The organism is Clostridium sp. CTA-7 (genome assembly GCF_054768095.1).
In genome coordinates, this window is sequence record NZ_BAAAAV010000010.1 from 1 (window position 1) to 115,343 (window position 115,343).

Here is a 115,343-nt window from a genome sequence, read left to right on the forward strand (position 1 = left end):
CTCAATAAAAAGTTTAATCTCTTTGCTCAAATTACTTTGAGTCTTAATTTTAAGACGTCTAAAAGAATTGCTGGTTTGTTTACTTAACTTATATTCTGTTCAATTTTCAAAGACCATTTTCTTCATCGCCCTCAAGCGACTTTCTTATAATATCATTTGTTTTTCTTACTGTCAACAACTTTTTTCAAAGTTTTTTTGACTTGTTTTATCGCATCTCTCAGCGACGAGATTTATAATATCATTTTAAATTCATATAGTTTTATTCATATGTATTTATTTTTTAAATTTATTATTAATTTACTCTATTTTTCTATTATTATCTAATTAATTCTATTATTGATACACCTGGATAAGATTACGTTATTAAAACCATATTTATACACTATAGCTATGTATTTATATATGTTTTGCGGCTACATCTATGTAAATTTATAAAAAAATTGCAGCTGCATGTATTTAATAACTACACAGCTACAATATTTTTTATTGTTTTAAATTGCTTTTTTAGTTGTCATCTTCTAATCTATCTATTAATTTATCTAAGCTATTATCTGAATCATCTACAACAGCAATTTCACTTTGAACTTCGTCCTCATTAGAGTCACTATCTAAAGTAAGTTGCTCATCTTTATCCTCAATGCTTCCTGATATTTTAGCAATTGCTACTATTTTTTCTTGTTCTGTAGTTCTCATAAGTGTTACGCCCATAGCAGATCTACTAGTTACTGATATACCTGCTACGTTTATTCTTATAGCTACTCCACTAGTATTTATAAGCATAAGTTCGTCATCTAACTTACATACAGTAGCACCTATTACTTTACCAGTTTTTTCTGATAGCTTATATGTTATTAATCCTGTTCCACCTCTTTTTTGTCTCTTATACTCAGTTATAGGTGTCCTTTTTCCAAAGCCATTTTCACTTACTACAAGTAAGTCTTCATTTTCTACAGCTATATCCATACATACAGCTATATCATCTTTCCTTAAGTTTATTGATCTTACTCCTGATGCAGTTCTACCCATGGCTCTTACATCTTTCTCATTAAACTTAATTGCATTACCATCTTGTGTAACTATTATTATATCAGCATCTCCACGAGTAACTTTAACTTTTAGAAGTTCATCTCCATCTCTTAGGTTTATAGCTATTAAACCATTTTTTCTAAGATTCTTAAATTCTGATAGAGGTGTCTTCTTAACTAAACCTTGTTTTGTTCCCATGAATAAGAATCCTTCAGTTACATCATCGCTTATTGTAAGAACTGTTTCTATTCTCTCATCTTGTTCTATAGCTATAAGATTTATTATATTAGTACCCTTAGCTGTTCTTCCTGCATCAGGTATTTCATAAGCTCTTAATTTATAAACCCTACCTCTATTTGTAAAGAATAATACATCAGAATGAGTTGAAGTTATATTTACATGTTCTACAAAATCATCTTCTTTTGTAGACATTGCTTGTATTCCTCTTCCCCCTCTTCTTTGAGAAGAATAGGTATCTGCTGATATTCTCTTTATATATCCTGAATGTGTTAAAGTAACAACGACTTCCTCTTCTTGTATAAGATCTTCTATATCTATTTCATTCATTACTTTTTCTATAGAAGTCCTTCTTTCATCGTTATATTTATTTTTTATTTCTGTTAATTCTTCTTTGATTACAGATAATAATTTTTCTTCGCTTGCTAGTATTGAATTTAGATATTCTATTAACTTCATTAGTTCAGAGTACTCTTCTTCTATTTTTTCTCTTTCTAATCCAGTTAATCTTCTTAATCTCATTTCTAAGATTGCTTGTGCTTGCTTATCACTTAATCCAAATCTATCTATTAATGTGTTTTTAGCAATTTCACCAGTTTTCGATGATCTTATTATGTTTATTACTTCATCAATATTATCAAGTGCAATTCTTAATCCTTCAAGTATATGAGCTCTTGCTTCAGCTTTATTTAATTCAAAAACTGTTCTTTTAGTTACAACTTCCTTTTGGAATTCTATATAATAATTTAATACTTGTTTTATATTTAATACTTGTGGTTCATTATTAACTAGAGCTAACATTATAACACCAAAAGTATCTTGCATTTTAGTATGTTTATATAACATATTTAGAACTACATTAGGATTTGCATCTTTCTTAAGCTCTATTACAATTCTCATACCTTCTCTATCAGATTCATCTCTTAGATCAGATATTCCAACTATTCTCTTATCCTTTACTAAATCTGCTATATTTTCTATAAGCTTAGCCTTATTAACTTGATATGGTATCTCTGTCACTATTATCCTATGTCTATTGTTCTCTTCTTCTATCTCAGCTTTAGCTCTAACTATAATTCTTCCTTTTCCAGTTTCATACGCTGCTCTAATACCAGCTTTACCCATTATAGTAGCACCAGTTGGAAAATCCGGTCCCTTAATTACAGTCATTAATTCTAAAATAGTTGTTTCAGGGTTATCTATAAGCATTATTGTTCCATCTATAACCTCGCCTAAATTATGAGGAGGAATATTTGTTGCCATACCTACAGCTATACCTGATGATCCATTTACTAAAAGGTTTGGATATCTTGATGGTAATACAACTGGTTCCTTTTCTTCACCATCAAAGTTAGGAATAAAATCTACCGTGTTTTTAGTTATATCTCTTAACATTTCGGCAGCAATTTTATTCATTTTTGCCTCAGTATATCTCATAGCCGCAGCGCTATCTCCATCTACTGAACCAAAGTTCCCATGACCATCTACAAGCATGTATCTCATTGAGAAATCTTGAGCCATTCTTACAAGTGCATCATAAACAGATGTATCACCATGTGGATGGTACTTACCTAAAACTTCCCCAACAATTCTTGCGCATTTTCTATATCCTTTTTCTGGAGCTAAACCTAGCTCATGCATAGAAAATAATATTCTTCTATGTACTGGCTTTAGTCCATCTCTAACATCTGGAAGTGCACGACCAACTATAACACTCATTGCATAGTCGATGTAGCACCTCTTCATTTCTTTGTTTATATCAATAGATATAACTTTTCCCTCGTTTAAACTCATGTACCTCACCTCGTTTTAGTACTAAATATCTAAATTGCTTACTTTCTTAGCATTCTTTTGAATAAATTCTCTTCTTGGTTCAACTTTATCGCCCATTAATATAGTAAATATTTCGTCCGCTGCTATAGCATCTTCTATAGTAGCCTTTAAAAGTACTCTCTTATCTGGATCCATAGTTGTATCCCATAATTGTGTTGCATTCATTTCTCCAAGACCTTTATATCTTTGTATAGCTGTTGAATTATCTTTTCCACCAACTTCATTTAATAATCTTTCAAGCTCTGAATCGGAATAAGCATAGTATTCTTTTTTATTTTTCTTTACTTGATAAAGTGGTGGTTGCGCTATATATACATGGCCTCCATCTAGTAAGCCTCTCATATATCTAAAGAAAAATGTTAATAATAGAGTTCTAATATGCGCTCCATCTACATCGGCATCAGTCATTATTATTATCCTACTATATCTTAATTTATCTTCATCAAAGTCTTCTCCTATTCCGGCACCAAATGCTGTAACCATAGACTTTATTGAATCAGCTGTTAGTATTCTATCTAATCTTTGTTTTTCAACATTTAATATTTTACCTCTTAACGGTAATATAGCTTGGAATCTTCTATTTCTTCCTTGTTTTGCTGATCCACCTGCTGAATCTCCCTCAACTATATAAATTTCACATTCTAATGGATCCTTAGATGAACAATCAGCTAATTTCCCAGGTAATGATGAACGTTCTAATACTGATTTTCTTGTTAATTCTCTTGCTTTTCTGGCCGCATCTCTGGCTCTTGCTGCCATTAATGCTTTCTCAATTATTATTTTTCCAACGTTAGGATTTTCCTCTAGGAATATTGATACTCCTTCTCCAACTATTGAATCAACTATTCCTCTAACCTCTGAGTTACCAAGTTTTGTTTTTGTTTGGCCCTCAAATTGCGGTTCAGATATCTTAATAGAAACAACTGCTGTTAAACCTTCTCTAATATCATCTCCTGATAAATTCTTATCATTATCTTTTAAATGATTAAACTTTTTAGCGTAATCATTTATAACTCTTGTTAAAGCTGTTTTAAATCCCGCTAAATGAGTTCCACCCTCTATGGTATCTATATTATTAGCAAATGAATATATATTCTCATTATAGCCATCGTTATATTGAAGTGATATTTCTGCTATTATTCCATCTCTTTCTCCCTCAACATATATTGGCTCTGCATGTAAAACTTCTTTATTTCTATTTAGATATGATATAAACTCCTTTATACCACCCTCATAGTGGTATATCTCTTCTTTGTTATCATCTTCTCTTTTATCAGTTAGTACTATTTTAATTCCTTTATTTAAGAAAGCTAATTCTCTTAACCTATGAGATAGTATATCGAAATCATATTCTGTTTCCTCAAATATTTCAGTATCAGGCTTAAATGAAACCTTTGTACCATGATTTTCTGATTCTCCTATTTCACATAAATCAGTTACAACAGCTCCTCTTGAATATTTTTGTTGCCATATGCTACCTTCTCTATTTACAGTTACTTCACACCACTCTGACAAAGCGTTAACTACTGAGGCCCCAACTCCATGTAATCCACCAGATACCTTATATCCTCCACCGCCGAATTTTCCTCCAGCATGAAGAACTGTCATTATAACCTCTACAGTTGACTTACCTATCTTAGGATGTATTCCAGTAGGCATTCCCCTACCATTATCTATTACAGTTATAGAATTATCCTCATTAATAGTTACACTTATTTCTGTACAAAATCCAGCTAAAGCCTCGTCTATACTATTATCAACTATTTCATACACAAGATGATGAAGACCTCTTGAACTAGTACTTCCTATGTACATTCCTGGTCTTTTTCTAACAGCTTCTAAGCCTTCTAAAACCTGAATTTGACTTTCATCATAACTTTGCTTGTTATTTTCCAACCTAATCTCCTCCTAAAATGAAATTTTATTATAATCACATGAAGATTTAATATTGGAACTATGGATTATAATCTATATTAGTTCTTTTTGTTAAAGTTGAAGATGAAATTGGAGATAAATAAATTTTACTCTTTTTATTAACTTCAGCTATAACAAATGATTTTGGTTTTTCTTTAGAAATCCTCTCTACAAACCCATCTTCTTCTGCCATTCTTAGAAAAGCACTAGTATCTGAGCTGTACATCGTAGTTTTCAAATCAAAAATTCCAATTACATCTTTAATTGGAACAACTACATTTTCTCCTAAATGTAAAAACATAAGAATTCCTCCCTTAATTTAGGATTTCTCCATCTTTAACTTTAAAGACTCTGGAGCTACTATCTAAATAATTAGTCAAATCTTCTATCCCAGTACACGTTATTACAGTTTGAATTTCTCCAATAGTACTAAGAATATATCTCTTTCTATTAAAATCTAACTCAGATAAAACATCATCTAATAACAATACTGGATATTCTGATGTCATTTCCTTTATTATTTTTAAAGATGAAAATTTTATTGTAAGAACAGAGCTTCTCTGCTGTCCTTGTGAGCCAAAACTCTTCGTATCTATGTTATTTATAAGAATAACAAAGTCATCTCTATGTGGCCCTACACTGGTTGTTCCTTTTTCAATATCCTTTTTTCTGTTCTTTTTTAAGATTTCATAAAAGTTAGATTCTATATTTTCTAAATCCTTTATTGTACTTATATATTTAAATTCTATATTTTCTTTTCCTGAAGATATGTCACTATGTATATCTTTTCCATAAAAATTTAATTTGTTAATATATTTAAGTCTATCTATTATTATATGATATCCATAATTTGCTAATTGTATATCATATACATCTAAAATTTCTTTATCTAAATTCTTATTTCTTAAAATAACATTTCTTTCATTCAGAACTTTATTATATTGAACTAGGTTATAGTAATACTTAGAATTTAACTGACATAACTCCATATCAATAAATTTTCTCCTTACTCCTGGAGAATCTTTTATAATCTTTAAATCTTCAGGCGAAAACATAACAACGTTAAAGTTCCCAAACAGCTCACCTATTTTAGAAACCTTAACTTTATTAATCCGTATTGCCTTTTTCCCATCCTTTAGTATATTTATATCAATATTTTTATCGAGTCTATCCTTGCCTACTAATAAACTTACATATGCGCTATCCGAATTCCAATTTATTAAATCCTTATCTTTTGATGTCCTATGAGATTTTGCAAACGCACAATAATAAATTGCTTCAAGAATATTAGTCTTACCTTGAGCATTATCCCCCATAAATACATTTACATTTTTACCAAGTGTTATATTTAAAGATTTATAATTTCTATAATTTAACATTTGAAGTCTTTTAATATACATTTTTAACACCTATTTTAATTATAACATATTAGAGGAATAAAAGTAATTATAAGGTTAATACAAATAGAATATAGCTACTCTTTAAATAACTCTGTATTTTTCACCGTTAAATTCTACTATATCCCCTTGTCTGATTTTTTTTCCTCTCTGAACGCAAATCTCACCATTTACTTTAACCATTTCATCTAAAATATACATTTTAGCTTCAGAACCTAATGAGGCTGCTCCACACCATTTTAAAAAAGAATCTAATTTAATAAATTCTGTATTTATTTCTATATCAACCATTTCCAATTTCATGCATATTAATTCACAATTTATGCACAAATCTCCTTTCTTATCTTATTAACCTTACTGGTAAAACAAGATATTTTGAGTTATCTGTATTTTTACACTTTATAACACATGGGCTAACACTTGATGTCATTTCCATTTTAACTTCATCGTCATCAATATTTTTTAATACATCTAATAAATATCTAGAATTAAATGCAATTTGTATTTGATCTCCTTGCAGATTTATATTTAATTCTTCTCTCACTTTTCCCAATTGAGAATTAGATGTTATTATCATAGTATCTTCTTGAACATCTAATTTTATTAAATTACTATTACCATCCTTAGCCATTAAAGATGCTCTTTCTATACAATTCTGTAGTTGTTGTTTATTAACATCCACTAAAATTTTATATTCTTGAGGTAGTAACGAAGAATAATTAACAAATTTACCGTCTAATAATCTAGAAATAACTTTAGTATTATTTAAATTAAATAATATATGGTTATTTGTGAAAGTTATTTTAACTATATCTGATACATCTTCTAATATTTTTGAAACTTCATTTAATGTTTTTCCTGGTATTACAACTTCTATATTATTATCATTGCCTAAAAATTCACTTCTTACAGCTAATCTATAACCATCTAGAGCTACTAAATTTAATACTTTATTATTAACCTCAAATAAAATTCCTTGAAGTATTGGCCTTGTTTCATCTTGAGCTACAGCAAATGATGTTCCCTTTATCATATTTTTAAGTATATTTTGAGGAACTTCAACTGACAAGTTTTCATTTATATTTGGTAAAGCTGGATAATCTTCACCATTCATATAGACTAAGTTAAATATTGATTTTTCACATGTAATTTGTATTATGTCATTTTCTAAAGTTTCTATTTTTATATCTGAATTAGGTAATTTTCTTATAATTTCTCCAAAGATTTTTGCATCTATAACAATCATACCTTCTTCTAAAACATTTGCTTCTACTTTTGTTTCTATAGATACATCCATATCAGATCCTATTAAAGTTAAGCCATCTTTTTTAGCATTTATGTAGATACCTTCTAATATAGGCATTGTTGTTTTTCCTGTTATAGCTTTGTTAGCAATTGATATACCTTCTTGTATTTTTTGTTTTTCACAAATAAATATCATATAAAAACCTCCTTAAGTTATAAACATTTTGATTTTTTAAATATAGATAATATATATAAATATATAGATAAAAAATAATAATAGTAGTAGTAGGGGCTGTTAATATGTTGATAAGTGGCTTTAGCCGTTGAAATCACTAAATTGTTTGTAAAAAAATATTGTGGATAAGTGAAGCAAAAATTACATGTCTTATCCACATTATTAACAAGTGATATTGTCTTACATAGTTATCCACAAATAATTCAATATATTTATGTACAGTTGTTAGTTAATTTTGAGTTAGTTTTTTTGTTATATCATTTACTGTGTGTTGTAGACTTTCATCTGTGTTTAAATTATCAGATATTTTTTCATAGGCATGTATTACAGTAGTATGGTCTCTACCCCCAAACTCTTCTCCGATTTTGGGCAGAGACATATCAGTTAACTTTCTACTTAAATACATTGCAATTTGCCTAGGATATGCTACATTTCTAGTTCTTCTTTGAGATTTTAAGTCTTCTATCCTAAGATTAAAATATCCAGCAACAACATCTTGAATAACATCTATAGTTACATTTTTATTTTGTTTATTTGATATTATATCCTTAAGAGCTTCGCTAGCTAATTCGACAGTTATTGGCCTATTCGTCAATGATGAATAAGCTACTATTCTAATTAAAGCACCTTCAAGTTCTCTAATATTAGATTTAATTTTTGTTGCAATATAAACCATAACCTCATTTGCAACATTTAATTTTTCTACATCAGCCTTCTTTTTTAATATTGCCATTCTTGTTTCAAAATCTGGAGCTTGAATATCAGCAATTAAGCCCCATTCAAATCTAGAGCGTAATCTATCCTCTAAAGTAGGAATTTCCTTTGGAGGTCTATCTGATGATAAAATTATTTGCTTATTTGCATCATGTAATTCATTAAATGTATGGAAAAATTCTTCTTGAGTTCTTTCCTTTCCAGCTATAAACTGAATATCGTCTATAAGAAGAATGTCAACATTTCTATATTTATTTCTAAATTCTTCATTTTTATCATCTTTTATTGCATTTATAAGCTCATTTGTAAACTTTTCAGAAGACACATATACAACCTTGGCACTAGAATTATTTTGCAGCACATAATGTCCAATAGCATGCATTAAGTGAGTTTTTCCAAGTCCAACTCCTCCATAAATGAATAAAGGATTATATGCCTTGGCTGGAGATTCAGCAACTGCTAATGATGCTGCATGAGCAAACCTATTACTATTACCGATAACAAATGAATCAAAAGTATATTTAGGATTTAATGTACTAGACATTTCATCATTTACGGTAATAGATACTTTATCATCAAAATTTGATTTTTTTTCTTCCCTTTCTTCAGCTTCCTGAACATCAGATGCTACAATAAATTCTACTTTATATACTTTGGCGCAAGCTGCCTCTATAGAATTTACAACCAAATCCTTATAACGTTTTTCCAGTATATCTTGAGTAAAGGAATTTGGAACACTGATTTTTATTGTATTGGAAGATATAGAAATAGGCTCGCAGCTTTTAATCCATGTATTAAAACTAACTTCGCTCATTTCACCTTTTATTATATTTAATGTTTTTTCCCATAATGATTTTAGATCATTATCCATCTTATATCCTCCATAAAATAAATTTTATATTTAATTATTAAATAGTTAATAACAATATATCAACACATTTATTAACAGATGAAATTTCGTGTTAATAAATAAGAATAAAATTATTCACATGTTAATAATTATGTTGATGCTAAAGATATATAAAAATTATCCACAGTATAAGTATGGACCTTTTTTAACATTATTAACATGGTATAAAAGCAATATTTTAGCTAAAAATATATATAATTATAAAAATAATAAAGAAAATGCAAACAAGTTATACACAATTTAATCCACAAGTGTGGATAAGTTGTTTGCTAAATAAAGTTATTCACATTCAATATTAATAATAACACAAGTCAAATAGAGTATTCAAGAAGTTATCCACAAAAAAATGTGGCAATATTTTTATATTTATCAACATAATTTGAAAATTATAGTGTATTGACATAAAATGCTGATGTATATATAATAATAAGGTAAATTTAAAATAGAGATTATAGTTTTTACTATAGAAATTACAATTTAAAGGGGGTGTAGTGAAATGTTCATGACATACCAACCAAAAAAGAGACAAAGAAAAAAAGAACATGGATTCAGAAAAAGAATGAAGACTTCATCAGGAAGAACTATTCTTAAGAAAAGAAGACAAAAAGGTAGAAAAAGATTAACAGCATAAGGGCCGCAAATAGTGGCCTTTTTTCTGCAATGCAGGAAAAAAAGGAGTAGAGAGTTTCCAATGGTGTACAGATTAAGAAAAAATAATGAATTTAAATTAGTATATAGAAGGGGAAAGTCTTTAGCTAATAATCTTTTGGTTTTATACATTTATAATAATAAGAAAAACAAATCAGAAGACAGGCTTACTTATAATAAGGTAGGAATTTCTGTTAGTAAAAAAGTTGGGAATAGTGTAGTTAGAAGTAGAAGTAAACGATTGATAACCGAAAGTTATAGACTTAATGAAAAAGACATTAAAACAGGTTATGACTTTGTGTTTGTAGCAAGAAGTGCTATAAAGGAGAAAAGTTTCGTTGAAGTTGAAGACGCAATGAAAAAACTTTTTTTAAAGGCAGGCTTATATAAGTAATGAAGAAATTAATGATAAAATCTATACATTTATATAGAAAATATATTTCACCAATGAGACCACCAACATGTATTTATGTTCCAACATGTTCACAATATGCAATAGATGCTATTAATAAATATGGAGCAATAAAGGGTGGTTTTTTAGCTATAAAGAGAATTTTAAGGTGTCATCCATTTTCTAAAGGTGGATATGATCCTGTAAAATAAGGAGGTTACGCATAAAATATGATGAACTTTTTATCGCCAATAACAGACTTTTTGAAGGTTATATTTGATAATCTTCATAATGTTATTCTTACAGTATTTAATATGGAACCAAGTGGTGTTTCATATGTATTAACAATTGCAATATTTACTATAATAATAAGATTGTTAATATTACCATTAAATATAAAATCAAGCAGATCAAATGCTAGAATGCAAGAGGTTCAACCTGAATTAAATGCAATACGTAAAAAATATGCAAATGATCCTCAAAAGATGCAAATGGAATCATCAAGGGTTATGAAAGAAAATAATGTAAGTATGTTTGGAGGCTGTCTTCCTACATTACTACCTTTGCCAATATTATTTGCTTTATACTATGTATTTATGAAAATAGATCAAGGGTCTGTAGTAGATGCATCATTTTTATGGATACCTAATGTATTTGTAAAGGATCCATATTTCATATTACCTGTATTGGCTTTCTTAAGTACTTATTTACCAAGTTTACTTTTAACTAAGTCAATGCCTAAAAATGAAGATAGTCCAATGAATATGGGAAGTATGAATATTATGATGGCTGGTATGATGGGGATAATGGCAATTAACTTCCAATCAATATTAGTTATTTATTGGGTAATAGGTGGAGTTATACAATTAGCACAAACTTATTTTATAAATTACTTACCAGCTAAAAAGAAAAAAGAAGCAAAAGAAGAAGATGAAAAGTTAAAAACTATTCAAAATGCAAAAAAAGCAACACCAAAGACTAAGAAGAAAAATTAAAATATGTTATTATTGAGTATTTACTAGGTGGTGAATAGGGTATGAAAACATTAGAAATGACGGGTAAAAGTGTAAGTGAAGCTTTAAAAAGTGCTCTAAAAGAGTTAAAGGTTACAGAGGATAAGGTCGAATATGAAGTTATAGAGGAAGGTTCTAAAGGATTTTTAAATCTTATAGGAACAAAGCCAGCAAAAATATTAGTTAAGGTTAAAAGAGATTATAAGGAAGATGTAAGAGTATTTTTGAGAAGTATTCTTGATAACATGGGAATACAAGCAGAAATAAGAATTAAAGAAACTGATGATATACTTTATATAAACTTAAATGGGCCTAAAATGGGATTAATAATTGGATATAGAGGAGAAACACTTGATTCTCTTCAATATCTAGCATCATTAGTAGTTAATAAAGAACATGATATTCCTTATAAAAAGGTAGTTTTAGATACTGAAAATTATAGAAAAAAAAGAGAAGAAACCTTAATAAGAGTGGCTGAAAAAACTGCATATAAAGTTAGAAAAACTGGAAGACCTTATAAACTAGAACCAATGAACCCTTATGAAAGAAGAGTAATACATTCTGCTTTACAGGACAATGACTATGTCTATACATTTAGTCAGGGGGATGAACCTCATAGAAGAATTGTAGTAGATATAAAGAAATAAAGGTGGGAAGGCCAATAGGCTTTCTTACCTTTATTTCTTTTGACTTAATTTAAATAGTTCTGTAAAATGAATATTAGTTAAAATGGGGTAGAATATATAAATACAAAGTATATTGAACAAAAGAAATTTTATCTAATATACATTAAGGAGGATAGAAGATGAAAGAATTTGATACAATTTGTGCAATATCAACAGCCATAGGTGAAGGTGGAATTGCAATTATAAGAGTATCTGGAGATAAAGCTTTAAATATAGTATCTGAAATTTTTAAATCAAAAAGTGGAAAAGATATAAGTGAAATGAAAACTTATACTATGAGATATGGACACGTAGTTGATATAGATACAAATGATTTAATAGATGAAGTAATAATAAGTTATATGAAGGGGCCTAAAAGCTTTACGGCAGAGGATACAGTAGAAATAAATTGTCACGGTGGAGTAACATCAACAAATAAAGTTTTAGAAATGGTAATAAAAGCTGGTGCTAGGCTTGCAGAGCCAGGTGAATTTACTAAAAGAGCATTTTTGAACGGTAGAATAGATTTATCTCAAGCAGAAGCTGTTATGGACTTAATAACAGCTAAAACTGAATTAGCAATGAAATCAGCATTAATGCAAAGTACTGGATCGCTATCAGAAAAGATAAATAAGCTTAGGGAATATCTATTAAATGTATTAGCTCTAATAGAATATGCAGTAGATTTTACTGAAGATGATGAAGAGGTTGATCCAAGTATTCCTTTAAGAGTTAAGGATAGCCTTGAAAAGGCTTATGAACATATGAATAAGCTTCTTAAGAGTGCTGATGAAGGTAAAATAATAAGGGATGGATTAAGCTTAGCAATAGTAGGTAAACCGAATGTAGGAAAATCATCTTTATTAAATGTACTTCTTAAAGAAAAGAGAGCAATTGTTACTGATATTGCTGGTACAACTAGAGATGTAATAGAAGAATATATAAATTTAGATGGAATACCAGTAAAAATAATAGATACGGCAGGCATAAGAGAAACAGAAGATGTAGTTGAAAAAATAGGTGTAGAGAGATCTAAAGAAAAAATAAATGAAGCTGATTTAATTTTATTAGTATTAGATTCATCTAGAGAATTAGATAAAGAAGACAAAGATATAATAGAGGCTATTCAAAATAAAAAATCTATAGTTTTATTAAATAAAATGGATTTAGAAAGCAATTTAGATTACAATTTATTAGATAACTTTGAGAATATAATAAAAATTTCAGCCAAAGAAGATGTTGGAATAGATGGATTAAAAAATGAGATTAAAAATATGTTCTTTGATGGTAAAATAGATAGCGAAAGTTTAATAATATCTAACTCAAGACATAAGCAAGCTTTAATAAGAGCTAGGGAGAATTGTAGTGATGCTCTTATAAGAGTTAAAAATAATGAATTCCTTGATTTAATTTCTATATATGTTACTGCAGCATTAAAAGCTTTAGGAGAGATTACAGGTTCAGAATTAGAAGAAGATTTAGTTAATAAAATATTTAAAGAATTTTGTTGTGGAAAGTAGGAGAAATAAATATGAAATATAATGCGGGAGAATACGATGTAGTAGTTGTAGGTGCTGGTCATGCTGGTTGTGAAGCAGCACTAGCAACAGCTAGAATGGGATTAAAGACATTAATTTGTACAACTAATCTTGATTCAGTAGCTATGATGCCTTGTAATCCTAATATAGGAGGTACTGCTAAAGGTCATTTAGTAAGAGAAATAGATGCATTAGGTGGAGAGATGGGAGTAAATATAGATCATACCTATATACAATCAAGAATGCTTAATACATCTAAAGGACCAGCAGTTCATTCTTTAAGAGCACAGGCAGATAAGAAAAAGTATCAAAATAGAATGAAGAATGCTTTAGAGAATCAAGAAAATCTTAGTTTAAGACAACTAGAAGTTATAGAATTAGATGTTGAGGATGGAAAAGTTAAAGGTGTACTTACTAAAAACGGAGGCTATTTTCAATGTAAGGCTGTTATATTAACAACTGGAACTTACCTTAGAGCGAGAATAATCATAGGTGATGTTACATATAACAGTGGTCCAAATGGATTAGCAGCAGCGAATGAATTATCACAATCATTAATAGATCTAGGAATATCATTAAGAAGATTTAAAACTGGTACTCCAGCAAGGATAAACAAAAGATCAGTAGATTTTTCTAAAATGATAGAACAACCGGGTGATGAAAAAATAGTTCCATTTTCATTTATTAGTGGAGACATTTCAAGAGATCAAGTTTCTTGTTGGTTAACTTATACTAGTGAAGAAACTCATAAGATAATACAAGAAAATATATCTAGATCACCAATGTATAATGGATTAATAGAGGGGGTAGGACCTAGATATTGTCCATCTATAGAAGATAAAGTTATGAGATTTCCAGATAGAGAAAGACATCAATTATTTATAGAACCAGAAGGTGAAGATACTCAAGAAATGTATATTGGAGGAATGTCATCATCATTACCAGAAGATGTACAATTACAAATGTTAAGAACAGTTCCAGGTTTAGAGAATGTAGAGATAATGAGGACTGCATATGCAATAGAATATGACTCAATTGATCCAACTCAATTAAAGCCAACTTTAGAATTTAAAAACTTTGAAGGTTTATACGGTGCAGGACAATTAAATGGAAGCTCAGGGTATGAGGAAGCAGCAGCTCAAGGAATAGTTGCTGGTATAAATGCTGCATTAAAAATTAAAAATAAGGAATCAATGATATTAACTAGATCAGATGGATATATGGGTGTACTTATAGATGATTTAGTTACTAAGGGAACAAATGAGCCTTATAGAATGATGACCTCAAGAGCCGAATATAGGTTATTATTAAGACAAGACAATGCAGACTTTAGATTAACTGAAATTGGATATAAAGTAGGACTTGCAACAGAAGAAAGATATCAAAAGTTTTTAACAAGAAAAAACAATATAGAAAATGAAGTAAAGAGATTGAGAGAACTTCAAATAACTAACAAAAAAGAAGTAAATGAGTTTTTAGTTTCTTTAGGATCAACAGAGCTTAAAAAGCCTATTAGTTTTTATGAACTTATTAAGAGACCTGAGTTAGATTACTTTAGCTTAGTAAGTCTGGATATAGACAGATATGAATACGAAGATGATATTGGTGAACAAATAAATACAATTGCCAAGTATGAAGGGTATATAGAAAGTCAATTAGATCAAGTAAAACAATTTAAGAAGTTTGAAAAAAAATTGATTCCTGATGAATTAGATTATAAGGATGTAAAGGGCTTAAGAACTGAAGCAATACAAAAATTATCTAACATTAGGCCTGTAAGTATAGGTCAAGCATCAAGAATATCAGGTGTTTCACCAGCAGATATATCTGTTTTACTAATTTATTTAGAACATCAATATAAGAAATAAATTTCTTTGGAGGAAATTATGGAATATTTTCAATTAATGAAAGAAGCTTCTTTAGAAGTTGGATTAGAATTATCAGAACATCAGTATAATCAGTTCATAAGTTATATGAAATTACTTCAAGAGTGGAATGAAAAGATAAATCTTACGGCAATAACACAGGATGAAGAAGTAATTAAAAAACATTTTATAGATTGTATTAAAGCTTTTAAGTCAGAAGCAATCAAAAATGCCAAGACTATAATAGATGTAGGAACAGGAGCAGGGTTTCCTGGGCTTCCTATAGCAATAATGAATCCTAATGTACAAGTAACATTATTAGATTCATTAAATAAAAGAATTAACTTTTTAAATACAGTTATAAACAATTTAGAGTTAAAGAATGTAACTACAATTCATTCTAGGGCAGAAGATGGATCAAGAAAACCAGAATTAAGAGAGAACTTTGATGTATCTACATCAAGAGCTGTAGCTAATATGGCAGTATTGTCAGAGCTTTGTATGCCTTATGTAAAAATAGATGGCCACTTTGTTGCTTTAAAAGGACCTGCTATAGAAGAAGAACTTAAGGAGGCCCAAAAAGCTATAGCTGTTTTAGGTGGAGAACTAAATGGTATAGTAGAAGTTAATATTGAAGAGTCTGACTTAAAACATAATATAGTTGAAGTTAAAAAGATAAGTAAATGCCCTAAGGTATATCCTAGAAAAGCAGGAACAGTAAACAAAAAACCTATTAAATAAAATCATATTCTACAATATATATTAATAAAAAAAGTCGATTAATAAATTTTTTGAAAAGTATATAAATTCATTTGTAGATAATTAAGTTTTAATAAATAAATTTGTCTTATAATATTAAGGAATAAAAAGAAGGAAATTAGAGAAGAAAATAGAATTTTTAATTTATTGAATAAAAGTAATTTAATTGAATAAATGGTAACTTATAATAATAGGGGATGGTTGGGTGCATATGAATAGAGAAATTAATAATATTAGTGTAGATAAGATATTTCCAAATACTTATCAGCCGAGAAGATTTTTTAACGAAGAAGCATTAGAGGAGTTATCTCAATCTATAAGAGAGCATGGAATAATACAACCTATTACTGTTAGAAGAAGAGGAGAAAATTTCGAGTTAGTAGCAGGTGAAAGAAGATGGAGAGCTGCTAGAATGGCAGAGCTAGAAAGTGTACCATGCAATATTATTGAGATTACAGATACACAATCTGCAGAAATTGCTTTGTTAGAGAATTTACAAAGAGAGGATTTAAATTTTATTGAAGAAGCAGAGGCTTATTATAATCTTATAAATGATCATAAATTTACTCAAGATGAATTGGCTAAGAGAATGGGCAAAAAACAATCAACTATAGCTAATAAACTCAGATTACTAAAGCTTAGTTCAGAAGTTAGAGAGTCTTGTATAAAGAACAAACTAACAGAAAGACATGCTAGAGCGTTACTATCTTTACCTAACGAAGATTTGCAGTTAATAGTTATAGAAAAGGTTGTTAAAAATTCACTTAACGTTAAGGCCACTGAGGAAGCTGTTAATAAAGAATTATTAAAACTAGCTGGAGAAGAGTTAAATAATAAAGAAAAGAAAAAAATAAAAAGTGTTTTTCCAGCAAAACTATATGTAAATACTATTAAGCAAGTATTTGATAAATTTAATATACCAGCTGAGTATAAATTTAAAGATGAGGAAGAATTTATACAAATAACGGTATCTATACCTAAGAAATAATGAAAATAAGTATATTCTTAAATTTATTAAGAGTATACTTATTTTTTTGAAAAATAAAATAGTTAATTTAACTACTTTTTATTATGTTAATCTTTTAATATTAAGGAAAACTATATATAATATTATTATAAGAAGGGGGGTGAAGCTCTAAAGTAGAGCTTTTATATGAAGAAGGTTTGCATATTCAATCAAAAGGGTGGGGTTGGGAAAACTACCACAAATATAAATTTATGCGCATATCTAGCTATGGAGGGTTATAAGGTACTAACAATAGATATAGATCCCCAAGGAAATACAACAAGTGGGTTAGGCTTAGATAAAAGAAATTTAGAATTATCAATGTATGATGTATTAACCTCAGATGCCTCATTAAGAGAAGTGATTTTGAAAAGTGAGTTAGTACAAAACCTGTTTATAGCACCATCAACCATGGAATTAGCAGGGGCAGAGGTAGAAATTATAGGAAAAGAAAATAGGGAATTAATTTTAACTAATAAAATAAAAGAAATTGAAGATGAGTATGATTTTATTTTTATAGATTGTCCACCATCGTTAGGGGTTTTGACAATAAATGCATTAACATCAGTTGAATCAGTTTTAATACCAATTCAATGCGAATTTTATGCGCTTGAGGGAGTAGGTCAGCTTATTAATACTGTTCAATTAGTGAGAAAATCTTTAAATAAGGATTTGGAAATTGAAGGTGTTGTAATGACTATGTATGATTATAGAACAAATTTAAGTAATGAAGTTTTTAATGAAGTTAAGAATTTCTTTAATGATAAGGTTTATGAAACAGCAATATCAAGAAATATAAGGCTAGCAGAAGCACCAAGCTTTGGGTTGCCAATAATGCTATATGATGAAAAATGTAAGGGTGCAGAATCTTATAAGTCTTTAACAAAAGAATTTTTAAGTAGGCAATAAGTAGGTGATTAAATATGAATAAAAAATCAGCTTTAGGTAAGGGGTTAGGTGCACTAATACCTAACGATGTTACAACTAAAGAAAATAATAAGCCATCTGTTATATCAATAAATTTAATTAAAAGTAATAATGATCAACCAAGGAAATCTTTTGATGATGAAAAGATAGCTGAATTATCGCAATCAATAAAAGAACATGGAATAATACAACCAATAATATTAAATAAACAAGATAATTATTACATGATAATTGCTGGAGAAAGAAGATGGAGAGCGGCAAAGTTACTAGGATTAAAGGAAGTTCCAGCAATAGTAATGGATTTAACGGAAAAAGATGTATTAGAAGTATCATTAATAGAAAATATTCAAAGACAAGACTTAAACCCTATAGAAGAGGCAATGGCTTACAAAAAACTATTAAGTGATTTTAACTTAACTCAAGAAGAACTTAGTAAAAGAGTAGGTAAATCTAGAGTTGCTATAAGTAATACTATAAGATTAACTAATCTTTGTGAAACAGTTAAACAATATTTAATAGATGAAGTTATATCAGAAGGTCATGGAAGAGTATTATTGTCAATAGAAGATGCTAGAGTTCAATGTGAAGTTGCACAAAAGGTAATAGATGAAAAACTTTCAGTTAGAGAGTTAGAAAGATTAGTAAAGAATTTAAATATTGAGAAAAAAGAAAAAGAAAAAACTAGAGACATGAATCCATATTATAAAGATGTAACTGAGAGATTGCAGAATTACTTTGGAACCAAGGTTAACATAAGTAATAAAAATAACAAGGGAAAAATAGAAATAGAATATTATTCAAATGAAGATTTACAAAGGATACTAGAAATAATTAATTTATAGATGTTTCACGTGAAACATTTGTAAGTTAATTAAATTGGATGTTTCACGTGAAACATTAAATTGTACTTTATTATGAATTCTAGAGAGGAGCATTTAATTTGGAGAACATTATAAGTATGATAAATGACTATTCATCATTTATTGTTATTGGGCTATTAATTATAATGTTATTACTTTTCATAATAGTAATTTCATTAGTAAGATCTATAAATAAACTTGAAAAAAAGTATAGAAGAATTATGAGAGGTTCTAATAATAAAAATTTAGAAGAACTTATAAATTCAAAATTAGAAGAAATAGATGCATCTATTGAGAAGTCTCAAGAAGCTCTTAACAAATGCGAAGTAATAAAAGAAGAAATGAAGGGTTGCGTAAATAAAATAGCTATAATGAGATATAAGGCATTCCCTGATGTCGGAAGTGATTTAAGTTTTTCAATAGCAATATTAGATTCACATAATGATGGAATTTTATTAACTGGAATTTACTCTAGACAAGATAGTACTACCTATGCAAAACCTGTAGATAAAGGAATTTCAAGGTATGAACTATCAGAAGAAGAAACATATGTATTAAATGAAGCTATTAATAAGAAATAATATATTAAAACAAAAAATGAGAGTTTAAAAGCTCTCATTTTTTTGTAGGTAATTTACCTTTGATGATTTATTAAGATATTTAAATTCTTTAGATACTTTTAATATAAAGTGGTATATTCCTTTAGATATACAGTCAGCTAAAGCCATTACTGTATATAATCTAGTATTTTGTAAAACTATAAATTCAAAATTTCCTCCAATGTTAACAATTCCAGTTATACTTAAATCACCTATAGGTGGTAAGTCTTTATTTACAGCTAAGCCTGGGCGAATGGGTTCTTTATTTATAAAAACTTTACCTATATTACTAATTTTCCCTAAACAAGAGTCGATTGCTACTATATATGGATTATCAAAATTACAATTTATCTTATTGATAATGTCATTAATATTCTTAGAGTGGACGGGGCTTTCTAGAGAGCCGTAAATATGGATTTTATTATTAGAAATAAATTTTAATTTATATCCAATTAGTGGACCTAATGAATCCCCAGTACATCTATCTGTACCAATACAAACAAATATTATATCCCTATTATCAGCAAGTACATTTTTTAAATTTTTATATAAATAATCTCTAACTTCTAAATAAGCATTAGAAGATAATGAATCAATTGAAAAATTTTTATTCATAATAAAACCTCCCTCATTGAAATTATTGACAATAAGGAAGGTTGATATTCATAAAAAGCTATTTAGCTTTATTTATTTTATTTATAGAGTTTATAGTATAGTCTATTTCAGATTTCGTATTAAAGTAGCTAAGACTTAATCTTACTGTACCCGATGGAAAACTTCCTATAGTTTTGTGTGCGAGTGGTGCACAGTGTAATCCAGATCTATTTTTAATACCAAAGTCATTGTCAAGTGTGAAAGAAAGTTCTGCTGTATCCATATCCTTAATATTAAATGAAATACAAGAAGTGTAGTTATCACTATATATATCCTCATAAACAATGATATTATTCATATTAATAAGTTCATTAAGCAAGTATTTTCTTAAGAATCTATTTTTTTCATATATAGTATTTATACCTTCATCATTTATAAACTTAATTCCCTCAGTTAAGCCAACTATTCCAGGCATATTAAGGGTTCCAGATTCAAACTTATCAGGTAAGAAATCCGGTTGAAATAATGAGTGAGATAAGCTTCCTGTTCCACCCAAAGTGTAAGGTTTACATATGTTGTTAAGCTTATCATCAATTATAAAACCACCAATGCCCTGAGGTCCAAATAAGCTTTTATGACCTGTGAAAGCTAAAGCATTTAAATTAAAATCTTTAAAATTTATATCTAAGACACCAGCCCCTTGAGCCGTATCTAATACAAATAAGATATCATTATTTTTACAAATAGCACCAATGTCCTTTATAGGCTGAATACTACCGACTACATTAGAAGCCTGATTTAAAACAATCATTTTAGTATTAGGTCTTATAAGTTTTTTTATGTCAACAGGAGAAATAAAACCGAATTTATTAGCATTAACTATATCTAGATCTATAAATCCATTTTCTTTTAAGTTATATAATGGTCTTAAAACTGAATTATGTTCCATTGAAGAGGATATAACATGGTCACCTAAAGAAAGTGAGCCATTAATTAGTATATTTAATGATGTAGTAATGTTATTAGTAAAAATAACATTTTCTATAGAATCAAATTTAAAAAAATCAGCAATTATGCTTCTAGCATCAAATAGAAGCCTATTAGTTTGAAGCGCATTATCATGATTTGATCTGCCTGGATTACCTCCAATATTTGTAAGGAAATTATATATAGAGTCAGCAACATTCTTAGGTTTAGGAAATGTTGTGCTTGCGTTGTCTAAATATATAGTCATAATTTACTCCTTTTATATGTAGTTATAACTAAATTATAAAATACTTTAATAGTATTTACAAAGTATTAAATTACATTATAAATATAATACTATTTAAATATAAAAATATATATAATATAATTAAAGGAATTAAAACTTACAAAATAGGAGGACACTATGAAATATTATATTATAGTTTTTAAAAATACTCTTGATGCTATGAGCGCAGAAAAGATATTGAAGGATGAAAATATTATTTTTAAAATGATGCCAACACCTACTGCAATAACTCAAAGTTGTGGTATTTGTGTTAGAATTGAGGAAAAAACATACATAGATAATATTATATCAAGAGATATTATAAGATATAAAAATATATACGAGAAAGATAAAAATGAATTTCAAGAAATTATTTAATATTTTTTTAGAGGTGAATTATGCAAAATTTCATGACTTTCGTTAGCCCGGTAATAGATAAAAATGGAAAATTAACTTTAAATGTAGATTGGGAGGCTGCGTGGGAAACTTCAATAAACACCTTAGAGTTTATATTAAACAAAGGTATAAGGCTTATATTGCTGATTGTTGTTATGTACTTAACTATAAAAATCGGTAATAAAATAATTGATAAGTTTGTGCAAAAACAAATCAAAAGCAAATTAAGTTTTTCTATGAATAGTCAAAAGGCTATTACTGTTGGTGCAATTTTAAAAAGCTCATTAAAATATGCAGTGTATTTTTCAAGTGGGGCAATAATAATTGGTAGTACATTTAAAGTATCAGCGGCTGTATTAAGTGCAGTAGGATTTGTAGTTGGTATAGGAGCTCAAAGTTTGGTAAAAGATATAATTAATGGGTTTTTCATACTGTTTGAAGATCAATATGGGGTCGGAGACCATGTAACAATAGGAAAGCATAGTGGTATAGTTGAAAACATAGGAATTAGATCTACTGTTTTAAGAGATTTTAGTGGAGATACTCATATTTTACCTAATGGAGTTATATTAGAAGCAACTAATCATTCAAGAGGAAATATGAGATTTATGGTGGATATTGAAATTGCATATGAAGAAGATGTAGATAATGCAATAAAATTAATAGAAGATACATGTAAGAAGTTTAAGAAGAAAAATAAAGATGAAGTTACAGATGATATTGAAGTACTAGGAGTAACTTCCTTAAATGCTTCAAGTGTTACAATAAGAGTAGTAGGAAAAGCAAAACCATTATCTCAATGGAAAATGGAAAGAGAATTAAGAAAAGATATAAAGAAAGCATTAGATGAAGAAGGGGTAGAAATACCGTATCCTAAGACTCAAATAGTAAATAATATAAATGATAATAAATATATTTAGCTTTAATTTAAATGGTTGGAGGTTTGAAATGATAGAGACTTTTGATTTAGGGGATCTAGTAGAAATGAAAAAGCAGCATCCTTGTGGAAGTAAAGAATTTGAAGTAATAAGACTTGGAGCAGATATTAAGATAAAATGTACAGGTTGTGGAAGAATAATAATGTTACCAAGAAGTAAATTTCAAAAAGAAGCTAAAAAAATAGTTAATTTGTAGTAATTTAAATTTAAAACTTGCAAAAAAAAATGAATAATGCTACAATATTTAATTGTAATCCCTGCTGTGCAAAGCACAGCCAAGGTCCGAGGGGAGGAGGTGAAAATGATGAGAAAGTACGAAACTATATTCATACTACACCCATCATTAGACGAAGAAGCTTGTAAAGCTGCTATCGAAAAGTTTAAGGGTGTAATAGAAAACGGTGGAGGAACTATAGAAAATGTTGACGTTTGGGGTAGAAGAAAGCTTGCTTACGAAATTTCAAAAGTTAACGAAGGTTTCTATACATTAATCAACTTTAATGCTGATTCAGAACTACCTAAAGAATTAGACAGAGTATTCAGAATTACTGATGGTGTTTTAAGACACATCATAGTTAAACAAGAAGCGTAAGAGGTGATATTGTCATGAATAAGGTAATACTTATTGGAAGACTAACAAAAGATCCAGAGCTAAATTTTGCTGCTGGTAGTGGAACTGCTGTAACAAGATTTTCTTTAGCAGTAACAAGACCTTTCAAGAAGGATGAAACTGATTTTATCAACTGCATTGCTTTTGGTAAAACTGGTGAAACAATAGCACAATATCTTACAAAAGGCAGACAACTAGCTGTTACTGGAAGCATTAGAACTGGAAGTTATGATGCTAAGGATGGAACTAAGAGATACACTACTGATGTAGTTGTAGATTCTTTTGAGTTCATTGGATCAAGTAACAATGGTGGTGCTGGAAGAGATCAAGGTTCATTTAATAATAATGGATATGGCTCTTCAAATACGGGTTCTGATTATTCCAATCCATCAGGTAACTTTGGTGGAATGAATTTTGAGGAAGACATGACTCCTGTAGATGACGGAGATATGCCTTTCTAATAGTCTATTAAGAAGGAGGAAATTAGCATGAGAGATATGAAAAGATCTGGAAAAATGAGAAGATCTAAGAGAAAAGTATGTGCTTTTTGCGTAGAAAAGGCTGAAGCAATAGATTACAAAGATATTACTAAGCTAAGAAAGTTCGTTACAGAAAGAGGTAAGATATTACCAAGAAGAATTTCTGGAACTTGCGCTAAGCACCAAAGAGAATTAACAAGTGCTATAAAGAGATCAAGAAATATAGCATTATTACCATTCACAACTGAGTAATATAATAAACCCCTGACATATCAGGGGTTTTTTGTTATATTCATATAGAAAAGTTTTACAAATATTGTAATTGGGCTGATAATTTGTTGCATTAAGGGCAAATTATAATTAAAATATATATACAAGGGTTTAGTATAGGGGTGAGCATTGTGAAGAGGGATGATTTAAATATAATGGCTAATATAAAAATGATAGAAAAGTTAAAGGCAAATTTATTATGCATAATAGGAGAGTTCTATCATTTACTTACTAAGGGAAGTAATGTAGCTCAGGATGCAATTCTAAATTGCATATCGGGTGCTATACTTGTATTATATGTATTAGCTCAAAAACTAGGTTATTCATGTCAAGATGTAGATGATGACATGAAGAAAAAGTTACAAGTTGGTATAGCAGAAGGTCATGAATATGAAAAAGATGGTAAGAGTTTAAGTAAACTTCAATTATATTTAAAGGAGCACCATTAATCTTATGATATGGAATGATTTAATTAAAAAAAGGCTTAAAACTATTATGGCTATAATTACACCACTGATGTTTGTAGGAGCTTGTATAGGATTTTATTATATAAAAAGTACTCTTTTAGGAACCATATTACTTCTTATATTCATTATATTCAATATAAGTGAGTATATGATTAAGGGAAAAAATGAAGATCATATCGAAGAAATAAAGGAAAATATAAATAGAGACATAAGTAGTAATATACTAAATTTGATATTTCCAGTTGCTTTAATAAAAGAATCAGGAGAAATTTTTTGGTGTAATAAAGAATTTGAAAAGTTTATACCAAATGAGGATCCTATAGGATTAAATGTAGTAAGCATAGCAAGAGGATTAAATTTATCTAGACTACTAACCTGTGATAAAGATTTACATCAAAAAATAAAAATAGTAGATTATTTATATAAGGTTTATGCAAGTAAAATAGAAAATTATGATATAAATGAAGATTTATATATAGTTTATTTTAACGATATAAGCAATTTGAAAAATATAGATAATACTAAAGAGAGTATAATGCTTATAGAGGTAGATAATCTTTCAGAATCCTTAGAAACTACAATAGATAGCGATAGACCTATGTTAGTTGCAGAAATTGAAAAAACAATAAACCTATATGCACAAAGACTTAAAGCTATGATAACAAAATATGATTCTAATAAATATGTACTCTCAGTACAAGATAAGTACATAGATGAAGAAATAAATAATAAGTTTAGTATATTAGATGAGATATCTAATATTGATAGAGGAAATAAATTTGAAGTTACTTTAAGTATAGGAATTGGAAGAGGGGGCACTTGTCCTCTTGAAAATAATAATTTTGCAGTAACAGCAAAAGAGCTAGCCTTAGGTAGAGGTGGAGACCAAGTTGTTATTAAGAGTAATGAGAAAATAAAATTCTTTGGTGGTAATACAAGGGAAATAGAAAAAAGAACTAGAGTAAGAGCAAGAGTTATAGCACATGCATTAAAAGAATTAATATATGAAAGTAGCAATGTTTTTATTATAGGACATAAAAACCCTGATATGGATTGTTTTGGGTCATCAGTCGGTCTATCTTCTGTTGTAAAACAACTAGGTAAACCATGTAATATTATATTAGGTAATGAAACAACAGCAATCGATTATTTTATATCTAAATTAAAGAAAGATTCAAAATATGATAAATTGTTTATTTCACCAGAGGAAGCTTATGAACAAATTAATGAAAAGACACTTCTAATAATAGTTGATGTCCATAATAAGGGTTATATGCTAGATTTAGATATAGTAGAGAAGGCTCAAAGGAAAATAATAGTAGATCATCATAGAAGAAGTCCGGACATAGTAGAAGGTTCAATATTAAATTATATAGAAGTATATGCATCTTCTACATCTGAGATGGCGACAGAATTAATTCAATATATGGTTCAAAAGCCTAATTTATCAAGATTAGAAGCAGAAGGGTTACTAGCTGGAATATTTATGGATACAAAAGGTTTTTCAACTAAAGCTGGTGTCAGAACATTTGATGCTGCATCATTCTTAAGAGGATTGGGAGCAGATACAATTGAAGTTAAAAAGATGTTTATGGATGATCTTGATGATTACTTAATAATAGCAGATACTATAAGGTCAGCAGAAGTAACTAATGGATTAGCCATTGCAGTTGCACCTAAAAGAATGAAAAAGGGATTTATGGCAGCTAGGGCAGCAGATGAGCTTTTAAATATATCGGGCATAAATGTATGCTTTGTATTAGCAGAAATAAATGGAGATATAATTATAAGTGGAAGATCTATTGGAGAGGCCAATGTACAGGTAATATTAGAATCTATGGGTGGCGGTGGTCATATGAATATGGCAGGAGCGCAATTAAACAATATATCAATAGATAATGCTATAAAAATACTTAAAAAATCAATAGAAAAACATTTAAAGGTGGGTGAATAACATGAAAGTAATTTTATTACAAGATGTTAAAAAGTTAGGAAAAAAAGGCGATGTTTTAGAGATATCAGATGGATATGCAAGAAATTTCTTATTTCCAAGGAAATTAGCAGAAGAAGCAAATAATAATAATATGCACATATTAAATACTAAAAAGGAAAATGAAAGAAAGAAAAAGTTAGCTGAGATAGAAGCCGCACAAAAGTTAGCTTCAGAGTTAAAAGGAAAAGAAGTTAAAATTGAAGCTAAAAGTGGTGAAAGTGGAAGATTATTTGGAGCAATAACAAGTAAAGATGTAGCAGAATTAATAAATAAGCAATTTAATTTATCAATAGATAAGAAAAAAATAGTTATGGATACAATAAAGGTTGCAGGTGGTTATGATATAGAAATAAAACTATATCCAGAAGTATCAACTAAGATGAAGTTAATAATTGTACCGCAATCATAAGGAGGACTAAGTTTGAAGACTCATGACGAAACAAATATAGAAAGTATATTAGATAGTGAATTATCTTTAGATGCACAAGTAAATGTTATAAATCAAATATTAAAGAATGTATTAGATGAGGGTGCAGTAAGAGCAAGAACGGTTAGGTTTAAGCTTCAAAAGTATGCAAATTCTCCTAATATATGTGAAAGAGTATATGCTCTTAATGTAATAGCTTCAGATGGAAAAGGAATAAAGGCTGTTCCAAGTGAGAGTGAATTAAGAGGTGTATTAGAAGATACAATTTATTATATATCAGAAAATATAGCGAGAAAGTATGTTCAAAACAAGGTTGAAACCCAAGTTGAAAAGGCACTTCAAGAAAGACAAGACAAATTTATGGATGATATTAAATTATCTATAATAAAAAAACAAAAGGGTCCTGAAAGTGCTAAAACTACTAAGAAGCTAGAAAGATTAGAAGAGTTAGATTCAAAGAAGATTAATAAAAACGTAATGAGTCTTTTAAGACCAGAAAACTTTGAAGAAATAGTTGGGCAGGAAAGAGCTATAAAATCTCTAATATCAAAAATGTCATCACCATATCCACAACATATAATTTTATATGGACCACCTGGAGTTGGTAAGACTTCAGCAGCTAGATTAGCGTTAGAAGAAGCTAAAAAGTTAAATTTTACACCATTTGATAATGATTCAGAATTTGTTGAAGTTGATGGAACTACATTAAGATGGGATCCAAGAGAAATAACGAACCCATTATTAGGATCGGTTCATGACCCTATATATCAAGGTAGTAAAAAAGATTTAGCTGAGATTGGTGTTCCTGAGCCAAAAACAGGATTAGTAACAGAAGCTCATGGAGGAGTTCTATTTATAGATGAAATTGGTGAGTTAGACGAAATACTTCAAAATAAACTATTAAAAGTTTTAGAAGATAAAAGAGTTGAATATTCATCATCTTACTATGATCCAGATGATGAAAATACACCTCAATATATAAAATATCTTTTTGAAAAAGGAGCACCAGCTGATTTTGTTCTAATTGGTGCAACTACAAGAGAACCTGGCAAAATAAATCCAGCATTAAGATCAAGATGTACTGAGGTTTACTTTGAACCATTGTCAGCGAAAGATATTAAAGGCATAATAGAAAATGCAGCTAAAAAATTAAATGTTGAATTAGAAGATGGAATAGCTGAGTTTATTAGTAGATATACTATAGAAGGAAGAAAAGCAGTTAATATATTAGCTGATGCATATGGCTATTCATTATATAATTCAAAAGAAAATAAAAATAATATAATTACACTTAAAGATGTAGAAGAGGTTATTTCTATAGGAAGATATGTACCATATGAAATAATAGAGGATATAGATAAATCTGAAATAGGCCATACTTATGGATTAGGAGTTAGTGGCTTTATAGGATCAACATTAGAAATAGAATCAGTTGTATTTGAATCTAAAAAGCCAGGAATGGGTACTGTGAAGTTTAATGATACAGCAGGATCTATGGCAAAGGATTCAGTTTTCAATGCTGCATCAGTTATTAGAAGAATAACCGATAAAGATATAAAAGATTACGATATACATGTAAATGTTGTTGGTGGTGGTAGAATAGACGGACCATCAGCTGGTGCCGCTATTACTATTTCAATAATAAGTGCATTATTAGAAAGACCTATAAGACAGGATATAGCAATAACGGGAGAAATATCTTTAAAAGGAAATATAAAGCCGGTAGGTGGAATATTTGAAAAGATATATGGAGCAAGAAGAAAAGGTATAAAACTAGTAGTAATTCCTAAGGCTAATGAAAAGGAAATACCATTAGAATTAAATGATATAGAAGTTAAAGCTATAAGTAATATAGAAGAATTAATGGATATAGTATTTAAAAAATAAACTAATTAATTAAGCTTCCTTTATTGGAAGCTTAATTTTATTTTATATAATCTAAAAGTTTGATATAATATATTATTATGAAGAGGAAGGAGGTTACATATGGAAGCACCAATAATGAGAAGCTTACCTCAAAGTTTAGAAGCAGAGCAATCAGTAATAGGATCTATGATAATAGATAAAAGTGCTATTGCAAAATCATTAGAAAAATTAAATGAAGATGACTTCTATAGAGATGGGCATAAGGTTATATTTAAAGCTATTAGAGAAATGTTTTCGCAAGATATGGCTGTTGACCTAGTAACCTTATTAGAATACTTAAAATCAACAGATAAGTTAGATAAGGCTGGCGGAGTTACATATATATCAGAAATAAGCTCATCTGTAATTACTACAGCAAATCTCGAAGCCTATATAAAGATAGTGGCAGACAAATCATTACTAAGAAAACTAATAAAATCATCTACAGCAATTATAGAAGAAAGCTATAACAAACAAGATAAAGTAGATGATGTGCTAGATTCTGCTCAAAAAAAGATTTTTGATTTAGCAGAAAAGCAAGGCTCAAATGATTATGAACCTCTATCAAATGTATTAGAAAGAGGATTCTTAGAGATTGAAAGGCTATTTAATAATAAAGGATCTATAACTGGAGTTGGATCAGGAATAAGAGACTTAGATGCTAAAACATCAGGTTTTCAGAAGGGGGATATGGTTCTTATTGCAGCCAGACCTTCTATGGGGAAAACTACATTTTCACTAAATATAGCTGAAAATGCTGCATTAAGGGAAGGAAAAAGTGTAGTTGTATTTTCTCTGGAAATGTCTAAGGAGCAGTTAGCTTACAAATTACTTTGTTCAGAGGCTAATGTAGATATGCTAAAGCTTAGAACAGGTAATTTAGATGATGAGGATTGGGAGAGAATAGCTAGGGCAACAGGACCTTTATCTAAAGCAAAGATATACATTGATGATACTGCAGGTCTAAGTGTAATGGAAATGAGATCTAAGTGTAGAAAAATAAAAATGGAACATGGCATAGATATGATACTTATAGACTATCTACAGCTTATGAGCGGTAGTTCAGGAAGTGAAAGTAGGCAACAAGAAGTTTCAGAAATATCTAGGTCTATAAAAGCATTAGCTAAAGAGATGGAATGTCCTGTAATAGCCCTATCACAGTTATCACGTGCTCCTGAACAAAGAGCTGACCATAGACCGATGCTTTCGGATTTAAGAGAATCAGGGTCAATAGAGCAGGATGCTGACGTTGTTATGTTCTTATATAGAGATGAATACTATAATAAAGAAACAGAAGAAAAAAATATAGGAGAATGTATTATAGCAAAACAGAGAAATGGTCCAGTAGGAACTGTTAAGATGGCATGGATAGGTGCTCATAGTAAGTTTGCTAATTTAGAGTTAGTTTATAAAGACTAAATAAAGCTATGCAAATGCATAGCTTTATTTTATAAATTTAATTTTAAATTTTTGGAATTTTAAAGTAAATTAAATTAGCGCAAACGATGTTTTTTATTTTGTCTATATCTACATTTTTCAAATAGAATACTCTTTTTAAATTTACTTTATTATTTTTATTTTTTAAGGAGAGATTTAATATAAGAAAATTATTTACATATTTTATTAAAATTTCTTCCTTAGTTAAATCTCTAAGATAAATATAGATATCATAAAACTTATCTTTATTGACTAATTTAATAATAGGTTTTACATTTTCCTCTAAAGGATTAAAGTTTAATAAGTTATCTATTTTACTTTCTAGATCAATAAGCAATAAATTATCTTTCATAACTAATCCCTCCTTACAAATAGTTTGTAACTATAATATAAAGCTATTCTATGAGTATAATGGGGGAATTTATAAATAATAATTAATTAAGAAAATTATTAACAATGATTTTAATAAGAAGGTGAATATATTGAATAAAAAAATAGGATTTATAGGCTGCGGAAACATGGGAAAAGCAATGCTTAAAGGGCTTTTAAGTTCAAAAGAGATAAGCAGTAAAGATATAATTATTTCAACAAGAAGTGAAGAATCTAAGGATAAAATATTAAAGGAGTTTGAAGTAAAATGTACCCTTAGTAATATAGAAGTAGCAAAAGAGTCAGAAATATTATTTTTAGCTGTAAAGCCAAATATGTATAAGCAAGTCATAGAAGAAATTAAAAACTTTCTAAAGGATGATGTTATCATAATATCTATAGCAGCAGGAATAAGTATATCAGATATAGAAAATTTCTTAGATAAGGATTATAAAATTGTAAAAACTATGCCAAATACTCCAGCATTAGTAGGTGAAGGAATGTCTGCTATATGTCCAAATTCAAATTTAAGAAAAGAAGAACTTAAATATATATGCAATCTTTATGAAAATTTTGGGGAATATGAAATTTTAGAAGAAAAATATTTTGATGCATTTACAGCTTTATGCGGATCTTCGCCAGCCTATGTATTTATGTTTATAGAAGCTATGGCTGATGCTGCTGTAAAGCTTGGGATACCAAGAAATAAGGCATATAAAATGGCTGAACAAAGTATATTAGGATCAGCAAAATTAGCATTAGAAACAGGAAAACATCCAGGTGAACTTAAGGATATGGTTTGCTCACCAGGAGGAACAACTATAGAAGCGGTAGCAGAATTAGAGAAAAGTGGATTTAGAAGTTCGGTAATAAAAGCTATGGAAGTATGTGCTGAAAAATATAACAATATGTAAGTTAAAGGAAGTAATTAGAATTACTTCCTTTAATTATAAAAAATTATATTTCGGAAAATTTATTTTTGTAGAATAATTAAATTCATTTTAATAGAAACTAAAGATTGATAGACAATTATACAAATATTAACACGAACTATATAAATAAAATATAAAAAAATATTCGCAAAATGGTTGAAACTTTATTTTTACTTTGCTAATATGGTAGGTGGAAATTAACATCAATTAATTTATAAATAAAGGACTTATAAGTCTTTTTATAAGGAGGCAATATAAATGTCAGCATTTGTTGTTCTAGGAGCTCAATGGGGAGATGAAGGTAAAGGTAAAATGACTGATTACTTAGCAGAAGAAGCAGAGGTAATAGTTAGGTTTCAAGGTGGAAATAATGCGGGGCACACTGTTGAAGTTGGAGAAAAGCAATATAAACTTCATTTAATCCCTTCAGGAATATTATATGATAATAAATTAAATATTATAGGAAATGGTGTTGTAGTAGATCCAAAAGCTTTATTTACAGAAATGGATTATTTAGAAGGCGAAGGAGTTAAAGTTACTCCAGAAAAACTTATAATAAGCGATAGAGCACATGTTATAATGCCATATCACAAAGTTTTAGATAAATTAAAGGAAAAAGCAAGAGGAAAAAATGATATAGGAACAACCGGTAAAGGTATAGGACCGTGTTATACAGATAAGTTTGAAAGATGTGGAATAAGAATTTGTGATCTTATAAATGAAAATATATTAAAAGAAAAATTAAAAGAAAATATAGAAATGAAGAATGAATACATAACGAAGGTTTTAGGTGGAGACGCTTTAAATTATGATGAGATTCTTTCAGAATATTTAGAGCTAGCAGAAAGACTAAGACCTTATGTACAAGACACATCTGTTAGATTATATGATGAAATAAAAGAAGATAAAACAGTACTATTTGAAGGAGCGCAAGGAATGCTTCTAGATATAGATTATGGTACATATCCATATGTAACATCATCAAATACTACGGCTTGTGGAGTTGCTAGTGGTTCAGGAATTGGGCCTACTATGGTAACAAACGCAGTTGGTATTGCAAAAGCATATACTACAAGAGTTGGTAAGGGACCATTCCCAACAGAATTAGATAATGAAATAGGGGAATGGATAAGAGAAAAAGGACATGAATATGGTGTTACTACAGGAAGATCAAGAAGATGTGGATGGTTAGATGCTGTTATATTAAAAACTACAGTAAGAGTATCAGGATTAACTTCTTTATGTGTAACTAAAATTGATACTTTAGCAGGATTAGAAAGCCTAAAAATATGTGTTGGATATAAGTTTAATGATAAAGTTATAGACTATTTTCCAGCAAGCTTAGAAGACTTAGCTAAATGTGAACCAATATATGAAGAATTCGAAGGTTGGGGAGATGAGGTAGCTGAGGCTAGAAGTTATGAAGAGTTACCAGAAAATGCGAAAAAGTATTTATGTAGAATAGAGGAACTTACTGAAACTAAAATATCTATAGTTGGTGTAGGTCCAAGAAGAGATCAAACTATAAGAGTAACAAAAGAATTATAATATATAAGAGATTACTATAAATTTTTTGTAGTAATCTCTTCATTTATATTCAAATAAAAAATAATAGTAAATAATTTGAAATAAATTATTAATTATAATAAAATATAATGTGTAAAAAAATATATTTACTTAAAATAATGTAAATAATTCTAGTCTAAGTTAATATATTAATATAGAATTATAAAAATATAAAAGAGGTGAAATTGTGGAAGAGAAAAGAAGTTATTTATCAGTTTCTGAAGTACTATCAAAAGCTTTTTATATATCTAAAAATAATATTACAGAAATTTTAAAAGTTATAGGAATATTTATTTTACCTACAATGGTAATACTTATTGGAACGATATTCGCTATCACTTTATCGAGTTTTCTTAAAATATCTTATTCATATTCGTATTCATATTTTGATAGAGATATTCCTTTCATTGGGATAGGAACAATTCTAATAATACTCCTTTTAACTACATTAGCTAGTTTAATAATGATGTATGCAAATGCCGTCATTATTAAACTTTTAGATGATGCAAATAAAGGAAAAGAAGTAAGTTGGAGAAGTGCTAATATATATGTTTGGCAAAGAAAGTGGAGTATAATAGGATTAAATATTTTAATATACCTAATGCTTTTGGCAGCAATGGTAAGCTTGATTTTAGTTACAGTATTATTAGCCTTTTTAACTATAGGTATTGGATTAATTATATTAATTCCATTATTTATTGCTATAGTGGTTATAATGAGACCATTTGTATTTTTGTTTAACTCTATGCTAATAGTAAGAGATTTAACAATTACTGAATCTATAGGAGAAACCTTCAGATTATTTAAAAAGGGATACTTCTGGACAACTATAGGAAAATTAGCAGCGATATCGGGAATAACAATTGGATTTGGAATAGTTTTAACAATTGGTAATATTATTATACCTATTTTAGGAATGATATTAGCACTTATAGGTCAATTTTTAATTCAAGCATATACAATGGCATATTTAAATATATTAGTATGGGATAGAAATGAAGAGGTAGAGATTCTTATAGATCCTATATTATAAACAAAGGTTTTGAGAATTAAATAAACTTAAATAAACTCTGTAGAATTACAGAGTTTTAAATTTAAAATTAGGAGGAACAAAGTGGGGAAAACTTATAGTAAAGAATATGAATTACATTATTATGATGTAGATAGTAATTTAAAATGTTCTATAACAACAATATTAAATATCTTATCTGATATAGGTACGAAACAGTCAGAAGAATTAGGATCAGGAATGGCAGGACTATTAAAAAGTAATATGACTTGGGTATTTTATAATTATAATGTAAAAGTTAATAGATATCCTATGTATGGAGAAAAACTTCTAGTTAAAACGGAGCCAGTTGGATTTAAAAAGTTTTATGCTATAAGAAAGTATGAAATAAAAGATGAAAGTGGAAATTTAGTAGTAGAGGCTAATGCCATATTTTTACTTATTAATTTGGAAAAAAGAAGAACTATGAGAATACCTTCAGAACAATATGAAGTATATGGATTAAAGGGAGACATAGAAGGAGAATTTAAAATACCTAAGTTAGAAAAGCTTAAGGATGTAATGTATGAAATAAATTTTAGCGTCAGATATACAGACATAGACTTTAATAAACATGTAAATAATACAAAGTATGTAGAGTGGGCTATAGAATCTTTGCCAGAAGATATAGTTAAAAACTATAAGTTAGAAGAAATTAAAGTTACTTTCGAAAAGGAATGTAAATATGGAGAAGAAATTAAGTCATTATCAAGTTTTACAAAGGAAGAGAATGGTTCTTTAACTACTATACATAGGATAGAAACCTTAGATAATAAAGAATTAACTAAGTTAATAGCTCATTGGAGAAAATATTAAAACGGTTAATAAACAGAAAAAATTCTGTTTATTAACCTTTAATTTTATATTAGGAATTTGCAATTGTTTTTGCAACAAAGCATCCTGAGCTCCAAGCCCATTGAAGATTAAAACCTCCGCAATCACCATCTACATCTAGGATTTCACCACAAAAATATAGATTTTCAACTAATATAGATTCTAATGTTTTAGGATTAACATCTTTAGTATCTACTCCACCTATAGTAACTTGAGCTTGATTAAATCCATTAGTATCCGTGCATTTAAACTTCCAATATTTCAATAAATTAATAAGCCTTTTTTTCTCATCCCAAGCTAAATCATAGCAAGGGGAATGTAAATTTAAGATATTTGCTTCCTTTAAAAGTGCAGGAATTAATTTTTTATTAACGATTCCAATAAGAGTATCTATAATTGGCCTATGAGAAAACATAGCAAAGTGGCCTTCTAGAAAATCCTCAACTTCACTAAGTGATTGATTAGGCATCATATCAACAACTATTTCAACTTTTTTTGTTTTTAGTAATGCCTTTGAAGCATGCCCTGAAAGTTGCAAAATTGGAGGTCCTGATATACCATAATCGGTAAATAGTATTTCTCCAAACTCTTTTCTTACAGGTTTACCATCAACTAGTAGTAGTGCATATCCATCAAATTTTACTCCTGTTATTGATTTTAGATAAGGGTTATCTAATTTTAGTTGAACTATCCCAGGAATAGTTTTAATTATAGAGTGGCCAAGAGATTTAGCTAAATTATATCCAGAGCCATCAGAACCGGTTTTAATTGCAGATTTTCCTCCACAGGCTAAAATTAATTTATTACATGTGAATAACTTATTCTCTTCGTTGCTTGTGGATAATTTAAAGATTTTCTTCTTGTGGATATCTTTTACTTTGCAGTTTGTATATAAGGGAATATTCCTATCTTCTAATGCTAATTTTAATATATCTACAACTGATGAAGCTTGTAGTGACTTAGGATACACCTTACCATTTTGTAATTCTATTATTGGAAGACCTAATGATAAAAAGAAATTTTCTGTATCATTTATATTAAAATTAGATAATACATTAGAAAAAAATCCTGTATTTTCACTATGATAAGAAAGGAAAGGGAAAGAAATAGTTCTATTAGATATATTACATCTTCCATTTCCAGTAGTAAGAATTTTTTTGCCTATCCTATCAGTTCCTTCAACTATGGCGACGTCTAAGCCAAAATCTTTAGCTGTAATTGCAGCGACTAATCCAGAAGCACCACCACCAACTATAATTAAATCATGATGTATCATAATTAAAATCTCCTTAAAATAATATAATAAATATAATTTTATCATAGTAATATAACTTATCAAATATGGAATACTAAATTAGAAGACTAGAATGTATATAAATACTTTAAATATAAGCAGTATATTTTTATTAATATAAAAATATCTAAAAAATCAAAATAAGCTAACAAAAGTCTTAAATTACTAGTATGAAAATATAGATAATCAAAGTATTTTAAAAATAAAAAAAAAAGTTGTTAAAAAGTGTTGACACTATATTAAAATTTAGGTATTATAGTTTATGTGCTCGCCGAGCGAATAGCGAGTAACAATAAGCTAAAAACAAACATGGCTCCTTGGTCAAGCGGTCAAGACACCACCCTTTCACGGTGGTAACAGGGGTTCGATTCCCCTAGGAGTCACCATTYATGGAAGCATAGCTCAGCTGGGAGAGCATCTGCCTTACAAGCAGAGGGTCACAGGTTCGATCCCTGTTGTTTCCACCATAATCTGGCTCAGTAGCTCAGTTGGTTAGAGTGCCGGCCTGTCACGCCGGAGGTCGAGGGTTCGAGCCCCTTCTGAGTCGCCACTTTAAAGTGATAAATATATAATAAATGCTGGCATGGCTCAACGGTAGAGCAGCTGACTTGTAATCAGCAGGTTGTAGGTTCGATTCCTATTGCCAGCTCCATTATATGGCTCCTTGGTCAAGCGGTCAAGACACCACCCTTTCACGGTGGTAACAGGGGTTCGATTCCCCTAGGAGTCACCATTCATGGAAGCATAGCTCAGCTGGGAGAGCATCTGCCTTACAAGCAGAGGGTCACAGGTTCGATCCCTGTTGTTTCCACCATAAATTTTGGCTCAGTAGCTCAGTTGGTTAGAGTGCCGGCCTGTCACGCCGGAGGTCGAGGGTTCGAGCCCCTTCTGAGTCGCCACTTTAAGTGATAAGAAATATATAATATGTGCTGGCATGGCTCAACGGTAGAGCAGCTGACTTGTAATCAGCAGGTTGTAGGTTCGATTCCTATTGCCAGCTCCAGAAGCTTTGGAATATTTTCCAAAGCTTTTTGTTTTGCAAAAAAATATTTTTGTAAGATAGATAAAAAATAAAAGAAGATAGGAATTTACTATTCCTATCTTCTTTTTAAGTTTAATTGAATTCTTATGTCTTCAGCGTAAAACTTATATAACTTAAAATTACCAAGTAATCTAGAAGAAATTCTTTCCGTATATGTTTTTCTAATATCAAATAGAGTTAAATTTGTTGATATTAGCATTTTCTTCTTCTTTAATAATTTTTTATTTAATAGATTAAAAAATTCAGTAGCTGAAAAATCAGTTATTTGCTCTGCACCTAAGTCATCTATAATTAATAAATCACAGTTAATTAAAAAATTTTCTAATTCCATATTACCATTAAATCGTATATCCCTTAGGTTTTTAATTAACTCATCTATAGTCCTGTAAACAACTAAATATCCTTCATCAAGAAGCTCCTTAGCTACACAGCAGCTTAAAAAAGTTTTTCCAGTTCCAGAATCACCATAAAATAGTATATTATCATTAGTATTATTAAAATTATGAATAAAATCTCCTTTTAAATATTGAATAATATTTTCAATATTTTTTCTAGGTGTAAATTTATCATCACTTATTTTATGATTAGAAAATAAAGAAATATCAAGAGCATTAAAGTTAATTTCTTTTAAGGTATCTTCTAAATCAGAGTCTTTATAGTATAATTCTATTAACTTTTTTTTATAACAAGAGCATTTGTTAATTCCAATATACCCTTCATCTTTACATTTTGGACATCTATAATGAAGACTTAAATATTCTTGACTATATCCTCTAGAGACTAAAGCTTCACATTTTTTAAATCTTAAATCTGTTATTTCTTCTTTAATTTTCTTTAAAGAATTCTCATCTAAGCCCTTTAATATAGACAAAGATAAATTTAAAGACTTCTTTTGAATTAAATTATCTAGCTGTAAAATCTCAGGATATTTTTCTTCTATTTCTTTTCGTCTATTATTTAAATTTTTTTGTTCCTCAATCTTTATATTTTCATATATTGAAGTTAAATCTTTTTCATATCCTTTAATCATCATTATCCCATCCTAACAGTTTCTTTTCTAAAGAATCATAATCATAGTCACGGCCTTTAAAATTATCAAATCTTAATTTAGGCTTGTTAAAATTATTTGAATTAGAATTAGCATAATTTTTCTTTGAAGATAGATTCTTATAAGAGACCTCTTTTTCTTCGATCTGCTTTAGGCTTCTTAAGTTATCTTTGTTCCAACTTGATAATATTCCATCTATATATTTAAAATCCGCTCTATTTAGCCTTTGAAAACAAATATCACAAGCTTTTTTTATTATATCTAATGAAAAACCATAATTTGTAGTCCATTTTTCTAACATATCTTCCTGAGGCTTCATTATATCTGTATTTCTAATTCCTAAAAATTTAAGTATTTCTCTGTAGGTTCCCCATTTATCTTCTGTTTTTCTTATATAATTTTGTGCATCATCAATAGTTTTTATTTTCATTTCGTTCCATGCTAGTGCTACTTTTTCTATATATCTATGGTTAGTTTTACCCTTAGAAACACAAAATTCAATTATTAGAAGGATTAATTCAGAAGAAAAATTAAAATCTTTTTTCCATCCTATATAAGTTGTAAACTCGCTAGGGGATAGAGGTCTACCCAGTAGTCTTTCTATATCCTTCAACATACCATTATTAGTTTCATCTGAAAGTTCTGCTAATAAGTTAATTTCACTTTTATCAACATTATTATCAGAAGATAGATCTATAAATTCTATATCAAAGTTTCCCATTTTATCAATTGGGATTAGCCTTATAACACCTTCATCATTCCAATAATTAAGTGCATTTATTATATCAGACTCTAATAGATTTAATGATGTAGCTAATATTGAGGCATTAACTCCAATTTCACCAGTAAAATTATATTTAAGCATTAAAAGATATACTTTAATAAATTCTCCTCGAGCTTTAGGCATATATTTTTCAATAAATATATTACTTATAGGAGTAAATTTTAAAGGCTTTGATTTAAGCATGAAAGTGCTCATAATTACAACCACCTTTCTAACAGTAATATTGCAATAACATAATTATAACAAAGAGGAGTAATAGGCTCAACAAAACTATAGAATATATAAAAAGAATATTATTTCTAAAACTGGGAAAACTAATAGATGTGTTGCTTAACATTATTAAAATGAAAGGAGATTTTATGGATATAAAAGGAGACTCGATAAAGGTAGCTAAAAAGGCTACATTATCAATATTTGTTATAGGGCTTATTTTAAATATTAGTTTTACTAAGGTAAAGGCTCAAACAGATGAAAGCTTCAGCAATATAAATCTGAACAAGCAAACATATTCTATATCAAATAAAGTATCAAGTGGAAATAATATACTTGATAATCTAATTGTGGCTTTAACAGGAAGAATAAACGGATATGAAGTAAGGTTAGATGATAAGATTATAGGATATACTTCAATAGAGAATGATATTAGTAATATAACAAATTTAGTTTTGGAAAAATATATAAGCGAAAAGAAGATTAAAGGAAGTTCAATAGTATCTTTTCAAATAAATGGAGATATAAAACTACAAGAAAATAAATTTGATGTAGCTTTATTACAAACAAATGAAGAACTGACTAGTGCTATATATGATTTATCAAAAGAAAATTCAAGTAACTTAAAGCTAAGTATAAAATATGTAAATGAAGATAATATAAAAATACAACCTAACACAATAATAATACCAAGTGATTCTATGTATTTAGGAGAAACAAAGGTTGAAGATGGAGAAGTAGGTCTGAAAAAGCAAGTAAAAGAAGTTACATATGAAAATGATAAACTTATAAGCACTAAAATAGTTAAGGAGGAAAAGATAAAAGAAGCAATAAGCAAAAAAGTTTATAGAGGAACTAAAAATCCATATAATTATGGAATCGCTTTTTTAAAAAGTCCAACTAGAGGAGGAGATATGACATCCGGATATGGCGAGAGATGGAACTCTTTCCATAAAGGAATAGATATTGCAGGGAACACAGGAGATGATGTTTTAGTTGCAATGGATGGGGAAGTTATATATGCTCAATATAATGATGGTGGCTATGGTAATTTAATAATGGTTAAGCACGAAGATAATATGATTACATATTATGGACACTTAGATGGATTTTATGTTAAGGTAGGAGATAAAGTTAAAAAGGGAGCTGTAATTGGAGCAATAGGAAACACTGGATTTAGCACTGGACCGCATTTACATTTTGAACTTAGAGTAAATAATGATCCAGTAGATCCAACTAATTATATAGTTCAATAAAATATATATTAAAGAGATATAAAATGAAAGGTGCTTTTATTAGTACCTTTCATTTTATTATAGAGTTAATATTTATTTTACCATCGCCTTGACAGTTTCTAGGAATATCTAGTAACTCACATGATACCTTTAAAAGAGATGATATATCTTTGGGGGTTAAATCCGGATTGCTTTCATAAATTAAAGCACATACGCCTGATACATAAGCTGCAGCTAGAGAAGTACCACTAAAGGTTTTATATGAACTATCTAGCTTTGAAGGATATAACTTAATTCCATCTCTTTCAGAAATATAACTGGTATTAGAGTTTAAAGAAACTATATCAACGCAGGCAGCGCATAAATTAGGTTTTGAGTCCTTTTTTAATGTACCAACTGATGAATAAGTATAAGGTTTAATTTTTGATGTAGAGTCATAACCTGAAACGGTTATACAATCATTGCATAAAGCAATTCCTGTAATTGACCCTTCTAAATTTTTATTACTACCACTTGGGACTATACAAGTTATGTTTTTACTATTTGCTGATGATACCATTAAATTGAAACACTTTTGGAAAAATACATTATAATGTAATAATTCAAATGGTAAACATAAGATTTTTATATTATGCTTTTCATTTTCTTCAATAATCATCTCTATTGCATTAAGTACATCAGATATAAACCCCTTTCCACTTTTATCAAAGGCTTTATAGCAATGAATATTACATTCAGGAGCAATTCCACTATACATTCCATTGGATTTTCCTCCGCTTCCAGCAATTATTCCGGCGGTACAAGTTCCATGTCCATTATCATCATAAGGATATTTTAATCCATTTATTAAATCTATAAATGTAATTATTCTATTATAAGGAGTAATTAAATCAGGATGGGGATAAACGCCAGTATCTATAATTGCAACACTAACATTTTTACCTTTAACTTTGGTTTTACTAGATATTCTAATTTTATTTGCAGTACTAACGCTCATACCACATAAAGAGAAGTATTCGTCAAAGCAAATATAATCAACCTCTGGATATTCTAGTAATCTTTGAATACCATTAGAATTTAGTCTGGCACATATTAATTGACAATGCTTTATATTACTTATAAATTCACCTTTATAAGAGGGAATTTTTTTTATTAAGCTATCATGAAATTTTTTATATTTAATAAGTACTCTATAATTATTATAGGGTTTTGATAACATACAATTTTTTAAGTTTGAATCTAATTTTTTATTAAGTGAAAACATACTATACTCCTAAAATTGATCACAATATATAGTATATTAAAAGTATGATTTTTGTTAATAGTATAATTTCCTAAAGAGTAAAAAAGAAGAGAGCTTACACTCTCCACTTAAATATAATAATTCCTAATATCATTATAGCTATTCCAATAAACTCTCTAAGATGAAAAGATATTTTTTCAACACCAAATAAACCAAAAGCATCAACAGCTCCAGCAGAAGCAAGTTGTGCAACTAAAATTATAGCAATACCACATGTAGCACCCATTGCGCCAATACTTCTCATAACAGTAAAAATAATTATTACGCCAAGGACTCCACCTAGTAAATAGATTTTATTTACATCTTTTACATTCTTGAAACTTCCTTTGCCAAAAAACATTACAATAATTAATGTTACAATAAGTGCGGTTCCTTGTACTATAACGTTTGTTTCCCAGGTTCCAACTTTTTCTTCTAATTTAGTATTAAAAACACCTTGAAGTGTCATAGATATCCCCGAGATTATTGCATATAAAATTGCTAACATATAAAATCACCTCTAGGATAGTATTACACTTATTATAAAGAAATATTAAAAAACCTCCTAGAAATCTAGAAGGTTTTTTATTATCTACTAATAAATGATTCTTTAATTTTAGATTCTGAATAGCCTAAAGTAATTCCTAGACTTATAAAATCTTCAATAAGAGTCATGTAATGATCATCAGAAGGTGATATTATTAAGTCATTTAAATCTATAAAAAGATTTAAAAATTGATCACTTAAGCAATAATCATTTGGCTTTATAACAACTTCCTTAATATGATCATAGTGCCTATCAATTCCAATATTAATGATATGGGCAAAGCAATCTAAGTATTTTTTGAACAATACTGATTTATTTATTGGATTATCATTGTCTATCCAATATTTATAACACTTAGTTTCATCAGCTAATGAGCTAAGTTTTGTATGTAGTTCTAGATGTTTTCTAGCCCAAATTTTATATTCACTTAGAGTACTATCAATAATGATTTGTTTGTTTTTTTCTCTTTGTGATTCAAAGAAAGCTATAATTTCCATAAATATCCCCCTGTTTTTAAGGATTTACTATAATATATTTTACAAAAAGATTTCATAAATGAAAAGTGTGGTAAACGAATACAAAAAAATAAATTTTTTATATATTATGAAAATATAAAAAAGTGCTTAAAAAATTAAGCACTTTTCAATATTAAAGATATAAATTCTTTTTTAAAGGATAACTTTTTACTAAGGTTTCTCTTTTATTAGTAGAAAATTTCCATATTTCAATTCTATCAACTTTAAGAGTTTCACAATTAGATTTAAAGTTAACTTCACCATCAAACTTTTTCATATCTTTTGGAATATAATTAAGACTAGCTAAGGATATATGCATTGATGGCTCACTACTATAATTTTGTGTGTTAAATCCATATAGCTTTAAGGTATCGCTCATTAGTCTAGTAAGTCTTTTTATATACCCAACATCCTCTATTCTCATATTTAGAGTTTTGTTAGTTTCTGAAATTGAAACTTCAGTAGATAATTGAACCTTAAAATTCTTATAAGGCTTCACTATTTTATCTATAACAACATCTAATTTCTCTATATTAGGATTTTCAATTACTTCTAAAGGAATATATGGTGTTGGAGAGCTCCTATTAGCTCTAAATCTTTTAGAAAGATTTTTTTGAATAGGATTTAAATTTTTATAAGATTCATCATCAAATAATGCTACTAAGTAATATTTCATAGATTTAGCCTCTCATATTAAATTAATTTATATGTATTTAAAATTACATATAAACGTTTTTATAAATTATAACATATTACAAAAAATTAAAAAAGATATATAAAGAAAAGTTTGAATATTATAGAGGTAGTAAAAAAGGTTATTAAAAAAGAGTTTTGGAAGAAAAAACTCTATTTCCTTAAATTATTTTTATGTTATAATGAGTATTGTAAGTTTTTAAGAAAACTAAATTATTACAGAATAATGATGGATAATAGTTGAAATATTAGGAAAGATTAATAGATATATATAAATTATGATAAGGGTGAAATGGATGGAAAAGTTAGTTATAAATGGAGGAAAAGTTTTAAATGGTTCGGTTGATATAAATGGTGCTAAAAATTCAGCTGTAGCTATATTACCAGCAGCAATAATGGCTAGTGAAGGAAAGTGTTTAATAGATAATGTACCAGATATAGAAGATGTTCATTGTCTTGAAAGAATTTTAGTTAGCCTTGGATGCTCAGTAAACAAAATAGATAATAACACTTTAGAAATAGATGCAAGTGATGTAATAAGTGTAGAGGCATGTACTGATGATGTAAGAAGAATGAGAGCATCATATTATTTTATAGGAGCTTTATTATCAAGATTTAAAAAAGCAAGAGTAGAACTTCCAGGGGGATGCCCTATAGGAGTTAGACCAATAGACCAACATATAAAAGGATTTGAAGCATTAGGTGCAAAAGTAAGTATAGAGCATGGAGCTGTTACTGTAGAAGCTGAACACTTACATGGAGCAAATATATTCTTTGATGTTGTTACGGTTGGAGCAACTATAAATGTTATGATAGCAGCGACTTTGGCAGAAGGAACAACTATACTTGAAAATGTTGCAAAAGAACCTCATGTAGTAGACGTTGCAAACTTCTTAAACTCTATGGGTGCAGATATAAAAGGTGCAGGAACGGATGTAATTAGAGTAAAGGGTGTTGAAAAGTTATCAGGATGCAATTATAGTGTTATACCAGATCAAATAGAAGCAGGGACTTTTATGATTGCAGCAGCGGCAACAAAAGGTGATGTTACTATAAAAAATGTTATACCAAAGCACTTAGAATCAATTGCAGCAAAACTTACTGAAATGGGAGCAATAGTTGAAGAGGGCGATGATAGTGTTAGGGTTTATGTTGAAGGAGATTTAAAGGGAGTTAATGTAAAAACAGCTCCATATCCAGGGTTTCCAACAGATGTACAGCAACCAATGTCAGCTTTATTAAGTGTTGTTCCAGGAAAAAGTTTAATAGCTGAAAGTATTTGGGAAAGTAGACATAAGCATATAGATGAATTAAAGAAAATGGGTGCGACTATAAAGGTAGAAGGTAGAACTGCTATAGTAGAGGGAATTGATAAATTAGTAGGATCTAAAGTTATAGCGACAGATCTAAGAGCTGGAGCTGCTATGGTTATAGCAGGATTAATTGCAGAAGGTGTAACCGAAATATTAGAAATAGAGCATATAGATAGAGGATATCCGCATATTGAAAATAAATTTACTGCTTTAGGAGCAGATATAGTAAGAGTAGTAGAATAGTATCTACGTGAGGGATGGAAAAATGAAGTTTTGCTCATTATATAGTGGGAGCAGTGGCAATAGCATGTTTATAGCTTCGGAAAATGCTAAGATATTAATAGATGCGGGGTTACCAGGAAAAAAAATAGATGATGCCTTAAAGAGTATAGGAGAAAATCCTAATGAGATAGATGGAATATTTGTAACTCATGAGCACTCAGATCACATAAAAGGAATAGGTGTATTATCACGTAAATATGATATTCCTATATATAGCAATGCAGATACGTGGGCGGTTATGGAAGGGAATATAGGAAAAATAAAAGAACATAATATAAGGATAATGGATAGAAGATCTACCTTATCAATAAAGGATTTAGATGTAATATCATTCAATATACCTCATGATGCAGCTGCACCAGTTGGATACACTATGCATTCTAAAGGGAAAAAAATTAGTGTTACAACGGACTTTGGAATATATACAGAAGAAATAAGAGAGAATATAAGAGACTCAGAAATTATTTTGTTAGAAAGTAATCATGATGTAAATATGTTGAAATTTGGGCCATATCCATATAACTTAAAAAGAAGAATATTAAGCGAAGTTGGTCATTTATCTAATGAGGATTGTGGCAAAGCAATTGTTGATCTAGTTAGATATAAATTACATAAAAAGATAATATTAGGTCATTTAAGTGGAACTAATAATCATCCTGATTTAGCTTTACAAACAGTTAATTCAGTACTTTATGAAAATAATATAGTCCAGCAAGAAGATATTTTCTTAACTATGGCAAGCAGGCATGCTCCAAGCAACTTAATAGAAATTTAGTTATAAGGAAGAAGATGAATTATAATGGATAGTAAAAAAATATATGCATGTGAAGTTCATATTGATGATGCAATGGATGATTTAATTAATTACGAAGAAACATTTCCTATTATAGAAGAATTAAAAGGGAATAAGTGTAGTTATTGCAATGAAGAAGCATCTTATATTGTTAAGACTAATGAATAAAAATTTATTATAATTAATATAAAAAACCGTTTAAGAAGGAGAATGAGATATGAGTTTATATAAGCAATGGACAGATATGGTAGTTGAATATGTTAAGACAAAAGGGGAACAAGCTTTTTGGGATGAGTATATGGAAATAGAAAAAGCCTTATACAAAGAGTTATTAGCAAAGCATAAGGAGAAGTTTACTTTTACAATAGATGAACTAGCTAATAATAATAATACAACTCCAGAATTTATTATGGGATTTATTGATGGAATAAATGATAGTCTAAAAAATACACTTGATTTAGAAGCTGTAACAGCTACTGATGAAATATCATTAGAAGTAGATTTGGAAAATTTATACTTTAATATGTTAGATGCCAAGGCAGAATATCTATACACATTACCACAATGGGAAGGAATATTCTCACCAGAAAAGAGAAAAGAAATTCAAAAGAGATATAGAGACTCTGCTATGGTAAGAAATGATAACAAAATAGGAAGAAATGACCCTTGCACATGTGGAAGTGGAAAAAAATATAAGAAGTGTTGTGGAAAATAATTTTACAAGGACCTATTAAATATAGGTCTTTTTTTATTCTTTAGGAAATCATATTTCTAATTTAATTGTAGATAATTTAATCACTTTCTTTAATTAAAGCTTATGGGCCTAAAGAATAAAAAATAGAATATAGTGCGCGTGCAAGATTTTCCTCAGGCAAGCTTCGCAAATGCACATGCGCTAAAAAAAGTCGACGGCTCCACAGTTGCCTTGGCGACTTTTTTATTACAAAAATGAAAGGTTAATGTAATTGTTATAAATATGAGTTTATGAATAAAGCATATATAATTTATTTAAAGTAAATTTTAAGGAGAGTAATAATATGAAAAAAGCAATAGGAATTGTTATTTTTATACTAATTTTAAGTGGTGTTTTATTATTGATAAATTCTAATAAGTTAATTACATTAGGCTCAACAAAGTATTATATTAAAACAGTAAATGAATATGAGGATATAACAACTGATCCAAGATACAAAACATATGAATATAAAATAAATGGGTACGATAAGAATGGCAACGAAAAGCTAGTTACATTTACAGCAAATAAAGTTTTAAAGAGTGACAGATATCTAATGATATATGTAAAAGATGATAAAGCAAAAAGCTATGAAGAGGTAGAAACTAGCAAGTTGCCAACAAAGGTAAAAGAAATATATAATGAAAAATAAAAGTGAGTAATTTAATTATTCACTTTTATTAATATATTTAAAATTTATAAGAAAAAGTTTTATATTTACAAAAGCTTTTAAAGTCAAAGTTAATTTATTATAATAAGACTATTATATAATTAATGGAGGAGCTTATATGGATAGTAATCTTAATTTGGTTAATGAGCAAAGGATAATTAAAACAATAGAAGCATTAAAATCTAATAATATGAATGGTTATTTAGTAAAAACAAAGGAAGAGTTAATATCAAAAATAGAGGAATTAGTTCCGGATAAATCTACAGTATCTTGCGGAGGATCTATGTCCTTATTTGAGTATGGAGTTATAGATCACTTAAGAAGTGGAAGGTATAAATTCTTAGATAGATATGAAGAGGGATTAACTCAAGAAAAAATCACACAAATATTTAAAGAAAGCTTTTTTGCAGATGCATATTTTGCTAGCAGTAATGCGGTAACAGAGGATGGAAAATTATATAATGTTGATGGTAATGGAAATAGAGTTGCAGCTATGCTATATGGTCCAGAAAAAGTTATTCTTTTAGTTGGAGTAAATAAGATAGTTAAGAATATAGATGAAGCTATTAAAAGAATTAGAGAAGTGGCAGCACCAGCGAATGCTAAGCGATTAAATAAACATACTCCATGTGCTAAAGTCGGATATTGTATGGATTGTAAGAGCAAAGAAAAAATATGTAGAGAGTTTACTGTTATTGCAAGCCAAAGTAAAAAAGATAGGATTCATGTAATTTTTATAAACGATAATATAGGTTATTAGATTAATTAAGCTAGTAAATTTGTAGAACACTTGAATTTACTAGCTATTTTTTGTGTCAAAAATTCTTATATAAAATAATTATATTATATAAGAATTTATAAGGCAGGAGATAAAAAATGTTTGAAATGTTCCCTTTTTTAATAAATAATATGATGAGTGGGATGTTTAGTGGAAGCATGAATAATAACAATAATAATATTGATTACAATCAGAAAAGTTTTAGTAGTGGAAATGATATAATTAGTATATTTGGTGGAACATTTAATAGTGTATTTAATCAGGTTTTCACAACATTAATCACAAATGAAGAGCTAATGAATAATATAGTAGATACAGTTTTAAATAGTGATGTTGTAGGTTCTGTTCTGGATAGCATTGAAGATGAATCAAACTTAGACTTTATAGATTATGGTGATAGATATCTAATAGAAGGAAAGCTAATAGGAATAAATAAGAAGGATATAGATATAGACTATGAAGAGGATCATATAACAATTAAAGTTAAAAAAAATCAAGTTTTTAGTAATGAAAATTCAATGGTTGCAGTTTTTCAAGAGGGATCAAGTTTTCAAAAGAGTTTCTATGTACCAAATATAGAATCAAATAGAATAAAGGCTGTATATAACGCTGACGTACTTAGAATATATTTAAAGAAAAGGCCTCTAGTTGAAAAAGGAACAACAATAATTGATGTAGATAACTTTACAAATGCAGATAGCTTCATAGAAGTAGGTAATTTTAATGAGATATCTGATAAGGATAAATCTACTGAATTATATAATCAAAGATATATAGAATAAAGCAATATAACTTAGAACATATGAGGAGAGAATAATATGAATATAACAATAATTTCTGTAGGAAAACTAAAAGAAAAATATTTAAAGCAAGCAATAGATGAATACTCTAAAAGGTTAAGTAGATACTGTAAACTAGAGATAATAGAACTTCCAGACGAGAAAACTCCAGACAATGCATCAGAAAAAGAAGAACTACAAATAAAAGATAAAGAAGGAGATCTTATATTATCAAAAATAAAAGATAATATGTTTGTGGTGGCAATGGACTTAAAAGGAGAAAACTTAACATCAGAGAAGTTTGCAGGTTTCATAGAGAACTGTGGAGTGATGGGTAATTCTAATATAGCATTTATAATTGGGGGAAGTTTGGGATTATCACAAAGTGTTATTAAAAGAGCAAATTACAAGCTTTGTTTTTCAAAAATGACTTTCCCCCATCAACTATTTAGAGTTATGCTTTTAGAGCAAATTTATAGAGCATTTAGGATAATGAAGAATGAGCCATATCATAAGTAAATGAAAAAATTAGCCTTAACCACTGAAACTAATTGGTTAAGGCTGCTTTTACAAGTTGAAACACTATATCATAAGTGAAAATATAATGTCAGTAGATGTTGTAGAATTTAATGCAGGAATAGAATCATTAAATTCTTAAATTTAACTTATAGATTTAGCGCATAGTTTGACTAATATAAAAAAACTTTTACAAGATATGGGAGAACAATTTCTCTAAGAAAAAGTGATAATCTTACAAGGATGGAGCACTTTTTTTGTTTACTTTTAACCTTTATATCGATACCAATAAATTTTTCATTCTATATAATTTAATACAATATCTGTATAAAAAACATACCACTTACAAAGAATAACTAACCACTTACTGTTGTTATATTTACAAGGGGAAAAACAGTTAATATAATAGAAAATATGGGGAGTGGAAATATGAAAATACGAATTGAAGTAGATAATAAAATTAAAGAGAATGAAGTTATTATTAGATGCAGTGAACTAAGTGAAGATGTTAAAAATATTCAAATTATGCTTGACGATATGTTGTCATACAAAAAACAGATAACTTTTTACAGAGGTGATACTGAGTATTATCTTTCCTTGGAAGAAGTCTTGTTTTTTGAAACTGAGGAAAATGGAATTTGTGCACATACCATTGAGAATATATATAATGTGAAGTATAAGCTTTATGAACTTGAAGAATTTTTACCAGGATACTTTATGAGAGTTTCAAAATCAACAATTCTAAATACAAATCATATTTACTCCATAACACGTAGCATATCATCATCAAGTAAGGTTGAATTTCAAAATACTCATAAACAGGTGTATGTTTCAAGATATTATTATAAACCATTAAAAATTAAATTATTAGAAAAGAGGAAATGAGATGAAAAAAGAGAGAATTTTTTGGGGACTCGCACTTATATTAGTAGGAGTTTTCTTGATTATAAGTAAGCTTGGATACTTTCCTGATGTAAATGTATTTAGTTTACTGTTAACAGTTTTTTTAGTAGTAGTTATTGTGAAAAGTTTTATTCGTATTAACTTTGCAGGTATTTTGTTCCCTATTGCATTTCTTTGTATAATATATGATAAACAGTTAGGGATTACAAATATTACACCTTGGACTGTATTGATTGCAGCACTACTTGGTAGTATTGGTCTTTCTATGATTTTTCATAAGCCTACTAAATGGATTAACACAAAATATAATTGTGAAGATTATAAATTTGAGAAGATTGATGTAGAAGACGAAAGTCATGTTAGATTTAAAAATTCATTTGGTGCTACTGTAAAATATATAAATACAGATAATTTTGAGCAAGCAGATTTTAATTGTTCTTTTGGAGGTATGAAATTGTATTTTGATAATGCAATTATGCGTAAGGGTAATGCTATAGCTAGAATTAACGCTTCTTTTTCAGGAATAGAATTATATGTACCAAAAACTTGGAATATTGATGATAGAACTAATGTATTTTTAGGCGGTATTAGTGAAAAAAATAAAAATGATAAAATAACAACAAATACTTTAACATTAGTTGGTGATATTAATTTCTCAGGAGTAGAAATAATTTATGTATAATTAAAAATAAAGAAAAGAGAAAACCCTCACTAGCAAGTGATATGGAGAATAGTATTATAAATAAATGAGGAAAGTAGCCTTAACCATTGATATTATTTGGTTAAGGCTATTTCTTATTATGAGGAACAAGGATTAATAAAGTCTAAAAAGAATAGCGATGAATATAGGGAATAGAATTTATAATTAATTATGCAAATAATAGAATAAAATTGATAACAACATATTCTTTTAATTTATTGGAAGTTTAATTATTAATTATTAACATAACTTTTTTCTTAATACTGGAATTAGAAATTTTAATATAATTCTATCCGATTAAAATACTAAATGTTGACAAGAAACCTATTGTAAACGTATAATATTAATATAGAAAATTATAAACCGGTTTACTAAACTTAATTTCTTTAAATATTATAAGATAAGGTAGGTATTTTATGAAAAAGAGTAAAGAGTCAACAAAAAGATTAATTGCATTATCTTTAGCAGGAAGTGTAATTATTACTACAGCTTTAGGTACAACTGTAAATGCAGTAACAAATCAAGTTAACACAAGTAGTATCGTTGTCAATGCTAATGGAGATATAGACAAGTTAATAGAATCTCTTAGACTAAAATGGAAAGAAGATTTAACTGGAGGGGCATCAATTGATGTAACCAATCCAACTATAGCAAAAAAAATAGAGGGATATGCAAAACAAGCTAAGACATATTCAGAATCTATGAATTTAGATGAAACTAAAAATTATTTATGGGCAGACTTACAAGATTATAAAGCTAACCCTGCAAGAATAACATCAATGTTTAATAACATTGTATCTATGACTATGGCTTATAGCTTACCTAATAATACTTACTACAAAAATGAAGACTTAAAAAACAAAATAATTTATGCATTAGAGTGGATAAATAAGAATGCTTATAATGAGAGCATAGAGCAATATGGTAACTGGTGGGATTGGATGATTGGAATACCAGCTAGATTAAACAATGTTGTTATATTAATGTATGATGACTTAACTCAAGAACAAGTAACAAAATATATGAATGCAATACAAAAATTCTTACCAAGTATTGAGCCAGGAAGTAAATATCATACAGGAGCTAATTTAGCAGATGTATGTGTAAATAAGCTACTTCAAGGTGTTAACTTAAAAGATCCTGATAAAATAAAAGAAGCATCAGAAGATATAGGGGATGTCTTTAAGTATGTAACTAGTGGAGATGGTTTCTATCCAGATGGATCTTATGTTCAACATGGAATAGTTGCTTATACTGGATCATATGGAAATGTGCTTATAGATAAAATTTCTAATATAATGTTCTTATTAGAAGGAACTCCATGGGAACTTAGTTCAGATTACAAAAATAATGCATACAATTGGATATTTGAGAGCTTTGATCCTGTAATATATAAAGGATATGTTATGGACATGGTTAGAGGAAGATCTATATCTAGGTTCGATGGAAACGGATACATGCAGGCGGCGGGTATAATAGAGGGAATGCTTAAAATATCTCTGATTTCAGATGAAGCTACAGCTAGTAAAATACAAGCATTAGTAAAGCAATGGTCTACAGAAGCAAGTAGTGTAATAGACTTTGGAACAAAGTTTAAATCAATAAATGTAACAAACAAGTTCTATGCAATTATGAAAGACCAAACTATTTCTACAGCGGAGCAAGGAGATGCACATTATGCCTTAAATATGATGGATAAAACTATTCATGAAAGACAAGATTATGGACTAGCTATTGCAAGAAGCTCAAATAGAATAAGTAAATATGAATTCATGAATAAAGAAAACTTAAAGCCTTGGTTCCAAGGAGATGGTATGCTTTATCTTCATAATAGTGATTTAACTCAATTCTCAGATGATTTCTGGCCAACGATAGATCCATATAGAATGCCAGGAACAACTATAGATAAGAGATTAAGAAGTGATAAAGATATTCTTCCAGGAGTAGATCCAGGTTCTCCACTACAAGATGAAGTTTACTATGAATTAGGAAACAGTAACTGGTCTGGTGGAACTAAGCTAGGGGTATATGGTGCTGCAGGAATGCAAATAGACAACAAGTATGACTCTTTAAAGGCAAATAAATCATGGTTTATGTTTGATAATGAAATTGTTGCTTTAGGTTCAGGTATCACTAATCCAGAAGATTTTAGCACAGAAACAATAATTGAAAATAGAAAGATAAGAAAAGATGGTTCAAATAAATTTATTGTTGATGGAGCTGAAAAGGTACGAGCTTTAGGAGATAAAGATAGTGCTAATGAAGCTAAGTGGGCTTATTTAGAAGGAAATGTAGAGGGAGCAAATATAGGATACTATTTTCCAAATGGAGCTAACATTAATCTATTAAGAGAAAATAGAGAAGGAAATTGGTTTGATATAAATGCTTCTAAACCAGCAGGAAATAAAATTATTACAAACAACTATTTAACTATGTATATAGATCATGGAAAAAATATAAAGGATCAATCATATAGCTATGTATTATTACCAAATAAATCTTCACAACAAGTAGCAGAATATGCTAATAATCCAAATATTGAAATTGTAAGAAATGATGAAATAGCTCATGGAGTTAAACACACAACTTTAAATATGGAAGGAGCTAACTTCTGGGTAGATGGAAAAAATACGTCAGGAAGTATAACATCATTAGGAAAAGCATCAGTTATGATAAAGAAAAATGTCGATAATACATTAACAATATCTGTTTCTGATCCTACTTTCCAAGGACAAAATATATCAATAGAAGTTGCGAAATCAGCAACTAAATTAGTAAAAGCAGATGATCAAATCTCAAATGTGAACTTAAAAGATGGAAAGATAGCCTTTGATGTAAATACTTCAAATGCTATGGGAGCAAGCTTTGAATTAGTAGTTGAGTTAGGTAATGCAGAAGTTACAAATGAAGCTCCAGTAATTAATGGTGAAGATATAAAATTATATGTTGGAGATAAGTGGGATAAAGATCTTCATAAATTAGTTGCATCAGATAAAGAAGATGGAGATTTAACTAACAATATAAATATAAAATCTAACAATATTAAATTAGACTCTAATTCTGTTGTTACTGAAAAGGGAGAATACAGTGTAGTATTTGAAGTTTCTGATAGTAAGGGTGTTAAAACAGAGAAAGAGTTTAAGGTAGTAGTAGAAGAGAAAGCAACAACTTCTAATGATAAAAATTCTAATGACAAAGAATCTATCAGTAAAGATAAGTTACCTAATACAGGAGCTGTAGTAGGAGGCACTGCTTTAGCTGGAATAGGTGGAGCATTAAGCTTATTAGGATTAAAAATGTTTAGAAGAAAGAAAAATTAATTATTAGTTTTATAGAAAAGTACAAACTAAGTATTTTATACTATACTTAGTTTGCTTTTTTATTTAATAAAATATTGTTTTTATATATTGACATTAACGCAACGTAATCCTTTATTATAAAATTGTCAGGAGGTAATGCTATGGAATATACAATTAAAAAGCTAGCTGAATTGGCAGGAACAAGTTTAAGAACACTTAGATATTATGATGAAATAGGGTTATTAAAGCCTTGTAGAATTAACTCTTCTGGATATCGTATTTATGGAGAAAAAGAAGTAGATTTATTACAACAAATATTACTTTATAGATCAATGGATATGAAATTAGAAGATATACAAAATATAATCTCTAAGCCTAATTTTGATATCTGCCAATCTTTAATTGAGCATCATCAAAGACTTATTTCTAGGAGAAATCAACTTGATCAATTGATTTTAACTGTTGAAAAAACATTGGAGCATAATAAAGGAGAGAGGGAAATGTCAAATAAAGAGAAGTTTGAAGGATTTAAAAAAGAAAAAATATCAGAAAATGAAGCTAAATACGGAAAAGAGATTAGAGAAAAGTATGGTAATGAAACTGTTGAAGCATCTAATAAAAAGTTTATGAATATGAGTGAAGATGACTTTAATAAAATGCAAAATACTGAAAATGAAATGTTTGAAGCTTTAGCAGAAGTTATAAGAACAAGGGATTTAGAATCAGAAAAAGCAAAAAGTGTTTATGAAAAGCATAAAGCTTGGTTAAGTTTCTCGTGGCGAAGTTACTTAGCAGAAGCTCATATAGGATTAGCAGAAATGTACGTTGTAGATGAAAGATTTGCTAAGTATTACAATGATAGATTAGGACTAGAAACAGCTACAACACTAAGAGATATTGTTGTTAAATATGCAAAATAAAAAGTTTAAATATAATTTTGGATTATTAAAAGACTATAGATTTTAAGATGGAGCCTATATGATGGACACTTGTAGAAAGAGTCTATCCATATATGAATATAGAACTTAAAGCCGTAACTCTAGCAAGAGGTACGGCTTATTAACTTATAGATATTTTTAAACATAACGGTATCTTTTCAAACCTAATATGTTTAGCGTTGTAAAAATAACTGAAAATATTAATAAAATGAATAAGTCAAATTGTATTTGACTAAAGTTATTACCCATAATTATAACCTTTTTTAATGCATCGCTTGCATAGTATAGAGGCATTAATTTAGCGATACCTTGAATCCAATTAGCCATTGATTCTAACGGAATAATACCTGAAAATAATATTTGAGGTAATACTATAATTGGAATGAACTGTATCATCTGAAATTCTGAATTTGCAAATGTTGAAAGAAATATTCCTAAGGACAAGGCAACGAAGGCCAACATAATGTTAGTTAATAATAAAAGGGATATGCTTCCGACTATTTCGATTTTTAATACATAAATTGAAAATAAAACTACTATGAAGGTTTGAATAACAGCAAATATTCCATATCCAATTAGATAACCAAATACTAAATGACTTCTTTTAATTGGTGTAGCTAATAACTTGTTTAATGTTCCGCTAGTCCTCTCTTTTAATAATGATATTCCTGAAATCAAAAATACAAAGAAAAAAACAAAGAAGCCAATGAGTATTGGTGTTATACTATCAAATATATTAGTATCCTCACTCCCATATATATAATGACGTTCTATTTCATTCGGAATAGTACTAAATGACTCATTTGGGATCATGTTATTGTTTATATTTTGATTAATAAATTGACTTTGAAAATTAATAATTTCTTGTTGTTTTTTAGTAATATCAAGGAGATTTTCAAGTTGAATTTTAGTGATAGATGATTGAATAATAGCACCTATTTGTTTAGTTTTAGTTGGATCGCTATTTTCGTAAGTAATATATAGCTTATCATTATTTGTAGAAATAAATGCATTTAACTTATTTTCTTTTATTTTATTAAATATATCATTATTATCACTAAAGTCATATATATCTATATCATTCTCTTTAAGATTATCTATGATGTTAGTATTTATATTATAAGCACCAATTTTTATGTTGGATGTACTAGTTGTATTAAATAGTAAGTTCATTAAAGTCAAAATTATTAAAGGTGCTATCATCATTAAGGCTAAGGTACGTTTATCATGAACCATTTGCAAAAGAATCCTTTTAACTAAGGCTATTATTCTCATAAATTTCACCTCCTGATAGCAGAAATACGTCTTCAATTGTTGAAACCTTAAATTCTTCTTTTAAGCTTAAGGGAGAACCACTTGCAATTATCTTTCCATCTCTAATTAATTTAAGATGATCGCATTTTTCGGCTTCATCCATTACATGGGTAGTAACAATTATTGATTTTCCTTCATTTTTTAGATTAACGAGCTCTTTCCATATACTTATACGTAGTACAGGATCTATACCTACAGTGGGTTCATCTAAAATTAACAAATTGGGGTTTTGAATCAAGGCTAGTGCTAGAGAAAGGCGTCTCTTCATGCCTCCAGAATAATTTTTCACTTTTTTATTAAGTTCATTTTCCAAGCCAACTAATTTTGATAAGTAGTCTATCCTATCAATTATTTCATTTTTACTAAGAGAAAATAAATTAGCAAAGAAAATAAGGTTATCTCTTGCAGATAAGTCCTCATATAATGCATCACTTTGAGCCATGTACCCTACATTTTGTAGAATTTTTCTATTAGGAATTTCAGTGTTAAAAACAGTTACAGTACCATTATCAGGCTTTTCCATTCCTATAATAGTTTTTACTAATGTAGTTTTTCCAGAGCCAGATGGACCGATAAGACCGATTATTTGTCCTTTTTCTATATTTAAGCTAATATCAGTTAAAACTTTATGTTTTCCAAAGGATTTTGATATATTCTTTAATTCAAGGATGGACATTCTATTACACCTCTTTATCTTTTATAAGTTACTAATATAATTATATCACCGTATATTAAACTTTAAGAGGGGATATATTTTCTTTAATTAATTTCATAAAAGTATCTGGAGTAACAATTTTTACTTTAGGATTATCATTTAATTTATTAACTACATATTCAACGTTGTCCATAGTTTTACTCCATACATGAACATAAACAAAAGTATATGAATTTGGATTTGTAATATCTGTATAACCTGACTCAATTCTAGAATTAATATTTTTAATTAGTTCTTCTTCATTCTCTAGACCATTCCAGAGTAAGTCGCGACAAGATACGATAGGCTTATTATTCGTCCAAATTATTTCACCATCATATTCATTATTTTTTTTGTAGTTAAGGTAAAATAGCCCATTTATATTAGAGCAATCAGTATATTTATCCCATAACTCTTTTTTATAAAAAGCATCATCATCAAGGATTAGAACATAGTTTTGATCTACTTTTTTCATATATTCATTCAGTCTTTTTGTGTAATTATCTAGTTTATTTATAGGAAATTTACTAGGATATATATAACCATTTCCAGAGGGAGAAACTAAATAGTTATCAGCATATTGAGGAGAGCTAGCACTTTTATAGTAGTAATTAAAAACTGTAGGAGCTAAATAATATAGAGATGGGCTTATAGACCAACCTAAATTAAAGGTTCCTCTATAAGGAGAACCATACCAATTTTTAGAACTATAGTTACTGCCTAAAAACCATTGCTGATTATCACCATCAGACATAATAAAGGTTACATAATGAACGTTATCATCATTAGTAAATTCATTATTAGAATTTTGAGTTTGTACAATAGTTGGATATGAACTTAATACAGATAGATTATAAGACCAATCAGCAGCAATCATATCTACTCCACACCTAGAAGCTATACTTACATTAGTATGCTCATCAGGTCCCCAACCTAAACAACGAGAAGTATCATCCATAGAATTAAAAATTTTTTCTCTTAGAGAGGTATCATTTATATCATCTTCATAAAAGATTAGTGACTTTGACATGATGGCATAATCTCTTAAAGCCATGGTTTTTTCAGGTGATAATTCTATAACAGTAGAATGATTTAATCCTGAATTCCAAAGGTTATTATATGCCCAATATTTATCTGTATTTCTACAGTCTTCAATTAAATTAGTTATTCCATAACTTTTAACCTTAGATTCTAAAGATTCATCAATAACTAGTGAATCTTTTAATGAAGCAAGAGAGCAAGCGTTATTTATAGATGGCAAATTAGAGTTACTATATAATATATATCCATTTATATAAGATTTGAATTTACTTAATAATACCCAAGGATCTTTTACAGTTTTATATTTAACATTGTAATTACTATTTAAATCTTGGAGCCAGACTTTATAGTCTGGCTCCATTGAAGTAAGAATATAAATTTGTTGATCTGATTTATTTGAAACAATTCCTTGAAGAGCAGAAATCATAGTCTGCTCTTCTTTACTCATGTAATTTTCTGATATTACATATAGACACTTAGGAATTATAGAGTTTTTGATATATAAATCATTAGAAGTGGAGATATCATTTTTAAAACTTTGAGAAGAGGTTTCATAGCCTCCACTTTTATATTTATTATAAAAATCATTTAAAAATCTAAAGTGCTCTCCATTATAAAAGTCTTGTGCAGATTTCTCACTCATGTTTGATAAAAGCACTTGACGTGTAATAATATCATTTAAGCTTACTTCATTATAGTTTTTCATAATGTCATACATTATCATAAATGTAGTAGTTCTGCCTATACCAGCTTTGCAATGAAAATGAAGCCAGCTATTAGCAGGCTGATTTTTAACAACATCTATAAAGTACTTTACCATGTCATCTGTAGGTAACTGACCATCTGTTACAGGAATACGAATATAGGATAAGCCATTATTTTTAGCAAGAGTCTCTTCATTTTCAACTACTTTAGGGATTATTGATTTATTAGTATTATATAAAGTTATAGGTTCATTAAGTGGTATAGAATCTAATTTTTTGTTTTCATCAAGGATAACTTCATCTTTACTTAAACCGGCATTTGCATTATTTTTTGAATTCTTCCAACTAACTGGTATACCATTTATAAAACCATGAGATTCTTGCCTTAAATCAATATCTATTATAGAAAAACCATTAGGTATAGATTCTTTTATTAAAGAAAGGCCAGTTTCAGAAAATTGATTGCTACCCGAAATATTTAGCTTATCTAGACCCTGCAAATTTACCTTTTGATTTTTACTAAGGGTTATTTTATCAGTAGTTTTACGAAAATGAGATGATAACTTGTTAACTTTACCAGAATCTTGTACAAGATTTACATCTGAAATAGCCTTTGGGCAAGATACTATGAGAATACAGGAGAGAAAAATAGTTAAAAATATAAGAGAATAAAATTTAGCTGGTTTTTTCATAATTTATACCTCACAGAGAATTATTTAAATTTCTCGGGAAATTGTTTGATTATACCATTGGAAATAACATCAGCAAACTTAATCATATGCTCTTGTCCTTTATCATATGCTTCTATGTCAGCTTTCCAATCTTTATTTAATCTAGCAACAGCTTGAGCTGTAACAAATTCTAGGTGTTTGTGTAACATATCCTTTAGCATTTTATTAGAGTACTTAGGATTAGCAGAACTTAAAAAATCAGCCATTTTATCAGCATTTTCATACCACAATTTATTATATTTTTCTAGGTCTTCTTTATTTCCACTTTTAGCTGCATCAACAACTTGACCTGCAAGTGATATATGTTCTCTTAATAACTTAGCAAGGTTATTCCCAGCTTCTTCTCCATAATAAGGTTTAATTGAGTTTCCAATGTCATCTTGATTTTTTAGAAGTCTTTGTAATACAGCATCCTTATCTTCAAGAGAAGCTATATCACTTACAATAAAGTTTCTCGTCCATAAAACATGTTCAATCCAAAGCTGTCTTTCTTTCATAATTAAATCACAGGCAGATTTATTAGCAGCATCTCCTTTGCAACAATTATCACCAATAGCTTGAACCTTAATAGGCATTAAAACTAAAGTAAATAAAAATAATGTTAATAAAGAATTTTTTAAAATTTTATTCATTAGTATATACTCCTTTTACAATTAGAATTTCATTTTATTTTGTTCAAATAGATAGATATATATACTAAAAATTAAACATTTATGCTTTATTTTGCTTATGGTAATTTATGCATTATAAAGATATAAATATTGATTAAGTAAAGCAATAATATAATCAATTGAAGTTGAGGTTAATTATGTAATTTGATAAGATTATAGTATAAAGCTTAAAGGAGAGAAGAGTATTATGAGATTAATTATAAATGCTGATGATTTTGGGTTAAGTAGAGGAGTAAATTATGGTATAATTGATGCCCACAAAAATGGAGTAATTAAAAGTACTTCTATTATGGCTGGAATGCCAGGTTTTGACCATGCAGTTGAGCTTTTAAAAGACTGTCCGGAACTTGGATGTGGAGTACATTTAACATTATCTGCATATAAGCCAGTTTTAAAAACACATAAAACTATTGTAGATGAGAATGGGTATTTTTACAAAAGAATATATAATAAAAAAGTAGAAGATTTCGATCTTAATGAGATATATAATGAGTTTTGTGCGCAAATTGAAAAAGTTAAAGCATGTGGAATTAAAATAACTCACTTAGATTCACATCATCATATACATATGTCAGAATTTTTAAAGCCTGTAATAGAAAAAATATTAGAAAAGTATAGCTTTCCTATAAGAGGTGGACTGAGATATGATTTAAATTACAATAAAATAGTACCTTACGAAGGTATATTTTATGATAATACAGTTTCTGTTGATGCCTTTAAAAGTTTAAAAGGTAAAGTAGGGGAATATGAAATATTAGAAACAATGAGTCATCCAGCTTATATTGATAGCTTTATAATGGAGACAAGCTCCTATAATTTAAAGCGAGTAGAGGAATTAAAAATACTTACATCTAAAGAACTTAAAAATTTTTTTGAGGAAAATAAAATAGAAATCTGTAATTATAGAGATATATTTTAAGAATAAAATAATTAATAATAAAACCGTATCATTTATTTTGATGCGGTTTTTTGTATTAAAAAATAGATTATATTTTTATATAAAGTAGATACTATATTTAAATTAAAGAATAGAATAATATAGGATATAAAAACGTGAAAAAAATTTTATAAAAAATAGTTGAATAAAAATTATTTTCATGATAGTATGTAAATGTATTCAGATAAAATTTTTTTTATCAAAGAGAAGCTATAAAAATTATTTTCAAATTAAGGGGGTACTAAAATGTTTAAACAACTACAAAAGATTGGTAAATCCTTTATGTTACCAATTGCTATATTACCAGCAGCTGGGTTACTGCTTGGTATAGGAGGAGCTCTATCAAATCCTAATACTGTACAAGCTTATCCATTTTTAAATATTTCTTGGTTACAAGGAATTTTTTCGATTATGTCATCTGCAGGAGAAGTAGTATTTGCAAATTTAGCACTTATTATGTGTATAGGACTTTCTGTAGGACTTGCTAAAAAAGATAAGGGTACTGCAGGTTTGGCTGGTGCAGTATCATTCTTAGTTATGAATGCTTCAATAAAAGGCATGATAACTGCATTTAATCCAGCAGTTAAGTCAATAGATACTGGTGTTGTTGGAGCTATAGTAATTGGATTAACGGTATCATATCTTCATAATAAATATGGAAATATTCAATTACCAGCTGTTTTAGGATTCTTTGGTGGATCAAGATTTGTTCCAATAGTTTCTTCATTCTCAGCAATTTTTATTGGAGCTATATTCTTTTTAATATGGCCAACGTTCCAAGGGTGGTTAGTTTCAGCAGGTAATGCAATAGCTGGACTAGGAGCAATAGGAACTTTCTTATATGGATTCTTATTAAGATTAACTGGAGCAGTGGGATTACATCATATGATTTATCCATTATTCTGGTACACAGAGCTAGGTGGAGTTGCAACTGTTGCTGGTCAAACTGTTACAGGAGCTCAAAATATATTCTTTGCAGAATTAGCTGATCCAAATCATGTTGGATTATTTACAGAGGGTACAAGATTCTTTGCAGGACGTTTTGCTACAATGATGTTTGGATTACCAGCAGCATGTTTAGCTATGTATCATTGTGTACCTAAAGAAAAGAGAAAATTAGTTGGTGGATTATTCTTAGGAGCAGCAATAACATCATTTATTACTGGTATTACTGAGCCAATTGAATTTATGTTCTTATTTGTTGCACCTTGGTTATATGTAGTTCATGCTGTATTTGATGGATTATCATTCTTTATAGCAGATATATTAAATATATCAATAGGTAATACTTTTTCAGGTGGATTAATAGACTTTACTTTATTTGGTGTACTTCAAGGAAATGCTAAAACAAATTGGATATTAGTATTAGCAGTAGGAGCAATTTGGGCAGCTTTATATTACTTTACATTTAGATTCTTAATAACTAAATTTAATGTTATGACTCCTGGTAGAGAACCAGAAGGTGAAGAAGTTAAAGTTGTTACAAAAGATAGCATGAATGAAACTGCAGTTCAAGTTTTAGAAGCCTTAGGTGGAAAAGATAATCTAGATGATGTAGATGCATGCATAACAAGATTAAGAGTTGCTGTTAAAGATGTAAGCAAAGTTGATAAGGTTAAAATTAAAGCTTTAGGTGCTACAGCTGTATTAGAAGTTAAAGGCGGCGTGCAAGCCATATTTGGAGCAAAAGCTGATCCATTAAAACAAAAAATAAATGAAATTATAGGGAGAGAGTAATAAGGGTGAAAATAATAAACAGAGGATTAATCGTATCATGTCAAGCACTAGAAAATGAACCACTACACAGCTCTTATATAATGAGTAGAATGGCTGTAGCAGCTAAAGAAGGTGGAGCTATAGGAATAAGAGCTAATAGTGTTGATGATATTATTGCAATAAAAAAAGAAGTTGATTTACCTATAATAGGAATAGTAAAAATAGACTATCCAAATATGAAGTCATATATAACCCCAACTATGAAGGAAGTAGATGAACTTGTTGAAGCAGGAGCAGATATAATAGCTTTAGATGCCACAATAGATCAAGATGAGGAATTTTTAAAGAGTATATTTAAAAAATATCCTACACAAAAGTTTATGGCAGATATATCTACAATAGAAGAGGGGTTAAGAGCTGATAAATTAGGGTTCCATTATGTTGGAACAACTTTAATAGGATATACAGAGCATTCTAAGGGAATGAATAATTTTGAGGTTTTGGAAGCTTTAATAAAGAATTGCAAAGCAAAAGTAATTGCTGAAGGAAACTTTGATACTCCAGAAAAGGCTAGAATGGCTTTAGAAAAAGGAGCATATGCTGTTGTTGTTGGAAGTGCAATAACTAGGCCTCAATTGATAACTAAGAAATTTAATGATGAGGTTCTAAAAGTATTATAACACTTTTAAGAGGTAGGGATTTAAATCCCTACCTCTTTTATTTCAATGAGTTTAATGCTATTCTATTATATGTAAATTAATAGTTATATTAAATTTATAGAGCATATATGGAGGATATTAAGTGGATATTTTATGTGAAATACAAAGAAAATATAATGACTTTTCTGATAAAGAGAAATCTATAGCAGATTATATTATGCAATATGGAGATGAAATAAAAAATATAAATATTACTGATTTAGCAAAGGAAATAGGTACATCAGGAGCCACAATAACAAGATTTGCTAAAAAAATTGGTTGCGATAGCTTTGTAGATATGAAAATAAAACTCGGATCAAATAAAGTAGAAGCTCATGTAAATGATGAAGATGGTATATTTTCATATGCTTATCAATATTATAATGAAGTTATAGAAAGAACTAAAATGTTAATTGATAAAGAGTCTATATTCAAAATTGTTAATGAAATAAAAAAAGCAAGAAATATATACATATATGGTGTTGGAAGCTCTGGATTAACTGGAGAAGAAATGATGCAAAGGCTATTAAGAATGGGGTTTAATGTTCATTGCATTTCAGATTCCCATATGATGATAATTAATAGTTCAATTGTATCAGAGCATGATTTAGTTATAGGGATTTCTATATCAGGAGAAACTGAAGAAGTTATACACGCATTAAAAATATCAAGGGAGAATGGAGCTAAAATAGTTTCAATAACAAGTTTTGAAGGAAGCTCTATAAGCAAATATTCAGATATAAAGTTTATAGTATATAATCCTAATTTTGTTGATAGAAGAAGGTTTATAAATACTCAATTTTCAGCAATGTATCTTCTTGATTTAATATCTATGGTTTTATTAAATGATGCTAATTTAAGTAATAAAATGCAAACAACTATTAATGCTATTATTAATAATAATTAATAGATAACATTATAATAATATGTTAAGAATATTTTCTTGTACAAATAGAATTAGTACATAATTTACTGTAAAAGTTTCATATGTATATTTAAGATAATAAACTTGATATTGATGGCCTTTTAATAGATATTACACATAAATAAGTATGGTATATGATATAATTATAGATGTATTCTAATAAATTATGAAATGAGGAATATATCTATGATTGAAGCTTCTCAGCTAGACTTTTCTAATATAAGTAAGGAACTTTTAGAGATTACTTTCGATGGGGTTGTCATGGTTGACAAGAAAGGTATTATAATTTATATAAGCAAAAGATATTGTGAGTTTTTATCTATAGATTTAAAAAACGCGTTAGGTAAACATGTTTCAGATGTAATAGAAAACACAAGGATGCATATAGTAGTTAACAATGGGAAAGCGGAACTCGCTAAGCTTCAAAGGATAAAAGAAAATTACATGGTAGCAAATAGAATTCCTATTATCGAGAGTGGAGAGGTAATTGGAGCAATAGGAACTGTTATGTTTAAAAATATAGAGGATATTAATACTCTTCATAAAAAATTGAACAGTATGAAAAGAGAGCTAGATAAATATAAAGGAAGATTAAGGCAAGAAAATAGTACAAAATACTCTTTCGATGACATAAAGGGAAAAAGCAAATCCATAGAGATGTGTAAGATATTTGCCAATAAAGCAGCATGCACAGATTCAAGTGTATTATTAATAGGGGAAAGTGGTACTGGGAAGGAACTTTTTGCACATGCAATTCATAGAAGTTCTAATAGATGTCATGCTCCTTTTGTAAAGGTTAACTGTGCAGCCATTCCAAGTGAGTTATTAGAATCAGAGCTTTTTGGATATGAGGGAGGAGCTTTTACCGGAGCAAAAAGAGAAGGGAAAATGGGGAAGTTTGAGTTGGCAAATGGAGGTACTATATTTTTAGATGAAATTGGGGATATGCCTCTTTATATGCAAGCAAAACTTCTTAGAGTAATTCAAGAGAAAGAAGTTGAACGTATAGGAGCAAATAAATTTATAAAATTAGATTTAAGAATAGTTGCTGCCACAAATAAAGAGTTAGAGTCAATGGTCAAAAACAGAAGCTTCAGAGGTGATTTATACTATCGATTAAATGTTATGAAGATAGAGATACCTCCTTTAAGAGAGAGGAATGGAGATGTAGAACTTCTTTCAAAATATTTTATTGATAAGTTATCTAAGCAATGTGGGAAGAATGTAAGAGGAGTTTCAACAAGCGCAATAAGGTCATTGAATCAATATGAATGGCATGGAAATATAAGAGAGCTTAGAAATGTAATCGAAAGGGCTATAAACCTAGTAGATTATGGAGAAATAATAGAAAAACAACATTTACCAAATGAAATAGAAGAGTGCTCTTATAAAGAAGAAATTAAGCCTCTTTTAAAAACAATAGAAGAAGCAGAAGTATATGCCTTAAAAGATGCTTTAATTTTTAGTAAAGGAAATAAATCTAAAGCAGCAAAACTACTAGGAATAAGTAGAGTTACTTTATATGAAAAACTTGAAAAATATAGTATTTTAATAAAATAATAATTTAGATAAGGTATGTATATATATAACAAAAAGTGTAGATAAACTCTACACTTTTTATTATATAAAAACTTAATGTAAGGTTTTATATACAATATTAATAAAGTTATAGGTAAACTTGTAAAGATAGGCTTACAAAAAAATATAGAAACTGTTGATGCTGTAAGTAAATGTTTACAAAAATGGATAAATCTTTTTGTGTGAGGTTATTTATAATAAAATATCATTTAGAAAATAAATAGCTTTATAGTAAATCTGCAAGTATGTATTATTAAAACATTGTGTTGTCATGAAGGTATATTTTTAAATTAACTTATGGCACAATAATTGCTTTTTAGTTATTAAGAAAGAGCTAAAGGGGGATTTAGAATGTGTAAAGTTATAAATGTAGAACAGTTGGGGGGATTGATCCCTAATAATGCAACCATGGCTATTGGAGGATTCATAGGTAGTGGTCATCCAGAAGAAATTAGTTCTTATATAGAAAAATATTACTTAGAGAAGGGAGCACCAAGAAATCTTACTTTAGTTTATGCAGCAGGACAAGGAGATTCTAAGAATAAGGGGTTAAATCATTTCGGACACGAAGGATTAGTGAAAAGAGTAATAGGAGGTCATTGGGGACTAGCACCGAAGCTTCAAAAGCTTGCTATTGACGACAAGATTGAGGCATATAACCTTCCTCAAGGGGTAGTAAGTCATCTATACAGAGATATTGCAGCAGGAAAGCCAGGAACAATAACAACTGTAGGGATAAAGACTTTTGTAGACCCTAGAGTTGATGGTGGAAAATTAAATGAGTTAACTAAGGAGGATATAGTATCTTTAATAAATATAGAGGGAAAGGAGTATTTGTTTTACAAAGCTTTTCCTATAAATATTAGTATCCTTAGAGGAACATATTCAGACGAAGATGGAAATATTTCTTTAGAAAAGGAAGCTGTAGTTTTAGACTCACTAGCTATGGCACAAGCTACAAAAAACTCTGGTGGAAAGGTAATAGTTCAAGTAAAAAAGGTTGTAAAGAAAGGATCAATACATCCGCATAAAGTTAAAATACCAGGAATATTAGTAGATTATATTATAGTAACAGAAAATCCAGAAAATCATATGCAAACTTTTGGAGAGGTATATAACGAAAGCTATACTGGAGAAGCTAGAATTCCTTTAGAAAAAATATCAAGTATGGAGTTAGATGAAAGAAAGATAATAGCTAGAAGAGCTGCTATGGAGCTTATACCAAATGCTGTAACCAATTTAGGAATAGGAATGCCAGAAGGGGTTTCAGTAGTGGCAAATGAAGAAGGCATGGGAGATATGATGAAGCTTACTGTTGAATCAGGACCTATAGGGGGAGTTCCAGTAGGAGGACTTAGCTTTGGAGCATCTATAAATCCAGAATGCATAGTAGAGCAAAGTGCTCAGTTTGATTTTTATGATGGTGGAGGATTAGATATAGCATTTTTAGGACTTGCTCAATGTGATGAGAAAGGAAATATAAATGTTAGTAAATTCGGACCTAAAATTGCTGGGTGTGGTGGATTTATAAATATAACTCAAAATGCTAAAAAGGTAGTTTATTGTGGAACATTTACTGCAGGAGGATTGAAGTTAGCTGTAGAGGATGGAAGACTAAATATATTAAGGGAAGGGAAAAATAAGAAATTTATAAAAAATGTTGAGCAAATAACATTTAGTGGAGAATATGCTTTAGAAAAAAATCAGCCAGTACTATATATAACAGAAAGGGCTGTGTTTGAGTTAAGAAAAGAGGGAGTAGTTATTACAGAAATAGCACCAGGTGTTGACTTGGAAAGAGATATTTTATCTCTTATGGATTTTTCACCTATAGTAGCTAAAGAAATAAAGATTATGGATGAGAGAATTTTTAAAGAAGAAAATATGGGAATTAGAATTTAAAAGGGGGAAAGTTATATGTTAGGGGTTATAGGTATTATATTATCATTAGCACTTCTTATGTATCTTGCTTATAAAGGAGTAAGCGTAATTATATTAACACCAATACTTGCACTTCTTGCTGTACTTTTAAGTGGAAGCTTTGGTTTATTACCTGTTTATACAGAAACTTATATGATGAGTTTAGCTAATTATGTTAAGCAGTATTTTCCTATATTCTTACTTGGAGCCATATTTGGTAAGGTTATGGACAATACTGGTGCTGCCAACTCAATATCTAATTCTGTAGCAAAATGGCTTGGAAAGGAGAAGGCGATTTTAGCTGTAGTGGTATCTTGTGCAATACTTACTTATGGTGGAGTATCACTATTTGTAGTAGCCTTTGCTGTTTATCCAATCGCAGTTTCTTTATATAGAGCAGCTGGTATTCCAAAGAGATTAATACCTGGGTCAATAGCACTTGGGTCATTTACTTTTACAATGACAGCACTTCCAGGTACCCCTCAAATACAAAATGCTATACCAATGCCGTTCTTTGGCACTAATACCTGGGCAGCTCCTATAATGGGAATAGTGGCATCTCTTGTAATGTTTGGTTGTGGAAGTTTATGGCTTATGTATAGAGCTAGAAAAGGAATGCAAAGTGGAGAAGGCTTCGGTAGTACTAAAGAAAAGGATGTTAAAATGCAAACTGAGAACTTACCTTCATTTGGAGTCTCTATATTACCAATAATATTAGTACTAGTTTTAAACTTTGTTCTCTCAAATTATGTTTTTGTAGAAGGAAGATTTGATTGGGCATGGCTAGAAGGTTTTAACACTACAATTGCTAAATCAGGCGGATCTTGGTCTTTGATAGTAGCGTTACTTATAGCTATTATTACGACATTGATTTTAAACTATAAACGAATAAATGATAAGCTTAAGATAGTGAACGAGGGTGCAGCAGGTTCGCTACCAGCTATATTAAATACTGCTACTGCTGTTGGATATGGAAATGTAATTTCTTCTCTTGCAGGCTTTGCAATAATAAAGAATGGACTTCTTGGAATATCATCTAATCCATTAATCACTGAAGGGATATCTGTATCAGTTTTAGCTGGTATTACAGGATCAGCCTCTGGAGGAATGAGTATTGCTTTAGGAGCTTTAGGGGATACTTTAACTAATATGGCAATGACATATGGTATAAGTCCTGAAGCACTTCATAGAGTTGCTACCGTAGCTTGCGGGGGACTAGATACTTTACCACATAATGGCGCAGTAATAACACTACTTACAGTTTGTGGACTTACACATAAAGATTCTTATCTAGATATATTTATGGTGTCAGTTGCTATACCAACCTTGGCATTAATAGTAAGTATAATATTAGGAACTATAGGTATAGTATAAAAGCACAAATTCTTAATTTTATGGAGCCATAGCGAATATTATAAAAGTATATAAAAGGTTGCCTTAATAAGGGCAGCCTTTTTATAATAATTTATATTAATATAGTAATTTTTTCTAATTAAAATTATAAGGCACAGTATTAGCTAAGTTGTAAATTGATTAGTCTTACCCATAATATATGCAAGCTTTATTATAGCTTTTTCTTCATCAGACATTTTTCTATTATACATTTTTTCAAATTGTTCAATTAATGCTTTATTGTCAACTTGACTGTTAGAAGTAATATTTCTTCTCTCAGAGGTGAAATTACAAATTTTGGGTGGTGTGCTATATTTATAAATACTTTTATAGACCTCTAAAGTATAGTAAGCATCATAATAGGCATCATGAAAATTATCTTCAAATTTTATATTTAGAAGTTCCACAGAAGTTTTCAATCCTATCTTTGATCCCTTTGGAATTTTAAAATAACTTGAGGCGTACATTTGCACATCAATATATCTTTTAGGTATTGACGATATAGGTAAATTATGAAATTTTGCATTTCTAATAAGTTCTTTTATATCAGTTTTTCCCCACACACAAAGTATTATTTCACTATCACTAATAAATTCTATAAAGTCATGATATACCTTAGGAAATGTCTCGCACAAAGCTAGTCTATCAGTAGTTATGTTAGTTAGGCTTTCTACGTAAGGGTGAACTGTATTGTGTACTGTAGGTTTTATCAACCTATTAAAATTATCTATTATATCAAAGTTTTCATCAAATTTTAGTGCTCCAATTTGAATTATTTCAAATGGTAGTTTTAATATATCTTTATTATTAGAACTATTTAAAGATTTTTGATTAAATTCTAAATCATATACTATATAGTTAATTATTTTCACCTACTTTTTTATAATATATAAAATTAGTATAACCTATTTATTTAATATGTATATAAAATAAAAGGACTTTAATAATACCTTAGTATATCTTTATATAAAATCAATAAAATTTAATGAAAATTTAGCATGAAAGTATAAGTGTATATAATAGTGTGTAATTTCTTATAATAAAAAATTTAGAAAATAATAATATAATATACAAAATTATGAAAAAGTACATATAAATATAGTTTAATTCAGAAAAAGTGATAAAATTTGAAATTTTATTTCAAAAACATAGACTTGTTAACGATATCAATGTATTATATAAGTGTATAATAGATGTATTAATTTAGAAATTCTTACAAAATTATTGAAAATAAATGTGAAATAGGGTGATACAAATGCTAAAAAGCTTATTAAGTTTAGGACTATATTTAATTTTATCTATAGGAATTGTAATCGTTCCAGTTAAATTAACACATTACCTTTGTAAAGTAAAAAAAATAAAAATAAATCGTTGGGTAATAGGGTGCGTAGGACCATTAATACTAATAATACCTAAACTACTATTTGCACAAATGCCTGATTTCATTTGGAAGATATTAATATTTATTTTTATTACTTCTGTAATTATGTTTTTTGAATTATCAAGGATGATGATAGAAAATAAAGAGATGAAGGGCTTAATAGATTACTCTAAATATATAAAACCTAATAAACGTAAAGTTAAATAGTAAAGTATGTAGACAAGGCGGTAAAAATGTTAAAGCATGAATTAGTTTATGAAGTTATAAAAGATGAATGTAGAAAACAATATGTTTTAGGAGAAATAAAAGGAATTGATGCTAAAACTGTAGCTACACAATTAAATATGCATAGATCAAATGTTGTGAAGCATTTTAAGAAGCTTATGGATATGAAGTTAATATATAAAAGAGAAGGAAGACCAGTATTATATTATGTAGACTTAAGCACTATAGAATACGAAGTTAGTAGTTTAAAAGATAAGGAAAGTATATACAATAATATAGATAAATTTCTTGAAATTAAAGCTGAAAACTTAATAACTAAGGGATTTGATGGAGAAGAAATACAAAGTAAAGTAACAAATGAATTAAAAACCTATATAAAAAATTATTTTAAGGTAATAGAAAGTAGAAATAGAATGAGAAAAATAGTAGACGAGTTAGTCAACGTTGAATATGTTATTGGAGTTGATGGAGGAGGAAGTAAAACAGAAGCAATAGCGTATGATCTTAGAGGAAATAAGATTGCAGAAGGAATAGCTGGTTTTGGAAACATTGTAGTTAATAAGGAAGAAGGACTTAAAAATATTGAAATATCGATACTTAAATGCTTAAAAAATTTAGATGAAAGCAAGTGTATTCATATTTATGCTGGCCTTGCAGGGGCTGATACTGGGAATAATAAGGAAGTAATAAAATCTTATATTCAAGAAAGATTTCCTATAAGTGTTACAGTTGTCAGTGATGCTGATCTTGCAATAAATGCTATGTTAAAGGGTAAGGATGGGATTTTAACTATATCAGGAACAGGATCAATAAGTTATGCAAAAAGAGGAAATGAAAACTTAAGAGTTGGAGGATGGGGAAATATACTTGGTGATGAAGGCAGTGGATATTTTATTGCAGTAGAAGCCTTAAAGAAAATAGTAAATGATAAGGATGATGGAAAAGAATTCAGTTATTTATCAAAAAAAATTTTAGAAGATATTAATGTAAAAGACATACCAAGCTTAGTAAAATTTGTTTACTCATCTAACAAAGGTGATATAGCAGCCTTAGTGCCAAACATAGTTAAAGCAGCTAAATTAGGAGATGAAGATGGGATTGAGATTCTGAAAAAGGCAGGATTTCATTTAGCTAGAAATACATATAAAGCGTATAAACTTCTTAACTTAGATAAAAAAGTTGATATAGCAATAAAGGGAAGTATTATTACAAAAATAGATTTTGTTAAAGAAAGCTTTATAAATGAACTTAATAATTTAATAAAGGATTATAACTTAGTTGATGAGGATGTTTCTTCGACTAAAGGGGCATATTATATGCACCTTAAAAGGCAATAAACAATGTTAAATAGCCCATTATATTATGAGGGTTAAGGTAAATATATATTATTTAAATTTTATAAAGCTAGATTAGGAGTGATTTAAAATGATTAGACAAAAACTTATTATAACAGGAAATATAGCTGATGGAGGAATAAGGTATTTTGCACAAATGAGTGCTTCTTCATTAAAGCTTACTGGACTATCTAAAAGGGGAGAAGCTGGAGCAATTCATATAGAAGTACAAGGAAAAGAAGATAGCATAGAAAAATTTATAGAAAAACTTAAAGTAGGAAACGGATTCTTTAAAGTTGAAAATATAGAGAGAGAAACACTAGATGTAATTTCAGATGAAAAAACATTTTTAATTAGATAAGTAATAAAAGTTTAATTATAAACTTAAATATAAATTTTAAGAAGAAAGGAGAGAAATTAACATTCTAATGGTTTGTTTAATTTGAAAATTTTCACACCGTTAGAATTTGTAAGATTATTAAACATATTTAAATTAAATAAAAATTATTATTTTAGGGGGAAATCTATTTTATGGAAAAACTTATGAAGTTTATGGAAGAAAAAATGATGCCGCCAATGGCAAGGATGTCTGAGCAAAAGCACTTAAGAGCAATTAGAGATGGAATTATATCAACACTTTCTTTAATACTTGTTGGATGTTTCTTTTTATTAGTTATCAATATACCAATACCAGCATGGAAAGAATTTATAGCACCACATGCCGGAAATATAGTTTTACCATTTAGAATTACAATGGGATTAATGTCTTTATATGCAAGTTATGGAATGGGATACGCACTTGCAAAATCCTATAAATTAGATGGTATATCAGGTGGAGTTCTTTCAATGGCAGCTTTATTAAGCTTAAATATTCCACTAAATGTTACAGATAAAGCTACAGACACAGCTTTAGGTTGGGTTCTTAAGATGGAATACCTAGGCGGAGCAGGAATGTTCACTGCAATTTTAAGTATGATTGTGGCAGTAGAAATATTAAGATTCTGTAAGACTAAAAATGTTACAATTAAAATGCCAGATCAAGTTCCACCATCTGTTGCAAGAAGCTTTGAAGCTTTAATTCCAGCAGCGATAGTAATAACTTCACTATGGTTTGTAAGAGTAATGCTTGGATTTGATATAAATGTTTTATTAGCTAAATTATTTAGTCCATTAGTAAATGTTGCAGGTAACAGTTATTTAGGAGTATTACTACCAACATTATTTATATGTTTATTATGGGCATCAGGAGTTCACGGAGTATCAGTTATAGGATCACTTTTAAGACCAATATGGTTAGTTTTACTTGATGAAAATATGGCGGCAGCAGCAGCAGGAAATGTTGCACAAAACATAGGTACAGAAGGATTCTTTGACCTATTTGTATGGATAGGTGGATCAGGTGGTACATTAGCACTTTGTATATTATTCATGTTTTCTAAGTCAGCTTATTTAAAGCAAGTTGGTAAGTTCTCAATCATACCGGGAATATTTAATATAAATGAGCCAATTATGTTTGGTGCTCCAATAGTTCTTAATCCAATATTAGCAATACCATTTGTAGTAGGACCAGTTATAAACTGTACAATAACTTATATAGCTATGAGTTTAAATCTTGTAAGTAAAGTTTCAGTAATGGCACCATGGGTATTACCGTCACCAATTAAAGCTGCTATGGCTACAAATGACTGGAGAGCGGCCGTTCTTGTTATAATTAACTTTACTATATCATTAGTTATATTCTATCCATTCTTCAAAATGTATGAAAAGAACTTATTAAAAGAAGAAGCAGAACAATTAGCAGAATCACAAGCACATTCAATGTAATTTATTAAAAATTTATATAAAAATTAAAAACTATAGGGTGACTCTAAGAGTCGCCCTTGATTTTTAGTATTATATCTAAATTTAAAAGGAGTGATTTTATATGAAACATAAAATTTTTAATGGTATAGATAATTTAGAAGAAATTAAAAATATTGTAGGAAATAATAAGGTTGGACTTATAACATCTCCTAGTGGAATAAATAAAAACTTTCAATATACAATAGATGTATTTAATGAAAAGTTTAATTTAGTATCTTTATTTTCCCCAGAACATGGAATAAGAGGAAATCTTCAAGCAGGAGAAGAGGTAAGTAGTTATGTAGATGAAAAAACAGGAGTAAAAGTCTATAGCCTTTATGGTGATAATAAAAAACCTTCAAAAGAGATGTTAGAAAATATAGATGTACTAGTATTTGATATAGGTGATGTTGGATCAAGATTTTATACTTATATATACACAATGGCTTATTGTTTAGACGCTTGCAAGGAGAATAATAAAAAGTTTTTAGTATTAGATAGAGCAAATATATTAGGAGGAGAAAAAGTTGAGGGTAATATACTAGAAGAAGGCTTTAAGACATTTGTTGGCATGTATCCAATTCCAGTGAGATATGGTTTAACTATAGGTGAGCTTGCATATTATTTTAATAATGAGCTTAACATAGGTTGTGATTTAGAGGTTATTAAAATAAAAGGATGGGAAAGATGGATGCTTCATAGTGATACAGATTTACCATGGATAAGTCCTTCTCCTAATATGCCAAGCCTTTCTACAGCAATATTATATAATGGAACTTGTCTTTTAGAGGGTACTAATATATCTGAAGGGAGAGGAACGACAAAGCCTTTTGAAATAGTTGGTGCACCATGGATAGATGGTTATGAATTAGCAAAGAGGATGGAAGAAAAAAATATTAATGGTGTTAAATTTAGGCCATTATACTATACACCTACCTTTTCAAAGCATGAAGGTAAGATGTGTGGGGGAGTTCAAATACATTTAACAGATATAAGAGAAGTAAATGCAGTAGAGGTTGGAGTGCATCTACTTGAAACTATAATAAAAATGGATAAGGGAAATCTTGAGTTTATATATACTGAAGGATATGGAATGTTTTTAGATGCTCTTTCAGGTACTAAAGATTTAAGAGAAAAGCTAGGAAAAGAATTAAATGCTGATTATTTATTAAAGAAGTGGGAAGAAGAAGCTGAAGGTTTTAAAAATAAAGCATCTAAATACTATTTGTACAATTAAAATTTTAAATTAATATATTATTAATAAGAGGCTGTAGATAATTTATTATATGTTATCTACAGCCTACATTTTATTCTTGCATGATATAATATACATAAGTTTATACTAAAGGTTAGAGTTGTAGTATAGGGGGATATAGATATGGATAAAAATGTTGAATGGTATATTGAAAAACAAGTTGAAAGAACTATAAAAAATTTAAATAGCCACAATATGGAAGGGTATTATGTTAAAAGTAGAGAAGAGCTAATTAAAAAGTTAGAAGAACTTATAGAAGAAGGATCTATTATTGGAGTTGGAGATTCTATGACTCTTTTTGAAACTGGTGTAATAGACTTTATAAGAAGTGGAAAATTTAACTTTTTAGACAAATATGAAGAAAACATAAATAGAGTTGAAAAAAGAGAGATATATATTAAGAATTTTTCAGCAGATACTTTTCTTTGTAGTACAAATGCATTAACTGAGAGTGGAGAATTATATAACATAGATGGGAACGGAAGCAGAGTTGCTCCAATGATATATGGACCAGAGCAGGTTATTATTATAGCTGGAACAAATAAAATTGTTAAAGATATAGAAGAAGCCGAGAGGCGAGTGAGGAATTATGCAGCTCCTATTGATGCAAAAAGATTAAATAAAGATACACCATGTACAAAACTTGGAAGCTGTGTTGATTGTAAAAGCCCAAATAGGATTTGCAATGATTTCGTAGTAATTAGAGGTCAATTTATTAAAGGAAGAATTAAAGTATTAATTTTAAATGAGAATTTAGGATATTAAAATTATATTAGTATATCAAAAATGCTTAAGTAAAATATTATAAATTATAAGTAAGCATTAAAGGATTAAAAATGTACACAAAGGGAGATTTTCATATTCACTCAACAAAATCAGATGGGGAGTTAAAACCAGGTGAAATAGTTTTATTAGCTAAAGAAAGAAATTTAGATATAATCGCTTTAACAGACCATAATACTATAAATGGTAATAAAGAAGCTGTAAAAGCAGGGAAAATTCATGGAATTAAAGTTATACCGGGAATAGAGCTTTCTACAAGGTTTAAAGGAAAGAAAGTTCATATACTAGGGTATTTTACAGATGATAAATATGAAAGTGATGAATTTAAGATGATTTTAAATAATATATGTAGCGGTAAATTTAAGGCTTGCCAAATTTATTTTAAAGGAAAATTGAGTTTCAAATCTCAAGGCGGTAAAATATTAACTTCAGCAGGAATAGAGTTTTTGCATAATTATAACGCTAAAGTAGTTTTAGCTCATCCAACGTTACTTAGTAGAGATATATTTGAAGATATAATCAGCTTGAATTTTGATGGAATAGAAGCAAAATACTATAGAAATAAGGATGAAGGTACAGATTACTTTATAAATGTAGCCAAGGAAAAAGGCATAATATATACAGCTGGATCCGATTTTCATTCTTTAAAAAAGGTAGATTTAAAACATGGAACCTTAGGTCAAATATACTTAGAAAAAGAGGAAATAGATGATTTTATAAGTATATTAGGTTTAAATGGTTTATAAAGTGTAAAGAATAGCTTCATAATAAAAAACTCCCTATATAATGGGAGTTTTTTATTATTATATATCAATTACATTTCTAGGTTTGGTTGCATATTATATTGTATCTTAAAATCAATTATTCAAACTTTAGAGGAGAGGATGATATGCAATCAATAAACACTGGAAAATACAAAGGAATAGATATATCAAGTTGGCAAGGAGAAGTTGACTTTAGAAAGATTAGTGAAAGTGGAGTTCAAATTGTATATATAAAAGCGACGGAAGGTAATTATTATGTAAATCCAAGGTTAGGGGAATATTATTTAGGTTCAAAGAACAATAATATGTTGATAGGATTCTACCATTTCTTTAGAGCAAGAGTAGATGCAAAAGCACAAGCCCATTATTTTGCAAGTTATGTAAATGGAAAAGATTCAAACTGTAGGTTGGCTTTAGATATTGAATTAACAGATTGGTATGAAGCAGAGGAATTATCTAATATGTGTATAACTTTCTTAGAAGAAGTAAAAAGACTTACAGGAAAGGAGGTTGTAGTATACACATATACAAACTTTGCAAAAACAAGTCTTACAAAGGACTTATCAAAGTATCCACTATGGGTAGCTGATTATGATGTTACTACACCTGAAGACAATCATATATGGAATAGCTGGATAGGGTTTCAATATTTAGAAGCTGGAAATGTTTCGGGGATAAGTGGCTATTGTCCTTTAGATGTATTTACAGAGGAAATATTGTTAGATAAAATATAAGATTAATAAATTTAGTTTTACTTGATTAAAGAGAGTTTAAATATAAAGTACATTGGTTTCAATAAATGAACAAGCAGCTTCAATGAATAAACTTGCAGAACTATCGAATAATTTAGATAAATTAATAGATAAATTTAAAGTATAATTAATAAAAGGGATCATCTTTAACTATAAAAAGTAAAGATGTCCCTTTTTATATTATTTATATAAATATATAAAGCATCTATTGAAGATTTTGAATATAGTAATATATAATCGCATAAATTAGGAAAATAAAAATAATTATTAAAGTAATATATAAATTTTATAGATATTTAATTAACAACTAAAAGCTTTATAAAAGTAAAAGTTAAGATATTGTTAATTAATATAGTAATAAATTTAAAGATTGTTAATTGGGATAGGAATAAGTTATAGTGTATAATTAAATTATGAAAAAATATTTTTTAAGGAGGTAATATGATTGAATTAATGATTATATGTGGATTAATACTATTAATTTGCATAACATCTAGTAAAATTTTATACAAGTTTGGAGTTCCTATGCTTTTAATTTTTATAGTATTAGGAATGTTATTTGGTTCTGATGGGATTGTAGGAATATATTTTGACAACTATGACTTAACTAGTAAAATATGCTCATTAGGATTAGTATTTATAATGTTCTATGGTGGTTTTGGAACAAATTGGAAGATCGCTAGAAAGTCAGCTGTTCCATCTATATTAATGTCTACCTTAGGGGTTATAATTACAGCTGGGTTAACGGGATTATTTTGTTACTTTGTACTAGGCACTAGTTTGTTAGAGGGGCTACTTATTGGATCTGTAGTAGGATCAACTGATGCTGCATCTGTGTTTTCAATACTACGTTCTCAAAAACTTAACTTAAAAGGATCTTTAGCACCATTATTAGAAATAGAAAGTGGTAGTAATGACCCTATTGCGTATATGCTAACACTTATAGTTTTAACTCTTATGTCTAATTCAGGTGTAGAATCAATAGTTCCAATGATAATAAAACAAATATTGTTTGGAATATTAGTAGGAAGTGTATTAGCAAAAGCAACTGTTTATATAATAAGGCGTGCTAATTTTGAAGTAGAAGGATTTTATACTATATTTATAACAGCTATTGCTATATTGTCATATGCAGTTACTGAATGGCTTGGTGGAAATGGGTATCTAAGCGTATATATGGCAGGTATAATAATAGGTAATAGTAAAATACCACATAAGAAGAGTTTATTCCATTTCTTTGATGGAGTATCATGGATAATGCAAATAGGTTTATTCTTTATGTTAGGCTTATTATCATTCCCATCTGAATTACCAAGTGTAATTGGTATATCTATAGCAATATCGATATTTATGATAGTAATAGCAAGACCTCTTGCTACATTTATTATATTAAGCAAATTTGATTATTCTGTAAAAGAAAAAATATTTATTTCATGGGTAGGATTAAGAGGGGCAGCCTCAATAGTTTTTGCAATATACGCAGTAACCTATGGAGTAAATATACAAAATGATATATTTCATATAATGTTCTTTATAGCTTTATTCTCTGTTGCAATTCAAGGAACATTAATACCAAAGGTTGCTCAAAAGCTAGATTTAGTAGATGATAGTACTCCTGTTTTAAGAACCTTTAATGACTATAAAGAAGATAAAAGCACAAAACTTATGGAAGTTAATATATTAGAAGATAGTAAATGGGCTGATAAGAGTATTATGGACTCAGATATTCCTGAAGATATATTAATAGTAATGATAAAACGTAATGATGAAGTTATAGTACCTAAGGGATCTACAATTGTAAAAAGCGGAGATGTATTAGTGTTAAGTGCTAATAGCTTTGATAATTTAGTTTATTAATTTAGTGTATACTTGTAATATAATATTATATATTGAAAATTGGAGATAATGCTTATGGGTAGAAAAGAAAAAGTAATAAAAGAAAATATAATAGATGAAACATATATAGATAAAAGAAAAATAGGATATTATTCAACTCCAAATTTTATAAGTAATTATATTGCAAGACGAGTATTAGGAATAAATAGTAGTGGTAAAAGTGTACTTGATCCTTGTTGTGGAAGAGAGGAAATGCTTAAACCATTTGAGAGTTTTAATATAGATACTTATGGTATAGATATTATTAATTATAAACAAGAATATAACTGTAAATTTAAAAATACAGATTTTATAAAATATTATTATAAGAATATTGATGAAAATAAAAAAATTAAAGAGTTAAATCATGATTACTATGTATTAAATCCACCGTATAATTGTCATGAAGTAGAATATATAAGGGAAAATAAAAAGGAGCTAAAAAGATATTTTGGAGATGTAGGAACTCATAATATGTATGGGATATTTATATCAGCAATAATAGATTTAGCAAAGGTTGGAGCGGCGATAGGAATAATAACTCATGATTCCTTCTTAACATCTAAAAGCTATGAGGGACTTAGGAAAAAAATCTTAAAGACCTGTTCTATACATGAAATAACAATGTGTCCAACAGACTTGTTTTCTGAGCAAGGTGCGGATGTTAGAACAAGCATAGTTATATTACAAAAGGGGCTAGATTTCCAAGGAAATATAATTATAAATAATAGATGTACAAATAAAAATGAATTAATAAAAACATTAAACTCTAATAAAAATAAATATAAAGTAAATTCTTTAAAAAGTATTATATTGAACAATAAATATGATAATAGTGAATTCTTAATAGAATGTCCTGAAGATATTAAGATATTATTTAATAATGATAGATTAAAAGATAAGTTTAATTGTATAACTGGAATTTCAACTGGAAATGATAAGCTATATTTATCAACGGAAAAAGTAGAACCATATACAGTTCCATTTTATAAAAATCCAGGAAAAGATAAGTTCTATACAGATAAGGTCATGTATATTAATAAGGATTTTATTAATATTTCAAGAGGGATTTCTAACTTTATAGTAAGAAACAAAGAGCTTTTATATAAATCAGGAATAATTTGTTCATCTATGGGGGTTCAATTTACTGCTTGCAAGTTACCTAAAGAAAGTACCTTCGGTGTAAACACATGCATTATATGTAATGATGAAGACAGCTTTTGGCTTTTATCTTATTTAAATTCTACTTTAGTAAGTTATATTGTAAGAGGAGTTTTAAATAGAAGTAACATGATAACCTCTGGATATGTCTCTAGAATACCCTTAATTAATTTTAATGATAATATAAAAAGTGATTTATGTAATTTAGGAAAGTTAGCATATGAAAAGTCTAAAAATAAAGAAGATATTAAAGATATATTAATTGATATTGATAATATTATTAATAAAGAAGCTAATTTATGCAGTGAAACAATTTCATATATAAACGAGTTTAAAATTAACTTAGTTAAAAGAACCTAAAAAACAGTCTTTATGACTGTTTTTTAGGTTAAGTTACTCGTCTAATGGATCAAATTCATCTTTTGAAGCCCCGCAAACTGGGCAAACCCAATCATCTGGTAGATCTTCGAACGCTGTATCAGGATCTATTCCATTTTCGGGATCTCCATATTCCGGATCATAGATATAGGTACAAGGTACGCAAATATATTGCTGCATTAATATAAACCTCCTAAAATTCCTTTATATTTTAAAATGTATTGGGTATAGTATTAAAATATGATATAAATTATTATAAATAATAAAATATAGTATGATAATATTAGAGTAGAGGTGATAACATGGGAAGAAAAAATAGTAAAAATAATGACTTACTAAGTAGTGTAAGAAAAGATACATCTCCTAAAATATATTCTTTATTAGTAGATTTAGTTAATGATAATAGGGAGGATTTAGCGGAAGTAGTATTGAAGATAGATTATCTATTAGAATATACAAGTACATGTATAAATCATAAAGATTTTGAAGAGGCTAAAGAAACTATAAAAAGGGTAGAAGATAGAATAAAGATATTAGAAACTGAAGGGAAAGATATTGAATATTTAAAGTATCTTTATGAAGGAATAAAAAAGAAGTGTAAATAATAAAAAAACATAATATAAAAGGCTATTTAATGCTTACCTTAAGCTTAAAATAGCCTTGTTTAATTTAATTATTTTCTTTTTCTATTAGCGACTTCGATGTTTACTTTTCTCTTATTAAGCTTAACACCGATACATTTATCAAGAACTTTATCTTTAATATCAGGAGATATATTAACAAATGAGAAGTTTTCTAATATGTCTATATCACCTATAGAAGAAGCCTTTACTCTAGCAGTATCCTTAATAAAGTTAACTAGAGTCTTAGGATTTATACCATCTCTTCTTCCAATAGATAAGAATAAGCGTATATCCTCTGACTTAGGAGCTTCTAAAGCATTAGATGTATAAGTTTCAAGTAACTCATCATTAAATTTATTCTTTATTAAAGCTGCAATAATCTCTACAGAATCATACTTTTCAGTTAATTCTTTTGCTACTGGAATAAACTTTGAGTAATCTGAGTCATTTATAGTATTAGTAACATCCTCTAATATAGATGTAGATTTACTATTAAATATATCACTAACTGTTGGGATATTTTTTCTAACAATATCACTTTTAGTTACTGATTTTATTTGCTTTAGCATTGAGAACTCCTTAGGAGAAACTAATGAGTAAGCAGTACCTTCTCTGTTTGCTCTTCCAGTTCTACCTATTCTATGAACATAGCTTTCAACGTCTTGCGGTAAGTCATAGTTTATAACGTGTGTTATACCTTCAACATCTATTCCTCTTGCAGCTACATCAGTTGCAACTAAATAATTTAAAGAACCTTCTTTAAACTTCTTTAAAGTTCTTAATCTATGTGCTTGAGACATATCTCCGTGCATACCCTCAACAACATATCCTCTTGATTGCATACCTTCAACTAATTCATCTACACCCTTCTTAGTTCTACAGAAGATAATAGCAGATGATGGAGTATCGAAATCTAAAACTCTACAAAGTGCTTCAAATCTTGTTTTATGAGATACTTCAAAAAAGTTTTGACTTATCTTAGATACAGTCATAGAAGTCTTCTTTATAGATATATGCTTAGCATCTGGTTTCATATATCTCTTAGCTAATTTTCTTATTGGATCAGGCATAGTCGCTGAGAATAATAAAGTTTGTCTTTCAGATGGTAATTGCTTTATTATATCTTCTAAGTCATCTATGAATCCCATATTTAACATTTCATCAGCTTCATCTAAAACTAGGAATTTAATCTTATCTAATTTTATAGTTCCTCTTTTTATATGATCTAAAACTCTACCTGGAGTACCAACCACTATATTTACATTTCTCTTTAATGCTCTTATTTGGTTTGTTATTGGATCTCCACCATAAACAGGTAATATTGTTAAATCGTCATATTTTGATAATCTTTTTAGCTCATCATTAACTTGGATAGCTAATTCTCTTGTTGGGGCTAGTATTATAGCACTAAGACCACTTTTACTAGAAATATGATTAATAATTCCACATCCGAAAGCAGCAGTTTTACCAGTACCAGTTTGAGCTTGACCGATAAGGTCATATCCTTGTATAGCTACAGGTATTGCTTCAGCTTGTATTTGTGATGGTTTTTCAAAACCTAAATCATTAATAGATTTCAAAAGGGTATCCTTAAGCCCTAAGTTACTAAATTTTATTTCGTTCATTCAAAATCCTCTTTCTTTTAGTATTTAAAATAATTTATAATTAAATATAATATATATTTTTTTCATTTTTATATAAGTTGTTTTAATATTAGCTTTACTTATATCGTATCAAATTATAATATGATTTAATTAAATATTTATTATAACTTATATATTATTTTTTCTTAACTAGCTTAGTATACACTAAAATTGAAAAATATGCTCGTATTATTTACTAGTAAAATAAGTTATTTTGTAATAAATATTAAAAAAACAACAAGTAAAGGTTTACCAGGAGGAACCATATGGAAAATAAAGAAGGAAAATTGTATTTTTGTAAAATAAATATCAGTATCGGATCAATATATATAGTAAAAAGTGATGAAGGATTAAGGAAAATAGAATTAATAGAAGAAAAGTGGATTAAATTTAAAGAAAATAATATTAATTTAATTGAAGATGAATATAAATGTAAGGATGTAATAGATCAAATAAATGAATATTTAGATGGAAAGAGAGAAAAATTTGATTTAAAGCTAGATATAGAAGGAACAGAGTTTAGAAAGCTAGTATGGAAGGAACTTAATAATATACCTTATGGAGAGTTAAAAAGTTATAGTTATATAGCTAATAAAATAGGAAAGGATAAAGCTGTAAGAGCAATTGGTCAGGCTAATAGATCTAATCCTGTTCCTATAATAATTCCATGCCATAGAGTTATAGGGAAAAGTGGAAAATTACTAGGTTATGCTGGAAATCATACAGATATACAAAGAAAATTAATAGATTTTGAAAAAAATACTCTAAAAAATAATAAAAAGTAATTTTTTGTTATTGTAAATTTCATACAAATAATATTTTACAAAAAAAGGAAGGGTGATTTTATCTCCCTTTTTTTTTATTAGTAAATTTTTATTTTAATATTGTAAATTATTTATAAGTAATTTAGTATATATTTAAATAGTATTTTAAAAGTATTTTAATTATAATTATTAATAGTAATTAATTAGTATTTAAATAGTATTTTATTATTAATTAAATAGTAGTTTTTTAGTAATATAAAAGTAAAATAATATTTTTGAAATAAATTAAAAAGTATTTAATTAGTAAAGTTATTATGGAGGGGTTATGGATAATCAACTTGTTCAAGATTTTAATAAGTTATATTTTAGTAAGAAACAAATCTCAAGAAGAGTTTTTGATAAAGAAGAATTGGAAGAAATTTGGGAAAACATTGAGTTAGAAAGAAAGAAATCATCTGATGAAAAAAAACTTAATTTTAAAGATTATACTGAATATTGGTACAATAATACTGATGATATAGTAAGTGATAGTATATTTATAAATGAGGCAAACAGCTTAGAGATATTTGATTATTTATCATTAAATACAAGGGATAATATAAAGAAATCAGCAGAGGAACTAGAAATATTAGAGTTATTTAGACTAGAAAATGTAGAATTACCAGAAGATATTAAAATAAAAATACTTTCAATTATTAATGAGAATGAAAATATAGATAGCAATTTTTTGTGTAGTTTATATAATGTAATTGAAAATAAAAGCACACTAAATAATGAAAAAAATCTAGAAGAGTATTTTAATTATATGTGTAGAGACATGAAAGATTTATATAATTTGGAGAATTTATTAAAATTCATAAATAATGAAGAGGAAAAAAGTAAGATTATAAAATCAGCTACCATATACTTTTATATATTAGTGAATAAGCCATTTTTATCTTATAATAATTTAATTGCAGAAATAGTTTCATACAAGTATTTGTTAAGCCGTAGATATGAAATTTTTAAGTATTGTACTTTATCAAATTTAATAAAGGATAAATTAAAGAAATATAATAGTGCAATAGAGAATAGCATATCTTCAAATGGAGATATAACATATTTTATAAGATTTTATCTAGGTATATTAAGAAATGCCGTTGAAGAATTAAATAGCAATTTAAGCTATAAATTTGGTAAAAAAATAATAAAAGAACTAATTGAGAAAAATAATGTAAAACTTGAAGATAGACAAATTAAATTTATTAATAGTGCTTTAACATCTAGAACTAATGTAGTAACCATTGATAACTACAAAAAGAAACTAAATTTATCCTATGAAACGTCTAGAAGTGACTTAAATTATTTAGTAACATTAGGAGTTTTTAAAATAGCAAAAATGGGAAAGAGATATGAGTATTATATGAATGACATATCCACAATAATAGATAATTTTGAAGAATAAGGTTGACAAATTTGAATAATTGTTAGAAAATAACTAAGGAAAAAAAGTTAGTATTAATGAGCAGATGGGCGGCGAGACTACCCATGTGCTCTTTTTTTATGCATTTTATTAAACAAAAGAGGGGGAAACAATATGAAGAATCTACTAAAGGATAAAGCTTTCATGAAAACAATGCTTACATTAGCTTTACCAATAACACTTCAAAACTTTATAACATCATCATTAAATCTTGTTGATAATTTAATGGTTGGTAGGCTAGGAGAAGAAGCTATTGCTGCTGTAGGCTTAGCTAATCAATATTTCTTTATTTTTATGTTATGTATTTCTGGTATAAATGCAGGTGCTAGTGTATTTATGTCTCAATATTGGGGAAAAAAAGATGTATCTAATATCAAAAAGGTACTTGGATTAGATATTACTATTGGATTAATAGCATCATTAATATTTGGGGGAGCTGCATTTGTTTTAGCAGAACCAATAATGAGTATTTTATCAAGAGATCCTCAAGTTATAGAATTAGGTGGGCAATATTTAAGAATTATTGCAATAAGCTTTATATTTACTGGTTTTACTCAAGCATTTTCTTCAGCATTAAGAAGTTCAGAACAGCCAAAAGTGCCTATGTATGCAAGCTTAATAGGAGTATTATGTAATGCATTTTTAAACTGGGTATTTATTTTTGGTAACTTAGGTGTAAAGCCAATGGGGGTAGCTGGAGCTGCTTTAGCAACAACAATAGCACGTACTATAGAAATGATTTATATAATTACAATGATATATGTCAAAAATAATGTTATAGCTTCAAAGGTTAAAGAGCTATTATCATTCGATATGAACTTTATAAAAATCTATTTTAATACATCTACCGCTGTTATAGCGAATGAATTATTATGGTCATTAGGAATGACTGCATATTCAGTTGCTTATGCACAAATAGGTACAAGTGCTGTTGCTACTATGCAAATTGCAACAACTTTAAATAATATGTTTATGGTATTATGTATAGGATTAGCTTCTGCAGCTGCTATTATGGTTGGCAATAAAATAGGTTCAAATGAAGAAGATGTCGCAGTTGATTATTCACATAAAATAGGAAAAGTGGCACCGATACTTGGATTAGTAATAGGAGTATTAGTTTGGATTTTAGCACCACAAATAGTTAAGCCTTTTAACGTAGAAGCAGAAACCTTTAAGAATACTATAACAGTATTAAGAATAATGGCATTAATAAGCCCTATAAGATCTTACAATGTAGTTATGATTGTAGGTATATTTAGAGGTGGTGGAGATACACTTTATTCAACGTTAGTACAATTAGGAACAGTTTGGTTTTATGCAGTGCCAATGGCATTTTTATCAGCTACAATATTTAGTCTACCAATAACTTTTGTATATTTATTAATATGTACAGAAGAGTTTATTAAAATTTTCTTTGAAAGAAGCAGATTAAAATCAGGAAAATGGATTAAAAATGTAATAGAAGAATATGAAATAACTGCATAATGAAATAAGTAATAAAAGGAGAAGAATTTTAAATAAAGTATATTTTAAAAGTTTTTTAGACATTTAATTTAAAATTATGCATATTAAATTTCTATATATTATATAAAAACAAAAAAGACCTGAAGACTTATATAAAGTTTCAGGTCTTTTTTTATTAGTTATTTTAAAAATACTTCTAGTATTAATAAAGACTAACTTGGTAACTTACTTTTAATTATTTCATAAACTTTTTTAGGTAAAGCATCTTGTTCTTCTTTAGTTAAATTAGCTGTTTCTATAGCAGGATGAATATATAAATCAACATTAGCTGGCTTTATAATCCACTTACGGCTATTTGATTCCATTATCTTATAAGAGCCGCTCATTGTAACAGGAACTATTGGTACCTTAGATTTTGTTGCTAACTTAAAGCTACCAGCTTTAAAATCTCCCATTTTGTCACCTTTACTTCTTGTACCTTCTGGGAATATAACTAAGGAATGTCCATCTTTTAGAACTTTAACACCTTGTACTATAGCCTCAGCAGCTTTTCTTATATTACTTCTATCCATAAAAATACAATGCATATACTCCATCCATGTACTAACCCCAGGAATTTTTTTTACTTCTATTTTTGATACAAATCCTTTTAGACCAGGAATTTTACTAATGTATATTGGAATATCAAAATTACCTTGGTGATTTCCTATAAATAAAACATTTTTATCTTTGGGAAGGTTTTCTAACCCATGAACTGTAACCTTAACTCCTGCAACTTTTAGAAGACCATTAGCCCAGGAAGTAGTGGCTTTATAAACAACTCTTTCCTTTTCTTTTTCTAGTCCTTTCTTATCAAGACTTTTTGTTTTTATCATACGAGGCATACTGATTAATAAAGCAATAAAAAAGTATATATACCAAACAATAGATCTAAGCATGAAAATCAAATCCTTTCAATAATTTAATAAAATTACATAAATAAAGTATACAACAAAGTGAGACTATATAAAAGTATATAAATTTCTTTAATAAACAGACAAGCCTTATATGCAAGTAACTATATAAAGAATATGCACATATAGTAAACAATAAAGCGTATTTTTGAGGTGAAAATTTTGGAAAGGTTAGTTCCATGGAAAGTTATTATAGACTTTAAAGATGGTGTGTCTCAATTGGGGCCAGTAACTCCGAGAAATTATATAGTTACTTATTCTAATAATACTGAAGAGATAATGGTATCTATAGGTGGTGGTTATGACCAAATAAAAGTGAGTGTGAATGATGATGAAATGCATGGAGAATGGCATGAAAAGAACGGAAAAAATATTCTGTATCTTTATGTAAATGTAGATGGAGAAGAGAATGATATAGATAAAATAAAAAAGAAAGATAAAATATATAGAAGAAGACTTCCGTTGATAATTAATTCAATAATACTGAGTGATAGGCAATTAATAGAAAAATACCCTCATTTAGATAACTCAGATGTATTTATAAAGTTTAATTCAAAGTATGAAGACTTCTATAAAGTAGAAAACTGGGGGAAATTAAAGGAGTATAAATATATTCAAGAAACTTACGATAATTTCTATGGTTATAACTTAGTAGAGAAATTTCAATTAGTAGAAGAGGAAACTAGAAAAAAGAAAAATAAACTTAGTAATGAAGAAGAAGTTATATTAAACCTTTTAAATCCATATATACAAACACAACTATGCGTATTATATGGAGCAGGAATAATTTACTGTGTAGATAAAAGTGAAATTATTAACATTAATAAAATAAAATCAATAGATGGTTGTGATAAAATATATGAAGTATCTGCAGCTATTAATATAAAATTAAACTCAAAAGTTAAAAAGCTTAAAGTAGATTTAATTGTAAAATCTAATGGGGTAATTATAAAAAGTATCAAGGAATAAATTAAACATATGGAGATAACATATGCTTAGGATAATATTGACATGTGCATAATGTTATTATACAATTTAGTTGTAATTGTGTCTCCATAGTTCAATGGATAGAACAGTCCCCTCCTAAGGGACAGATACAGGTTCGATCCCTGTTGGGGATACCATAAAAAGCCGTAAACCTAGTTATATAAAGGGTTTACGGCTTTTATTTTATGCCGGTGATTCCTAAAAGGTGCCTTTTGTATTTTGGTTTATCTTGTGGTGTCATCAAATTACAATTTATTTTTAAATATATTTAGAAGATAAAGAGGATTTTGAAAAAATATATGGCAATAACTCTTATGATAAGTGTTATGATATATTTCAAATACTTAGAGATGAGGAAATGCCAGAGAATATAAAGAATCAATATGAAGCAGCTAAAGAGCGAGAACGTAGTTATTATGAAAACTTTAAAAGTAACTACAATAATTATAATTTATATGGTGGTTATCAGAGTCATAAACATAGTAACCACAATGAGAGCGATAAAAGTAAATATAAGAAACTATATAAAACTTTAGCAAAGGGATATCACTCAAATATAGTAAAAGATGATGGAGAAGTGATGAAAATAGTTAATCAGCTAAAAGAGAATTGGGGTATATAGTAGTTACCTAATAAATTTATGTAGTAACTACACTTAAATCGCTGATATAACTAGATTTTAAAGATGCTTTATGCTAAAACAAGCATAAGCATAATAATTAAATAGAATTAGTACCTCACTATTTTAGTGGAGAGTTTCATATAATAGACTATGGGAATTATATCAGTTTAGACTGAGGAATATCCTGTGGTCTTTTTATTTTTATTTCGCAATTCTAATAAATGAGTGGACTACATAAGTAATCCACTCTATAGGAGGGAAAAGGTATGAGTATTTATGCTATGTCAGATTTGCATGGTTGCTATAATAAGTTTATAAGTATGATTAACTTAATAGATTTTAATGAAACTGATGAACTTTATATTCTTGGAGATATATTTGATAGAGGACTTAATCCATTAGGAATATTAGACTATGTATTAGGCCATAAAAATATAACGTTAATAAAAGGCAATCATGAAAAAATGCTTGAAGAGTACTTTGAGAGTGGAAACCCTATATTATGGTTTTACAATGGTGGGCAATCAACTCATATACAGATAATGGAGAAGGACTATATATATCAAGAAACTTTATATAAATATATTAAAGAGTTACCTATAATTAAGGTTGTTGATAAGTTCATATTAGTCCATGCTGGATTACATTTTGATAAAAACTGTGATGATCTAGAGTTAGAGGAATTTTTAAAACAAGAAGAAGATATATGTTTATGGGATAGAAGTAATATAGGCAATGAGAAGAAATATAGAGATTATATAGTGGTCTGTGGACATACACCAGTACAAACAATTAACAATGATGATGATGATTATGATTTGAAAATCAAAATAGTGGATAAAACAATATATATTGATTGTGGGTGTGTATTTGAAGAGGCAAATGGAAAACTAGCCTGTTTAAGATTAGATGATATGAAAGAGTTTTATGTTTAAGGATGGGGTGAATGGATAAAGAAGTATGCTAATATTCAGCATTGGGGAAAAGGATTTGCACAAGAAGCATTTTAGGCTTATGGGTAATGATATTAGATAGCCTATATTTGTAGTTATCATATAAATTAATAAAGTAACTACAAGGAAGTGATATAGAGGCAGCAAGTGTAGTATTTCACATGTTTAAGGTAAGTGGAGTAACTTTTAATTTTCAAATAATGGATGAAACCGCTAAAAATAACAAAATTGGCGTAGCATAACGCCACGCCAATTTACACATAAATATTTTCTTAATTCAGAGTAGTTAATCTCTTCTTTTTTTAAAATTTCTAGTTTTTCCATAGTATGAAGCTAACTTTACAATTGATTTTTTTTGTTTTTAAAGGACCTCACGAAACGTTAGCCCCTTGTAAACCCTTGATTTTACTAGGTTTATCAAGAAATTCAGTAGATAAAAAATATCTATATAATATTTAAATATGCAGAAAACTATAACTTTTAAAAATTTTTAACAAATAAAATTTGTTAAACTTACATATGCCCACTTTCTTATTTTATAAGCTTATCGTTTCTATAAGAAAGAGGAGAAACACCTTGTTTTTCCTTAAACTTTTTAGAAAAATGACTAGAATCACAATAACCTAGCAATTGAGATATTTCTAAAATATTTTTAGAAGTAGTCTTAAGTAGTATTTTAGCTCTATTAATCTTTAGATTGTGAATATAGTCAACAATAGAAATCCCCATAGTTTTACTAAACAAGGAACTAAGATAAGATGGTGAATTATTAAGTTCGTCTGCCATCTCATTTAATGAGAAATAGTTTTCAACATGCATATGAAGATAATGCAAAATACGATTAACAGCAAAGTTAGAAGTAATCTCCATATTATTAATAATTTGAACTGTATATTTTTCAAACATTTTTATTTCAAGTTCTTGAAGTTCAATAAGTGAATTACACTTAATAATATTTAAATAAAAGAAATTGTAAACATCGTGTAAAGCAATTTTTATAATCTTATCTTTAATAATTTCTTTAGACAAGAAAGCATTCCAAATTATTAAGTCATATTTCTTTTCATCAATATCTTTTTCGATAGAAATTTCATAAATATGTTTTTTCTTAAGATTATCTAATATTTGGGTAAAATCATTAGTTTTTATAAAGGTTTGAAAATCAGTATAAAAAAACTGATCATCTCCTATAAATTTATCAGTATCTAAATGATTATTCATTAGCATTCCCCTTAATAATTTTATATAAAAATTATACAATAAATCGAAAAAATATAAAAGAAATAAAATAATATGATGCTATAATTCAAGTTAAAGAAGCTGCTTAATATATTATGCAAACGATTTAAAAAGAAATGAGTTAATAGCTAGGAGGAAATAAGTAATGACAAAGAGTATAACAAGGGAAGCAATACATCATATACCTAAAAGCAACTATTCTTATGGATACGATAAAGATACACTACATATAAGAATTAAAACTAAAAAGGGTGAAGTTAAAAAAGCTTATCTTAGAATTGGAGATCCTTATATTTGGGATGAAGGTGGCTGTGATGGTGGAAATATGAATGCAGGGGGAAGTACATGGACTGGTGGAGTCAGTATTGAAATGAGAAAAGAAGTAGAAACTGAATACTTTGATCATTGGATAGCAGAACATAAACCAGAGAAAAAGCGTTCAAGATATGCATTTATATTAGAGGGAGAAGATGAAAGAATATTATTTACAGAAAAAAGAATTCATCTTTTAGATGGAAATTCAGATGAAAGTAAGCTGTGTAGAATAGGAGATTTTTATTGTTTCCCATATTTAAACAATATGGATGTAGCAAAGGTGCCAGAATGGGCAAAAAGTACAATTTGGTATCAAATATTTCCAGATAGGTTCTGTAATGGAGATAAATCAATAGATCCTAAAAATGTAGAACCATGGGGAACAGAGCCAACAGGTAAAAACTTCATGGGGGGAGATTTGCAAGGAGTAATAGATAAGCTAGATTATTTATGTGATTTAGGAATAACAGGTCTATATTTCTGTCCAATATTTAAAGCTACAACTAATCATAGATATGACACAATAGATTACTTAGAAATAGATCCAACTTTAGGAGACAAGAAAACTTTTAAAAAGCTAGTTGATGAAGCACATAAAAGAGGTATGAAAATAATGCTGGATGCAGTATTTAACCACCTAGGATACTTTTCTCCACAGTGGCAAGATGTTGTTGCTAATAATGAAGATTCTAAGTATAAAGATTGGTTTTATATAAATAAGTTTCCAGTTGTAGATAAACCATTAAGAGAGTTAGATGGAAGAAATTTAAACTATGAAACATTTGGGCGTACAGCTATGATGCCTAAAATAAATACAGAAAATCCTGAAGTTATTGAGTATTTATTAAGGGTAGCTGAATACTGGAGTGGGGAAATGAATATAGATGCATGGAGATTGGATGTATGCAATGAAGTTGACCATGTTTTTTGGAGAAAGTTTAGAGAAAAAGTGCTAAGTGTAAATCCAGATACTTATATTCTAGGAGAAGTATGGCATGATGGATTACCGTGGTTAATGGGAGATCAGTTTGATTCAGTAATGAATTATCCATTATCAGAAGCAATAAAAGAATATTTTTGCACAAATGAAATAAATGCAGAGCAGTTTAAACATTTAGTAAATCAAATAAGTGTAAGTTATCCGAATCAAATAAATGAAGTTACTTTTAATTTACTAGATAGTCATGACACACCAAGAATATTAACAGTAGCAAATGGAAACAAAGATAAAGTAAAATTATCATTGTTATTTATGTTCACTCAAGTTGGGTCACCATGTATATATTATGGAACTGAGTACAGCATGGAAGGTAACCAGGGAATGGGGCAAGAACTTCATAGAAGATGTATGGTATGGGATGAAGAAAAACAAGATAAAGAAATGTTTGAATTTACTAAAAAGCTAATTAGGCTTAAAAAGGAGCATTTAGAATTCAAATCAATCGAAAATGAATGGGTGCTAACAGAAAAAGAAAATCCAGTGCTAATATATAAAAGGGGAGATGTAATAGTAATAATAAATAATTCAGAAGAAGTAGCAGAAATAGAACTATTAGAAGAGTTAAAAAATAAAAACAAAATAGATATATTTAACGGAAAAGAAATAAATTTTAAAGATAAATTAAGATTAGAAGCATATAAATTTGTTGTAATTAAATAAAAAAACAAAAAATACTGAAAATTTATTAAAAAAATGTTGAATATTAAAAAAAATAATGCTACTATAAAATAAATCGATTTCATAAATCGAACAGAATATTGGAAACAATTCCAGAGAGTTTTGGAAACAATTCCAATTAGTTTTAAAATAAATTTAAGTAGAAAATGTTGATAAATTAGGGCTAGATTATTCAATAGATTCTATAATAAGGATTTTGTAGATATAAATAAAGGATTTAATTTAAGCATAGGTTGTAATATTAAATTAGATATAGAAAGACCTTAGCAGATATGTTTATTATAAACTTTATTGAAAATCTACAAATCAACTTTATTTCTGGAAACGCTTCCAAGAAATAAGGACAAACTAATACAAATAACAAATTTTTAATTGATATAAAGAGATTAATCTTTATATAAATAATTTTATGGAGGGACAATAATGTTTAAGAAAAAATTTATAGCATTAGTTATGGCTACTTTAGTTGCAGGATCAGCACTAACAGGTTGTGGAAGCTCAGGAAAGACTTCAAAGAGTAAGGAATTAACAGTTTGGACTAAGGTTACTGATAAAGAAAGAGAGGTAATCCAAACTCATGCTAATAATTGGGGAAAAGAAAATGGATATGAAATAAAGGTGTTAAATGATGATGGCGGAGCTCAAGATTTCTTGCAAGTAGCTAACTCAGGTAAGGCGCCTGATATGTATATAGGTGTAGGTCATGATAATTTATCAACATACCAAGTTGCAGGAGTTGTAGATGAGGTTCCAAGTTCTTTTGATAGAACAGGTTATGTAAATGATTCAGTTTGGAATGCTACAGCAATAGGTGGAAAGAACTATGCAGTTCCATTTGCACAAGAAACTGTTGCGTTATTATATAACAAAGATAAGGTGAAAGAAGTACCAAAAACAATGGAAGAATTAATTGAAGTGGCAAAAGCACATGGACCAAATGGATTCCAAATTGATTTAGGAAACTTCTATATTACTGGAGGTATTATTCAAACAACTGGAGGATATATATTCGGGGGAGAACAAGGTAACTTAAATGCAAAAGATATTGGATTAGCAAGTCCAGGTTCAATAGCAGGTTTCCAATTCCTTCAAGACTTAGTTCAAAAACATAAATTAATGCCAGTTGATGTTACAGGAGATATTGCATCTGCAAACTTTAAGTCTGGAGAATCAATATTCTATATATCAGGATCATGGGATATAGCTCAAATGGTTGATGCAGGAATTAACTTAGGTGTTGCAGAAGTTCCATCAATAGGTGGAAAGCCATATAAATCATTCTTAGGTGTACAAACAGGTTTTGTAACAGCTAAATCAAGCAAAAAAGAAGATGCTTGGAAATTAATGGAGTACTTAAGCAAAAACATGGCAGAAGATTACTTTAAAGCAGGTAAGAGAATACCAGTTAGACAAAGTGTTATTGATTCAGGTTTAACAGCAGAAGATCCATACTTCAAAGGATTCTTAGATCAATCAAAGAATGCAGTTCCAATGCCAAACATTATTGAAATGCAGGCTGTATGGGGTTCAACAGGAAGTATATCAAGAATTATTAAGGGTGAAGATCCATCAGTAGTGGCACCTGATATTGTTGATGGAATTAAAAAAGGAATACAAACTCAACAATAAAATAAATTGATAAAAGGGATGAATAACATCCCTTTTATTCCTAAGGAGAGAATTGAGATGAAGCAGAAAAAGAAAATTACAGCCAAAGAAAACTTAAGAGCTTTAAAATTTCTATCACCATCAATGATTAGTATGTTTATACTATCAATTTTACCAATAGGATATACAATTTATATTGCATTCACAAATTATAATTTAAAAACAATGAATGGCGATTGGGGATTTGTAGGCTTAAAGAATTTTAAAGATGTTTTAACAGGACCACTTAAGGAAGTGTTTTTACCAGTATTTGCATGGACATTTATTTGTGCAACATTAATTACTTTAGGATGTTTTGCCGTTGGATTGATATTTGCATTAGTACTTTCAAATAAAAATATGAAAGAAGCTTCATTATATAAAGCTTTCTTAGTAGTTCCTTGGGCTTTACCAGGAGCTATAGTTATAGTATCATTCAGTGGATTATTAAATAGCCAATATGGTGCTGTAAATCAAATATTAATGCAATTACACATTATAAATGAGCCAATAATGTGGCTAACACAAGTTGGGCCAGCAAGATTGGCTGTAGTATTAATTAGTATATGGCTTGGATTCCCATATATGATGAATGTTTGTATAGGAGCTTTATCAGCTATACCAGAAACATATTACGAAGCGGCGGACATAGATGGAGCAAATGGATTCCAAAAGTTCTTTAAAATAACATTACCAAGCTTAGCTACAACAGCATTTCCGTTATTAATTGGATCATGGTCATTCAACTTTGGTGGATTCTCAGCAGCATTCCTACTATTATCTGGTGGACCAGTAAGACCGGATACACCTTTTGCAGGTTATACAGACATGTTAGGGTCAGCAGCTTATAAAATGACAACACAATTTGGAAGATTTGACTTAGGTGCGGCATTATCAATAATAATGTTCTTTATTGTAGGAACAATAGCATTCATACAAATGAGGGCATCAGGCCAGTTTAAAGAGGTGGATTAGTATGTTGAATATAAAGAAAGAGAAAAAATATAAGCACAAGAAGAAACTGAATAAACGAGAAAAAACTACATTATGGTTAGGTAGAATATTTATTTGGATAAGTATAGCAATTGTTTTATTCCCAGTAGCTGCAATAGTTACTGCATCATTATCAACAGGATCAAGCTTTATACAAAAAGAGCTAATACCTTCAGAAATAACTTTTGATAATTATAGAAAAGTATTAACTCAAACAAATTTCTTACTTTGGATGTTTAATACAGGTAAAGTTGCGTTATTTGTAGCAATAGTACAAGTATTATTAACTTTACCAGCTGCATATGCATTCTCAAGATTAAGATTCTCAGGAAAAAAATATGGGTTAATGGCATTACTTATACTTCAAATGTTCCCAGCATCAATGGCATTACCAGCAATTCTAGGTGTAGCATATGAGTTACCATGGGGAATGGATAATCACGCATTCTTAATAATAGTAATGTGTGGAGCAAGTGCATACAACATATGGTTAATGAAAGGATTTATTCAAGGATTACCAAAGGAGTTAGATGAATCAGCATATGTTGATGGAGCAACTCATGGACAAGTATTTAAAAAAATAATATTACCTTTAACTAAACCAATGCTAGTAGTTATTTTCTTCTTTTCATTTATAGGTACCTTTGGAGAGTTCGTATTATCAGCAGCATTATTGAAGGATCCATCAATGAAACTTTTAGTAATGGGACTAAAATCATTCATGGATAAAGGGGTTTCAACAAACTGGACACTTTATGCAGCAGCATCAGTTATGGCTACAATACCTTTAGCAATATTATTTGTATCAATACAAAAATTTGTTGCAACAGGATTAGTTGCAGGAGCTGTTAAGGAATAAAAATAGCTAATATGTACAAAACTATAAAATTATGACTGATAGTATTAAAAAATGTCAGTAATACGTATATAATGGTGATATACAATTATAGTTAAGTAGTAAGGAGAAAAGATAATATGAATATAAGTGATATTGCACGTTTAGCTGGAGTAGGGGTAGGTACTGTATCTAGAGTATTAAATAACCACCCTGATGTAAAAGATAGTACTAGGGAAAAGGTATTAGAAATAATAAAAACAAGTAATTATATACCCAATAATAGTGCTAGAAACCTAAAAAAAAGCAATACAAATAGTATAGGAGTATTAGTAAGAGGGGTGTTCAATCCTTTTTTCTCTGAAATGATTGATGTTATAAGTAAACATGTTACTAAAAATGGATATACAATGACTCTTCAACATAATGATTATAGTGATAGAGGAGAGTTATTTAATATAATTAGTTTTATTAAGGAAAGAAAGTTACAAGGATTAATATATTTAGGATGTAACTTAACAGAATTAGATGAAACAACATTTGAGGGAATAAATATTCCTGTAGTATTAGCATCTGTAAATACAGTGTATGATGATAGAATTAGTAATTTTTCATCAATAGGTATTGAAAATAGTAAGGCAGCATTTAATGCAACTAAACATTTAATAAGTTTAGGTCATTCTAACATCGGTATAGTACTTGGTGTTAGTGATGATATAGGAATTGGAAAAGAAAGATTTGTAGGATATGTAGAGGCATTATCAGAGGCTAATATTAAAATAGATAAAAATAAAGTTGTTTATGGAAACTATAGTTCTAGAGATGCATATAATTCAACAATAGAATTATTAGAAAAGAATAGTGATATTACAGCGATATTTGCAATATCAGATGTTATGGCAGTTGGTTGTGCTAAGGCTATTTATGATAGAGGCTTAAAATTAGGAGAAGACATATCATTAATAGGCTTTGACGGAATGGATATAACAGAGTTTAATACTCCTGCAATAACTACTATAGTACAACCAAGAACCCAAATGGCGGAAACGAGCGTAGAGCTATTAGTAGAACTTATTGAAAAGAGAACGGATAATAGACATATAGTTCTAGATACTGAATTAGTAGAAAGGGACTCATGTAAGAATTTTAAGAAATAAGCTATATGTATTTATGTTAGCACATTGATGATCCAAATAATGCATAATATTAAAGAGCATTATATGGATCTCTAACTTCAATGTGATCAGCAAAGGCATTTAGAATTATTTATATGATTATTAAGTATCTTGTTTATTGAAATAGATTATAAAAATTTTTCTATAAATAATGAATCGTTTCCAGTTTTTAAAAACTAGCAAAATATTTATTAAATATTAATATAAAAGAAATTAAAGCAGTAAAAATATCAAATAATGAATAAGTTAAAAACAACAAAATATATTTTGATGTTTAAGGGGAGACAACTATGGAAAGAAGTAGTGGAATATTAATGCACATATCTTCTTTACCAGGGAAATTTGGAATCGGTTCCTTGGGAAAAGAAGCATATGAGTTTGTAGATTTTTTAAAAAGTTCAGGTCAAAAGAACTGGCAAATATTACCGATTGGGCAAACTAGTTACGGAGATTCACCATATCAATGTTTTTCAGCATTTGCTGGAAATCCTCACTTTATAGACTTAGATTTATTAAGAGAAGATGGATTATTAGATTTAAGTGACTATGAAAATGTAAACTTTGGAGATAATCCAAGTAAGGTAGATTACAATAGAATTTATAAAGCTAGACAACCAATTTTAAGAACATCATATGAAAACTTTAAAAAGAATAAACCAGAAGGTTTTGAAGAATTTAAGGAAGAAAATAAGTTTTGGCTAGAAGATTACAGTCTTTATATGGCAGTAAAAGAGCATTTTAATCTTGTATCATGGCAACAATGGGATAACGATATAAGAGTTAGAGAACCACAAGCAATTAATAAATATAAAGAAATGTTACCAGATGAGATAGAATACTGGAATTATATACAATTTAAATTTTTTGAGCAATGGAACAAGTTAAAAAAATATGCAAATGATAATAGCGTAAAAATAATAGGGGATATGCCTATATATGTAGCTGAAGATGGAAGTGATATATGGTCAAATCCAAAACTATTTAAAATAGATGAAAATATGACTCCGGTATCAGTTGCAGGATGCCCACCAGATGCTTTTTCATTAACTGGTCAGTTATGGGGAAATCCAATATATGATTGGGATGCTATGGAGAAAGATGGTTATAATTGGTGGATACTAAGAGTAAGAGAAAGCTTCAAGTTATTTGATGTAGTAAGAATAGACCATTTTAGAGGATTTGAATCATATTGGGAAATACCATATGGTGATCCAACTGCTGAGTTTGGTAAGTGGGTAAAGGGTCCAGGAAACAAATTATTTGATGCTATAAAAGCTGAATTAGGAGAGCTAGATATTATAGCAGAAGATTTGGGTTTTATGACTCAAGAAGTAATAGATATGAAAAATGCAACTGGATATCCAGGAATGAAGATTCTTCAATTTGCATTTGGTGGTGGAGATAGTGAGTACCATCCACATAACTACACAGAGAATTGTGTAGTATATACAGGAACACATGACAATGACACAATTAGAGGATGGATAGATTCAGAATTTAACGCAGGGCCTTTGGAGCATGCTAAAAAATATTTAAGATTAACAGAAGAAGAAGGTTATAACTGGGGATTCATAAGAGGTATATGGTCTTCTGTAAGTTATTTATCAATAGCACAAATGCAAGACTTCTTAGATTTAGGAAGTGAAACAAGAACAAATATACCATCAACACTAGGTGGAAATTGGGAGTGGAGAGCTACAAGCGATCAAATTACAGAAGGTCTATCAGAGAAAATTCTAGAATTAACAAAGCTTTATGGAAGAGCATAGATAAAAAACTAAAACTATATAATTAATTAAATAAAGAAAATTATCAATATTGCTTATTATATAAAACCTTGTAGAAATATAAAGTAATCATATTAAAGGAGTAAAACTATGAGATACGGTAAAAATGATTTTTCTAATTATAAAAGGGGTATTGAAAAAGAATGGTTAATAGCAAATGGTAGAAGTGGATTTGCAGGAACAACAATAATAGGTGCTAATTCAAGAAAATATCATTCTTTATTAAATGCATGTTTAAAATCTCCTGATGAGAGGTACAATATATTACCAAAGTTAGAAGAAACAATAGTTGTTAAAGGAGATACGTATCCACTTACAACAACTAGATTTGAAAGTCATATAGTAGAAGGATATAAAAATCTTCAAAGTTTTAAGTACGATGGGATTCCAAGCTATAAATACTTTGTAAAAGGTGCATTTATAGAAAAAAGGGTAACTATGGAATATGGCAAAAACACTACCGTTGTCGAATACATAGTTAGAACCTCAAATAATGAAGTAACTTTAAATTATAATCCATATCTATCTTTCAAAAACCCTGGTCAAGCTGGAAAAGAAGAAAACTTAAAATTTGATAGAGAAGTTACTAATAATGGATTTAAATTAGTTCCTGAAATAAAAAAAGATGTTGAAATAAACATATTTGCTACGGAGGGAACAGTTTCAAGTGAAGAAGAAAGAATAACAGAAAATGTACATTATGATGTAGATGAAAGAACTGGAGATGTTTATTTAGAAGCTTTCTATGTACCGGGAACAATTAGCATAACTATTCCAAAGAATACTATAAGAAAGTTTTATATAATAGCTACAATAGAAAAAGACTTAAATATATGTCCAGAAGAAGTATTTAGAGATTCAAGAGCTAGAATAGAAGAGCTACAAGCTCCATTTAAAAATGATAATAGAATAATAGCTAAATACTTACCTATTTCAGCAGATCATTTTATAGTTGATAGAGACTCAACAAATTGTAAGACTGTGTTAGCAGGGTATCCTTGGTTTTTAGACTGGGGAAGAGATACTATGATTGCATTACCAGGGCTAGTTTTAGCAACAGGTAGACTTAAGGAAGCTGAAGAAATACTAAGAAGTTTCACTAAATACGAAAAAAATGGATTAATACCTAATATGTTCCCAGATAATGGAGCAGAACCATTATATAATACCGTTGATGCATCATTATGGTATATACATTGCATATATACGTATCTTTTATATAGCAATAATGAAAAATCATTTGAATTCGTAAAAGAAGAATTATATAGTACAGCTAAAAATATAATAGAAGCATATAAGAGTGGAACAGATTTTTCTATTAAAATGCAAGACAACCATCTTATAAGTGCAGGATCAGGATTAGACCAAGTAACTTGGATGGATGTTAGAGTTAATGGAATAGTTGTAACGCCAAGACATGGGTGTCCTGTAGAAATTAATGCTTTATGGTACAATGCATTAAAGATAATGAGTATTTTAGGAAATAAGCTTGGAGATTCAAACTTTAACGAATATGAAGAGCTATCAGAAAAAGTTAAAGAATCTTTCGTTAAGGAATTCTGGTATGAGGAAGGTCAATATCTTTATGATACAGTAAATGGTAAAGAGAAAGATCCTTCATTAAGGCCTAATCAAGTATGGGCAATTTCACTTCCATTTACAATGTTAGATATAGAAAAAGAAAAAAGCGTAATAAATAAAATTCTTGAAGAATTATATACTCCATACGGATTAAGAAGTTTAAATAAAGAGCACAAAGATTATAATCCAATATATATTGGAGAGTTATTAGACAGGGATATGGCATATCATCAAGGAACAACATGGTCATTCCCATTAGGTGCATTTATGTCAGCATATTGTAAAGTTAATAATTATTCAGAGGATTCAGTAGAGTTTATAGATGAGTTATTAAAGGATATGGAAAATCATATAAATGATGACTGTATAGGTGGAATAGCAGAAATATTAGATGGAGATTCACCACACACACCAAGAGGATGTTATTCACAGGCTTGGGGAGTAGGAGAAATGCTAAGAGTTTATTATGAGTGCATTTTAGGAAAACAAAAAGAATTAGACAAGGCTCATAATAACTTATTTAAATAATTAATAAAGGCTATCTCAAAATTTTGTGATAGCCTTTTTATAAAAATGGAGGGTATTTATATGAAGAGTATAGAGTTAAATAAACTAGAATATAGTGGGGATTTAGGAGCTAAATACAGTAAAGAATCAACAAAGTTTACATTATGGGCACCTATAGCAAATGAAGTATCTATTTACTTATATGAAGATGAAAAAAATATACCAATGGTAAAAGGTGATAAAGGACAGTGGGAAGTAGTTATAGATGGAGACTTAAAAAATAAATTTTATAACTATAAGGTAAAAATAAATGAGAAAATAAATACAGTAGTAGATCCATATGCATATGCAGTAGGAGTTAATGGAGAAAAGTCAATGGTAGTAGATTTAGAGTCTACAAATCCAAAGGGCTGGGAAAATGATATTAAGCCAGAGTTTAAAAATGCAACAGATGCAATAATTTATGAAATGCACGTTAGAGATTTTACAATTGATGAAAGTTCAGAAGTAGAAAAAGAACTTAGAGGAAAGTTTAAAGGAATACTACACAAAAAACCTATAAGCCACTTAAAAGAATTAGGGGTTACACATGTTCAGTTATTACCAATTTCAGATTACAAATCTGTTGATGAATCAAAGTTAGACGAACCACAATATAATTGGGGATATGATCCACAAAACTACAATGTTCCAGAGGGGTCATATTCAACAAATCCTAATGATGGGAACGTTAGAATAAAGGAATTTAAAGAATTAGTTAAATCATTGCATGAAGAAGGTATTAGAGTAGTAATGGATGTTGTTTATAATCATACTTATGATACAGAAACATCATTATTTAATTTAGCAGTACCAAATTACTATTATAGAACAGATGAAGAAGGAAATTTTACAAATGGTTCAGGATGCGGAAATGAAGTTGCATCAGAAAAGCCTATGATTAGAAGATATATCAAGGATTCTGTAGTAAACTGGGCTAAAGAGTATCATATAGATGGCTTTAGATTTGATTTAATGGGGTTACATGATATAGAAACGATAATTCAAATTAGAGAAGAGTTAGATAAGCTAGATAAGTCAATCTTAGTATATGGAGAAGGATGGGCAGGTGGAGCAACACCATTAAAAGAGGAAGAGGCAGCTTTAAAATTAAATGCGCCTAAATTTGGCAAAAAGCAAATAGGTTGCTTTAGTGATGATATTAGAGATGGAGTAAAAGGTGATGTATTTATAGCTAAAAGTACTGGTTTTGTAAATGGTGGAGAAAACTTTGAAGAAACTATAAAGTTTGGTATAGTAGCATCTACACAACATAGTCAAGTGGATTATAGTAAGGTAATTTACTCAAATAAGCCTTGGGCTAATGAACCATATCAAACAATAACATATGCTTCAGCGCATGATAACTATACTTTATGGGATAAGCTTCAATTAACAGTAGATGATGATAGTATAAATAAAGAAGAAAAGCTAATAAAAATGAATAAATTAGTAGCTTCAATAGTATTAACATCTCAAGGAATTAGCTTGATTCATGCAGGCGAAGAAATTTTAAGAACAAAGGTTAATGAAGATGGATCACTAGTAGAAAATAGTTATAAGTCTCCAGATTCAGTAAATAAATTTGATTGGAATAGAAAAGATAAGTATAAGGATGTATTTAACTATTATTCAGGTTTAATAAAGTTAAGAAAAACATATAAAGAATTTAGATTAACAAGTAATGAAGATATAGAAAGAGAAGTAAGATTCTTAGAAAACAATCAATCAAAAGTAGTATCATTTACTATTAGCAACAAGATAGTAGTAATACACAATGCTAATGAAAAAGATATTATAGCTACAATACCAGAAGGAAATTGGAGTGTACTAGTTGATGAATATAGAGCTGGAGTAGAAGAATTATCATGTATTAATGGAAATGAAGTTAAAGTACCAGCATTAGCATCTTATGTATTAGTACGAAAATAAAAATAGCTATAGTTAGGGTAGTATTAAATCTCCACAAGACTAATAAAATTAGGTTTTGTGGGGATTAATTTTTTTACTAGTATATAGTCCTAATATAAACAAAATATATTTGATTATATTTTTAATAAGAAGTGAATACTTATTAAGTGATTAAAAATAGTTTATAAATTTTTAAAATTTAGCTTAACTATCAGCTTTTTACATATGATATAATATAAAAATAAGAAAATTTATTTAATTTAGGAGTGTGAATTAATTTGGAGAGTTATACGTGGCAGATAATATTATTAGTAATATTATTAGTAATGTCAGGATTTTTCTCTATGTCAGAAACAGCCTTAATGGCACTAAGTAAAATTAGAATAAGACATATGGTAGAAGAGGGAGTTAAGGGAGCAAAATTAATTGAAAAATTAACTGAAGATCCAAGTAGGTTATTAGGGGCAATATTAATAGGAAATAATATTGCTAATATAGGAGCATCTGCACTAGCAACTTCAATAGCTTTAAAGGCTTTTGGGGAAAAAGGAGTAGGAATAGTTACTATTATAATGACTATATTAGTTCTTATATTTGGAGAAATAACTCCAAAATCTATAGCAAAGCAAAATTCAGAAAAAGTCGCTTTAAGGGTTAGTAACCCTATAAATATTATAGTTAGATTATTTAAGCCACTTGTATCAATTTTTACTTTAATATCAAGTTTATTTATAAGACTTTTAGGGGGAGATCCAAAGGCAACAGAACCGTTTATAACCGAGGAAGAGTTAAAAACCATGGTAGGTGTTAGTGAAGAAGAGGGTGTACTTGAAGATGTAGAAAAAGAAATGATCTTTAATGTTTTCGAATTCGCTGATGCTCAAGTAAAAGATGTTATGGTTCAAAGAGTTGGTGTAATAGCAGTAGATGTAAATGCTACTTATGATGAAGTTATAAATATTATTAAAACCGAACAATTTTCTAGAATACCGGTTTATAATCAAAATATAGATGATGTAATAGGAATATTAAATGTTAAGGACTTAATAATTGCTTCTCAAAGTAAGGAAAATTTTAATGTTTCAGATTATATGAGAGAACCTTACTATACATTTGAGTTTAAGAAAATTACAGAATTATTTAGTGAAATGAAAGATACAAGAAACCATATGGCTGTTGTTCTAGATGAGTATGGTGGAAATGTTGGTATAGTCACTATAGAAGATTTAATAGAAGAAATCGTTGGAGAAATCGAAGACGAGTATGATGATGAAGAGGACAGCGATATAATAGTAGTAAAAGAAGATGAGTATATCGTGGATGGTAGCGCAAGGTTAGACCACATTGGTGATTTAATAGGAGTTACTATGGAATCAGAAGAGTTTGATTCTGTTGGAGGATTAGTAATTGGAGAGTTAGGAAGATTTCCTGAACAGTCTGAAGAAGTTAGACTTAATAATATTAGATTTGTAGTTGAAGAAGTAGACAAAAATAGAATTAAGAAGGTTAGGATATACACTTAATTTTAATAATAAGATGGAGAACTATATGAAGATTAAGTTCTCCATTTTTGTTAAAATGGAGAAATATTAAGGGGAGTATTTTATGGACTATATGGCTTTAGCAATAGAAGAAGCTCAAAAGGCATATGACAAGGGAGAGATTCCAGTTGGAGTAGTCATAGTTAAAGACGGAAAAATAATAGCTAAAAAGCATAATTTAAAAGAAAGTTTAAACTTACCAACTGCTCATGCTGAGATATTAGCAATAGAAGAAGCTTGCAAAAAAATTAATAACTGGAGGTTATCTGGCTGTGAAATGTATGTAACATTAGAGCCTTGTCCTATGTGTGCTTCAGCAATTGCTCAAAGTAGAATACCTAAGTTGTTTATAGGAACCTTTAATAAGGATATGGGGGCTTGTGGCTCTGCAATAAATTTAATTGATTATAATGTTTTTAATTGGCATGTAGCCGTAAATTGGTGTTATAATCAAAAATGTAGTGATTTATTGACTTCATTTTTTTTGAAAACTAGAAGTATAAAAAATGAATAGATTCACAATTATTACATATTTAATTGGTATAATTATTTATAAAGATTTATAATTAAAGAAAATATTTTAAATAGGAGGAGATAAGATGGATTCGGTGGCATTTCAATTATTTGGTATAGATATAGCGTGGTATGGTGTAATAATTTCTTCTGGTGTAGTAGCGGCTATGATATTAATATATTTTTTATCTAAGAGAGAAAATTTAGACTATGATATTATAATAGATGCATTTTTAGTAACCTTTCCAATATCAATAATAGGAGCGAGGTTATACTACGTAGCTTTTGAATATCAAAATTACCATTCATTTATGGATGTAATCAACATAAGAAATGGTGGAATGGCAATTCATGGAGGTGTAATAGCTGCTTTATTATCAGGCTACATATTTGCAAGATATAGAAAGATAAATTTCTTAAGATATGTAGATGTTATAATGCCAGGAGTTATATTAGCACAGGCGATAGGTAGATGGGGCAACTTTATGAATCAAGAAGCTCATGGAGGGCCTGTATCTAAAGAGTTTATAAGTAAGTTCCCAGAGTTTATTCAAAAAGGAATGCACATTAATGGAGTATATTATCACCCTACATTTTTATATGAGTCAATATGGAATGTTTTAGTTTGTGCAATTTTAGTTTATATACTTTATAAAAAGAAAGAGAAACAAGATGGTATAGTACTTGCTGGATATATGATTTTATATTCAATAGGAAGGTTTTTTATAGAAGGATTAAGAACAGATAGCTTAATGTTTTTAGGATTAAGAACAGCTCAAATAGTAAGCTTGTTAGGCGTAATATTAGGAATTGTTTTAATTATTTGGATTAAGAAGAAAAAGAAAATTATATAGGTTAACTTTTAAATCATAAAAAGAGATATGTAAAATTATTTTTACATATCTTTTTTTATTTTAAAATAAATTTTAAATTATCAAAGCAAATAGAGGAAAATTAAATAAAATATAGAGTATATTTACATGAAATTAATATTTAATTTAGGGGGAAATAATAATGGCAAAAAATAAATTGATTACTTGTAAAGCTTGTGGAAAAGAAATAGCTAAAGGTGTAAAGAAGTGTGTTCATTGTGGAAAAAAACAAGGTAATTTCTTTTCACAACATAAAGTTTTAACAGTATTTATGGCAGTAGTATTGCTAGGCATTATAGCAGTTGCTACAGGTGGAAAGGATAAAGCAAATGATAAAGGAAATTCAACTGCAACGAATTCAACACAAGATAATGAGAAGAAAAAAGATAAAAAAGAAGATTCAAAAGTAACATATGATAATTTTATTAGCATAAATATGGGAATGACATATGAAGAGGTTGTAGCAATTTTAGGAGAGGGGAAAGAGACCAGCTCATCATCTGTAGGAGACGTAAAGGCTACAGTGTATACTTGGAATGGGAAGGGTATTAGTAATTTAATTTTAACTATACAAAATGATGTAGTCACAACAAAAGGACAAGCAGGTCTTTATGGTAAAAATGCAGATATGACTATGGAAAAGTATGAGGCAGTCAAAGAAGGAATGACATATGAGGAAGCAAAGGAAATTTTAGGAGAAGGTGAAATAACATCTCAAACTAAAATTCTTAATTCAGAAGCAATAATATATTCATATATAAATAAAGGTGGATCTAATGCTAATTTTACTTTTAATGATAATAAATTAGTATTAAAAGCTCAATTTGGATTAAAATAAATGGAAAAAGAATATAATTTTTATATTAAATTTAATAAATAATAATCAATAGAAATACAGATAAGTTTTACATATTGCAATATGTATTACTATATGATAATATATAGCAGTAGTTAAAATTTAATAGCTATATATTATATGGAGAGATGTCCGAGTGGTCGAAGGAGCACGCCTGGAAAGCGTGTATAGGGGCAACTCTATCAGGGGTTCAAATCCCCTTCTCTCCGCCATAGCCGTGCTAGATGGGGAGTTAGCGGTGCCCTGTAACCCGCAATCCGCTATAGCGGGATTGAACTCCTAGCCTAGGCTTTAGTCTGTAGGGTCTGCCTATGTAAGTGGTGTTGATGGTCAGGTCCCATACGACGTAAGTGCATGAACCTCGTCAGGTCCGGAAGGAAGCAGCGATAAGTGATTACTGCGTGTGATATGGATAAATCTTACCAGAGCTAACTGCATAGTAACGCCTATAGATTACTGTCAAAGCTAGGTGCACGGTTTTAATTTTACACCTTTCTAGCGAAAAGAAGGGTTTTTTTAATGCTTAGAATATAAATCAAATGAATACTTAATTTTTATAAATTAAAATATTCGATTAATTAAAGGTTACTCTTCAATAGGATTAACATACAATAGGACAAAGAAAGCGAGGGAATTCCTTATGGAATGCCCTCGTTTTCTTTATTTTCTAATCATATTAACAAAATCATATTTAATATTATTAGTTTCATTTACATATACTTCTGATTGAAATTCTATAAACCATTCAGATGAATCTATAGGTGAGAATTTAGTATCACCATTAAAATCTTTATGTAATCTAGTTAAATATAACTTTTTTGCATGAGGTAGAAGTGATTTATATATTTCTCCACCACCAATTACAAAAACTTCTTCAGAAGAATTTTTATATTTAGATATAATATTTTCTATATCATTTACTACTTCAACCATAGGTGAATCTACTTTAAAATTTTTATCTCTAGTAATGATTATATGATGTCTATTAGGTAAAATCTTCGGTAAAGATTCAAATGTTTTTCTACCCATTATTATTGTGTTGCCAGATGTAATTTCTTTGAATCTTTTAAGGTCTTCGGAGATATGCCACAAAAGTTTATTATCTCCACCTATGACATCATTATTAGCTTTAGCAACTATAATTGATAGCATTAAACAGACACCTCCATTTTTATTGGATCATGGTGTTTATAATCAATAAGCTTTATATCATCTACAGTAAAGTCATAGAAGTTATTAATTTCTGGATTTATCCAAAGTTTTGGCGCTGAATAATCATCATTAGCTCTAGTAAGTTGAAGTTTCATTCCTTCAATTTGATTTTCATAAATATGTGCATTATTTATAACGTGAGTAAATAGTCCTGGTTTAAGCCCAGTTACTTGAGCTATTAGGTGAACTAAAACAGCATATTGACTGGTGTTAAATGGAACTCCTAGTGGTATGTCTCCACTACGTTGTATAAGCATACAATTAAGGTACCCATCAGTTACATCCCATAATGTTTGATAGCAGCAAGGTTGCAATGTCATTTCTGGTAAATCTTCTATATTCCACATAGACATAATCATTCTTCTGTCTTGAGGATTATTCTTTAGTGATTCAATAAGCTTATCTACTTGATTAAATTTAGCTATCTGATATCCATAGGCTTTTCCTATAGTATTATTTTCGTCTACCCATTCATCCCAAATATGAACATTTTGTTCTTGAAGTTTTGTAACATCGTTTGACTGATCCCTATATATCCACAGCATTTCCTTTACAGCAGTCTTAAATGCTACTTTTTTTGTTGTTAGTATAGGGAATTCCTTTTGCAAATTAAATTGCATTATCTGATGAGGTAATTTGTATGTAGGCATTCCAGTTCTATTATTATCGTAATATCCATTTTCTAAAATATCTTCAACGATGGCTAGGTATTTTTTGTCGTATAAACTCATTTTAAGCCCTCCTTTTTATAATACATAACTAATTTTACTATAAAATTTATATATTATACAGTAAATAAAAAATACATTGATATATAAAAGGTACAATTTCCTTGGAAATATCATTTAAGCTAATTGTGGCATTCTAGGAATAATTATAACTTCAGTAGAATTTATAATTATTAAAAAAAACAATAAAGAATAATCAAGTATAGGTGTACTAAATTTAATTTATAGTACACCTTGTTTTAAAGATAATAAAAAGTAAAATATTACTTATATTTAAAATAGTGTTTATATAGGCTATAATATAAATATAATAAAAGAAACTAAGATTAAGGGAAGGTAAGCCATGGGATATACAGCTTTATATAGAGAATGGAGACCTAAGACATTTTATGATGTGGTTGGTCAGGAACATATAACAACAACGTTAAAAAACCAAATATTAAATGATAGAATTGCTCATGCCTATCTTTTTTGTGGAACTAGAGGAACAGGTAAAACATCAACAGCTAAAGTTTTTTCTAAGGCACTAAATTGTTTAAATCTACATGATGGAGAACCATGTAATGAATGTGAAATGTGTAGAAAAATAAATGATGGTTTAGCAATAGATGTAACTGAACTAGATGCAGCTTCTAATAATGGAGTTGATAAAATTAGAGATATTATAGATGATGTAAAATATCCTCCACAAGAAGCAAGATTCAAGGTTTATATAATGGATGAGGTTCATATGCTATCTACAGGTGCAGTTAATGCCTTTTTAAAAACCTTAGAAGAACCTCCAGCTAATGTAATATTTATATTAGCAACTACAGACCCTCAAAAACTTCCAATTACTATTCTTTCTAGGTGTCAAAGGTTTGATTTTAAAAGAATAAATAACAATGAAATAACAAAAAGACTTAGAAAAATAGTAGATGATCAAAATGCTCTTGCAGATGATAAAAGCCTAAATTTAATATCTAAAGTATCAGACGGGGCTATGAGAGATGCTTTAAGTATATTAGATCAAGCTATATCCATGGGAAATGGATCAGTTAATTATGATGTGCTTATAAATATGCTTGGGCTTGTAACAAATGACCATTTATTTAATTTAACTAATGCAGTAATTCAAAGAAATATAGAAAAATCAATTAATATAATAGACGAAGTAGTTTATGCTGGAAAAGATATTTATTTATTTATAAAGGATTTAATAGCACATTATAGAAATATCTTAATGGCAAAGGTAACTAATAACCCAGAAGAAGTATTAGATATGTCTGAAGAAAACATATCTTTAGTTAAAGAGCAGTCTAGTAAGGTTAGAGCTGAAGAAGTGATGAGATATATTAGAATACTTCAAGAAGCAGAAGGAAATGCAAAGATAAGTAAGCAAGCAAGGCTTTATTTAGAATTAGCTATAATCAAAATGTGCAAAATAGAATATGATACATCTAATGAAGTTATATTAACAAGATTAAATAAACTTGAAGAAGGTTTGAAAAATGGAAGTCTTAAAGTTGTAAGTGTAGCAACAGAGAATGTTAGTAAAACTGTAGATAACAAACCTAAAATTCAAAAACAAGCTAAGATTGAACCTCAGTTAGGTAATGACTCTAAGGTTTCTTTAAATGAAAATTCTAAAGTTACTTTAAATGATATTCAAAGGGCTTGGAAGGATATATTAGAAAGGTTTAAAACTAGAAGAGCAATGATAGTATATGCTTCAATACTAACTGGAAAGCCAGTAGAATGTAAAAATGGTGTATTAACTATTGAGTACGAAGATCAATTTAAATTTAATAAAGATAGATTAGAAAAACCAGAGTATAGGTCAGTTATAAACGAAGTGTTAGCTGAAATTTTTAGAGAAGACATAAAAGTTGTTTTTGAAGTTGAGGAAAATTCAAAAGATGAAAAATCAACAGAAGACATGCTTTTGGAATCTTTGGGATCTGATATGGTGGATATTCTAGATGAATAGAACTAATGACAAGAGATACACATAAATATAATAGAAATTAATAATAATAAGAATGAAAATTAATATAAATAAGTATCTTAATGTAGTAAAATAAAGCAAAATGCTATATAATAAAGAATAGATTTTTATAAAAGGAGGATATGTTTTTATGGCAAAAGGAGGATTTCCAGGCGGATTTGGTGGAGGAAATATGAACAACCTAATGAAGCAGGCTCAAAAACTTCAAAAAGAAATGGAACAAATGCAAAAGGATCTTGAAACTAAGGAGTTTGAAGCTTCAGTAGGTGGAGGCGCTGTAGTTGTAAAGACTAATGGTAAAAAAGAAGTAGTTTCAATTAACATAAAGCCAGAAGTAGTGGACGCAGATGATGTTGAAATGCTAGAAGATTTAGTTCTTAGTGCTGTAAATGAGGCTCTAAGAAAGGCAGAAGAAGAAACTTCAAGCAAGATGGGTAAATTAACTGGCGGAATGAACATACCAGGATTATTTTAATAGTGATGGGGAGTCTTATATAGTTTAATAAGACATAAAAGGCGAATTTATTTCGCCTTTTTATATATTCAAATTACAGATAACTAAATAATATTTAGAGTCTTTCATATATATGTTCTAATTAATATTCTACATTATTTATATTTGAATTTATAATATTTTTATACTAATAAATTATAGAAAGGATGATTTTATGGATTTTTATCCAGTTGCTATAGAAAAACTTATTGAAGAATTTGCCAAGCTACCTAGTGTAGGACAAAAGACAGCTCAAAGATTAGCATTGCATGTTTTAAATCTTCCAGAAGATGAGGTAAGAGAATTTGCAGATGCTTTAGTTAAAGCAAGAGGAACAGTAAAATATTGTTCAATATGTGGTAACTTTACAGATAAAGATCCTTGTGCAATATGCTCTAATCCTAGTAGAGATAAAGATATAATTTGTGTTGTAGAGCAACCAAAAGATATAATGACTATGGAAAAGGTTAAAGAGTATAATGGAGCTTATCATGTATTACATGGCAATTTATCTCCTATGCAAGGAAGAGGACCACAAGATATAAAAATAAGAGAATTAGTTGCAAGAATGAGTGCTGATGTTAAAGAAGTAATAATAGCTACTAACCCTAATATTGAAGGTGAAGCAACAGCGATGTACATATCAAGAATATTAAAGCCATTAGATATAAAGGTAACAAGAATTGCATCAGGAATACCAGTAGGAGGAGATTTAGAGTATGCTGATGAAGTAACACTTTCAAAAGCATTAGAAGGTAGAAAAGAGATATAATTTAAGGGTGAATATATGAGTAATTTATTAAAATTTTTATTTAGCAGAATGGTTATAGTTGGTGTTTTAATTTTACTTCAACTAGGGATTCTCACCTTTACTGTATGGAAGATTACAGAATCATTTGTTTATGTGTATGTCTTACTTTCTGTAATAAGTATATTAGCAGTAGTTTATATTGTTAGTACAAAAGATAATCCATCTTATAAATTAGCATGGACAATACCTGTTTTATTAGTGCCTGTATTTGGTGGATTATTTTATTTACTATTTGGGTTAAAGAAAACAACTAAGAAATTTAGAGGTAAAATATTAGATATACATAATGAAACTTCTCATTTATTACTTCAAGATAAAGATATACTAGATGAAATAGAAAGAGAAGATAAAGGTGTTGCGAATCAAGTAAGGTATTTAAATAAATATGCAGCAAGTCCAATATATAAAAATACTACTACACAATACTTATCCCCAGGTGAAGAATTTTTTGAAAAGCTTAAAGAGGAATTAAAGAAGGCAAAGCATTATATATTTATGGAATATTTTATAATTCAAGAAGGTATAATGTGGGATAGTATTTTAGAAATATTAGAAGATAAGGTTAAAGAAGGTGTAGATGTAAGGCTTATATATGATGATATGGGTTGTTTACAGACTCTTCCCTATAAATATGATGAAAAGCTAAGACAAAAGGGTATTAAGTGTGTAGTATTTAATCCTTTTGTTCCATTTTTATCAGTAGTAATGAATAATAGAGATCATAGAAAAATCACAATAATAGATGGACATACTGCATTTACAGGTGGTATAAATTTAGCAGATGAGTATATAAATGAGATAGTTAGATTTGGACATTGGAAAGACGCCTCTCTTATGGTAAAAGGAGAAGCAGTTTGGAACTTAACTATGATGTTTCTTCAATCTTGGCAGTTTAATTATGGACAAAGAGATGACTATGAAAAATATAAGCCTTATGTAAATTATGATGGGATATTTGAAAGTGATGGATATGTTCAACCCTATGGGGATAGTCCATTAGACGATGAGACAGTAGGTGAAAATGTATATTTAAATATTATAAATAAGGCTAAAGACTATGTGTATATAAACACCCCATATTTAATAGTAGATAATGAACTAGTAACAGCATTAACATTATCAGCTAAAAGTGGAGTTGAAATTATAATAGTAACTCCGCATATAGAGGATAAATGGTATGCTCATATGGTTACAAGAGCATACTATTCACAACTTATAGAAGCAGGAGTTAAGATATATGAATACACTCCAGGATTCATACACTCTAAAACATTTGTATCAGATGATGAAATTGGAGTTGTAGGAACTATAAATATGGATTATAGAAGCCTTTATTTGCATTTTGAATGTGGAGTTTTACTTTATAAAACAAAATCACTAATGGAAATAAAAAAAGATTTTATTGAAACCTTAGATATTTGTAAATTA

Annotated in this window: 108 protein-coding genes, 10 tRNA genes and 1 other RNA gene (1 of these 119 running past the window's edge); 91 read left to right on the plus strand and 28 right to left on the minus strand. The window is 28.7% G+C overall.

Annotated elements, in window-relative coordinates; genetic code table 11:
• Positions 1 to 504: 504 nt before the first annotated feature.
• The 7 genes from gyrA to dnaA form a co-directional block, all read right to left on the minus strand.
• Entirely contained in the window at positions 505 to 3,057 is a 2,553-nt protein-coding gene (gene gyrA / locus ACYUEX_RS16135) for a DNA gyrase subunit A (RefSeq protein ID WP_411169326.1), read from the minus strand.
• Positions 3,058 to 3,078: 21 nt separating this feature from the next.
• Complete coding sequence (gyrB, locus tag ACYUEX_RS16140) at positions 3,079 to 4,992, minus strand: DNA topoisomerase (ATP-hydrolyzing) subunit B (protein ID WP_411169325.1); 1,914 nt, start codon at positions 4,990 to 4,992, stop codon at positions 3,079 to 3,081.
• A gap of 58 nt (positions 4,993 to 5,050) precedes the next feature.
• Positions 5,051 to 5,311: an extracellular matrix regulator RemB gene (gene remB, locus ACYUEX_RS16145; protein WP_411169324.1), complete on the minus strand. Its 261-nt coding sequence runs from the start codon at positions 5,309 to 5,311 to the stop codon at positions 5,051 to 5,053.
• Between the two features lie 13 nt (positions 5,312 to 5,324).
• Positions 5,325 to 6,410, minus strand: coding sequence for a DNA replication/repair protein RecF (gene recF / locus ACYUEX_RS16150; protein ID WP_460289089.1), 1,086 nt, complete (start codon positions 6,408 to 6,410; stop codon positions 5,325 to 5,327).
• An 81-nt stretch (positions 6,411 to 6,491) separates the two neighbouring features.
• Positions 6,492 to 6,698 (minus strand): S4 domain-containing protein YaaA, encoded by a 207-nt coding sequence (gene yaaA / locus ACYUEX_RS16155; protein WP_460289208.1) that lies wholly within the window; start codon positions 6,696 to 6,698, stop codon positions 6,492 to 6,494.
• Between the two features lie 49 nt (positions 6,699 to 6,747).
• Entirely contained in the window at positions 6,748 to 7,848 is a 1,101-nt protein-coding gene (dnaN, locus tag ACYUEX_RS16160) for a DNA polymerase III subunit beta (protein WP_460289090.1), read from the minus strand.
• A 268-nt stretch (positions 7,849 to 8,116) separates the two neighbouring features.
• A complete protein-coding gene (gene dnaA, locus ACYUEX_RS16165; RefSeq protein WP_411169321.1) occupies positions 8,117 to 9,472 on the minus strand; it encodes a chromosomal replication initiator protein DnaA in 1,356 nt (451 codons plus the stop codon).
• A gap of 535 nt (positions 9,473 to 10,007) precedes the next feature.
• Here dnaA and rpmH point away from each other — a divergent pair.
• From rpmH to ACYUEX_RS16225, 12 genes are all read left to right on the plus strand, one after another.
• Entirely contained in the window at positions 10,008 to 10,142 is a 135-nt protein-coding gene (gene rpmH, locus ACYUEX_RS16170) for a 50S ribosomal protein L34 (protein WP_411169320.1), read from the plus strand.
• A gap of 60 nt (positions 10,143 to 10,202) precedes the next feature.
• The gene (gene rnpA, locus ACYUEX_RS16175; protein ID WP_411169319.1) at positions 10,203 to 10,553 is read left to right on the plus strand and encodes a ribonuclease P protein component; all 351 of its coding nucleotides are present in this window, start codon (positions 10,203 to 10,205) and stop codon (positions 10,551 to 10,553) included.
• Complete coding sequence (yidD, locus tag ACYUEX_RS16180; RefSeq protein WP_322379464.1) at positions 10,553 to 10,762, plus strand: membrane protein insertion efficiency factor YidD; 210 nt, start codon at positions 10,553 to 10,555, stop codon at positions 10,760 to 10,762. The genes rnpA and yidD overlap by 1 nt, the downstream gene beginning before the upstream one ends.
• Before the next feature lie 18 nt (positions 10,763 to 10,780).
• Positions 10,781 to 11,545, plus strand: a complete 765-nt coding sequence (gene yidC, locus ACYUEX_RS16185) for a membrane protein insertase YidC (protein ID WP_460289091.1) — start codon at positions 10,781 to 10,783, stop codon at positions 11,543 to 11,545.
• A gap of 41 nt (positions 11,546 to 11,586) precedes the next feature.
• Positions 11,587 to 12,210, plus strand: a complete 624-nt coding sequence (jag, locus tag ACYUEX_RS16190; protein WP_460289092.1) for an RNA-binding cell elongation regulator Jag/EloR — start codon at positions 11,587 to 11,589, stop codon at positions 12,208 to 12,210.
• A gap of 158 nt (positions 12,211 to 12,368) precedes the next feature.
• On the plus strand, positions 12,369 to 13,748 hold the full coding sequence (mnmE, locus tag ACYUEX_RS16195; RefSeq protein ID WP_460289093.1) for a tRNA uridine-5-carboxymethylaminomethyl(34) synthesis GTPase MnmE: 1,380 nt from the start codon (positions 12,369 to 12,371) through the stop codon (positions 13,746 to 13,748).
• Positions 13,749 to 13,759: 11 nt separating this feature from the next.
• Positions 13,760 to 15,634, plus strand: a complete 1,875-nt coding sequence (gene mnmG, locus ACYUEX_RS16200; RefSeq protein WP_460289094.1) for a tRNA uridine-5-carboxymethylaminomethyl(34) synthesis enzyme MnmG — start codon at positions 13,760 to 13,762, stop codon at positions 15,632 to 15,634.
• 18 nt (positions 15,635 to 15,652) lie between these two features.
• A complete protein-coding gene (rsmG, locus tag ACYUEX_RS16205; RefSeq protein ID WP_460289095.1) occupies positions 15,653 to 16,372 on the plus strand; it encodes a 16S rRNA (guanine(527)-N(7))-methyltransferase RsmG in 720 nt (239 codons plus the stop codon).
• A gap of 229 nt (positions 16,373 to 16,601) precedes the next feature.
• A complete protein-coding gene (gene noc / locus ACYUEX_RS16210) occupies positions 16,602 to 17,378 on the plus strand; it encodes a nucleoid occlusion protein (protein ID WP_411169314.1) in 777 nt (258 codons plus the stop codon).
• A gap of 165 nt (positions 17,379 to 17,543) precedes the next feature.
• Complete coding sequence (locus tag ACYUEX_RS16215; protein ID WP_411169313.1) at positions 17,544 to 18,305, plus strand: ParA family protein; 762 nt, start codon at positions 17,544 to 17,546, stop codon at positions 18,303 to 18,305.
• Positions 18,306 to 18,319: 14 nt separating this feature from the next.
• Positions 18,320 to 19,165, plus strand: a complete 846-nt coding sequence (locus ACYUEX_RS16220) for a ParB/RepB/Spo0J family partition protein (RefSeq protein ID WP_460289097.1) — start codon at positions 18,320 to 18,322, stop codon at positions 19,163 to 19,165.
• A 98-nt stretch (positions 19,166 to 19,263) separates the two neighbouring features.
• Positions 19,264 to 19,764, plus strand: coding sequence for a DUF4446 family protein (locus ACYUEX_RS16225; protein WP_411169311.1), 501 nt, complete (start codon positions 19,264 to 19,266; stop codon positions 19,762 to 19,764).
• A gap of 24 nt (positions 19,765 to 19,788) precedes the next feature.
• On the opposite strand, the gene yyaC is transcribed toward ACYUEX_RS16225, so the two are convergent.
• Together yyaC and ACYUEX_RS16235 are read right to left on the minus strand one after the other, a co-directional pair.
• Positions 19,789 to 20,397 (minus strand): spore protease YyaC, encoded by a 609-nt coding sequence (gene yyaC, locus ACYUEX_RS16230; protein WP_460289098.1) that lies wholly within the window; start codon positions 20,395 to 20,397, stop codon positions 19,789 to 19,791.
• Positions 20,398 to 20,455: 58 nt separating this feature from the next.
• Positions 20,456 to 21,610 carry an aminotransferase class V-fold PLP-dependent enzyme gene (locus tag ACYUEX_RS16235; RefSeq protein WP_460289099.1) on the minus strand — a complete coding sequence of 385 codons (1,155 nt, stop codon included), beginning with the start codon at positions 21,608 to 21,610 and terminating at the stop codon, positions 20,456 to 20,458.
• A 156-nt stretch (positions 21,611 to 21,766) separates the two neighbouring features.
• On the opposite strand from ACYUEX_RS16235, the gene ACYUEX_RS16240 reads away from it, so the two are divergent.
• The 11 genes from ACYUEX_RS16240 to ACYUEX_RS16290 all read left to right on the plus strand — a co-directional run bounded on the left by ACYUEX_RS16240 (position 21,767) and on the right by ACYUEX_RS16290 (position 30,532).
• Positions 21,767 to 22,006, plus strand: a complete 240-nt coding sequence (locus tag ACYUEX_RS16240; protein ID WP_411169308.1) for a DUF3343 domain-containing protein — start codon at positions 21,767 to 21,769, stop codon at positions 22,004 to 22,006.
• 20 nt (positions 22,007 to 22,026) lie between these two features.
• Positions 22,027 to 22,944, plus strand: coding sequence for a mechanosensitive ion channel family protein (locus ACYUEX_RS16245; RefSeq protein WP_411169307.1), 918 nt, complete (start codon positions 22,027 to 22,029; stop codon positions 22,942 to 22,944).
• A 28-nt stretch (positions 22,945 to 22,972) separates the two neighbouring features.
• Positions 22,973 to 23,158, plus strand: a complete 186-nt coding sequence (locus ACYUEX_RS16250) for a DUF951 domain-containing protein (protein WP_460289100.1) — start codon at positions 22,973 to 22,975, stop codon at positions 23,156 to 23,158.
• A 108-nt stretch (positions 23,159 to 23,266) separates the two neighbouring features.
• Positions 23,267 to 23,554 (plus strand): 30S ribosomal protein S6, encoded by a 288-nt coding sequence (gene rpsF, locus ACYUEX_RS16255; RefSeq protein WP_322458532.1) that lies wholly within the window; start codon positions 23,267 to 23,269, stop codon positions 23,552 to 23,554.
• Positions 23,555 to 23,568: 14 nt separating this feature from the next.
• On the plus strand, positions 23,569 to 24,033 hold the full coding sequence (locus ACYUEX_RS16260) for a single-stranded DNA-binding protein (RefSeq protein ID WP_322382190.1): 465 nt from the start codon (positions 23,569 to 23,571) through the stop codon (positions 24,031 to 24,033).
• A gap of 27 nt (positions 24,034 to 24,060) precedes the next feature.
• Positions 24,061 to 24,303 (plus strand): 30S ribosomal protein S18, encoded by a 243-nt coding sequence (rpsR, locus tag ACYUEX_RS16265; RefSeq protein ID WP_322412549.1) that lies wholly within the window; start codon positions 24,061 to 24,063, stop codon positions 24,301 to 24,303.
• A gap of 149 nt (positions 24,304 to 24,452) precedes the next feature.
• Positions 24,453 to 24,770 carry a MazG-like family protein gene (locus ACYUEX_RS16270; protein ID WP_322545412.1) on the plus strand — a complete coding sequence of 106 codons (318 nt, stop codon included), beginning with the start codon at positions 24,453 to 24,455 and terminating at the stop codon, positions 24,768 to 24,770.
• 4 nt (positions 24,771 to 24,774) lie between these two features.
• The gene (locus ACYUEX_RS16275) at positions 24,775 to 26,742 is read left to right on the plus strand and encodes a DHH family phosphoesterase (protein ID WP_460289102.1); all 1,968 of its coding nucleotides are present in this window, start codon (positions 24,775 to 24,777) and stop codon (positions 26,740 to 26,742) included.
• 1 nt (position 26,743) lies between these two features.
• On the plus strand, positions 26,744 to 27,190 hold the full coding sequence (gene rplI, locus ACYUEX_RS16280; protein ID WP_411169305.1) for a 50S ribosomal protein L9: 447 nt from the start codon (positions 26,744 to 26,746) through the stop codon (positions 27,188 to 27,190).
• Between the two features lie 12 nt (positions 27,191 to 27,202).
• Positions 27,203 to 29,095: a Lon family ATP-dependent protease gene (gene lonC / locus ACYUEX_RS16285; protein ID WP_460289103.1), complete on the plus strand. Its 1,893-nt coding sequence runs from the start codon at positions 27,203 to 27,205 to the stop codon at positions 29,093 to 29,095.
• A gap of 99 nt (positions 29,096 to 29,194) precedes the next feature.
• Positions 29,195 to 30,532, plus strand: coding sequence for a replicative DNA helicase (locus ACYUEX_RS16290; RefSeq protein ID WP_411169303.1), 1,338 nt, complete (start codon positions 29,195 to 29,197; stop codon positions 30,530 to 30,532).
• A 43-nt stretch (positions 30,533 to 30,575) separates the two neighbouring features.
• Here ACYUEX_RS16290 and ACYUEX_RS16295 read toward each other — a convergent pair whose 3' ends face one another.
• Positions 30,576 to 30,902 carry a hypothetical protein gene (locus ACYUEX_RS16295; protein WP_460289104.1) on the minus strand — a complete coding sequence of 109 codons (327 nt, stop codon included), beginning with the start codon at positions 30,900 to 30,902 and terminating at the stop codon, positions 30,576 to 30,578.
• A gap of 130 nt (positions 30,903 to 31,032) precedes the next feature.
• Here ACYUEX_RS16295 and proC point away from each other — a divergent pair, with 130 nt between their 5' ends.
• The 4 genes from proC (at position 31,033) to ACYUEX_RS16315 (ending at position 35,281) form a co-directional block, all read left to right on the plus strand.
• Complete coding sequence (proC, locus tag ACYUEX_RS16300; protein ID WP_460289105.1) at positions 31,033 to 31,833, plus strand: pyrroline-5-carboxylate reductase; 801 nt, start codon at positions 31,033 to 31,035, stop codon at positions 31,831 to 31,833.
• A 276-nt stretch (positions 31,834 to 32,109) separates the two neighbouring features.
• Positions 32,110 to 33,399: an adenylosuccinate synthase gene (locus ACYUEX_RS16305; RefSeq protein WP_460289106.1), complete on the plus strand. Its 1,290-nt coding sequence runs from the start codon at positions 32,110 to 32,112 to the stop codon at positions 33,397 to 33,399.
• A gap of 205 nt (positions 33,400 to 33,604) precedes the next feature.
• On the plus strand, positions 33,605 to 34,450 hold the full coding sequence (locus ACYUEX_RS16310) for a hypothetical protein (protein ID WP_460289107.1): 846 nt from the start codon (positions 33,605 to 33,607) through the stop codon (positions 34,448 to 34,450).
• Positions 34,451 to 34,531: 81 nt separating this feature from the next.
• Positions 34,532 to 35,281, plus strand: coding sequence for an acyl-[acyl-carrier-protein] thioesterase (locus ACYUEX_RS16315; protein WP_460289108.1), 750 nt, complete (start codon positions 34,532 to 34,534; stop codon positions 35,279 to 35,281).
• A 49-nt stretch (positions 35,282 to 35,330) separates the two neighbouring features.
• On the opposite strand, the gene ACYUEX_RS16320 is transcribed toward ACYUEX_RS16315, so the two are convergent.
• Entirely contained in the window at positions 35,331 to 36,575 is a 1,245-nt protein-coding gene (locus ACYUEX_RS16320) for a BaiN/RdsA family NAD(P)/FAD-dependent oxidoreductase (RefSeq protein ID WP_460289109.1), read from the minus strand.
• Between the two features lie 329 nt (positions 36,576 to 36,904).
• Between ACYUEX_RS16320 and ACYUEX_RS16325 the strand changes: the two genes are divergently transcribed.
• The 8 genes from ACYUEX_RS16325 to ACYUEX_RS16360 all read left to right on the plus strand — a co-directional run bounded on the left by ACYUEX_RS16325 (position 36,905) and on the right by ACYUEX_RS16360 (position 37,596).
• A tRNA-Glu gene (locus ACYUEX_RS16325) sits at positions 36,905 to 36,979 on the plus strand.
• Between the two features lie 5 nt (positions 36,980 to 36,984).
• Positions 36,985 to 37,060, plus strand: a tRNA-Val gene (locus tag ACYUEX_RS16330).
• A gap of 6 nt (positions 37,061 to 37,066) precedes the next feature.
• Positions 37,067 to 37,143 (plus strand) — tRNA-Asp (locus ACYUEX_RS16335).
• 27 nt (positions 37,144 to 37,170) lie between these two features.
• Positions 37,171 to 37,245 (plus strand) — tRNA-Thr (locus ACYUEX_RS16340).
• Positions 37,246 to 37,251: 6 nt separating this feature from the next.
• Positions 37,252 to 37,326: transfer RNA gene (locus tag ACYUEX_RS16345), tRNA-Glu, on the plus strand.
• Positions 37,327 to 37,331: 5 nt separating this feature from the next.
• A tRNA-Val gene (locus ACYUEX_RS16350) sits at positions 37,332 to 37,407 on the plus strand.
• A gap of 8 nt (positions 37,408 to 37,415) precedes the next feature.
• A tRNA-Asp gene (locus ACYUEX_RS16355) sits at positions 37,416 to 37,492 on the plus strand.
• A 29-nt stretch (positions 37,493 to 37,521) separates the two neighbouring features.
• Positions 37,522 to 37,596 (plus strand) — tRNA-Thr (locus ACYUEX_RS16360).
• Between the two features lie 94 nt (positions 37,597 to 37,690).
• Here ACYUEX_RS16360 and ACYUEX_RS16365 read toward each other — a convergent pair.
• A complete protein-coding gene (locus tag ACYUEX_RS16365; protein ID WP_411170641.1) occupies positions 37,691 to 38,665 on the minus strand; it encodes an ATP-binding protein in 975 nt (324 codons plus the stop codon).
• On the minus strand, positions 38,658 to 39,662 hold the full coding sequence (locus ACYUEX_RS16370; RefSeq protein ID WP_411169296.1) for a DnaD domain protein: 1,005 nt from the start codon (positions 39,660 to 39,662) through the stop codon (positions 38,658 to 38,660). Before ACYUEX_RS16370 ends, ACYUEX_RS16365 begins: the two co-directional genes overlap by 8 nt.
• A gap of 164 nt (positions 39,663 to 39,826) precedes the next feature.
• Here ACYUEX_RS16370 and ACYUEX_RS16375 point away from each other — a divergent pair, with 164 nt between their 5' ends.
• Positions 39,827 to 40,933, plus strand: a complete 1,107-nt coding sequence (locus ACYUEX_RS16375; protein ID WP_460289110.1) for a peptidoglycan DD-metalloendopeptidase family protein — start codon at positions 39,827 to 39,829, stop codon at positions 40,931 to 40,933.
• A 49-nt stretch (positions 40,934 to 40,982) separates the two neighbouring features.
• On the opposite strand, the gene ACYUEX_RS16380 is transcribed toward ACYUEX_RS16375, so the two are convergent.
• From ACYUEX_RS16380 to ACYUEX_RS16395, 4 genes are all read right to left on the minus strand, one after another.
• Positions 40,983 to 42,176, minus strand: a complete 1,194-nt coding sequence (locus tag ACYUEX_RS16380) for a S8 family serine peptidase (protein ID WP_460289111.1) — start codon at positions 42,174 to 42,176, stop codon at positions 40,983 to 40,985.
• Positions 42,177 to 42,270: 94 nt separating this feature from the next.
• Positions 42,271 to 42,702: a DMT family transporter gene (locus ACYUEX_RS16385; protein WP_460289112.1), complete on the minus strand. Its 432-nt coding sequence runs from the start codon at positions 42,700 to 42,702 to the stop codon at positions 42,271 to 42,273.
• Positions 42,703 to 42,782: 80 nt separating this feature from the next.
• Positions 42,783 to 43,238 carry a dUTP diphosphatase gene (locus tag ACYUEX_RS16390; protein WP_460289113.1) on the minus strand — a complete coding sequence of 152 codons (456 nt, stop codon included), beginning with the start codon at positions 43,236 to 43,238 and terminating at the stop codon, positions 42,783 to 42,785.
• A gap of 151 nt (positions 43,239 to 43,389) precedes the next feature.
• Positions 43,390 to 43,932 carry a hypothetical protein gene (locus tag ACYUEX_RS16395; protein WP_411169292.1) on the minus strand — a complete coding sequence of 181 codons (543 nt, stop codon included), beginning with the start codon at positions 43,930 to 43,932 and terminating at the stop codon, positions 43,390 to 43,392.
• Between the two features lie 313 nt (positions 43,933 to 44,245).
• Here ACYUEX_RS16395 and ACYUEX_RS16400 point away from each other — a divergent pair, with 313 nt between their 5' ends.
• The 12 genes from ACYUEX_RS16400 (at position 44,246) to ACYUEX_RS16455 (ending at position 55,635) form a co-directional block, all read left to right on the plus strand.
• On the plus strand, positions 44,246 to 45,505 hold the full coding sequence (locus tag ACYUEX_RS16400; protein ID WP_411169291.1) for a UDP-N-acetylglucosamine 1-carboxyvinyltransferase: 1,260 nt from the start codon (positions 44,246 to 44,248) through the stop codon (positions 45,503 to 45,505).
• Positions 45,506 to 45,527: 22 nt separating this feature from the next.
• Positions 45,528 to 46,319, plus strand: coding sequence for an MBL fold metallo-hydrolase (locus ACYUEX_RS16405; protein ID WP_460289114.1), 792 nt, complete (start codon positions 45,528 to 45,530; stop codon positions 46,317 to 46,319).
• A gap of 24 nt (positions 46,320 to 46,343) precedes the next feature.
• On the plus strand, positions 46,344 to 46,505 hold the full coding sequence (locus tag ACYUEX_RS16410) for a CxxH/CxxC protein (protein ID WP_411169289.1): 162 nt from the start codon (positions 46,344 to 46,346) through the stop codon (positions 46,503 to 46,505).
• A 49-nt stretch (positions 46,506 to 46,554) separates the two neighbouring features.
• On the plus strand, positions 46,555 to 47,052 hold the full coding sequence (locus ACYUEX_RS16415; RefSeq protein ID WP_460289115.1) for an SEC-C metal-binding domain-containing protein: 498 nt from the start codon (positions 46,555 to 46,557) through the stop codon (positions 47,050 to 47,052).
• A 322-nt stretch (positions 47,053 to 47,374) separates the two neighbouring features.
• Positions 47,375 to 47,722 (plus strand): YxeA family protein, encoded by a 348-nt coding sequence (locus tag ACYUEX_RS16420; RefSeq protein WP_460289116.1) that lies wholly within the window; start codon positions 47,375 to 47,377, stop codon positions 47,720 to 47,722.
• A gap of 136 nt (positions 47,723 to 47,858) precedes the next feature.
• Positions 47,859 to 48,500 (plus strand): lactate utilization protein, encoded by a 642-nt coding sequence (locus tag ACYUEX_RS16425; RefSeq protein WP_460289117.1) that lies wholly within the window; start codon positions 47,859 to 47,861, stop codon positions 48,498 to 48,500.
• Positions 48,501 to 48,616: 116 nt separating this feature from the next.
• The gene (locus ACYUEX_RS16430; protein ID WP_460289118.1) at positions 48,617 to 49,300 is read left to right on the plus strand and encodes an Hsp20 family protein; all 684 of its coding nucleotides are present in this window, start codon (positions 48,617 to 48,619) and stop codon (positions 49,298 to 49,300) included.
• 36 nt (positions 49,301 to 49,336) lie between these two features.
• Positions 49,337 to 49,816, plus strand: coding sequence for a 23S rRNA (pseudouridine(1915)-N(3))-methyltransferase RlmH (gene rlmH / locus ACYUEX_RS16435; RefSeq protein WP_411169284.1), 480 nt, complete (start codon positions 49,337 to 49,339; stop codon positions 49,814 to 49,816).
• Positions 49,817 to 50,242: 426 nt separating this feature from the next.
• Positions 50,243 to 50,698 carry a LytTR family DNA-binding domain-containing protein gene (locus tag ACYUEX_RS16440; RefSeq protein WP_460289119.1) on the plus strand — a complete coding sequence of 152 codons (456 nt, stop codon included), beginning with the start codon at positions 50,243 to 50,245 and terminating at the stop codon, positions 50,696 to 50,698.
• Between the two features lies 1 nt (position 50,699).
• On the plus strand, positions 50,700 to 51,398 hold the full coding sequence (locus tag ACYUEX_RS16445; RefSeq protein WP_460289120.1) for a LiaF transmembrane domain-containing protein: 699 nt from the start codon (positions 50,700 to 50,702) through the stop codon (positions 51,396 to 51,398).
• A gap of 434 nt (positions 51,399 to 51,832) precedes the next feature.
• Positions 51,833 to 54,736 carry a polysaccharide lyase 8 family protein gene (locus tag ACYUEX_RS16450; RefSeq protein ID WP_460289121.1) on the plus strand — a complete coding sequence of 968 codons (2,904 nt, stop codon included), beginning with the start codon at positions 51,833 to 51,835 and terminating at the stop codon, positions 54,734 to 54,736.
• A gap of 140 nt (positions 54,737 to 54,876) precedes the next feature.
• On the plus strand, positions 54,877 to 55,635 hold the full coding sequence (locus ACYUEX_RS16455; RefSeq protein ID WP_460289122.1) for a MerR family transcriptional regulator: 759 nt from the start codon (positions 54,877 to 54,879) through the stop codon (positions 55,633 to 55,635).
• A gap of 156 nt (positions 55,636 to 55,791) precedes the next feature.
• Here the strand turns inward: ACYUEX_RS16455 and ACYUEX_RS16460 are convergent, their stop codons facing one another.
• The 4 genes from ACYUEX_RS16460 to ACYUEX_RS16475 are packed head-to-tail and all read right to left on the minus strand — an operon-like array spanning position 55,792 to position 60,769.
• Positions 55,792 to 56,928, minus strand: a complete 1,137-nt coding sequence (locus ACYUEX_RS16460; protein ID WP_460289123.1) for an ABC transporter permease — start codon at positions 56,926 to 56,928, stop codon at positions 55,792 to 55,794.
• Positions 56,906 to 57,643 (minus strand): ABC transporter ATP-binding protein, encoded by a 738-nt coding sequence (locus ACYUEX_RS16465; RefSeq protein ID WP_460289124.1) that lies wholly within the window; start codon positions 57,641 to 57,643, stop codon positions 56,906 to 56,908. Before ACYUEX_RS16465 ends, ACYUEX_RS16460 begins: the two co-directional genes overlap by 23 nt.
• 55 nt (positions 57,644 to 57,698) lie before the next feature.
• Positions 57,699 to 60,098, minus strand: coding sequence for a GxGYxYP domain-containing protein (locus ACYUEX_RS16470; RefSeq protein WP_460289125.1), 2,400 nt, complete (start codon positions 60,096 to 60,098; stop codon positions 57,699 to 57,701).
• A 20-nt stretch (positions 60,099 to 60,118) separates the two neighbouring features.
• The gene (locus ACYUEX_RS16475) at positions 60,119 to 60,769 is read right to left on the minus strand and encodes a glycosyltransferase (RefSeq protein WP_411169252.1); all 651 of its coding nucleotides are present in this window, start codon (positions 60,767 to 60,769) and stop codon (positions 60,119 to 60,121) included.
• A 226-nt stretch (positions 60,770 to 60,995) separates the two neighbouring features.
• On the opposite strand from ACYUEX_RS16475, the gene chbG reads away from it, so the two are divergent.
• From chbG to ACYUEX_RS16510, 7 genes are all read left to right on the plus strand, one after another.
• Entirely contained in the window at positions 60,996 to 61,727 is a 732-nt protein-coding gene (gene chbG / locus ACYUEX_RS16480) for a chitin disaccharide deacetylase (protein WP_460289126.1), read from the plus strand.
• A gap of 264 nt (positions 61,728 to 61,991) precedes the next feature.
• The gene (locus ACYUEX_RS16485; protein WP_411169250.1) at positions 61,992 to 63,482 is read left to right on the plus strand and encodes a PTS transporter subunit EIIC; all 1,491 of its coding nucleotides are present in this window, start codon (positions 61,992 to 61,994) and stop codon (positions 63,480 to 63,482) included.
• 5 nt (positions 63,483 to 63,487) lie between these two features.
• Positions 63,488 to 64,141: an N-acetylmannosamine-6-phosphate 2-epimerase gene (locus ACYUEX_RS16490; protein WP_460289127.1), complete on the plus strand. Its 654-nt coding sequence runs from the start codon at positions 63,488 to 63,490 to the stop codon at positions 64,139 to 64,141.
• A 121-nt stretch (positions 64,142 to 64,262) separates the two neighbouring features.
• Positions 64,263 to 65,066: a MurR/RpiR family transcriptional regulator gene (locus ACYUEX_RS16495; protein WP_460289129.1), complete on the plus strand. Its 804-nt coding sequence runs from the start codon at positions 64,263 to 64,265 to the stop codon at positions 65,064 to 65,066.
• A gap of 204 nt (positions 65,067 to 65,270) precedes the next feature.
• Complete coding sequence (locus ACYUEX_RS16500) at positions 65,271 to 66,644, plus strand: sigma-54 interaction domain-containing protein (RefSeq protein ID WP_460289130.1); 1,374 nt, start codon at positions 65,271 to 65,273, stop codon at positions 66,642 to 66,644.
• Positions 66,645 to 67,013: 369 nt separating this feature from the next.
• The gene (locus ACYUEX_RS16505) at positions 67,014 to 68,564 is read left to right on the plus strand and encodes an acyl CoA:acetate/3-ketoacid CoA transferase (RefSeq protein WP_460289131.1); all 1,551 of its coding nucleotides are present in this window, start codon (positions 67,014 to 67,016) and stop codon (positions 68,562 to 68,564) included.
• A 15-nt stretch (positions 68,565 to 68,579) separates the two neighbouring features.
• Positions 68,580 to 69,956, plus strand: a complete 1,377-nt coding sequence (locus ACYUEX_RS16510; protein WP_411169245.1) for a GntP family permease — start codon at positions 68,580 to 68,582, stop codon at positions 69,954 to 69,956.
• Between the two features lie 143 nt (positions 69,957 to 70,099).
• On the opposite strand, the gene ACYUEX_RS16515 is transcribed toward ACYUEX_RS16510, so the two are convergent.
• Positions 70,100 to 70,846 carry a 3'-5' exonuclease gene (locus ACYUEX_RS16515; protein ID WP_460289132.1) on the minus strand — a complete coding sequence of 249 codons (747 nt, stop codon included), beginning with the start codon at positions 70,844 to 70,846 and terminating at the stop codon, positions 70,100 to 70,102.
• Positions 70,847 to 71,229: 383 nt separating this feature from the next.
• On the opposite strand from ACYUEX_RS16515, the gene ACYUEX_RS16520 reads away from it, so the two are divergent.
• From ACYUEX_RS16520 to ACYUEX_RS16565, 10 genes are all read left to right on the plus strand, one after another.
• Positions 71,230 to 71,562, plus strand: coding sequence for a hypothetical protein (locus tag ACYUEX_RS16520; protein ID WP_460289133.1), 333 nt, complete (start codon positions 71,230 to 71,232; stop codon positions 71,560 to 71,562).
• A 26-nt stretch (positions 71,563 to 71,588) separates the two neighbouring features.
• On the plus strand, positions 71,589 to 72,917 hold the full coding sequence (locus ACYUEX_RS16525) for an N-acetylglucosamine kinase (protein ID WP_460289134.1): 1,329 nt from the start codon (positions 71,589 to 71,591) through the stop codon (positions 72,915 to 72,917).
• An 88-nt stretch (positions 72,918 to 73,005) separates the two neighbouring features.
• Positions 73,006 to 73,275: an acylphosphatase gene (locus ACYUEX_RS16530; RefSeq protein WP_460289135.1), complete on the plus strand. Its 270-nt coding sequence runs from the start codon at positions 73,006 to 73,008 to the stop codon at positions 73,273 to 73,275.
• A gap of 170 nt (positions 73,276 to 73,445) precedes the next feature.
• Entirely contained in the window at positions 73,446 to 74,738 is a 1,293-nt protein-coding gene (locus ACYUEX_RS16535; RefSeq protein ID WP_460289136.1) for a PTS sugar transporter subunit IIC, read from the plus strand.
• Positions 74,739 to 74,838: 100 nt separating this feature from the next.
• Positions 74,839 to 75,993 (plus strand): exo-beta-N-acetylmuramidase NamZ family protein, encoded by a 1,155-nt coding sequence (locus ACYUEX_RS16540; protein WP_460289137.1) that lies wholly within the window; start codon positions 74,839 to 74,841, stop codon positions 75,991 to 75,993.
• 141 nt (positions 75,994 to 76,134) lie between these two features.
• The gene (locus ACYUEX_RS16545) at positions 76,135 to 76,776 is read left to right on the plus strand and encodes a lactate utilization protein (RefSeq protein WP_460289138.1); all 642 of its coding nucleotides are present in this window, start codon (positions 76,135 to 76,137) and stop codon (positions 76,774 to 76,776) included.
• Positions 76,777 to 76,847: 71 nt separating this feature from the next.
• Entirely contained in the window at positions 76,848 to 77,540 is a 693-nt protein-coding gene (locus ACYUEX_RS16550; protein WP_460289139.1) for a PHP domain-containing protein, read from the plus strand.
• Positions 77,541 to 77,683: 143 nt separating this feature from the next.
• The gene (locus ACYUEX_RS16555; RefSeq protein WP_460289140.1) at positions 77,684 to 78,292 is read left to right on the plus strand and encodes a GH25 family lysozyme; all 609 of its coding nucleotides are present in this window, start codon (positions 77,684 to 77,686) and stop codon (positions 78,290 to 78,292) included.
• 459 nt (positions 78,293 to 78,751) lie between these two features.
• Entirely contained in the window at positions 78,752 to 80,167 is a 1,416-nt protein-coding gene (locus tag ACYUEX_RS16560; protein ID WP_460289141.1) for a potassium/proton antiporter, read from the plus strand.
• Between the two features lie 54 nt (positions 80,168 to 80,221).
• The gene (locus ACYUEX_RS16565) at positions 80,222 to 81,706 is read left to right on the plus strand and encodes an N-6 DNA methylase (protein WP_460289142.1); all 1,485 of its coding nucleotides are present in this window, start codon (positions 80,222 to 80,224) and stop codon (positions 81,704 to 81,706) included.
• A 33-nt stretch (positions 81,707 to 81,739) separates the two neighbouring features.
• Here the strand turns inward: ACYUEX_RS16565 and rd are convergent, their stop codons facing one another.
• Positions 81,740 to 81,904 carry a rubredoxin gene (rd, locus tag ACYUEX_RS16570; protein ID WP_460289143.1) on the minus strand — a complete coding sequence of 55 codons (165 nt, stop codon included), beginning with the start codon at positions 81,902 to 81,904 and terminating at the stop codon, positions 81,740 to 81,742.
• Between the two features lie 122 nt (positions 81,905 to 82,026).
• Here rd and ACYUEX_RS16575 point away from each other — a divergent pair, with 122 nt between their 5' ends.
• Positions 82,027 to 82,329, plus strand: coding sequence for a hypothetical protein (locus tag ACYUEX_RS16575; protein WP_460289144.1), 303 nt, complete (start codon positions 82,027 to 82,029; stop codon positions 82,327 to 82,329).
• Between the two features lie 68 nt (positions 82,330 to 82,397).
• Here the strand turns inward: ACYUEX_RS16575 and ACYUEX_RS16580 are convergent, their stop codons facing one another.
• A complete protein-coding gene (locus ACYUEX_RS16580) occupies positions 82,398 to 83,972 on the minus strand; it encodes a DEAD/DEAH box helicase (RefSeq protein WP_411169232.1) in 1,575 nt (524 codons plus the stop codon).
• Between the two features lie 284 nt (positions 83,973 to 84,256).
• Between ACYUEX_RS16580 and ACYUEX_RS16585 the strand changes: the two genes are divergently transcribed.
• From ACYUEX_RS16585 to ACYUEX_RS16595, 3 genes are all read left to right on the plus strand, one after another.
• Complete coding sequence (locus tag ACYUEX_RS16585; protein WP_460289145.1) at positions 84,257 to 84,775, plus strand: methylated-DNA--[protein]-cysteine S-methyltransferase; 519 nt, start codon at positions 84,257 to 84,259, stop codon at positions 84,773 to 84,775.
• Positions 84,776 to 85,079: 304 nt separating this feature from the next.
• A complete protein-coding gene (locus ACYUEX_RS16590; RefSeq protein ID WP_460289146.1) occupies positions 85,080 to 86,198 on the plus strand; it encodes a Fic family protein in 1,119 nt (372 codons plus the stop codon).
• A gap of 132 nt (positions 86,199 to 86,330) precedes the next feature.
• Positions 86,331 to 87,701: an MATE family efflux transporter gene (locus ACYUEX_RS16595; RefSeq protein WP_460289147.1), complete on the plus strand. Its 1,371-nt coding sequence runs from the start codon at positions 86,331 to 86,333 to the stop codon at positions 87,699 to 87,701.
• Between the two features lie 191 nt (positions 87,702 to 87,892).
• On the opposite strand, the gene ACYUEX_RS16600 is transcribed toward ACYUEX_RS16595, so the two are convergent.
• On the minus strand, positions 87,893 to 88,618 hold the full coding sequence (locus tag ACYUEX_RS16600) for a lysophospholipid acyltransferase family protein (RefSeq protein ID WP_460289148.1): 726 nt from the start codon (positions 88,616 to 88,618) through the stop codon (positions 87,893 to 87,895).
• 168 nt (positions 88,619 to 88,786) lie between these two features.
• On the opposite strand from ACYUEX_RS16600, the gene ACYUEX_RS16605 reads away from it, so the two are divergent.
• From ACYUEX_RS16605 to ACYUEX_RS16620, 4 genes are all read left to right on the plus strand, one after another.
• On the plus strand, positions 88,787 to 89,602 hold the full coding sequence (locus ACYUEX_RS16605) for a staygreen family protein (RefSeq protein WP_460289149.1): 816 nt from the start codon (positions 88,787 to 88,789) through the stop codon (positions 89,600 to 89,602).
• 80 nt (positions 89,603 to 89,682) lie between these two features.
• Positions 89,683 to 89,757, plus strand: a tRNA-Arg gene (locus ACYUEX_RS16610).
• Between the two features lie 221 nt (positions 89,758 to 89,978).
• Positions 89,979 to 90,242 carry a hypothetical protein gene (locus ACYUEX_RS16615; protein WP_460289150.1) on the plus strand — a complete coding sequence of 88 codons (264 nt, stop codon included), beginning with the start codon at positions 89,979 to 89,981 and terminating at the stop codon, positions 90,240 to 90,242.
• Positions 90,243 to 90,508: 266 nt separating this feature from the next.
• Positions 90,509 to 91,177 (plus strand): metallophosphoesterase family protein, encoded by a 669-nt coding sequence (locus tag ACYUEX_RS16620; protein ID WP_460289152.1) that lies wholly within the window; start codon positions 90,509 to 90,511, stop codon positions 91,175 to 91,177.
• Between the two features lie 549 nt (positions 91,178 to 91,726).
• Here the strand turns inward: ACYUEX_RS16620 and ACYUEX_RS16625 are convergent.
• On the minus strand, positions 91,727 to 92,416 hold the full coding sequence (locus ACYUEX_RS16625) for a helix-turn-helix transcriptional regulator (RefSeq protein WP_460289153.1): 690 nt from the start codon (positions 92,414 to 92,416) through the stop codon (positions 91,727 to 91,729).
• Positions 92,417 to 92,579: 163 nt separating this feature from the next.
• Here ACYUEX_RS16625 and ACYUEX_RS16630 point away from each other — a divergent pair, with 163 nt between their 5' ends.
• From ACYUEX_RS16630 to ffs, 14 genes are all read left to right on the plus strand, one after another.
• Positions 92,580 to 94,409 carry a glycoside hydrolase family 13 protein gene (locus tag ACYUEX_RS16630; RefSeq protein ID WP_460289154.1) on the plus strand — a complete coding sequence of 610 codons (1,830 nt, stop codon included), beginning with the start codon at positions 92,580 to 92,582 and terminating at the stop codon, positions 94,407 to 94,409.
• Between the two features lie 441 nt (positions 94,410 to 94,850).
• On the plus strand, positions 94,851 to 96,056 hold the full coding sequence (locus ACYUEX_RS16635) for a sugar ABC transporter substrate-binding protein (protein WP_460289155.1): 1,206 nt from the start codon (positions 94,851 to 94,853) through the stop codon (positions 96,054 to 96,056).
• Positions 96,057 to 96,113: 57 nt separating this feature from the next.
• Entirely contained in the window at positions 96,114 to 97,049 is a 936-nt protein-coding gene (locus tag ACYUEX_RS16640; RefSeq protein WP_411169220.1) for a carbohydrate ABC transporter permease, read from the plus strand.
• Between the two features lies 1 nt (position 97,050).
• A complete protein-coding gene (locus ACYUEX_RS16645) occupies positions 97,051 to 97,926 on the plus strand; it encodes a sugar ABC transporter permease (RefSeq protein ID WP_460289156.1) in 876 nt (291 codons plus the stop codon).
• A gap of 116 nt (positions 97,927 to 98,042) precedes the next feature.
• Positions 98,043 to 99,059 carry a LacI family DNA-binding transcriptional regulator gene (locus tag ACYUEX_RS16650; RefSeq protein WP_460289157.1) on the plus strand — a complete coding sequence of 339 codons (1,017 nt, stop codon included), beginning with the start codon at positions 98,043 to 98,045 and terminating at the stop codon, positions 99,057 to 99,059.
• 308 nt (positions 99,060 to 99,367) lie between these two features.
• Positions 99,368 to 100,846: a 4-alpha-glucanotransferase gene (gene malQ, locus ACYUEX_RS16655; protein WP_460289158.1), complete on the plus strand. Its 1,479-nt coding sequence runs from the start codon at positions 99,368 to 99,370 to the stop codon at positions 100,844 to 100,846.
• 108 nt (positions 100,847 to 100,954) lie between these two features.
• On the plus strand, positions 100,955 to 102,973 hold the full coding sequence (locus ACYUEX_RS16660) for an amylo-alpha-1,6-glucosidase (protein ID WP_460289159.1): 2,019 nt from the start codon (positions 100,955 to 100,957) through the stop codon (positions 102,971 to 102,973).
• Positions 102,974 to 103,033: 60 nt separating this feature from the next.
• Positions 103,034 to 104,923 (plus strand): type I pullulanase, encoded by a 1,890-nt coding sequence (gene pulA, locus ACYUEX_RS16665; RefSeq protein ID WP_460289160.1) that lies wholly within the window; start codon positions 103,034 to 103,036, stop codon positions 104,921 to 104,923.
• A gap of 257 nt (positions 104,924 to 105,180) precedes the next feature.
• Positions 105,181 to 106,425: an HlyC/CorC family transporter gene (locus tag ACYUEX_RS16670; protein ID WP_460289161.1), complete on the plus strand. Its 1,245-nt coding sequence runs from the start codon at positions 105,181 to 105,183 to the stop codon at positions 106,423 to 106,425.
• An 82-nt stretch (positions 106,426 to 106,507) separates the two neighbouring features.
• Complete coding sequence (locus ACYUEX_RS16675) at positions 106,508 to 106,957, plus strand: nucleoside deaminase (RefSeq protein ID WP_460289162.1); 450 nt, start codon at positions 106,508 to 106,510, stop codon at positions 106,955 to 106,957.
• 85 nt (positions 106,958 to 107,042) lie between these two features.
• Positions 107,043 to 107,810 (plus strand): prolipoprotein diacylglyceryl transferase, encoded by a 768-nt coding sequence (gene lgt, locus ACYUEX_RS16680; RefSeq protein WP_460289163.1) that lies wholly within the window; start codon positions 107,043 to 107,045, stop codon positions 107,808 to 107,810.
• 160 nt (positions 107,811 to 107,970) lie between these two features.
• Complete coding sequence (locus tag ACYUEX_RS16685; protein ID WP_460289164.1) at positions 107,971 to 108,666, plus strand: DUF3862 domain-containing protein; 696 nt, start codon at positions 107,971 to 107,973, stop codon at positions 108,664 to 108,666.
• A gap of 140 nt (positions 108,667 to 108,806) precedes the next feature.
• Positions 108,807 to 108,896 (plus strand) — tRNA-Ser (locus tag ACYUEX_RS16690).
• Between the two features lie 3 nt (positions 108,897 to 108,899).
• Positions 108,900 to 109,161: signal recognition particle sRNA large type (gene ffs, locus ACYUEX_RS16695), an RNA gene on the plus strand.
• A 183-nt stretch (positions 109,162 to 109,344) separates the two neighbouring features.
• Here ffs and ACYUEX_RS16700 read toward each other — a convergent pair.
• Entirely contained in the window at positions 109,345 to 109,836 is a 492-nt protein-coding gene (locus ACYUEX_RS16700; RefSeq protein WP_460289165.1) for a dihydrofolate reductase, read from the minus strand.
• Entirely contained in the window at positions 109,836 to 110,627 is a 792-nt protein-coding gene (locus ACYUEX_RS16705) for a thymidylate synthase (RefSeq protein WP_460289167.1), read from the minus strand. Before ACYUEX_RS16705 ends, ACYUEX_RS16700 begins: the two co-directional genes overlap by 1 nt.
• Before the next feature lie 340 nt (positions 110,628 to 110,967).
• On the opposite strand from ACYUEX_RS16705, the gene dnaX reads away from it, so the two are divergent.
• From dnaX to cls, 4 genes are all read left to right on the plus strand, one after another.
• A complete protein-coding gene (gene dnaX, locus ACYUEX_RS16710) occupies positions 110,968 to 112,593 on the plus strand; it encodes a DNA polymerase III subunit gamma/tau (RefSeq protein WP_460289168.1) in 1,626 nt (541 codons plus the stop codon).
• Between the two features lie 148 nt (positions 112,594 to 112,741).
• Complete coding sequence (locus ACYUEX_RS16715) at positions 112,742 to 113,086, plus strand: YbaB/EbfC family nucleoid-associated protein (protein WP_411169208.1); 345 nt, start codon at positions 112,742 to 112,744, stop codon at positions 113,084 to 113,086.
• A 193-nt stretch (positions 113,087 to 113,279) separates the two neighbouring features.
• Complete coding sequence (recR, locus tag ACYUEX_RS16720) at positions 113,280 to 113,876, plus strand: recombination mediator RecR (protein WP_411169207.1); 597 nt, start codon at positions 113,280 to 113,282, stop codon at positions 113,874 to 113,876.
• Between the two features lie 15 nt (positions 113,877 to 113,891).
• Positions 113,892 to 115,343, plus strand: the 5' portion of a protein-coding gene (gene cls, locus ACYUEX_RS16725; RefSeq protein WP_460289169.1) for a cardiolipin synthase. Its footprint extends 84 nt past the window's final position; 1,452 of the gene's 1,536 nt are visible here — the first part of the coding sequence; it begins with the start codon at positions 113,892 to 113,894; the stop codon falls past the right edge of the window.

What these genes read in the sequence shown, in the direction of transcription:
- ACYUEX_RS16625 (WP_460289153.1), bottom strand. Translation starts at nt 92,416, where the DNA reads ATGAATAATCATTTAGATACTGATAAATTTATAGGAGATGATCAGTTT.
- ACYUEX_RS16635 (WP_460289155.1), top strand. Translation starts at nt 94,851, where the DNA reads ATGTTTAAGAAAAAATTTATAGCATTAGTTATGGCTACTTTAGTTGCA.
- ACYUEX_RS16675 (WP_460289162.1), top strand. Translation starts at nt 106,508, where the DNA reads ATGGACTATATGGCTTTAGCAATAGAAGAAGCTCAAAAGGCATATGAC.
- malQ (WP_460289158.1), top strand. Translation starts at nt 99,368, where the DNA reads ATGGAAAGAAGTAGTGGAATATTAATGCACATATCTTCTTTACCAGGG.
- ACYUEX_RS16560 (WP_460289141.1), top strand. Translation starts at nt 78,752, where the DNA reads ATGATTGAATTAATGATTATATGTGGATTAATACTATTAATTTGCATA.
- ACYUEX_RS16715 (WP_411169208.1), top strand. Translation starts at nt 112,742, where the DNA reads ATGGCAAAAGGAGGATTTCCAGGCGGATTTGGTGGAGGAAATATGAAC.
- ACYUEX_RS16550 (WP_460289139.1), top strand. Translation starts at nt 76,848, where the DNA reads ATGTACACAAAGGGAGATTTTCATATTCACTCAACAAAATCAGATGGG.
- remB (WP_411169324.1), bottom strand. Translation starts at nt 5,311, where the DNA reads ATGTTTTTACATTTAGGAGAAAATGTAGTTGTTCCAATTAAAGATGTA.
- ACYUEX_RS16290 (WP_411169303.1), top strand. Translation starts at nt 29,195, where the DNA reads ATGGAAGCACCAATAATGAGAAGCTTACCTCAAAGTTTAGAAGCAGAG.
- mnmG (WP_460289094.1), top strand. Translation starts at nt 13,760, where the DNA reads ATGAAATATAATGCGGGAGAATACGATGTAGTAGTTGTAGGTGCTGGT.
- ACYUEX_RS16685 (WP_460289164.1), top strand. Translation starts at nt 107,971, where the DNA reads ATGGCAAAAAATAAATTGATTACTTGTAAAGCTTGTGGAAAAGAAATA.
- ACYUEX_RS16430 (WP_460289118.1), top strand. Translation starts at nt 48,617, where the DNA reads ATGTTTGAAATGTTCCCTTTTTTAATAAATAATATGATGAGTGGGATG.
- ACYUEX_RS16660 (WP_460289159.1), top strand. Translation starts at nt 100,955, where the DNA reads ATGAGATACGGTAAAAATGATTTTTCTAATTATAAAAGGGGTATTGAA.
- ACYUEX_RS16555 (WP_460289140.1), top strand. Translation starts at nt 77,684, where the DNA reads ATGCAATCAATAAACACTGGAAAATACAAAGGAATAGATATATCAAGT.
- ACYUEX_RS16260 (WP_322382190.1), top strand. Translation starts at nt 23,569, where the DNA reads ATGAATAAGGTAATACTTATTGGAAGACTAACAAAAGATCCAGAGCTA.
- yaaA (WP_460289208.1), bottom strand. Translation starts at nt 6,698, where the DNA reads ATGGTTGATATAGAAATAAATACAGAATTTATTAAATTAGATTCTTTT.
- ACYUEX_RS16535 (WP_460289136.1), top strand. Translation starts at nt 73,446, where the DNA reads ATGGAAAAACTTATGAAGTTTATGGAAGAAAAAATGATGCCGCCAATG.
- ACYUEX_RS16215 (WP_411169313.1), top strand. Translation starts at nt 17,544, where the DNA reads ATGAAGAAGGTTTGCATATTCAATCAAAAGGGTGGGGTTGGGAAAACT.
- recR (WP_411169207.1), top strand. Translation starts at nt 113,280, where the DNA reads ATGGATTTTTATCCAGTTGCTATAGAAAAACTTATTGAAGAATTTGCC.
- ACYUEX_RS16250 (WP_460289100.1), top strand. Translation starts at nt 22,973, where the DNA reads ATGATAGAGACTTTTGATTTAGGGGATCTAGTAGAAATGAAAAAGCAG.
- ACYUEX_RS16520 (WP_460289133.1), top strand. Translation starts at nt 71,230, where the DNA reads ATGCTAAAAAGCTTATTAAGTTTAGGACTATATTTAATTTTATCTATA.
- rd (WP_460289143.1), bottom strand. Translation starts at nt 81,904, where the DNA reads ATGCAGCAATATATTTGCGTACCTTGTACCTATATCTATGATCCGGAA.
- dnaN (WP_460289090.1), bottom strand. Translation starts at nt 7,848, where the DNA reads ATGATATTTATTTGTGAAAAACAAAAAATACAAGAAGGTATATCAATT.
- ACYUEX_RS16380 (WP_460289111.1), bottom strand. Translation starts at nt 42,176, where the DNA reads ATGTTTTCACTTAATAAAAAATTAGATTCAAACTTAAAAAATTGTATG.
- ACYUEX_RS16615 (WP_460289150.1), top strand. Translation starts at nt 89,979, where the DNA reads ATGCCAGAGAATATAAAGAATCAATATGAAGCAGCTAAAGAGCGAGAA.
- yyaC (WP_460289098.1), bottom strand. Translation starts at nt 20,397, where the DNA reads ATGAATAAAAATTTTTCAATTGATTCATTATCTTCTAATGCTTATTTA.
- ACYUEX_RS16595 (WP_460289147.1), top strand. Translation starts at nt 86,331, where the DNA reads ATGAAGAATCTACTAAAGGATAAAGCTTTCATGAAAACAATGCTTACA.
- ACYUEX_RS16475 (WP_411169252.1), bottom strand. Translation starts at nt 60,769, where the DNA reads ATGAATAAAATTTTAAAAAATTCTTTATTAACATTATTTTTATTTACT.
- ACYUEX_RS16585 (WP_460289145.1), top strand. Translation starts at nt 84,257, where the DNA reads ATGGAAAATAAAGAAGGAAAATTGTATTTTTGTAAAATAAATATCAGT.
- ACYUEX_RS16525 (WP_460289134.1), top strand. Translation starts at nt 71,589, where the DNA reads ATGTTAAAGCATGAATTAGTTTATGAAGTTATAAAAGATGAATGTAGA.
- ACYUEX_RS16640 (WP_411169220.1), top strand. Translation starts at nt 96,114, where the DNA reads ATGAAGCAGAAAAAGAAAATTACAGCCAAAGAAAACTTAAGAGCTTTA.
- ACYUEX_RS16240 (WP_411169308.1), top strand. Translation starts at nt 21,767, where the DNA reads ATGAAATATTATATTATAGTTTTTAAAAATACTCTTGATGCTATGAGC.
- rpsR (WP_322412549.1), top strand. Translation starts at nt 24,061, where the DNA reads ATGAGAGATATGAAAAGATCTGGAAAAATGAGAAGATCTAAGAGAAAA.
- ACYUEX_RS16275 (WP_460289102.1), top strand. Translation starts at nt 24,775, where the DNA reads ATGATATGGAATGATTTAATTAAAAAAAGGCTTAAAACTATTATGGCT.
- ACYUEX_RS16420 (WP_460289116.1), top strand. Translation starts at nt 47,375, where the DNA reads ATGAAAAAAGCAATAGGAATTGTTATTTTTATACTAATTTTAAGTGGT.
- dnaX (WP_460289168.1), top strand. Translation starts at nt 110,968, where the DNA reads ATGGGATATACAGCTTTATATAGAGAATGGAGACCTAAGACATTTTAT.
- ACYUEX_RS16425 (WP_460289117.1), top strand. Translation starts at nt 47,859, where the DNA reads ATGGATAGTAATCTTAATTTGGTTAATGAGCAAAGGATAATTAAAACA.
- rsmG (WP_460289095.1), top strand. Translation starts at nt 15,653, where the DNA reads ATGGAATATTTTCAATTAATGAAAGAAGCTTCTTTAGAAGTTGGATTA.
- ACYUEX_RS16545 (WP_460289138.1), top strand. Translation starts at nt 76,135, where the DNA reads ATGGATAAAAATGTTGAATGGTATATTGAAAAACAAGTTGAAAGAACT.
- lgt (WP_460289163.1), top strand. Translation starts at nt 107,043, where the DNA reads ATGGATTCGGTGGCATTTCAATTATTTGGTATAGATATAGCGTGGTAT.
- ACYUEX_RS16220 (WP_460289097.1), top strand. Translation starts at nt 18,320, where the DNA reads ATGAATAAAAAATCAGCTTTAGGTAAGGGGTTAGGTGCACTAATACCT.
- ACYUEX_RS16305 (WP_460289106.1), top strand. Translation starts at nt 32,110, where the DNA reads ATGTCAGCATTTGTTGTTCTAGGAGCTCAATGGGGAGATGAAGGTAAA.
- ACYUEX_RS16540 (WP_460289137.1), top strand. Translation starts at nt 74,839, where the DNA reads ATGAAACATAAAATTTTTAATGGTATAGATAATTTAGAAGAAATTAAA.
- ACYUEX_RS16400 (WP_411169291.1), top strand. Translation starts at nt 44,246, where the DNA reads ATGGAAAAGTTAGTTATAAATGGAGGAAAAGTTTTAAATGGTTCGGTT.
- ACYUEX_RS16580 (WP_411169232.1), bottom strand. Translation starts at nt 83,972, where the DNA reads ATGAACGAAATAAAATTTAGTAACTTAGGGCTTAAGGATACCCTTTTG.
- ACYUEX_RS16365 (WP_411170641.1), bottom strand. Translation starts at nt 38,665, where the DNA reads ATGATTAAAGGATATGAAAAAGATTTAACTTCAATATATGAAAATATA.
- mnmE (WP_460289093.1), top strand. Translation starts at nt 12,369, where the DNA reads ATGAAAGAATTTGATACAATTTGTGCAATATCAACAGCCATAGGTGAA.
- ACYUEX_RS16455 (WP_460289122.1), top strand. Translation starts at nt 54,877, where the DNA reads ATGGAATATACAATTAAAAAGCTAGCTGAATTGGCAGGAACAAGTTTA.
- ACYUEX_RS16245 (WP_411169307.1), top strand. Translation starts at nt 22,027, where the DNA reads ATGCAAAATTTCATGACTTTCGTTAGCCCGGTAATAGATAAAAATGGA.
- ACYUEX_RS16320 (WP_460289109.1), bottom strand. Translation starts at nt 36,575, where the DNA reads ATGATACATCATGATTTAATTATAGTTGGTGGTGGTGCTTCTGGATTA.
- rpsF (WP_322458532.1), top strand. Translation starts at nt 23,267, where the DNA reads ATGAGAAAGTACGAAACTATATTCATACTACACCCATCATTAGACGAA.
- ACYUEX_RS16445 (WP_460289120.1), top strand. Translation starts at nt 50,700, where the DNA reads ATGAAAAAAGAGAGAATTTTTTGGGGACTCGCACTTATATTAGTAGGA.
- ACYUEX_RS16295 (WP_460289104.1), bottom strand. Translation starts at nt 30,902, where the DNA reads ATGAAAGATAATTTATTGCTTATTGATCTAGAAAGTAAAATAGATAAC.
- rpmH (WP_411169320.1), top strand. Translation starts at nt 10,008, where the DNA reads ATGTTCATGACATACCAACCAAAAAAGAGACAAAGAAAAAAAGAACAT.
- gyrA (WP_411169326.1), bottom strand. Translation starts at nt 3,057, where the DNA reads ATGAGTTTAAACGAGGGAAAAGTTATATCTATTGATATAAACAAAGAA.
- ACYUEX_RS16370 (WP_411169296.1), bottom strand. Translation starts at nt 39,662, where the DNA reads ATGAGCACTTTCATGCTTAAATCAAAGCCTTTAAAATTTACTCCTATA.
- ACYUEX_RS16700 (WP_460289165.1), bottom strand. Translation starts at nt 109,836, where the DNA reads ATGCTATCAATTATAGTTGCTAAAGCTAATAATGATGTCATAGGTGGA.
- ACYUEX_RS16530 (WP_460289135.1), top strand. Translation starts at nt 73,006, where the DNA reads ATGATTAGACAAAAACTTATTATAACAGGAAATATAGCTGATGGAGGA.
- ACYUEX_RS16385 (WP_460289112.1), bottom strand. Translation starts at nt 42,702, where the DNA reads ATGTTAGCAATTTTATATGCAATAATCTCGGGGATATCTATGACACTT.
- ACYUEX_RS16590 (WP_460289146.1), top strand. Translation starts at nt 85,080, where the DNA reads ATGGATAATCAACTTGTTCAAGATTTTAATAAGTTATATTTTAGTAAG.
- ACYUEX_RS16410 (WP_411169289.1), top strand. Translation starts at nt 46,344, where the DNA reads ATGGATAGTAAAAAAATATATGCATGTGAAGTTCATATTGATGATGCA.
- rlmH (WP_411169284.1), top strand. Translation starts at nt 49,337, where the DNA reads ATGAATATAACAATAATTTCTGTAGGAAAACTAAAAGAAAAATATTTA.
- ACYUEX_RS16645 (WP_460289156.1), top strand. Translation starts at nt 97,051, where the DNA reads ATGTTGAATATAAAGAAAGAGAAAAAATATAAGCACAAGAAGAAACTG.
- rplI (WP_411169305.1), top strand. Translation starts at nt 26,744, where the DNA reads ATGAAAGTAATTTTATTACAAGATGTTAAAAAGTTAGGAAAAAAAGGC.
- ACYUEX_RS16450 (WP_460289121.1), top strand. Translation starts at nt 51,833, where the DNA reads ATGAAAAAGAGTAAAGAGTCAACAAAAAGATTAATTGCATTATCTTTA.
- ACYUEX_RS16510 (WP_411169245.1), top strand. Translation starts at nt 68,580, where the DNA reads ATGTTAGGGGTTATAGGTATTATATTATCATTAGCACTTCTTATGTAT.
- yidD (WP_322379464.1), top strand. Translation starts at nt 10,553, where the DNA reads ATGAAGAAATTAATGATAAAATCTATACATTTATATAGAAAATATATT.
- ACYUEX_RS16705 (WP_460289167.1), bottom strand. Translation starts at nt 110,627, where the DNA reads ATGAGTTTATACGACAAAAAATACCTAGCCATCGTTGAAGATATTTTA.
- ACYUEX_RS16500 (WP_460289130.1), top strand. Translation starts at nt 65,271, where the DNA reads ATGATTGAAGCTTCTCAGCTAGACTTTTCTAATATAAGTAAGGAACTT.
- ACYUEX_RS16465 (WP_460289124.1), bottom strand. Translation starts at nt 57,643, where the DNA reads ATGTCCATCCTTGAATTAAAGAATATATCAAAATCCTTTGGAAAACAT.
- jag (WP_460289092.1), top strand. Translation starts at nt 11,587, where the DNA reads ATGAAAACATTAGAAATGACGGGTAAAAGTGTAAGTGAAGCTTTAAAA.
- ACYUEX_RS16395 (WP_411169292.1), bottom strand. Translation starts at nt 43,932, where the DNA reads ATGAAATATTACTTAGTAGCATTATTTGATGATGAATCTTATAAAAAT.
- ACYUEX_RS16405 (WP_460289114.1), top strand. Translation starts at nt 45,528, where the DNA reads ATGAAGTTTTGCTCATTATATAGTGGGAGCAGTGGCAATAGCATGTTT.
- ACYUEX_RS16235 (WP_460289099.1), bottom strand. Translation starts at nt 21,610, where the DNA reads ATGACTATATATTTAGACAACGCAAGCACAACATTTCCTAAACCTAAG.
- dnaA (WP_411169321.1), bottom strand. Translation starts at nt 9,472, where the DNA reads ATGGATAATGATCTAAAATCATTATGGGAAAAAACATTAAATATAATA.
- ACYUEX_RS16650 (WP_460289157.1), top strand. Translation starts at nt 98,043, where the DNA reads ATGAATATAAGTGATATTGCACGTTTAGCTGGAGTAGGGGTAGGTACT.
- ACYUEX_RS16415 (WP_460289115.1), top strand. Translation starts at nt 46,555, where the DNA reads ATGAGTTTATATAAGCAATGGACAGATATGGTAGTTGAATATGTTAAG.
- ACYUEX_RS16470 (WP_460289125.1), bottom strand. Translation starts at nt 60,098, where the DNA reads ATGAAAAAACCAGCTAAATTTTATTCTCTTATATTTTTAACTATTTTT.
- ACYUEX_RS16390 (WP_460289113.1), bottom strand. Translation starts at nt 43,238, where the DNA reads ATGGAAATTATAGCTTTCTTTGAATCACAAAGAGAAAAAAACAAACAA.
- ACYUEX_RS16440 (WP_460289119.1), top strand. Translation starts at nt 50,243, where the DNA reads ATGAAAATACGAATTGAAGTAGATAATAAAATTAAAGAGAATGAAGTT.
- yidC (WP_460289091.1), top strand. Translation starts at nt 10,781, where the DNA reads ATGATGAACTTTTTATCGCCAATAACAGACTTTTTGAAGGTTATATTT.
- recF (WP_460289089.1), bottom strand. Translation starts at nt 6,410, where the DNA reads ATGTATATTAAAAGACTTCAAATGTTAAATTATAGAAATTATAAATCT.
- noc (WP_411169314.1), top strand. Translation starts at nt 16,602, where the DNA reads ATGAATAGAGAAATTAATAATATTAGTGTAGATAAGATATTTCCAAAT.
- ACYUEX_RS16565 (WP_460289142.1), top strand. Translation starts at nt 80,222, where the DNA reads ATGGGTAGAAAAGAAAAAGTAATAAAAGAAAATATAATAGATGAAACA.
- ACYUEX_RS16575 (WP_460289144.1), top strand. Translation starts at nt 82,027, where the DNA reads ATGGGAAGAAAAAATAGTAAAAATAATGACTTACTAAGTAGTGTAAGA.
- ACYUEX_RS16620 (WP_460289152.1), top strand. Translation starts at nt 90,509, where the DNA reads ATGAGTATTTATGCTATGTCAGATTTGCATGGTTGCTATAATAAGTTT.
- ACYUEX_RS16375 (WP_460289110.1), top strand. Translation starts at nt 39,827, where the DNA reads ATGGATATAAAAGGAGACTCGATAAAGGTAGCTAAAAAGGCTACATTA.
- ACYUEX_RS16630 (WP_460289154.1), top strand. Translation starts at nt 92,580, where the DNA reads ATGACAAAGAGTATAACAAGGGAAGCAATACATCATATACCTAAAAGC.
- ACYUEX_RS16505 (WP_460289131.1), top strand. Translation starts at nt 67,014, where the DNA reads ATGTGTAAAGTTATAAATGTAGAACAGTTGGGGGGATTGATCCCTAAT.
- ACYUEX_RS16460 (WP_460289123.1), bottom strand. Translation starts at nt 56,928, where the DNA reads ATGAGAATAATAGCCTTAGTTAAAAGGATTCTTTTGCAAATGGTTCAT.
- rnpA (WP_411169319.1), top strand. Translation starts at nt 10,203, where the DNA reads ATGGTGTACAGATTAAGAAAAAATAATGAATTTAAATTAGTATATAGA.
- ACYUEX_RS16485 (WP_411169250.1), top strand. Translation starts at nt 61,992, where the DNA reads ATGTTTAAACAACTACAAAAGATTGGTAAATCCTTTATGTTACCAATT.
- pulA (WP_460289160.1), top strand. Translation starts at nt 103,034, where the DNA reads ATGAAGAGTATAGAGTTAAATAAACTAGAATATAGTGGGGATTTAGGA.
- chbG (WP_460289126.1), top strand. Translation starts at nt 60,996, where the DNA reads ATGAGATTAATTATAAATGCTGATGATTTTGGGTTAAGTAGAGGAGTA.
- ACYUEX_RS16600 (WP_460289148.1), bottom strand. Translation starts at nt 88,618, where the DNA reads ATGCTTAGATCTATTGTTTGGTATATATACTTTTTTATTGCTTTATTA.